Origin of the sequence: Streptomyces gilvus (assembly GCF_022513565.1) — a bacterium.
GTDB classification, from domain to species: Bacteria; Actinomycetota; Actinomycetes; order Streptomycetales; family Streptomycetaceae; genus Streptomyces; species Streptomyces gilvus.
Map to the genome: position 1 here is coordinate 1 of NZ_JAKWBE010000024.1, position 114,345 is coordinate 114,345.

101 protein-coding genes, 2 tRNA genes and 2 pseudogenes (1 of these 105 only partly in view) are annotated in these 114,345 nt (G+C 71.3%); 31 read left to right on the forward strand and 74 right to left on the reverse strand.

Translation table 11 applies throughout. The features are described from left to right. Positions 1-107 precede the first annotated feature (107 nt). Positions 108-1,253: a tRNA dihydrouridine synthase DusB gene (gene dusB / locus MKW14_RS29480; RefSeq protein ID WP_240867502.1), complete on the reverse strand. Its 1,146-nt coding sequence runs from the start codon at positions 1,251-1,253 to the stop codon at positions 108-110. 126 nt (positions 1,254-1,379) lie between these two features. On the opposite strand from dusB, the gene MKW14_RS29485 reads away from it, so the two are divergent. Beyond that, a complete protein-coding gene (locus MKW14_RS29485) occupies positions 1,380-2,825 on the forward strand; it encodes an MFS transporter (RefSeq protein ID WP_240867504.1) in 1,446 nt (481 codons plus the stop codon). A gap of 64 nt (positions 2,826-2,889) precedes the next feature. Here the strand turns inward: MKW14_RS29485 and MKW14_RS29490 are convergent, their stop codons facing one another. Next, positions 2,890-3,774, reverse strand: coding sequence for a helix-turn-helix transcriptional regulator (locus tag MKW14_RS29490; protein WP_240867506.1), 885 nt, complete (start codon positions 3,772-3,774; stop codon positions 2,890-2,892). Between the two features lie 95 nt (positions 3,775-3,869). Here MKW14_RS29490 and MKW14_RS29495 point away from each other — a divergent pair, with 95 nt between their 5' ends. The 3 genes from MKW14_RS29495 (at position 3,870) to MKW14_RS29505 (ending at position 6,871) form a co-directional block, all read left to right on the forward strand. Continuing rightward, entirely contained in the window at positions 3,870-5,303 is a 1,434-nt protein-coding gene (locus tag MKW14_RS29495; RefSeq protein ID WP_240867507.1) for an MFS transporter, read from the forward strand. Between the two features lie 106 nt (positions 5,304-5,409). Then, positions 5,410-5,616: a hypothetical protein gene (locus MKW14_RS29500; protein ID WP_240867510.1), complete on the forward strand. Its 207-nt coding sequence runs from the start codon at positions 5,410-5,412 to the stop codon at positions 5,614-5,616. Between the two features lie 121 nt (positions 5,617-5,737). Continuing rightward, on the forward strand, positions 5,738-6,871 hold the full coding sequence (locus MKW14_RS29505; RefSeq protein WP_240867512.1) for a serine hydrolase domain-containing protein: 1,134 nt from the start codon (positions 5,738-5,740) through the stop codon (positions 6,869-6,871). Positions 6,872-6,875: 4 nt separating this feature from the next. Here the strand turns inward: MKW14_RS29505 and MKW14_RS29510 are convergent, their stop codons facing one another. Both MKW14_RS29510 and MKW14_RS29515 read right to left on the reverse strand, forming a co-directional pair. Continuing rightward, positions 6,876-7,475, reverse strand: coding sequence for a TetR/AcrR family transcriptional regulator (locus MKW14_RS29510; RefSeq protein ID WP_240867515.1), 600 nt, complete (start codon positions 7,473-7,475; stop codon positions 6,876-6,878). Between the two features lie 25 nt (positions 7,476-7,500). Then, positions 7,501-8,523: an aldo/keto reductase gene (locus MKW14_RS29515; RefSeq protein WP_240867518.1), complete on the reverse strand. Its 1,023-nt coding sequence runs from the start codon at positions 8,521-8,523 to the stop codon at positions 7,501-7,503. A 163-nt stretch (positions 8,524-8,686) separates the two neighbouring features. On the opposite strand from MKW14_RS29515, the gene MKW14_RS29520 reads away from it, so the two are divergent. After that, on the forward strand, positions 8,687-9,733 hold the full coding sequence (locus MKW14_RS29520) for a chitinase (RefSeq protein WP_240867520.1): 1,047 nt from the start codon (positions 8,687-8,689) through the stop codon (positions 9,731-9,733). Here MKW14_RS29520 and MKW14_RS29525 read toward each other — a convergent pair. Both MKW14_RS29525 and MKW14_RS29530 read right to left on the reverse strand, forming a co-directional pair. Then, positions 9,730-10,341 carry a LysE family translocator gene (locus tag MKW14_RS29525; RefSeq protein WP_240867522.1) on the reverse strand — a complete coding sequence of 204 codons (612 nt, stop codon included), beginning with the start codon at positions 10,339-10,341 and terminating at the stop codon, positions 9,730-9,732. The genes MKW14_RS29520 and MKW14_RS29525 overlap by 4 nt on opposite strands. Before the next feature lie 89 nt (positions 10,342-10,430). Continuing rightward, positions 10,431-11,813, reverse strand: a complete 1,383-nt coding sequence (locus MKW14_RS29530; RefSeq protein WP_240867523.1) for a glycine--tRNA ligase — start codon at positions 11,811-11,813, stop codon at positions 10,431-10,433. 150 nt (positions 11,814-11,963) lie between these two features. Between MKW14_RS29530 and MKW14_RS29535 the strand changes: the two genes are divergently transcribed. The 4 genes from MKW14_RS29535 (at position 11,964) to MKW14_RS29550 (ending at position 15,082) form a co-directional block, all read left to right on the forward strand. Next, complete coding sequence (locus tag MKW14_RS29535) at positions 11,964-12,923, forward strand: metal ABC transporter substrate-binding protein (protein WP_240867525.1); 960 nt, start codon at positions 11,964-11,966, stop codon at positions 12,921-12,923. A gap of 14 nt (positions 12,924-12,937) precedes the next feature. Further along, a complete protein-coding gene (locus MKW14_RS29540) occupies positions 12,938-13,690 on the forward strand; it encodes a metal ABC transporter ATP-binding protein (RefSeq protein ID WP_240867526.1) in 753 nt (250 codons plus the stop codon). A gap of 10 nt (positions 13,691-13,700) precedes the next feature. Beyond that, on the forward strand, positions 13,701-14,603 hold the full coding sequence (locus tag MKW14_RS29545; protein WP_240867528.1) for a metal ABC transporter permease: 903 nt from the start codon (positions 13,701-13,703) through the stop codon (positions 14,601-14,603). A gap of 68 nt (positions 14,604-14,671) precedes the next feature. Then, positions 14,672-15,082 carry a Fur family transcriptional regulator gene (locus tag MKW14_RS29550; protein WP_240867531.1) on the forward strand — a complete coding sequence of 137 codons (411 nt, stop codon included), beginning with the start codon at positions 14,672-14,674 and terminating at the stop codon, positions 15,080-15,082. A 61-nt stretch (positions 15,083-15,143) separates the two neighbouring features. Here the strand turns inward: MKW14_RS29550 and MKW14_RS29555 are convergent, their stop codons facing one another. From MKW14_RS29555 to MKW14_RS29565, 3 genes are all read right to left on the reverse strand, one after another. Further along, entirely contained in the window at positions 15,144-15,995 is an 852-nt protein-coding gene (locus MKW14_RS29555) for an isoprenyl transferase (protein WP_240867534.1), read from the reverse strand. A 69-nt stretch (positions 15,996-16,064) separates the two neighbouring features. Then, on the reverse strand, positions 16,065-16,811 hold the full coding sequence (recO, locus tag MKW14_RS29560; RefSeq protein WP_240867536.1) for a DNA repair protein RecO: 747 nt from the start codon (positions 16,809-16,811) through the stop codon (positions 16,065-16,067). Further along, positions 16,759-16,992 (reverse strand): hypothetical protein, encoded by a 234-nt coding sequence (locus MKW14_RS29565; RefSeq protein ID WP_240867539.1) that lies wholly within the window; start codon positions 16,990-16,992, stop codon positions 16,759-16,761. Before MKW14_RS29565 ends, recO begins: the two co-directional genes overlap by 53 nt. A 235-nt stretch (positions 16,993-17,227) precedes the next feature. Between MKW14_RS29565 and MKW14_RS41640 the strand changes: the two are divergent. Further along, positions 17,228-17,589 (forward strand): annotated as a pseudogene (locus tag MKW14_RS41640) (alpha/beta hydrolase); the annotation flags it as partial. A gap of 106 nt (positions 17,590-17,695) precedes the next feature. Further along, on the forward strand, positions 17,696-18,580 hold the full coding sequence (gene bla / locus MKW14_RS29575; protein ID WP_240867750.1) for a class A beta-lactamase: 885 nt from the start codon (positions 17,696-17,698) through the stop codon (positions 18,578-18,580). Here bla and MKW14_RS29580 read toward each other — a convergent pair. Then, the gene (locus MKW14_RS29580) at positions 18,570-19,004 is read right to left on the reverse strand and encodes a phosphatase domain-containing protein (RefSeq protein WP_240867541.1); all 435 of its coding nucleotides are present in this window, start codon (positions 19,002-19,004) and stop codon (positions 18,570-18,572) included. The genes bla and MKW14_RS29580 overlap by 11 nt on opposite strands. A gap of 169 nt (positions 19,005-19,173) precedes the next feature. Between MKW14_RS29580 and MKW14_RS29585 the strand changes: the two genes are divergently transcribed. Beyond that, on the forward strand, positions 19,174-20,100 hold the full coding sequence (locus MKW14_RS29585; RefSeq protein WP_240867545.1) for a dihydrodipicolinate synthase family protein: 927 nt from the start codon (positions 19,174-19,176) through the stop codon (positions 20,098-20,100). Between the two features lie 36 nt (positions 20,101-20,136). Here the strand turns inward: MKW14_RS29585 and MKW14_RS29590 are convergent, their stop codons facing one another. Continuing rightward, positions 20,137-20,832 carry a TerB family tellurite resistance protein gene (locus MKW14_RS29590; protein ID WP_240867548.1) on the reverse strand — a complete coding sequence of 232 codons (696 nt, stop codon included), beginning with the start codon at positions 20,830-20,832 and terminating at the stop codon, positions 20,137-20,139. Positions 20,833-21,016: 184 nt separating this feature from the next. After that, positions 21,017-22,738, reverse strand: coding sequence for a 2-isopropylmalate synthase (leuA, locus tag MKW14_RS29595; RefSeq protein WP_240867551.1), 1,722 nt, complete (start codon positions 22,736-22,738; stop codon positions 21,017-21,019). A gap of 373 nt (positions 22,739-23,111) precedes the next feature. On the opposite strand from leuA, the gene MKW14_RS29600 reads away from it, so the two are divergent. The 4 genes and pseudogenes from MKW14_RS29600 to MKW14_RS29615 form a co-directional block, all read left to right on the forward strand. Next, positions 23,112-24,185 carry a M4 family metallopeptidase gene (locus tag MKW14_RS29600; protein WP_240867554.1) on the forward strand — a complete coding sequence of 358 codons (1,074 nt, stop codon included), beginning with the start codon at positions 23,112-23,114 and terminating at the stop codon, positions 24,183-24,185. A 21-nt stretch (positions 24,186-24,206) separates the two neighbouring features. Beyond that, positions 24,207-24,473 (forward strand): protealysin inhibitor emfourin, encoded by a 267-nt coding sequence (locus MKW14_RS29605; RefSeq protein ID WP_240867556.1) that lies wholly within the window; start codon positions 24,207-24,209, stop codon positions 24,471-24,473. Positions 24,474-24,519: 46 nt separating this feature from the next. Continuing rightward, positions 24,520-25,845, forward strand: a complete 1,326-nt coding sequence (locus MKW14_RS29610) for a GH1 family beta-glucosidase (RefSeq protein WP_374116612.1) — start codon at positions 24,520-24,522, stop codon at positions 25,843-25,845. Next, positions 25,842-25,979: pseudogene (locus MKW14_RS29615) on the forward strand (MFS transporter); the annotation flags it as partial. The gene MKW14_RS29610 and the pseudogene MKW14_RS29615, both read left to right, overlap by 4 nt. Positions 25,980-25,981: 2 nt before the next feature. On the opposite strand, the gene era reads toward MKW14_RS29615, so the two are convergent. After that, on the reverse strand, positions 25,982-26,935 hold the full coding sequence (era, locus tag MKW14_RS29620; RefSeq protein ID WP_240867561.1) for a GTPase Era: 954 nt from the start codon (positions 26,933-26,935) through the stop codon (positions 25,982-25,984). Positions 26,936-27,074: 139 nt separating this feature from the next. Between era and MKW14_RS29625 the strand changes: the two genes are divergently transcribed. Together MKW14_RS29625 and MKW14_RS29630 are read left to right on the forward strand one after the other, a co-directional pair. Beyond that, positions 27,075-28,397, forward strand: a complete 1,323-nt coding sequence (locus MKW14_RS29625; RefSeq protein WP_240867566.1) for an ammonium transporter — start codon at positions 27,075-27,077, stop codon at positions 28,395-28,397. Continuing rightward, positions 28,394-28,732 (forward strand): P-II family nitrogen regulator, encoded by a 339-nt coding sequence (locus MKW14_RS29630; protein ID WP_240867570.1) that lies wholly within the window; start codon positions 28,394-28,396, stop codon positions 28,730-28,732. The genes MKW14_RS29625 and MKW14_RS29630 overlap by 4 nt, the downstream gene beginning before the upstream one ends. 186 nt (positions 28,733-28,918) lie before the next feature. Here MKW14_RS29630 and MKW14_RS29635 read toward each other — a convergent pair whose 3' ends face one another. The 11 genes from MKW14_RS29635 to MKW14_RS29685 form a co-directional block, all read right to left on the reverse strand. Continuing rightward, on the reverse strand, positions 28,919-29,929 hold the full coding sequence (locus MKW14_RS29635; RefSeq protein ID WP_240867574.1) for a WxL protein peptidoglycan domain-containing protein: 1,011 nt from the start codon (positions 29,927-29,929) through the stop codon (positions 28,919-28,921). Positions 29,930-30,023: 94 nt separating this feature from the next. Next, a complete protein-coding gene (locus MKW14_RS29640; protein WP_240867577.1) occupies positions 30,024-31,340 on the reverse strand; it encodes a beta-xylosidase in 1,317 nt (438 codons plus the stop codon). Positions 31,341-31,492: 152 nt separating this feature from the next. Next, positions 31,493-31,969, reverse strand: coding sequence for a hypothetical protein (locus MKW14_RS29645; protein WP_240867580.1), 477 nt, complete (start codon positions 31,967-31,969; stop codon positions 31,493-31,495). 220 nt (positions 31,970-32,189) lie between these two features. Further along, entirely contained in the window at positions 32,190-32,543 is a 354-nt protein-coding gene (locus tag MKW14_RS29650; RefSeq protein ID WP_240867583.1) for a cytidine deaminase-like protein, read from the reverse strand. 31 nt (positions 32,544-32,574) lie between these two features. Next, positions 32,575-32,934 carry an MmcQ/YjbR family DNA-binding protein gene (locus MKW14_RS29655; protein ID WP_240867589.1) on the reverse strand — a complete coding sequence of 120 codons (360 nt, stop codon included), beginning with the start codon at positions 32,932-32,934 and terminating at the stop codon, positions 32,575-32,577. Continuing rightward, on the reverse strand, positions 32,931-34,235 hold the full coding sequence (locus tag MKW14_RS29660) for a hemolysin family protein (RefSeq protein ID WP_240867593.1): 1,305 nt from the start codon (positions 34,233-34,235) through the stop codon (positions 32,931-32,933). The genes MKW14_RS29655 and MKW14_RS29660 overlap by 4 nt, the downstream gene beginning before the upstream one ends. Beyond that, positions 34,232-34,729, reverse strand: coding sequence for an rRNA maturation RNase YbeY (ybeY, locus tag MKW14_RS29665; RefSeq protein ID WP_142151884.1), 498 nt, complete (start codon positions 34,727-34,729; stop codon positions 34,232-34,234). Before ybeY ends, MKW14_RS29660 begins: the two co-directional genes overlap by 4 nt. 14 nt (positions 34,730-34,743) lie before the next feature. Next, complete coding sequence (locus MKW14_RS29670; protein ID WP_240867595.1) at positions 34,744-36,894, reverse strand: PhoH family protein; 2,151 nt, start codon at positions 36,892-36,894, stop codon at positions 34,744-34,746. Between the two features lie 118 nt (positions 36,895-37,012). After that, positions 37,013-38,158 carry a carbohydrate kinase family protein gene (locus MKW14_RS29675; RefSeq protein WP_240867597.1) on the reverse strand — a complete coding sequence of 382 codons (1,146 nt, stop codon included), beginning with the start codon at positions 38,156-38,158 and terminating at the stop codon, positions 37,013-37,015. 113 nt (positions 38,159-38,271) lie between these two features. Beyond that, entirely contained in the window at positions 38,272-39,561 is a 1,290-nt protein-coding gene (locus MKW14_RS29680) for a glucarate dehydratase family protein (RefSeq protein ID WP_240867600.1), read from the reverse strand. Continuing rightward, the gene (locus tag MKW14_RS29685; protein ID WP_240867602.1) at positions 39,558-40,523 is read right to left on the reverse strand and encodes a 5-dehydro-4-deoxyglucarate dehydratase; all 966 of its coding nucleotides are present in this window, start codon (positions 40,521-40,523) and stop codon (positions 39,558-39,560) included. The genes MKW14_RS29680 and MKW14_RS29685 overlap by 4 nt, the downstream gene beginning before the upstream one ends. A 92-nt stretch (positions 40,524-40,615) precedes the next feature. Between MKW14_RS29685 and MKW14_RS29690 the strand changes: the two genes are divergently transcribed. Further along, the gene (locus tag MKW14_RS29690) at positions 40,616-41,401 is read left to right on the forward strand and encodes an IclR family transcriptional regulator (RefSeq protein WP_240867605.1); all 786 of its coding nucleotides are present in this window, start codon (positions 40,616-40,618) and stop codon (positions 41,399-41,401) included. Between the two features lie 187 nt (positions 41,402-41,588). After that, positions 41,589-42,806 carry an MFS transporter gene (locus tag MKW14_RS29695; protein ID WP_240867608.1) on the forward strand — a complete coding sequence of 406 codons (1,218 nt, stop codon included), beginning with the start codon at positions 41,589-41,591 and terminating at the stop codon, positions 42,804-42,806. Here the strand turns inward: MKW14_RS29695 and MKW14_RS29700 are convergent. From MKW14_RS29700 to hrcA, 10 genes are all read right to left on the reverse strand, one after another. Continuing rightward, a complete protein-coding gene (locus MKW14_RS29700) occupies positions 42,803-43,792 on the reverse strand; it encodes an adenosine deaminase (protein WP_240867610.1) in 990 nt (329 codons plus the stop codon). The genes MKW14_RS29695 and MKW14_RS29700 overlap by 4 nt on opposite strands. A gap of 20 nt (positions 43,793-43,812) precedes the next feature. Then, positions 43,813-44,718, reverse strand: a complete 906-nt coding sequence (locus MKW14_RS29705) for a ribonuclease Z (protein WP_240867612.1) — start codon at positions 44,716-44,718, stop codon at positions 43,813-43,815. Positions 44,719-44,724: 6 nt separating this feature from the next. Further along, positions 44,725-45,078 (reverse strand): histidine triad nucleotide-binding protein, encoded by a 354-nt coding sequence (locus tag MKW14_RS29710; protein WP_240867617.1) that lies wholly within the window; start codon positions 45,076-45,078, stop codon positions 44,725-44,727. A 52-nt stretch (positions 45,079-45,130) separates the two neighbouring features. Next, positions 45,131-48,331: a S41 family peptidase gene (locus MKW14_RS29715; RefSeq protein ID WP_240867620.1), complete on the reverse strand. Its 3,201-nt coding sequence runs from the start codon at positions 48,329-48,331 to the stop codon at positions 45,131-45,133. A 258-nt stretch (positions 48,332-48,589) separates the two neighbouring features. After that, complete coding sequence (locus tag MKW14_RS29720) at positions 48,590-49,150, reverse strand: hypothetical protein (RefSeq protein WP_240867623.1); 561 nt, start codon at positions 49,148-49,150, stop codon at positions 48,590-48,592. Between the two features lie 85 nt (positions 49,151-49,235). Further along, positions 49,236-49,628, reverse strand: a complete 393-nt coding sequence (locus MKW14_RS29725; RefSeq protein ID WP_240867626.1) for a VOC family protein — start codon at positions 49,626-49,628, stop codon at positions 49,236-49,238. Between the two features lie 19 nt (positions 49,629-49,647). Next, entirely contained in the window at positions 49,648-50,394 is a 747-nt protein-coding gene (locus tag MKW14_RS29730) for a 16S rRNA (uracil(1498)-N(3))-methyltransferase (protein ID WP_240867629.1), read from the reverse strand. Beyond that, positions 50,391-51,467: a nitronate monooxygenase gene (locus MKW14_RS29735; protein WP_240867632.1), complete on the reverse strand. Its 1,077-nt coding sequence runs from the start codon at positions 51,465-51,467 to the stop codon at positions 50,391-50,393. The genes MKW14_RS29730 and MKW14_RS29735 overlap by 4 nt, the downstream gene beginning before the upstream one ends. A 212-nt stretch (positions 51,468-51,679) precedes the next feature. Next, positions 51,680-52,816 (reverse strand): molecular chaperone DnaJ, encoded by a 1,137-nt coding sequence (gene dnaJ, locus MKW14_RS29740; RefSeq protein WP_133041052.1) that lies wholly within the window; start codon positions 52,814-52,816, stop codon positions 51,680-51,682. Further along, entirely contained in the window at positions 52,817-53,833 is a 1,017-nt protein-coding gene (gene hrcA, locus MKW14_RS29745; RefSeq protein WP_208782632.1) for a heat-inducible transcriptional repressor HrcA, read from the reverse strand. A 149-nt stretch (positions 53,834-53,982) separates the two neighbouring features. Here hrcA and MKW14_RS29750 point away from each other — a divergent pair, with 149 nt between their 5' ends. After that, a complete protein-coding gene (locus tag MKW14_RS29750; protein ID WP_240867633.1) occupies positions 53,983-54,714 on the forward strand; it encodes an MBL fold metallo-hydrolase in 732 nt (243 codons plus the stop codon). Positions 54,715-54,745: 31 nt separating this feature from the next. Further along, positions 54,746-55,549 (forward strand): DUF3097 domain-containing protein, encoded by an 804-nt coding sequence (locus MKW14_RS29755; protein WP_240867635.1) that lies wholly within the window; start codon positions 54,746-54,748, stop codon positions 55,547-55,549. A 265-nt stretch (positions 55,550-55,814) separates the two neighbouring features. On the opposite strand, the gene hemW is transcribed toward MKW14_RS29755, so the two are convergent. Together hemW and MKW14_RS29765 are read right to left on the reverse strand one after the other, a co-directional pair. Continuing rightward, positions 55,815-57,047, reverse strand: a complete 1,233-nt coding sequence (gene hemW / locus MKW14_RS29760) for a radical SAM family heme chaperone HemW (RefSeq protein WP_240867637.1) — start codon at positions 57,045-57,047, stop codon at positions 55,815-55,817. Positions 57,048-57,078: 31 nt separating this feature from the next. Next, a complete protein-coding gene (locus MKW14_RS29765; protein WP_240867638.1) occupies positions 57,079-59,001 on the reverse strand; it encodes a SpoIIE family protein phosphatase in 1,923 nt (640 codons plus the stop codon). Between the two features lie 102 nt (positions 59,002-59,103). Here MKW14_RS29765 and MKW14_RS29770 point away from each other — a divergent pair, with 102 nt between their 5' ends. Both MKW14_RS29770 and MKW14_RS29775 read left to right on the forward strand, forming a co-directional pair. Beyond that, positions 59,104-63,240, forward strand: a complete 4,137-nt coding sequence (locus tag MKW14_RS29770) for a HAMP domain-containing hybrid sensor histidine kinase/response regulator (RefSeq protein ID WP_240867641.1) — start codon at positions 59,104-59,106, stop codon at positions 63,238-63,240. A 12-nt stretch (positions 63,241-63,252) separates the two neighbouring features. Next, the gene (locus MKW14_RS29775; RefSeq protein WP_240867644.1) at positions 63,253-63,807 is read left to right on the forward strand and encodes a response regulator; all 555 of its coding nucleotides are present in this window, start codon (positions 63,253-63,255) and stop codon (positions 63,805-63,807) included. 63 nt (positions 63,808-63,870) lie between these two features. Here the strand turns inward: MKW14_RS29775 and MKW14_RS29780 are convergent, their stop codons facing one another. Further along, positions 63,871-65,745 carry an AMP-dependent synthetase/ligase gene (locus tag MKW14_RS29780; protein ID WP_240867647.1) on the reverse strand — a complete coding sequence of 625 codons (1,875 nt, stop codon included), beginning with the start codon at positions 65,743-65,745 and terminating at the stop codon, positions 63,871-63,873. 249 nt (positions 65,746-65,994) lie between these two features. Beyond that, on the reverse strand, positions 65,995-67,863 hold the full coding sequence (lepA, locus tag MKW14_RS29785) for a translation elongation factor 4 (protein WP_240867651.1): 1,869 nt from the start codon (positions 67,861-67,863) through the stop codon (positions 65,995-65,997). Positions 67,864-68,107: 244 nt separating this feature from the next. Here lepA and rpsT point away from each other — a divergent pair, with 244 nt between their 5' ends. Next, complete coding sequence (rpsT, locus tag MKW14_RS29790) at positions 68,108-68,374, forward strand: 30S ribosomal protein S20 (RefSeq protein WP_133041041.1); 267 nt, start codon at positions 68,108-68,110, stop codon at positions 68,372-68,374. 1,030 nt (positions 68,375-69,404) lie between these two features. Here rpsT and holA read toward each other — a convergent pair. The 9 genes from holA to leuS form a co-directional block, all read right to left on the reverse strand. Beyond that, positions 69,405-70,394, reverse strand: coding sequence for a DNA polymerase III subunit delta (holA, locus tag MKW14_RS29795; protein WP_240867653.1), 990 nt, complete (start codon positions 70,392-70,394; stop codon positions 69,405-69,407). A 75-nt stretch (positions 70,395-70,469) separates the two neighbouring features. Beyond that, on the reverse strand, positions 70,470-70,715 hold the full coding sequence (locus tag MKW14_RS29800; protein WP_240867654.1) for a hypothetical protein: 246 nt from the start codon (positions 70,713-70,715) through the stop codon (positions 70,470-70,472). Positions 70,716-70,810: 95 nt separating this feature from the next. Next, positions 70,811-71,692 carry a YceI family protein gene (locus tag MKW14_RS29805; protein ID WP_240867752.1) on the reverse strand — a complete coding sequence of 294 codons (882 nt, stop codon included), beginning with the start codon at positions 71,690-71,692 and terminating at the stop codon, positions 70,811-70,813. Between the two features lie 129 nt (positions 71,693-71,821). Beyond that, on the reverse strand, positions 71,822-72,622 hold the full coding sequence (locus MKW14_RS29810) for an arylamine N-acetyltransferase family protein (protein WP_240867658.1): 801 nt from the start codon (positions 72,620-72,622) through the stop codon (positions 71,822-71,824). Positions 72,623-72,626: 4 nt separating this feature from the next. After that, entirely contained in the window at positions 72,627-75,098 is a 2,472-nt protein-coding gene (locus tag MKW14_RS29815; RefSeq protein ID WP_308314648.1) for a ComEC/Rec2 family competence protein, read from the reverse strand. 619 nt (positions 75,099-75,717) lie between these two features. Further along, complete coding sequence (locus MKW14_RS29820) at positions 75,718-76,929, reverse strand: ComEA family DNA-binding protein (RefSeq protein ID WP_240867659.1); 1,212 nt, start codon at positions 76,927-76,929, stop codon at positions 75,718-75,720. Between the two features lie 114 nt (positions 76,930-77,043). Next, entirely contained in the window at positions 77,044-77,889 is an 846-nt protein-coding gene (locus MKW14_RS29825; RefSeq protein ID WP_240867661.1) for a DegV family protein, read from the reverse strand. A 72-nt stretch (positions 77,890-77,961) separates the two neighbouring features. Then, on the reverse strand, positions 77,962-78,687 hold the full coding sequence (locus tag MKW14_RS29830; protein ID WP_240867663.1) for a hypothetical protein: 726 nt from the start codon (positions 78,685-78,687) through the stop codon (positions 77,962-77,964). Positions 78,688-78,861: 174 nt separating this feature from the next. After that, the gene (gene leuS, locus MKW14_RS29835) at positions 78,862-81,735 is read right to left on the reverse strand and encodes a leucine--tRNA ligase (RefSeq protein WP_240867667.1); all 2,874 of its coding nucleotides are present in this window, start codon (positions 81,733-81,735) and stop codon (positions 78,862-78,864) included. 419 nt (positions 81,736-82,154) lie between these two features. On the opposite strand from leuS, the gene MKW14_RS29840 reads away from it, so the two are divergent. Together MKW14_RS29840 and MKW14_RS29845 are read left to right on the forward strand one after the other, a co-directional pair. Further along, positions 82,155-83,471 (forward strand): cytochrome b/b6 domain-containing protein, encoded by a 1,317-nt coding sequence (locus tag MKW14_RS29840; RefSeq protein WP_240867671.1) that lies wholly within the window; start codon positions 82,155-82,157, stop codon positions 83,469-83,471. After that, positions 83,468-85,084 (forward strand): NADH-quinone oxidoreductase subunit NuoF family protein, encoded by a 1,617-nt coding sequence (locus MKW14_RS29845; protein ID WP_240867675.1) that lies wholly within the window; start codon positions 83,468-83,470, stop codon positions 85,082-85,084. Before MKW14_RS29840 ends, MKW14_RS29845 begins: the two co-directional genes overlap by 4 nt. Before the next feature lie 117 nt (positions 85,085-85,201). Here MKW14_RS29845 and MKW14_RS29850 read toward each other — a convergent pair. The 4 genes from MKW14_RS29850 to MKW14_RS29865 all read right to left on the reverse strand — a co-directional run bounded on the left by MKW14_RS29850 (position 85,202) and on the right by MKW14_RS29865 (position 87,223). Next, positions 85,202-85,274: transfer RNA gene (locus tag MKW14_RS29850), tRNA-Ala, on the reverse strand. A gap of 104 nt (positions 85,275-85,378) precedes the next feature. Next, a complete protein-coding gene (locus tag MKW14_RS29855) occupies positions 85,379-85,612 on the reverse strand; it encodes a hypothetical protein (protein ID WP_003976229.1) in 234 nt (77 codons plus the stop codon). Between the two features lie 3 nt (positions 85,613-85,615). Next, entirely contained in the window at positions 85,616-85,789 is a 174-nt protein-coding gene (locus MKW14_RS29860) for a hypothetical protein (RefSeq protein WP_133041029.1), read from the reverse strand. Between the two features lie 69 nt (positions 85,790-85,858). Then, positions 85,859-87,223, reverse strand: a complete 1,365-nt coding sequence (locus MKW14_RS29865; protein WP_240867758.1) for an MFS transporter — start codon at positions 87,221-87,223, stop codon at positions 85,859-85,861. A gap of 239 nt (positions 87,224-87,462) precedes the next feature. On the opposite strand from MKW14_RS29865, the gene MKW14_RS29870 reads away from it, so the two are divergent. Continuing rightward, positions 87,463-88,329, forward strand: a complete 867-nt coding sequence (locus MKW14_RS29870; protein WP_240867678.1) for a helix-turn-helix transcriptional regulator — start codon at positions 87,463-87,465, stop codon at positions 88,327-88,329. A gap of 19 nt (positions 88,330-88,348) precedes the next feature. Here MKW14_RS29870 and MKW14_RS29875 read toward each other — a convergent pair. The 7 genes from MKW14_RS29875 to MKW14_RS29905 form a co-directional block, all read right to left on the reverse strand. After that, positions 88,349-88,421, reverse strand: a tRNA-Ala gene (locus tag MKW14_RS29875). 78 nt (positions 88,422-88,499) lie between these two features. Continuing rightward, the gene (locus tag MKW14_RS29880) at positions 88,500-89,171 is read right to left on the reverse strand and encodes a histidine phosphatase family protein (protein ID WP_240867680.1); all 672 of its coding nucleotides are present in this window, start codon (positions 89,169-89,171) and stop codon (positions 88,500-88,502) included. After that, positions 89,171-89,614, reverse strand: coding sequence for a ribosome silencing factor (gene rsfS / locus MKW14_RS29885; RefSeq protein WP_208783010.1), 444 nt, complete (start codon positions 89,612-89,614; stop codon positions 89,171-89,173). The genes MKW14_RS29880 and rsfS overlap by 1 nt, the downstream gene beginning before the upstream one ends. Positions 89,615-89,715: 101 nt before the next feature. Further along, positions 89,716-91,422 (reverse strand): LCP family protein, encoded by a 1,707-nt coding sequence (locus tag MKW14_RS29890; protein WP_240867683.1) that lies wholly within the window; start codon positions 91,420-91,422, stop codon positions 89,716-89,718. 16 nt (positions 91,423-91,438) lie between these two features. Beyond that, positions 91,439-92,125 (reverse strand): nicotinate-nucleotide adenylyltransferase, encoded by a 687-nt coding sequence (gene nadD, locus MKW14_RS29895; protein WP_240867686.1) that lies wholly within the window; start codon positions 92,123-92,125, stop codon positions 91,439-91,441. A gap of 80 nt (positions 92,126-92,205) precedes the next feature. After that, on the reverse strand, positions 92,206-92,361 hold the full coding sequence (locus tag MKW14_RS29900) for a hypothetical protein (protein WP_240867688.1): 156 nt from the start codon (positions 92,359-92,361) through the stop codon (positions 92,206-92,208). 118 nt (positions 92,362-92,479) lie between these two features. Further along, positions 92,480-92,641 (reverse strand): hypothetical protein, encoded by a 162-nt coding sequence (locus MKW14_RS29905; RefSeq protein WP_133041023.1) that lies wholly within the window; start codon positions 92,639-92,641, stop codon positions 92,480-92,482. A 127-nt stretch (positions 92,642-92,768) separates the two neighbouring features. Between MKW14_RS29905 and MKW14_RS29910 the strand changes: the two genes are divergently transcribed. Beyond that, positions 92,769-93,878, forward strand: a complete 1,110-nt coding sequence (locus MKW14_RS29910) for a M48 family metallopeptidase (protein WP_240867690.1) — start codon at positions 92,769-92,771, stop codon at positions 93,876-93,878. Between the two features lie 59 nt (positions 93,879-93,937). On the opposite strand, the gene MKW14_RS29915 is transcribed toward MKW14_RS29910, so the two are convergent. From MKW14_RS29915 to rplU, 11 genes are all read right to left on the reverse strand, one after another. Beyond that, positions 93,938-95,008 carry an SCO2583 family membrane protein gene (locus MKW14_RS29915; RefSeq protein ID WP_240867691.1) on the reverse strand — a complete coding sequence of 357 codons (1,071 nt, stop codon included), beginning with the start codon at positions 95,006-95,008 and terminating at the stop codon, positions 93,938-93,940. Between the two features lie 100 nt (positions 95,009-95,108). Next, positions 95,109-95,675 carry an SCO2584 family spore wall biosynthesis protein gene (locus MKW14_RS29920; RefSeq protein WP_441349313.1) on the reverse strand — a complete coding sequence of 189 codons (567 nt, stop codon included), beginning with the start codon at positions 95,673-95,675 and terminating at the stop codon, positions 95,109-95,111. 129 nt (positions 95,676-95,804) lie between these two features. Further along, positions 95,805-97,091, reverse strand: coding sequence for a glutamate-5-semialdehyde dehydrogenase (locus MKW14_RS29925; protein ID WP_240867693.1), 1,287 nt, complete (start codon positions 97,089-97,091; stop codon positions 95,805-95,807). A gap of 61 nt (positions 97,092-97,152) precedes the next feature. Continuing rightward, entirely contained in the window at positions 97,153-97,629 is a 477-nt protein-coding gene (locus MKW14_RS29930; RefSeq protein WP_240867697.1) for a DUF8830 family protein, read from the reverse strand. A gap of 134 nt (positions 97,630-97,763) precedes the next feature. After that, the gene (proB, locus tag MKW14_RS29935; protein WP_240867761.1) at positions 97,764-98,870 is read right to left on the reverse strand and encodes a glutamate 5-kinase; all 1,107 of its coding nucleotides are present in this window, start codon (positions 98,868-98,870) and stop codon (positions 97,764-97,766) included. A gap of 128 nt (positions 98,871-98,998) precedes the next feature. Continuing rightward, positions 98,999-100,243 (reverse strand): glycosyltransferase family 2 protein, encoded by a 1,245-nt coding sequence (locus MKW14_RS29940; protein ID WP_240867699.1) that lies wholly within the window; start codon positions 100,241-100,243, stop codon positions 98,999-99,001. Between the two features lie 150 nt (positions 100,244-100,393). After that, positions 100,394-102,493, reverse strand: coding sequence for a CDP-glycerol glycerophosphotransferase family protein (locus MKW14_RS29945; protein ID WP_240867701.1), 2,100 nt, complete (start codon positions 102,491-102,493; stop codon positions 100,394-100,396). A 135-nt stretch (positions 102,494-102,628) separates the two neighbouring features. Next, positions 102,629-104,125 (reverse strand): bifunctional cytidylyltransferase/SDR family oxidoreductase, encoded by a 1,497-nt coding sequence (locus tag MKW14_RS29950; RefSeq protein ID WP_240867703.1) that lies wholly within the window; start codon positions 104,123-104,125, stop codon positions 102,629-102,631. A gap of 445 nt (positions 104,126-104,570) precedes the next feature. Beyond that, positions 104,571-105,992, reverse strand: coding sequence for a GTPase ObgE (obgE, locus tag MKW14_RS29955; protein ID WP_240867705.1), 1,422 nt, complete (start codon positions 105,990-105,992; stop codon positions 104,571-104,573). 121 nt (positions 105,993-106,113) lie between these two features. Then, positions 106,114-106,368 carry a 50S ribosomal protein L27 gene (rpmA, locus tag MKW14_RS29960; RefSeq protein ID WP_023550764.1) on the reverse strand — a complete coding sequence of 85 codons (255 nt, stop codon included), beginning with the start codon at positions 106,366-106,368 and terminating at the stop codon, positions 106,114-106,116. Positions 106,369-106,382: 14 nt separating this feature from the next. Further along, entirely contained in the window at positions 106,383-106,703 is a 321-nt protein-coding gene (gene rplU, locus MKW14_RS29965) for a 50S ribosomal protein L21 (RefSeq protein ID WP_003990208.1), read from the reverse strand. 345 nt (positions 106,704-107,048) lie between these two features. Here rplU and MKW14_RS29970 point away from each other — a divergent pair, with 345 nt between their 5' ends. Continuing rightward, positions 107,049-109,079 (forward strand): glycosyltransferase family 2 protein, encoded by a 2,031-nt coding sequence (locus MKW14_RS29970; RefSeq protein WP_240867707.1) that lies wholly within the window; start codon positions 107,049-107,051, stop codon positions 109,077-109,079. Between the two features lie 49 nt (positions 109,080-109,128). Next, entirely contained in the window at positions 109,129-109,722 is a 594-nt protein-coding gene (gene rfbC / locus MKW14_RS29975) for a dTDP-4-dehydrorhamnose 3,5-epimerase (RefSeq protein ID WP_240867709.1), read from the forward strand. A 52-nt stretch (positions 109,723-109,774) separates the two neighbouring features. Here the strand turns inward: rfbC and MKW14_RS29980 are convergent, their stop codons facing one another. The 5 genes from MKW14_RS29980 to MKW14_RS30000 form a co-directional block, all read right to left on the reverse strand. Further along, positions 109,775-111,088, reverse strand: a complete 1,314-nt coding sequence (locus MKW14_RS29980) for an FG-GAP repeat domain-containing protein (RefSeq protein WP_240867711.1) — start codon at positions 111,086-111,088, stop codon at positions 109,775-109,777. 52 nt (positions 111,089-111,140) lie between these two features. Next, positions 111,141-112,031: a dTDP-4-dehydrorhamnose reductase gene (gene rfbD, locus MKW14_RS29985; RefSeq protein WP_308314650.1), complete on the reverse strand. Its 891-nt coding sequence runs from the start codon at positions 112,029-112,031 to the stop codon at positions 111,141-111,143. Beyond that, positions 112,028-113,023: a dTDP-glucose 4,6-dehydratase gene (rfbB, locus tag MKW14_RS29990; protein WP_240867714.1), complete on the reverse strand. Its 996-nt coding sequence runs from the start codon at positions 113,021-113,023 to the stop codon at positions 112,028-112,030. The genes rfbD and rfbB overlap by 4 nt, the downstream gene beginning before the upstream one ends. Next, positions 113,020-114,087 (reverse strand): glucose-1-phosphate thymidylyltransferase, encoded by a 1,068-nt coding sequence (locus MKW14_RS29995; protein ID WP_240867716.1) that lies wholly within the window; start codon positions 114,085-114,087, stop codon positions 113,020-113,022. The genes rfbB and MKW14_RS29995 overlap by 4 nt, the downstream gene beginning before the upstream one ends. 204 nt (positions 114,088-114,291) lie before the next feature. Then, positions 114,292-114,345, reverse strand: partial view of an Rne/Rng family ribonuclease gene (locus tag MKW14_RS30000; protein WP_240867718.1) — the 3' end only. 3,984 nt of this gene lie beyond the right edge of the window; the window shows 54 of its 4,038 coding nt (coding positions 3,985-4,038); the start codon falls outside the window, past its right edge — the gene reads right to left on this strand; it ends in the stop codon at positions 114,292-114,294.

Below are 114,345 nucleotides of genomic sequence, written 5' to 3' on the forward strand. Positions count from 1 at the left end.
CCCCCCCCCCCCCCCCCCCCCCCCCCCCCCGGCCCCGACCCACCACCCAACCGAAGGCGCTACGCCCGCCCCCACCAAACCCGCACAGGCGCCGCAGGCATCGCCCCTCAGCCCCCCGACGTCTCCAGCTCGGCATCCTCCCCGACGCCCGCGCAGTCGTACGGATCCTTCAGCCAGCCGTCCGGAAGCACCACCCGGTTGTTGCCGGACGTACGCCCCCGAGGCCCGTCAGCACCATCGGGCCACGGCTGGTCGAGGTCCAACTCGTCCAGACCACCCCGCAGTTCATCGAGCGACGACGTGACCGCGAGCCGCCGCCGCATCTCGCTGCCGACCGCGAACCCCTTCAGGTACCAGGCGACATGCTTGCGGAAGTCGACGACGCCCTTCGACTCGTCGCCGATCCACTCACCGAGCAGCGCCGCATGGCGCACCATGACCTCGGCGACCTCACGCAGCGACGGCCGCGCGATGTCCTCCGTACGCCCCTCGAACGCGGCCACCAGATCCGCGAACAGCCACGGCCGCCCCAGGCACCCCCGCCCCACGACCACCCCGTCGCACCCGGTCTCGCGCACCATCCGCAACGCGTCCCCCGCCGACCAGATGTCCCCGTTCCCCAGCACCGGAATCTCGGGCACATGCTCCTTGAGCCGCGCGATGGCCTCCCAGTCGGCGGTGCCGCCGTAGTGCTGCGCGGCCGTCCGCCCATGCAGGGCGATCGACGTGACGCCCTCCTCCACGGCGATCCGACCGGCGTCCAGGTACGTGATGTGATCGTCGTCGATGCCCTTGCGCATCTTCATCGTGACCGGCAGATCCCCGGCCCCCGCCACGGCCTCCCGCAGGATCGCGCGCAGCAGGTTGCGCTTGTACGGCAGCGCCGACCCACCCCCCTTGCGCGTCACCTTCGGCACCGGGCACCCGAAGTTCAGGTCGATGTGGTCGGCCAGGTCCTCCTCCGCGATCATGCGGACGGCCTTGCCGACGGTCGCCGGATCGACGCCGTACAGCTGGATCGAACGCGGCGTCTCGCTCGCGTCGAAGTGGATCAGCTGCATGGTCTTCTCGTTGCGCTCGACCAACGCCCGCGTCGTGATCATCTCGCTGACGAACAGCCCCTTGCCCCCACTGAACTCCCGGCACAAGGTACGGAAGGGAGCATTCGTGATCCCGGCCATCGGGGCCAGGACGACGGGCGGCTGGACGGTGTGCGGGCCGATCTGCAGCGGCGTGACGGTGGTCTCGGGCATTCCCCCATTGTCACGCACCCCGAGGGGTACCTGGACCCGTCCGGAATCCCGCACGGCCCGCACAGGCCATTAGTTAGCCGCACTATTAGTTAGACACACTATCGAAGCAGTCGTACGATGGGACGCATGCCCGAGCTCAGCCAACGCCGACGCCATCTGGTCCTCGCGATCTGCTGCATGAGCCTGCTGATCGTCGGCCTGGACGTCACCATCCTGAACATCGCGCTCCCCGCGATCCGCGACGACCTGCACGCGAGCACGTCCGGCCTGCAGTGGACGATCGACGCCTACACCCTGGTCCTCGCCTCGCTGCTGATGCTCTCCGGCTCGACGGCGGACCGGATCGGCCGCAAGCGCGTCTTCATGACCGGCCTGATCGTGTTCATCGTCGGCTCGGTCCTGTGCTCACTCGCACCGAGCCTCAACACACTGATCGCCTTCCGGGTGATCCAGGCGGTCGGCGGCTCGATGCTCAACCCGGTCGCGATGTCGATCATCACCAACACCTTCACAGACCCCCGGGAGCGCGCCCGCGCGATCGGCGTGTGGGGCGCGGTCATCGGCATATCGTTCGCCGCCGGACCGCTGATCGGCGGTCTGCTCGTGCAGTCCGTGGGCTGGCGCTCGATCTTCTGGATCAACCTGCCGGTGGGACTGGCCGCCCTGCTGCTCACCCTGAGGTTCGTCCCCGAGTCCCGCGCCCCCAAGGGCCGCCGCCCCGACCCCGTCGGACAGCTGCTGGTCATCGCGCTGTTCGCCGGACTGACGTACGCGATCATCCAGGCACCGGAGTCCGGCTTCGGCGCGGTGCTGCCGTTCGCGGTCGTCGCGCTGGCGGCCCTCCTCGGGCTCCTCTGGTACGAGCCCCGTCGCGACGAACCCCTCATCGACCTGCGGTTCTTCCGTTCGCCGCCGTTCAGCGGGGCGACGGTGATAGCGATCAGCGCGTTCGCGTCGTTGGGCGGGTTCCTCTTCCTCTCGACGCTGTACCTACAGAACGTACGGGGGCTGGACGCGCTGCACGCGGGCCTGTGGATGCTGCCGACCGCCCTGCCGATCATGCTGTGCGCGCCGCTCTCGGGCCGCCTGGTGGGCAACCGCGGGCCGCGGCTGCCACTGCTGCTCGCCGGAGCGGCGATGACGGCGAGCGCGCTGCTGTTCGCGGCGTTCCAGGCGGAGACGTCGGACGTCACGCTGTTCATCGGATACGTGCTGTTCGGCATCGGGTTCGGCTTCATCAACGCGCCGATCACCAACACGGCGGTGTCGGGGATGCCGCGGGCCCAGGCGGGCGTCGCGGCAGCCGTGGCCTCCACGAGCCGCCAGCTGGGCCAGACGCTGGGGGTCGCCGTCATCGGGGCGGTACTGGCGTCCGGGGTCGGCTCGTCGTCGTACAAGGACGCGTTCGTCTCCGCGTCGGTGCCGGCGTGGTGGATCGTCGTCGGATGCGGGGTCGCCGTGTTCGTCCTCGGCGCGCTGACCAGCGGCCGCTGGGCGCGACGGGCCGCGGCCCGGGCGGCCGACCAGCTGGAGTCGGCCGAGGTACGCGAAGCGGCAGGCGTGAACGCGTAGACAAATCGAAGCCCGCGAAGCAGCGGTCGCGACCGCTAGGCAAATCGAAGCCCGCGGGGCCCGCTCAGCGACCCCCCGCCCGCTCCAGAGCGATGGCGTGGAGCTTCTCCAGCCGCTCCCTCGACTCCTCGTCCGCCGGCGCGTACGTCACGATGCGCGGGCCCAGTTCGGGCCCGAGCCACAGATCGGTGTGGTCGACGGCGATCCGGCCGACGTACCGGTTGTCGAACTCCTTGCGCTTGGTGCGGTGGGCCTGCACCTCGTGCCGCTCCCAGTTCTCACGGAACTCCGCCGACTCCGCGCGCAGCCGCTTGAGCAGCATCTTCCAGGCGGGCTCGGCGAGATGGGCGGCCATCGTGGCCCGGAACCGGGCGGCCATCAGCCGCTGGGTGTCCCGCAGGTGCACGATCGAGGAGCGCCACTCCTCGTGCGTGTAGGACAGGACAAGGCAGTTGCGGTCCTCGGCCGGCACCGCGTCCAGCTCGCACAGCAGCAGGCCGTAGGTGCGGTTGTAGGCGAGGATGTCGTACCGGCTGTTCTGCACGCACGCCGGGACCGGCTCCAGCTGCTCCAGGACGGCCCGCACCCCGGCGGTGATGGACGGGCAGGTGGTGGCCGGCGTCGGGTCGGTCTGGCCGGCCAGCTGGAAGAGGTGCGCGCGCTCGCTGGGGTCGAGGAAAAGGGTGCGGGCCAGGGCGTCCAGGACCTGGACGGAGACCTGGATGTCCCTCGCCTGTTCGAGCCACGTGTACCAGGTGACGCCGACCGAGGCGAGCTGCGCGACCTCCTCGCGGCGCAGCCCGGGGGTGCGGCGCCGGGTGCCGCGGGGCAGCCCGACCTGCTCGGGGGTGATGTGCTCGCGGCGGTGGCGCAGGAAGGCGGCCAGCTCGTGCCGCCGTATCGCTGCCGCCGAGGTTTCCGAGGGCGTCTCCTGGGCCATGGTCGTCATGGTCCCAGCCTGCCGCCTCCCGCATCCTGTTGCCAGGTACTGCTGCTACCAGGACAAGAAGACTCTGGTACCCGTCTGAGCGCGGGCGCAGGCTCATGGACGTGACCGAAACCATCACTTCACGCACCGTCCGATCCCCGGTGGCGCCACCCGCGCTCAACGGGCTCGGGCTCTTCACCGTGCTGCTGGCAGCGGCACTCCCCCTCATCGACTTCTTCATCGTCAACGTCGCCCTGCCCACGATCGGCCGGGACCTGCACGCGAGCGAGTCCGTGCTGGAGCTGGTCGTCGCCGGGTACGGGCTCGCGTACGCCGTCCTGCTCGTCCTCGGCGGCCGGCTCGGCGACCTGTTCGGCCGGCGCCGGCTCTTCCTCGGCGGCATGGCGGCCTTCGGGCTGACCTCGCTCGCCTGCGGTCTCGCGCCGAGCGCCTGGACGCTGGTCGCGGCGCGGGTCGCGCAGGGCGCGGCGGCCGCCGCGATGCTGCCGCAGGTCCTCGCCACCATCCAGGCGGCCACCGCGGGACCCCGCCGGGCCAGGGCCATGGGCCTGTACGGCGCCACGGCCGGCCTGTCGATGGTCGCCGGGCAGATCCTCGGCGGCGTCCTGGTGGCGGCCGACCTCTGGGGCACCGGCTGGCGCTCGGTGTTCCTGGTGAACGTCCCGGTGGTCGTGCTGGGCCTGGTCCTGGCGGCCCGGGGCGTGCCCGAGACCCGCTCCCAGCACCCCGAGCCGGTCGACGGCCCGGGCACCGTCCTGCTCGCCGCCTCGCTGCTCGCCCTGCTGGCCCCGCTCACCGAGGGCCGTACGGCGGGCTGGCCGCTGTGGACCTGGCTGTCGCTGGCGGCGTTCCCCTTCGTCGCGGCCGCGTTCTACGCGGTGGAGCGCCGGGCCGACCGCCGGGGCCGTACGCCCCTGGTCCCGCCGAGCCTGTTCCGGCTGACCTCGCTGCGCCGCGGTCTGGTGATGATCGTGCCGTTCTCGGTCGGCTTCAGCGGCTTCATGTTCGTCATCGCGGTGGCCCTGCAGCGCGGTGCGGGGCTGGGCCCGGTCCCGGCGGGGCTGGCGCTCGCGCCGATGGCCGTCGTGTTCTTCTTCGTCTCGCTGGCCGGTCCCCGGCTGGTCGCGCGGTACGGGACCCGAATCGTGACGGCCGGCGGGCTGCTGCAGGGGGTCGGTGTGGGGCTGATGGCGCTGGCGGCCTGGCGGTCCTGGCCGGACCTCGGCTTCGTCGAACTGCTGCCCGGCGCGGCGCTCGCGGGTGCCGGGCAGGCGCTCCAACTCCCCATCATCTTCCGGGTCGTGCTCTCCGAGGTGGAGCCCGCGCGGGCCGGCGTCGGCAGCGGCGTGATGATGACGACCCAGCAGTCGGCCCTGGCCCTCGGGGTGGCCGCGCTCGGCACCCTGTTCCTGTCCCTGATCCCGGCCCTGGGCATGCGCGACGCCCTGGTCACCACGCTCCTGGCCCAGCTGGCCTGCGTGGCGCTCACCTGCCTGCTGAGCCTGCGCCTGCCGCGCACCATCGGCTGACGCGGATGTGAGGAACGGAACAGGCCACGGCTCGGTCAACTCGTCGCGGAAGACCCCCTGTTGATGTTGGTCTTGCTGCACACTCCTGTGGCGGAGGCGAGACATCATGCTGGAGATCAACACGAGCAAGGTGAGCCGCTGGGACCAGCACGGGCGGGAACACGTCGTCCGCGTGCGGCGCAGCGGAGTACAGCGCACCATCAGATGCGACACCTGCGGCTGGCGCCAGGGCGCCCAGTTCCTGCCCTGGCTGAAGGCGCAGGAACACCTGGCCGAGGCCCACCAGGCGACCGTGGACCCGTCGGACGCGTAGGGAAACGCCCAGGGAAGGCGTAGGGAACGCCCAGGGGAAACCAGGGGACGCTCCCCGCGATGAGTTTCCGGCGCGTCGCCAGTCGTATGCCGTACGACCGACCCGCACCGGAAGGCGACCCATGAGCGCTCTGTACGACACCCTGCGACGCCACGTCGACCGAGGTACGGTGCCGGGCGCCGTGGGGCTGGTGGCCCGCGGCGCCGATATGGAGGTGGTGGCCGTCGGTTCGGCGGACGCCGACGGCACCGCCCCGATGGCCCGTGACTCGATCTTCCGCATCGCCTCCATCACCAAGCCGATCACCGCCGCGGCCGTGCTGATGCTGGTCGAGGACGGCCTGCTGGGGCTGGACGCGCCGGTCGAGGAGTGGCTGCCGGAGCTGGCGAAGCCGCTGGTGGTGCGGACGCCGGACGCCCCTGTCGAGGACGTGGTGCCGGCCGTCCGTCCCGTCACCGTCGAGGACCTGCTCAGCTCCCGCACCGGCTGGGGCTTCCCCTCCGACTTCACCTTCCCCGCCGTCCAGGCGCTGTTCGGGGTGCAGAAGGACGGCCGTCACCTCCAGGACTGGCCGGACCACGACACCTGGCTCCGCCGTCTCGCGCAGGTGCCGATGCTGTACCAGCCGGGCGAGTCCTGGCTCTACGGCACCTCCTCCGATGTGCAGGGCATCCTGGTCGCGCGGGCGTCGGGCCGTACCCTCGCGGAGTTCCTGGCCGAGCGGATCTTCGAGCCGCTGGGCATGACGGACACGGCGTTCGAGGTGCCGGCCGCCAAGCGGCACCGCTTCACCACGGCCTACGACCCGGCTCCGGACGGCACGCTGGAGGTGTCGGACACCCCGGACGGCGAGTTCGCCCGCGCCCCGCGCTTCCTGTCCGGCGGCGGAGGACTGGTCTCCACGGCCGACGACTGGCTGGCCTTCGCCCGTATGCTCCTGGACGCGGGCGGCGGACTGCTCAGCCCCACCTCGGTCAGCCGGATGACCACCAACCACCTCACGGCCGAGCAGCGCGAGCGCGCCGCCCTCTTCCTGGAGGGCCAGGGCTGGGGGTACGGCGGCCAGGTCGACGTGACCCCGGCCGACCCGTGGAACGTCCCCGGCCGTTACGGCTGGGTCGGCGGATCCGGCACCGCGGCCCAGATCGTCCCGCAGACCGGCACGGTCTCGGTCCTGCTGACCCAGGTGGCGATGACCGACCCGACGCCGACCCCGCTGATGCGGGACTTCTGGCGGTGCGTGGCGGGCGCGTAGGGCCTTAGGCTCCGGCGCCCTTCAGCCCGCGCACGCACAGGTCGACCAGTGCCTGGAACTCGGCCTGCGCACCCGGCCGTTCCCACTCCTGGGCGTGAACGGGGTCGTGGAAAAGGCTGGTGGCCTGGAAGAGGGCCAGGGCGGCGGTCGCCGGGTCCTCGACGGTGAAGACGCCCGCGTCGACGCCGGCCCGCACCAGCTCGGTCAACTGGCCGGTCAGCTCGGCGAGATGGGTGCCGACGGCACCGCCGCTCCCGCCGGTGAGGACCGTGTAGGTGGCGAACAGCTCCGGGTCGGCGCCCGCCTTCTGGCGCTTGGCGGCGAACAGGGCGGCGAGCCACGCCCGTACCCGGGCCTCCGGGTCCCGGCCGGTGTCCGCCGCGATGCCGGCCAGCAGCTCCGTCGTACGGTCCAGCCACCGCTTCGTCACCGCTTCCCGCAGCGCCGCCTTGGTACGGAAGTGCCGGTAGACGGTGCCATGGCTGACGCCGAGCGCGCGGGCCACGTCCACCACGGTGGCCTTGGCGGGTCCGTAGCGGCGCAGCACCTCCTCGGTCGCTTCGAGGATGCGCTCGGTGGTCAGGGTCTCGGGGGGCGGTGCCATGGCTAGACGGTACCCGGCGCCATGGTCAGCGCTCGCTGTCGAGCATCGCCATCTGCGCGGGGGCGTACCGCTCACCGGCCGCCGCGTCCGCGGGTACGGCTGACTCGATGGCGGCGAGGTCGGCCGCGTCAAGGGTGACGTCGAGTGCGCCCAGCGCCTCGCCGAGCCGCTCCCGGGTCCGCGCGCCGATCAGCGGCACGATGTCCGTATTGTGTCGCGGGCCCTGCGACATCGCCCACGCGATGACGATCTGCGCGACGGACACGCCCTTCTGCTCGGCGACCTTGCGCAGCGACTCGACCAGCGTGAGGTTGTGCCGCAGGTTGTCGCCCTGGAAGCGGGGGGTGTGGGCGCGGAAGTCGTTGGCGGCGAAGCCCCGGTCGGCCGAGACATGGCCGGAGATCAGTCCGCGGGCGAGCACACCGTACGCGGTGACGGCGATGCCCAGCTCGCGCAGCGTGGGCAGGATCTCCCGCTCGGGGCCGCGGGAGATGAGCGAGTACTCGATCTGGAGGTCGGCGATCGGGGCGGTGGCGGCGGCCCGGCGGATGGTCTCCGCGCCGACCTCGCTCAGCCCGATGTGCCGGACGTACCCCTTCTCGACGAGTTCGGCGATCGCGCCGACGGTCTCCTCGATCGGCACGTTCGGGTCGAGCCGGGCGGGGCGGTAGACGTCGATGTGGTCGACGCCGAGGCGCTGCAGGGAGTACGCGGCCCAGGTCTTCACGGCGGCGGGTCGCGCGTCGAAGCCGAGCCAGCTGCCGTCCGGGGCGCGCTGGGCGCCGAACTTCACGCTGATCAGGGCGTTCTCGCGGCGGGCGGCCGGGGCGGTGCGCAGGGCCTCGCTGATCAGCAGTTCGTTGTGGCCCATGCCGTAGAAGTCGCCGGTGTCGAGCAGGGTCACGCCGGCCTCCAGGGCGGCGTGGACGGTGGCGACGGACTCGGCGCGGTCCGAGTCCCCGTACATGCCGGACATGCCCATGCAGCCGAGGCCGAGGGCGGAGACCTGGGGGCCGGTGGTTCCGAGGGTGCGGGTTGGCATCGTCATGCCACCACCCTTGCATGACAGCTGACAGATTTCAATATCTGTCACTCCATACCTGCGATCCAACCCTGACCCATACCTCTGGTCCAGACCTATTGACGAAAGGTCTGGACCGATGCACTGTCATGCCTACGACACCTCACCGCACCCCCACCGGGAGGCCCGTATGCTCCGCCGCACCCTGGCCCTGCTCGCCACCGCTCTCACCACCGCGGCCCTCACCCAGCTCCCCCTCGCGCCCGCCGCCTCCGCCGCCGACACCTGCGCGGTGAAGTCGCGACCCGCCGGCAAGGTCCTGCAGGGGTACTGGGAGAACTGGGACGGCTCCGCCAACGGCGTCCACCCGCCCTTCGGCTGGACGCCGATCACCGATTCCCGGATCGCCGCCCACGGCTACAACGTGATCAACGCGGCCTTCCCCGTGATCCGTTCCGACGGCACGGCCCTGTGGGAGGACGGCATGGACGCGGGCGTGAAGGTGGCGACGCCCGCGGAGATGTGCGCGGCGAAGGCGTCCGGACAGACGATCCTGCTGTCGATCGGCGGCGCCGCGGCCGGAATCGACCTCAGCTCGCCGACGGTGGCCGACCGCTTCGTGGCGACGATCGTGCCGATCCTGAAGAAGTACAACTTCGACGGCATCGACATCGACATCGAGACGGGTCTGGTCGGCAGCGGCAGCATCACCCAGCTCTCCGCCTCCCAGGCCAACCTGATCCGCGTCATCGACGGCGTGCTGGCGAAGATGCCGTCCAACTTCGGCCTGACGATGGCCCCGGAGACGGCCTACGTCACCGGCGGCAGCATCACCTACGGCTCCATCTGGGGCGCCTACCTGCCGATCATCAAGAAGTACGCCGACAACGGCCGCCTGTGGTGGCTGAACATGCAGTACTACAACGGCAGCATGTACGGCTGCTCCGGCGACTCCTACTCGGCCGGCACGGTCGCGGGCTTCACCGCCCAGACGGACTGCCTCAACAAGGGCCTGACCGTGCAGGGCACGACGGTGAAGGTGCCGTACGACAAGCAGGTCCCGGGCCTGCCCGCCCAGTCCGGCGCGGGCGGCGGCTACATGCCCCCGTCCCTGGTCTCCCAGGCCTGGAAGCACTACGGCAGCTCACTCAAAGGCCTGATGACCTGGTCGGTCAACTGGGACGGCTCGAAGAACTGGACCTTCGGCGACAACGTCAGGTCGCTCCAGGGGCGCTAACGCGCCGTCAGCGCCAGCTTCGCGCCCAGCGCCACGAAGGACCCCGCGAAGCTCCGCCGCAGCCAGGTCATCACCCTCGGCCGTGAGGTGACGTGACTGCGGACCGAGGCGGCGAGCACCCCGTAGAGGGCGAAGACGACGAACGTCGCCAGCATGAACACACCGCTCAGGCCCAGCATGCGCGGCAGGGCGTGCGGGGCGGCCGGGTCCACGAACTGCGGCAGGAACGCGAAGAAGAAGATCGTCAGCTTCGGGTTGAGCAGATTGATCAGCACGCCCCGCACGATCACGCGCCCGGCGGAGAGCGGGGCGGCCCTCTCGTCGACGTCGATCGCGCGCCGGTCCCGCAGGGTCGCCCAGGCCATGTACAGCAGGTAGCCGACGCCGGCGTACTTGACGACCTGGAAGGCCGCGGCGCTGGCGTTCAGCAGCGCCGCGAGCCCGGTCACGGTGGCCAGCACATGCGGCACGATGCCGAGCGTGCACGCGAGGGCGGCGACCACGCTCGCCCGCCGGCCGTGGGACAGCCCGGCGGCGAGCGTGTAGACGACACCGGTGCCGGGGGTGGCGACGACGACCAGGGTGGTGAGGAGGAAGGCGAGGCTCATGCCCGCCAGCCTGTCGCCGCGGCGGCCCCCGATACAGGTCCAATCCGGCACCCGCATCAAGGACCACCGCACCGCAGGCGCGGCAGAGGTCAGCTGCCGATCAGGCGACCCGCCAGGTAGCCCTCGATCTGGTCCAGCGACACGCGCTCCTGCTTCATGGAGTCCCGCTCGCGCACCGTCACGGCGTTGTCCTCGAGGGTGTCGAAGTCGACCGTCACGCAGTACGGCGTGCCGATCTCGTCCTGGCGGCGGTAGCGGCGGCCGATGGCGCCGGCGTCGTCGAACTCGATGTTCCAGTTCTGCCGCAGGGCCTGGGCGAGGCCCTTGGCCTTCGGGGACAGCTCGGGGTTGCGGGAGAGCGGGAGCACCGCGACCTTGACCGGGGCCAGCCGGTGGTCGAGGCGCAGCACCGTGCGCTTCTCCAGCTTGCCCTTGGCGTTGGGGGCCTCGTCCTCGACGTAGGCGTCGAGCAGGAACGCCAGCATCGCGCGACCGACACCGGCCGCGGGCTCGATGACGTACGGCGTCCAGCGCTCCTGGGCCTCCTGGTCGTAGTAGACGAGGTCCTGGCCGGAGGCCTTGGAGTGGGCGCTGAGGTCGTAGTCGGTGCGGTTGGCCACACCCTCCAGCTCGCCCCACTCGTTGCCGCCGAACTGGAAGCGGTACTCGATGTCAGCGGTGCGCTTGGAGTAGTGGGAGAGCTTCTCCTTCGGGTGCTCGTACCACCGCATGTTCTCCTCGCGCAGGCCGAGACCGGTGTACCAGTTCCAGCGCTGCTCCATCCAGTACTCCTGCCACGTCTCGTCCTCGCCCGGCTTGACGAAGAACTCCATCTCCATCTGCTCGAACTCGCGGGTGCGGAAGATGAAGTTGCCGGGCGTGATCTCGTTGCGGAAGGACTTGCCCATCTGCGCGATGCCGAACGGCGGCTTCTTGCGCGAAGCGGTCTGCACCAGGGCGAAGTTGGTGAAGATGCCCTGCGCGGTCTCGGGGCGCAGGTAGGCGACGGAGCCGCTGTCCTGCGTCGGGCCGAGGTGCGTGGAGAGCAGACCGGAGAACTGCTTGGGCTCGGTGAACTGGCCCTTGTTGCCGCAGTTGGGGCAGTTGACGTCGGCCAGGCCGTTCTCCGGGAGGCGGCCGTGCTTGGCCTCGTACGCCTCCTCCAGGTGGTCGGCGCGGAACCGCTTGTGACAGGAGGTGCACTCGGTCAGCGGGTCCGTGAAGGTGGCGACGTGGCCGGAGGCGACCCAGACCTCGGGAGCCAGGATCACGGACGAGTCGAGACCGACCACGTCCTCGCGCGACGTCACCATGTAGCGCCACCACTGGCGCTTCAGGTTCTCCTTGAGCTCGACACCCAGCGGTCCGTAGTCCCAGGCGGCGCGCTGGCCGCCGTAGATCTCACTGCAGGGGAATACGAAGCCACGGCGCTTGCTCAGGCTGACGATGGTGTCGATCTTGTCGGCGGCCACGGTGCTCTCTTCATTACGACGACGGGCGACGAAGCGAGACGCTTCAGAGCGAATGCTTCAGGGTACCGGCGGGGGCTCCCCCTCAATCAAATCGGTTCCGGTCGGATCGTTTATTGACAACGGTTTCCATGTCAGATGAAAATGACTGTCATGAACGTACGACGACAGCACATAACCGGCGTGGCCGTGGCAGCCGTCACCGCCCTCGGGCTCACCACCCTCTCCGCCTGCTCCTCCGACAGCGCCGCCGCGGCCGGTGACGGCAAGTTCGACGTCGTCGCGTCGTTCTATCCGATGGCCTTCCTCGCCGATGAGATCGGCGGCGCCCACGTCCACGTCACGAGCCTCACCCAGCCCGGCCAGGAGCCGCACGACCTGGAGATCAGCGCGCAGCAGACCGCGCGGCTGCAGGAGGCCGACGCGGTGCTCTACCTGAAGAACCTCCAGCCCTCCGTCGACGAGGCGGTGGCCCAGTCCGACGTGAAGACGAGGATCGACGCCGCCTCCCTCACCTCGCTGGAGAAGCACGGCAACGAGGTCGGCGGCCACGCGGCCTCCCACGACGACTCCAAGAACAAGGAGCTGGCCGGCCTCGACCCGCACATCTGGCTCGACCCGGTGCGCTACGCCCAGGTCGCCGAGGGGGTGGGCGCCGCCTTCGAGAAGGCCGACCCGAAGAACGCGGCCGACTACAAGAAGAACACCGCGGCCCTGGTCGAGAAGCTCGACGCGTTGAACACGCAGTTCAAGGACGGGCTCGCGCACACGAAGTCCAAGGTCTTCATCACCACCCACGCCGCCTTCGGCTACCTCGCCGAGCGCTACGGCCTGACCGAGGAGGCCATCAACGGCCTCGACCCCGAGTCCGAGCCGAGCGCGGCGCGGGTGCGGGCCCTGGAGCAGATGGCGAAGGCCGACCACGTCACCACGGTCTTCTACGAGACCCTCGTCAGCGACAAGACCGCGAAGACCATCGCCTCCGACGCGGGTCTGAAGACGGACGTCCTGGACCCCATCGAGGGCATCACCGCCAAGTCCCGCGGCAAGGACTACTTCTCCGTGCAGGAGGCCAACCTCAAGGCGCTGCAGACGGCCCTGGGTACGAAGTGACACCGGAGGACGGCATGACCGAGCCCGTCATATCCCTGCGGGGCGTCACCGCCGAGCTGGGCTCGCGCCCCGTGCTGCGCGGCATCGACCTCACCGTGGCCCGGGGGGAGGTCGTCGCGCTGCTCGGCGCCAACGGCTCCGGCAAGTCGACGGCGGTCCGGACGATCATCGGCCAGGTGCCGGTGAGCGCCGGGGAGATCGAGCTGTTCGGGACGCCGAGGAGGCGGTTCCGGGACTGGGCGCGCGTGGGATACGTACCGCAGCGCACCACGGCCGCGGGCGGTGTCCCGGCGACCGTCACCGAGATCGTCTCCTCGGGACGGCTCTCCCGGGCCCGCTTCGGCGTGCTGGGCAAGGCGGACCGCGCGGCCGTGCGCGGGGCGCTGGAGCTGGTCGGGATGGCGGACCGGGCGAAGGACTCCGTGAACGCCCTCTCCGGCGGCCAGCACCAGCGCGTCCTGATCGCCCGCGCGCTCGCCGCCGAACCCCAACTGCTGATCATGGACGAGCCGATGGCGGGCGTGGACCTGGCGAGCCAGGAGGTGCTCGCGCGGACACTGCGGGAGCAGGTGGCGGCCGGTGCGACCGTCCTGCTCGTGCTGCACGAACTCGGGCCGCTGGAGCCGCTGATCGACCGCGCGGTCGTGCTGCGCGACGGCTGTGTGCTGCACGACGGACCGCCGCCGCCCGCGCTCGGGCAGCATGCCCTTCCCGGCCACGACCACGTACATCCCCACGGGCCGACCCGCTCGGGGCTGCTGAGCTGATGGGACTGTGATGGACTTCCTCGACTACGCCTTCATGCAGCGGGCCCTGCTCGCCGCGGTTCTCGTCGGCATCACGGCCCCGGCGATCGGCATCTACCTGGTCCAGCGCCGCCAGGCCCTGATGGGCGACGGCATCGGCCATGTCGCGATGACGGGCGTCGGCCTCGGCTTCCTGCTCTCGGCCTCCCCCGTGTGGATGGCGACCCTCACGTCCGTGGTGGGCGCGATCCTCATGGAGCTCATCCGCTGGTACGGCCGCACCCGCGGGGACATCGCCCTCGCCATGCTCTTCTACGGCGGTATGGCGGGCGGCGTGATGTTCATCAACCTCGCGCCCGGCGGCTCCAACGCGAACCTGACCTCGTACCTCTTCGGCTCGCTCTCCACGGTCTCGCAGTCGGACGTGACGGCGATCTGTCTGCTGGCCGGATTCGTCGTGCTGGTCACCCTCGGTCTGCGGCGGCAGCTGTTCGCGGTGAGCCAGGACGAGGAGTTCGCGCGGGTGACGGGGCTGCCGGTGCGGGCGCTGAACCTGCTCACCGCGGTCACGGCGGCGGTGACGGTGACGGTCGCGATGCGGGTGGTGGGGCTGCTGCTGGTCAGCGCGCTGATGGTGGTGCCGGTCGCCGCGGCCCAGCAGCTCAGCCGGAGCTTCGCGGCGACGTTCGCGGTCGCGGTGGCCATCGGGGTGTCCGTGACCCTCGGCGGCACGATCACCTCGTACTACCAGGACGTGCCGCCCGGGGCGACGATCGTGCTGCTGACCATCGCGGCCTTCCTCCTGCTGACCGCGCTCGCCGCCCCGCTCGCCCGCCGCCGTGCCCGCGCGGCCGCCGCCGCGGGGCCCGCCGGCGACCCCGTGGAGTGTGCGATTCCGGCCAGTCGGGAGGCCGGGGGGAAGGTCGGCGTCTGACCGCGCACAGCCCGGGCTGGCACAATGACCGGGCAGGCGCAGACGTGACCCTCGTGAAGGAGGAACCGGTGACGACCGCTGGACCGCCCGTGAAGGGCCGTGCCACCCGGCAGCGGGCCGCCGTGGCGGCAGCCCTGGACGAGGTCGACGAGTTCCGCAGCGCGCAGGAGCTCCACGACATGCTCAAGCACAAGGGCGACTCGGTCGGCCTCACCACGGTCTACCGCACCCTCCAGTCCCTCGCCGACGCCGGTGAGGTCGACGTCCTGCGCACCTCCGACGGCGAGTCGGTCTACCGCCGCTGCTCGACCGGCGACCACCACCATCACCTGGTCTGCCGCGTCTGCGGCAAGGCGGTGGAGGTGGAGGGCCCGGCGGTCGAGAAATGGGCGGAGGCCATCGCCGCCGAACACGGCTTCGTCAACGTGGCCCACACGGTGGAGATCTTCGGCACCTGCGCGGACTGCGCCGCGGGCTGAGCCGGTCGGGCCGCGGCAGCCCCGCGCCGACCGTCCCCGGGGGCCACGGGGTGAGCCGGACTCACGAGGTGGTGTCGTCGCCCCTCATCGCCGCCTCCATGGCGAGCAGTTCCTCGTTCGGCACGGCGCCGCCGAAGCGGCGGTCGCGCGAGGCGAACTCGACGCAGGCCCGCCACAGGTCACGGCGGTCGAAGTCCGGCCAGAGCACGTCCTGGAAGACCATCTCGGCGTAGGCGCTCTGCCAGAGCAGGTAGTTGGAGGTGCGCTGCTCGCCGCTGGGCCGCAGGAACAGGTCCACGTCCGGCATGTCCGGGTAGTACAGGTACTTGGCGAGGGTCTTCTCGTCGACCTTGCCGGGATCCAGACGGCCCGCCGCCACGTCCTCGGCAAGGGCCTTCGCCGCGTCGGCGATCTCCGCGCGGCCACCGTAGTTCATGCAGAAGTACAGGGTCAGCCGGTCGTTGTCCTTCGTCTGCTCCTGGGCGACCTGGAGTTCCTTGGCTACCGACTTCCACAGCTTGGGCATCCGGCCCACCCAGCGCACCCGGACGCCGAGTTCGTCGAGCGTGTCCCGGCTCTTGCGGATGAAGTCGCGGTTGAAGTTCATCAGGAAGCGGACCTCGTCGGGCGAGCGCTTCCAGTTCTCGGTGGAGAAGGCGTACAGCGAGATGCTGCCCACGCCCATCTCGATCGCGCCCTGCAGCACGTCCACCACGCGCTCGGCGCCGACCTTGTGGCCCTCGGTGCGGGGCAGCCCGCGCTGCTTGGCCCAGCGGCCGTTCCCGTCCATGACGATCGCCACATGGTTCGGGACCAGCTCACCCGGGAGCTTCGGCGCGCGGGCGCCCGACGGGTGCGGCTCCGGCGCCTTGTACTCGCGGCGCCGGCGTCCCAGAATCCCGCGTACGACCATGTGCTTCTCGTCTCCTCTTACCGCTTACTTCTTTGTGTACTGATTATCTGCGTACTAATTCTCTACTTACTATTTCTCCACGTACCGTAGCGAACGCAGTCCGCGTTCCAGATGCCAGTGCAGATACGCGGACACCAGCCCGCTCCCCTCCCGGACGTACCGCGGCTCGCACGCGTCCGCGGTCTCCCAGTCTCCCGTGAGCAGCGCACCGAGGAGGTCCAGGGTCTGCGGAGACGGTACGACACTGCCGGCCACCCGGCAGTCGGCGCAGACCGAGCCGCCGGAGGCGACGGAGAAGAACCGGTTCGGCCCGGGCAGCCCGCACTTGGCGCAGTCGCTGAAGCTGGGCGCGTAGCCGTTGACGGCGAGGGAGCGCAGCAGGAAGGCGTCGAGGACGAGGTGCGGGGCGTGTTCACCCCGGGCCAGCGTCCGCAGGGCGCCGACGAGCAACAGGTACTGCTGGACCGCCGGCTCGCCCTCGTGGTCCGTGAAGCGCTCGGCGGTCTCCAGCATGGCGGTGCCCGCGGTGTAGCGGGCGTAGTCGCTCACGATCCCCCCGCCGTACGGGGCGATGGTCTCGCTCTGGGTGCACAGCGGCAGGCCGCGCCCCACCAGCTCGCTCCCCCGCGCGAAGAACTGCACGTCGACATGGGAGAAGGGTTCGAGCCGCGCCCCGAACTTCGACTTGGTCCGCCGCACACCGCGGGCCACGGCCCGCACCCGCCCGTGCCCGCGCGTGAGCAGCGTGATGATGCGGTCCGCCTCACCGAGCTTCTGGGTGCGCAGCACGATGCCGTCGTCGCGGAACAGGCTCATGGGCCCCATTCTCGCCCACCGCGGGGGCCTCCCGCACGGCCCCCGGATCGGCGTCCCACTCCTTGCCACCGCCGAAGGGTCTCAGCTGGACGTACGGCCCCTCGTGGCCCATCACGATCCCGGCCTTCCCGGTACGCGTGTCCACGACATGACTGCCGACCGGTGGTTTGGGGGGCTTCATTTCCTCTCCTTAACGACCGTAAGAAAAGCGACTCGGAATTCCGGGCGGAGGTGAGACCCGGCACTCCAGCGTGCTTCCCCTTCCTCTTTTGATTTCACGCTTTTGCTGCCGACAGCGGCATACGGCCCCTAAAATCACCGGACCGGCGCAAGAGCGGGGAACCGGCGGTCCGTGGTGGGGTAAACCCCCTTTCATACAAGGCTGTTGACCGGATGGGAGGGACGGCGCGGATCCCGCCCGCCGGGGCGCGCTGCTGCTCGTTCCCGGCAGGCAGGGCGGGGACAGTCCGGGCGACCCTCGGGCAAGGGACAGAAGCTGCCCCGGCCGTCCGGGACTCCTACGACCTGATCGGGTTCGCTCCCCGCGGCAACGCGCCCTCCACGTCCGTCAGTTGCGGCCTCGAACACCGTGACCTCGCCGTCACCGCGCTGCGCCCCTGGCCCGGCCCCGACGGCTCCGTCGACCGGAACACGGCCACCGCCCGCCGCATGGCGGCCGCCTGCGCCCGCGAACGGAGGCGAGCTGCTGCGGCACATCAGCACCGTCGACAACGCCCGTGACATCGACCGGATCCGGGCCGCCCTCGGCGACCGGAAGCCCACCCCGCCGTCCGCCGATGGTCCACGGTCCGGCAACCGAGGAATGACGTACGACGTCGGTCAGAGAAGAGATCGACGTCCCGAACCGAGCGAAGGAGAGCAAGATCTCAGGCGCACGCACCTCCCGGACGACCCGACGCACCCTCCTCACCGCGGGCATCGCCGGCGCGGCCTCGCTCCCGCTGAGCGCCCCCGCCCACGCGGCCACCGAGCCCCTGCGCGACCTGGAACGGCGGCACGGCGCCCGTCTCGGCGTCTTCGCGCACGACGTCCGCACCCGGCGGACCGTCACCCACCGCGCCGACGAGCGCTTCCCCGTCTGCTCCGTGTTCAAGACCCTGGCCGCGGCGGCCGTCCTGCGGGACCTGGACCGGCACGGCGAGGTCCTGTCCCGGCGGATCCACTACACCGAGGCCGATCTCGTCGACGGCTCCGACCACACCCGCGCGCATCTGGCCGAGGGCATGACGGTCGCCGAACTGGCCGACGTGGCGATCCGATACAGCGACAACACCGCCGGCAACCTCCTGCTGCGCGAGTTGGGCGGCCCGACGGCGATCACCCGCTTCGCCCGCTCCATCGGCGACCCGGTGACCCGTCTGGACCGCTGGGAGACGGAGCTCAACTCGGCCGAGCCCTGGCGCGTCACGGACACGACGAGCCCGCGCGCCATCGGACGGTCGTACGCCCGTCTGGTCCTCGGCGACGCCCTGAACCGCCCGGACCGCGCCCTGCTGACGCACTGGCTGCTCAACAACACGACCAGCGCACGGCGTTTCCGCGCCGGGCTGCCGGCGGACTGGACGGTCGCCGACAAGACGGGCTCGGGCTCCCACGGCACCGCGAACGACGTCGGCGTCGCCTGGACCGCGACCGGTGATCCCGTCGTCCTGGCGGTCCTGACGACCAAGCCCGACCCCGGGGCCGCCTACGACGACGCACTGGTGGCGGAGGCTGCGGCACTGGTGGCGGACGTCCTCAGCCGCTGAAGGTGCGTACGTACCGCTTCTGCCAGGGCGTCTCCACCGCCCGCCGGTCGTAGTGCCGCCGCACGTAGTCCACCGCCTCCTCGGCCGGCACCCCGTCCAGCACCGCCAGACACGCCAGCGCCGTCCCGGTACGCCCCCGGCCGCCCCCGCAGGCGACCTCGACCCGCTCACGCGCGGCCCGCTCCCAGGCCGCGGTGAGGGCGGCGCGGGCCGCCGGGCGGTCGCCGGGCAGCCGGAAGTCGGGCCAGCGGATCCAGGTGAACTCCCAGGGGACGGGCGGGGGTTGGCCGCCGAGGAGGTAGAGGGCGTACGAGGGTGCGGGCGCCCCGGGCGGGAGAGGCCGGCGCAGTCCCCGGCCCCGGACCAGCCGACCGGAGGGCAGGCACAGCACCCCGGGGTCCGCGGGGTTCCAGGTGTCCGTCATCCGGTCAGCGTAGGGGCCTGGGGCCTGTTCCAGGTTTCCCGGAACAGGCCCTGGTCGTCCGAATTCTCGGCCGCGTCGGCGCCCGGTCACCGGTTCCGCTGCCACCATCCTGTTCAGAAGCCCGGATCGACGCGCGACCTCGACGGCAGAACCACCCCAGGGAGCCCTCATGACCCTTTCCACCCCGCTGACCGGTGTCGTCCCGCCCGTCTGCACGCCCCTGACACCGGACCGCGAGGTGGACGTCCCCTCGCTGCTCGGGCTGGTCGACCATCTGGTGGACGCCGGGGTGGACGCGCTGTTCGTGCTGGGCTCCTCGTCGGAGGCGGCGTATCTGACCGACGGGCAGCGGCGGCTGGTCGTGGAGTCGGTGGCCGCCCACGTGGCCGGCCGGCTCCCCGTCCTGGCCGGGGCGATCGACATGACGACCCCCCGCGTACTGGACCATGTGCGGGCGGTGACCTCGGCGGGCGCCGACGCGGTGGTGGTGACGGCCCCCTTCTACACCCGCACCCACCCCGCCGAGATCGCCCGCCACTTCCGCCTGGTCGCGCAGGGCTCCCCGGTCCCGGTGATCGCCTACGACATCCCGGTGGCCGTCCACACGAAACTCCCCGCCGACCTGGTCCTGGCCCTGGCCGCCGACGGCACCCTCGCCGGTCTGAAGGACTCCAGCGGCGACCTGGCCGCCTTCCGCGAGGTCGTCACCGGCGCCCGCGCGCTGCCCGGCTTCAGCGTCCTGACCGGCTCGGAACTCCTCGTCGACGCCGCCCTCGCGCTCGGCGCCGACGGAGCGGTCCCGGGCCTCGCCAACGTCGACCCCCACGGCTACGTCCGCCTCGTCCGCCTGTGCCGGGCCGGCGACTGGGAGCGGGCGCGGGCCGAGCAGGAGCGGCTGTGCGCCCTGTTCGGGCTGGTGGGCGTCGGCGACCCGGCCCGGATGGGCGGCAGCTCGTCGGCGCTGGGCGCCTTCAAGGCGGCGCTGCACCTGCGCGGCGTCATCGACTGCCCGGCGACGGCGGAACCCCAGGTGCCGCTGTCACCGGAGGAGGTGGAACGGATCGCCGAGTACCTCGCCGCCGCCGGACTGCGCTGAGGCCCTCGCCCGTCCCGGACGGGAGGCCGACCGGTGTCAGGACGGCGTCCGTGCCGCCGCCAGCAGCCGTTTGACGTCGTCCGCGCAGATGGTCAGGGCCGCGCCGACCGTGGTCAGGACGTCCCGTTCGGCGGGTGTGTAGGGGCCGTCGGCGAGGGCGATGCGGGCGGCCTGGAGGAGGATCGACTCGCGGCCCACGGGGGCGAGGTGCGGGGCGAGGGGGTCGAGCGCCTCGTGCAGCTCTATGGCCAGGCCCGCGCCGCCCGGCTCGCCGTAGACCCGGCCGGTGTCCGCGGCCAGGGCGTCGACCAGGGCGCTGAGCTGGTCCTCCGTGCAGTCCTCGAAGCCGGCGGCGCGGACGGCGGCCGTGGCCGTCTCCAGCGTCGTACGGGCGCAGGTGCCGCCCGCCGCGAGGACCGCGAGGGCGACGGTGTGGACGGCGTCGCGGAGCATCGCGGAGAAGCGGGTGGTGGTGGGGTGGTCCAGGACGTCCGTGCCGAAGTGGCGGCCGCAGGCCGCGCACTCGACGACCGGGCCGGTCTCGCCGCGCGGCAGGACCGGGACGCCGAGCAGGGTGAAGCGGCGGCGGCCGGTCAGCCGCTGGTAGTTGCGGTCGCCTCCGCAGCCCGGGCAGAAGAACTCGCCGTCCCCGACGGGCGTCCACGCGGTGCGGGTTCCCAGGAGGCGCGCAGGCCTGGCGGCTCGGCCGTTTCGTCCCCGTACTGGCAGCACGTCGCACCTCCTTTACACCGCGGCAACATCGCAGCGGTGTCGTGATGTTAGCCACATCAGCGAGGCGCAGTCAGTACCCCGGAAGAGACCTTTCCGTGACCTCCACGCACAGCTGGCCGAAAAGGGACGGGGCCCTGATCGTCGTATACGAAGATCAGGGCCCCGAAACCGCCGGTCAGAGGGGTCAGCGGGTGGCGCGGTTGACCGCCGAGACGACCGCCTTCAGGGAGGCACGCGTCGTGTTCGCGTCGATGCCGATTCCCCACAGAACCTTGTCGTCGATCGCGCATTCGATGTAGGAGGCGGCCTGCGCGGAGGCGCCCTCGCTCATCGTGTGCTCCTGGTAGTCCAGCAGCCGGGCGTCGACGCCGATCTTCTGCAGCGCGTCGAAGAAGGCGGAGATCGGACCGTTGCCGGAACCGGTCAGGACGGTGTCCTCGCCGTCCACGGTCGCCTCGACCCTGAGCGTGTCCACCCCGTCCGTGTCGGTCGTCGACTGCCCGTTCTTGACCTGGATACGGCCCCACGGGTTGTCGGGGTTCGGCAGGTACTCGTCCTGGAAGACCGCCCAGATGTCGGAGCCGGTGACCTCGCCGCCCTCGGCGTCCGTCTTCGCCTGGATGAGCTTCGAGAACTCGATCTGCATCCGGCGCGGCAGGTCCAGCTTGTGGTCGTTCTTCAGGACGTACGCGATACCGCCCTTGCCGGACTGCGAGTTGACGCGGATCACGGCCTCGTAGGAACGGCCGACGTCCTTCGGGTCGATCGGCAGGTAGGGCACGGCCCACTCGATGTCGTCGACCGTCACGCCCTTGGCGGCCGCGTCGGCCTCCATCGCGTCGAAGCCCTTCTTGATGGCGTCCTGGTGGGAGCCGGAGAAGGACGTGTAGACCAGGTCGCCCACGTACGGGTGGCGCGGGTGGACCTCCATCTGGTTGCAGTACTCCCACGTACGACGGATCTCGTCGATGTCGGAGAAGTCGATCTGCGGGTCGACGCCCTGGGAGAACAGGTTCATGCCCAGGGTGACCAGGTCGACGTTGCCGGTGCGCTCGCCCTGCCCGAACAGACAGCCCTCGACGCGGTCGGCGCCGGCCATCAGCGCCAGCTCGGCCGCCGCCACCGCCGTACCGCGGTCGTTGTGCGGGTGGATCGACAGGCAGACGTACTCGCGGCGGGAGAGGTTGCGGCCCATCCACTCGAAGCGGTCGGCGTGGGTCGAGGGTGTGGAGCGCTCGACCGTGGCGGGCAGGTTGAGGATGATCTCGCGGCCGGGACCGGGCTGCCAGACGTCCATGACCGCCTCGCAGACCTCCAGCGCGAAGTCCAGCTCGGTGTCGGTGAAGATCTCGGGGCTGTACTGGTAGCCGAACTCGGTCTCGGGGCCCAGCAGCTTCTCCGCGTACTCCATGACCAGGCGCGTGCCGTCGACGGCGATCTGCTTGATGTCGTCCTTGGAGCCCCGGAAGACGACCCGGCGGAAGACGGGCGCGGTGGCGTTGTACAGGTGGACGTTGGCCCGCCTGGCGCCCTTCAGCGACTCCACGGTCCGCTCGATCAGGTCCTCGCGGGCCTGGGTCAGCACGGAGATGGTGACGTCGTCGGGAATGACCCCGGGCTCCTCGATGATCGACCGTACGAAGTCGAAGTCCGTCTGTCCCGACGCCGGGAAGCCGACCTCGATCTCCTTGTAGCCCATCTTCACCAGCTGGTCGAACATCCGGCGCTTGCGCTCGGGCGACATCGGGTCGATCAGGGACTGGTTGCCGTCACGCAGGTCGGTGGAGAGCCAGCGGGGTGCCTGGGTGATCCGCTGCTCGGGCCAGGTGCGGTCGGGGATGTCGACCTGCTCGTACTTCCCGTACTTGTGGATCGGCATGCTGCTGGGCTGCTGGCGGTTCGCCATGATTGCGGGGCTCCTCTTGGTGTCCTGAAGGACGGCCGACGACGCAACACGAAGCTCCGCGGGGAGGGAGTCGACCTGTCTTACAGGCCCTCGCCGCGGCAGCTAAGAAGAAGCAGCCCGAAACGCATGATGCGAAGCATGCTAGCCGAGCCGACCGCAACAGGCGGTCCCGTATCAGTATGCGGACCCGCAAGCGCCCCAGAGGGGCGCGGGGCTGTGTCGATTCGCGGCTCCGCCGCGTGGGCGCGACCAGTCACAGCGAACCCACAGCGCATAACACAGAGCAACCAATCATGGTGGCAGCATCCCCATATTTCACCAATCATGGTCGCACCTAGTGACACCCAGCTAACGCAGTGCCATCGTGCCGCACATGACGAAGACCAACGGGGGCTCAGAGCCCGTCTTCTGCACCGTCGTACCGCCGCACATCCTCGACAAGCTGGCCCAGCACGAGGACCCGGCGCTCGCCGGCGCCGCTCGCAAGACTCTCGAGCGCGACGCCTTCGAGCGCACCCACCGCCGTCTGACCACGGTCATCGGCGCCCCTGCCGTCGCCCCGCCCACCGGAGCGACCCCCGAGCAGCCCCACCGCACCATCTACGACGCCCGCCACGGCACCGACCTGCCCGGCACCAAGGTCCGCGGCGAGGGGGACGCCCCGGGCAAGGACGCCACCGCCAACCGTGCCTACGCCGGTCTCGGCGCCACCTTCGAGCTGTATCTGAAGGCCTACGCGCGCTACTCGATCGACGGCAACGGGCTCCCGCTGGACGCGAGCGTCCACTACGACAAGGACTACAACAACGCCTTCTGGAACGGCGAGCAGATGGTGTTCGGCGACGGTGACGGCGAGATCTTCCTCGACTTCACCATCCCGATCGACGTCATCGGCCACGAACTCACCCACGGCGTCACGCAGTACACGGCCAACCTGACCTACTTCGGCCAGCCCGGCGCCCTCAACGAGTCCCTGTCCGACGTCTTCGGCTCGCTGATCAAGCAGTACACGCTCGGCCAGACCGCCGCCGAGGCCGACTGGCTGATCGGCGCCGGCCTGCTCGCGCCCCGGGTGACGGGCAAGGCGCTGCGGTCCATGAAGGAGCCGGGCACGGCGTACGACGACGACGTCCTCGGCAAGGACCCGCAGCCCGCGACCATGGACGACTTCGTCCGCACCGGCCGGGACAACGGCGGCGTCCACATCAACTCCGGCATCCCCAACCACGCGTTCTACCTGGCGGCGAACGCCCTCGGCGGCCACGCCTGGGAGAAGGCCGGCCAGGTCTGGTACGACGTCCTGACCGGCGGCGAGCTCAAGAAGGACGCCCTGTTCGCGGACTTCGCCAAGCTGACGGTCGCCGCGGCCAGGGCCCGCTACGGCGACGGCGAGGAACTTCAGGCCGTTCTCAAGGCCTGGGAGCAGGTCGGGGTGCGCACGTCGTAGTTCCGTACTAGACACGGACCCATGCGTATTCGAGTGAGGCGCACGGGCGGGTTCGCGGGCATCGAGCGCCGCGCCGAGGTGGACACCTCGGGGCGGCCCGACGCGCACGAGTGGCAGGCCCTGGCCGGGAAGGCGGTGGCCGCCGGCCGGGCCACGCCGCCCGCGGGCGTGCCCGACGGGTTCAGCTACGAGATCACGGTCGACGGCAGGACGGTGTACGCCGCCGATCCCCGGCTCACCGAGGAGCAGCGGCAGCTGATCTCCCGGGTCCTGAAGGAAGGGGCGTAACCACCGGTTCACGCCAGGGCGTTGACTTCCGTTACCAGCGGTAAGGATGATCCCGCCCATGGCGACTGACGCAGGCAATCCGATACCCCGCTTCCCGGCCGGTTTCCTCTGGGGCGTGTCGACCTCGGCCCACCAGATCGAGGGCGCCGTGGACGAGCGCGAGCCCTCGGTCTGGGACGCCTTCACGGCCGAGCCGGGGCGGGTGAAGGACGGTTCCACGGCGGCGGTCGCCTGCGACCACGTCCACCGCTACCGCGAGGACGTGGCCCTCCTGTCCGGCCTCGGCGTGGACGCGTACCGCTTCTCGATCTCCTGGCCGCGGGTGAACTCCCCCGGCGGCCTGGACTTCTACGACCGTCTCGTGGACGAGCTGCTGGCCGCGGGCGTCCGTCCCGCCCCGACCCTCTTCCACTGGGACCTGCCCGTCACCCTGGACTGGCTCGAGCGGGACACGGCCTCGCGGTTCGCGGAGTACGTGTCGGTGGTCGCCGAGCGGCTGGGCGACCGGGTGCGGAAGTGGATCACCATCAACGAGCCCGCCGAACAGACCCTGCTCGGGCACGCGCTGGGCGCCCACGCGCCCGGAAAGCAGCTGATGTTCGACGCGCTTCCAGTCGCCCACCACCAGCTGCTGGCCCACGGTCTGGCCGTACGGGCCCTGCGCGCGGCCGGTGCCACGGACATCGGGATCGCCAACTCGCACGGCCCGACGTGGCCCGCGTCCTCGGAGCAGGCCGACGTCGACGCCGCCGACTTCTACGACCTGCTGCTCAACCGGCTGTTCTCCGACCCCCTGCTGCTGGGCCAGTACCCGGACGGCATCGGCGAGTTGATGCCGGGCGACGTCGAGGCCGACCTGAAGGTCATCGCCGAGCCGATCGACTGGTACGGGATCAACTACTACGCGCCGACCCGCGTGGGCGCCCCGCAGGGCACGGACATCGAGTTCGGCGGCCTGACGATCCCGGCCGAACTGCCCTTCTCGGTACGGGAGATCGAGGGCGTCCCGGTGACCGACTTCGGCTGGCCCGTCGTCCCCGAGGCCCTGACGGAACTGCTCACCGGCTTCCGCGAGCGCTACGGCGACCGGCTGCCGCCCGTCGTCATCACCGAGAACGGCTGCAGTTACGAGGGCCTCGACGACCAGGACCGCATCGCCTACCTGGACGGTCATCTGCGCGCCCTGCACCGGGCGGTGGAGGCGGGCGTGGACGTGCGCGGCTACTTCGTGTGGTCGCTGATGGACAACTTCGAGTGGGCGGAGGGGTACGCGCGCCGCTTCGGGCTGGTCCACGTGGACTTCGAGACGCAAAAGCGGACGCCGAAGGCCTCCTACGGCTGGTTCCGGGACGTGCTGCGGGCGCAGAGATGACGACCACCCGGCCCCCGCGGGCACTCACCGAGCCGGTCGAGCGGGTCGGCCGGGGCTGGACCGCCTCCCTCTCGCTCGCCAACGGGGCGATCTGGGTGGGCTGGTACGGCCCCCTGCAGATCCTGCTGGTGACCCCTCAGAAGCCCAGCCGACGCAACTGCTTCGGATCCCGCTGCCAGTCCTTCGCGACCTTGACGTGGAGGTCCAGGAACACCGGCGTACCGAGGAGGGCCTCGATCTGCTTGCGGGACTTGATGCCGACCTCCTTCAGGCGCTTGCCCTTGGGGCCGATGATGATGCCCTTCTGGCTGGGGCGCTCGATGAACAGGTTGGCGTGGATGTCGAGGAGGGGCTTGTCGGCCGGACGGTCCTCGCGCGGAAGCATCTCCTCCACGACGACGGCGATGGAGTGCGGCAGCTCGTCGCGCACACCCTCCAGCGCCGCCTCCCGGATCAGCTCGGCGATCATGACCTGCTCGGGCTCGTCGGTGAGGTCGCCTTCCGGGTAGAGCGCAGGCCCCTCGGGCAGCAACGGCACGAGAAGGTCGGCCAGCAGGTTCACCTGCTTGTCCCCGACCGCCGACACCGGCACGATCTCCGCCCACTCGAAGCCCAGCTCCTTGCCCAGCTGGTCGATGGCGATCAGCTGCTCGGCGAGGGTCTTGGAGTCGACGAGGTCGGTCTTGGTGACGATCGCGATCTTGGGCGTCTTGCGGATTCCCGCCAGCTCCTTGGCGATGAACCGGTCACCGGGGCCGATCTTCTCGTTCGCCGGAAGACAGAAACCGATCACGTCCACCTCGGCCCACGTCGTGCGCACGACGTCGTTGAGCCGCTCCCCCAGCAGCGTGCGCGGCTTGTGCAGCCCCGGGGTGTCGACCAGGATGAGCTGGGCGTCCTCCCGGTGCACGATCCCCCGCACGGTGTGCCGCGTGGTCTGCGGCTGGTTCGCGGTGATCGCCACCTTCTGCCCGACCAGAGCGTTCGTGAGGGTGGACTTGCCCGCGTTGGGGCGCCCCACGAAGCAGGCGAAGCCGGCACGGTGGACGGTCTCGCCCGACTCTTCGGATGACTGGGTACGAACGCTCATGCCGCCCATTCTCCCTGATCCCCGGACCCCCGCCGTACCGTGAGGATCCGGTAACCCCGCCGCAACGAAACGTCACGGAAACACAGCCGTACGCAACCGGAAACGCGCGCCGGTGACCCTCTGACGAGCCCCCACCTCGATGGAGACGACCGTGACCCTCGCCGCCGCGCAGATCAACACGGGCGACACCGCCTGGCTGCTCGCCGCCACCGCCCTGGTCCTGCTGATGACCCCGGGCCTGGCCCTCTTCTACGGCGGCATGGTCCGCACGAAGAGCGTCCTCAACATGCTGATGATGAGCTTCGTGTCGATCGCCCTGGTCACCGTGGTCTGGCTGGCCGCCGGCTACTCGCTCGCCTTCGGCGACGACATCGGCGGCGGACTCATCGGCGGACTGAAGCAGGCCGGCCTGGCGGGCCTGGGCCCCGACAGCGTGCACGGCACCGTCCCCACCGTCCTGTTCGCCACCTTCCAGCTCACCTTCGCGATCATCACGGCCGCCCTGATCAGCGGCGCCATCGCGGACCGGGCGAAGTTCTCGGCGTGGCTGGTCTTCGTGCCGGTCTGGACACTGCTCGTATACGTTCCGGTCGCGCACTGGGTCTGGGGCCCGGGCGGCTGGATCCTGGACCGCCTCGGCGCCCTGGACTTCGCGGGCGGTATGCCCGTCGAGATCACCTCCGGCGCCTCGGGTCTCGCCCTCGCGCTGGTCCTCGGCCCGCGGCTCGGGTTCAAGAAGGACGCGATGCGCCCGCACAACCTGCCGATGGTGATGCTGGGCGCGGGTCTGCTCTGGTTCGGCTGGTTCGGCTTCAACGCCGGCTCCGCGCTCGGCGCCAACGGCCTCGCGGCCGCCGCGTTCCTCAACACCCTCGCCGCCGGCTGCACCGGTCTGCTCGGCTGGCTCTTCGTCGAGCAGAAGCGGGACGGCCACCCGACGACCCTGGGCGCCGCGTCCGGCGCGGTCGCGGGCCTGGTCGCGATCACGCCGTCCTGCGGCACGGTCTCCCTGCTGGGCGCCCTGGTCGTCGGCCTCGCCGCCGGTGTCGTCTGCTCGTACGCGGTGAGCTGGAAGTTCCGGCTGAACTACGACGACTCGCTGGACGTCGTCGGCGTCCACCTGGTCGGCGGTGTGATCGGCACCCTGCTGATCGGCGTCTTCGCCGAGAAGGCGATGACCGGCGGAACCGAGGGCCTGCTGTACGGCGGCGGGCTCGCCCAGCTCGGCAAGCAGGCCGTCGGGGTGGTGGTCGTCGCCGCGTACGCCTTCGCGGTGACCTACGGCATCGGCAAGCTGCTCGACAAGGCCATGGGCTTCAGGGCGGCCGAGGAGCACGAGCACACCGGCCTGGACCTTACGGTGCACGCCGAGACCGCATACGATCACGGCGTCCTGGGCCACGGCGCCCCGGTCAGCTCGTCCGTCGTCCCCTCCGCCCGGAAGGCCGAGAGCCAGGCATGAAGCTCATCACCGCGATCGTCAAGCCCTACCGCCTCGACGAGGTGAAGACGGCCCTGCAGGAGATCGGCGTGCACGGCCTGACCGTGACCGAGGCCAGCGGCTACGGCCGCCAGCGCGGCCACACCGAGGTGTACCGCGGCGCCGAGTACCAGGTCGACCTGGTGCCCAAGGTCCGTATCGAGGTCGTCGTCGACGACGCCGACGCGGACGCCGTCATCGACGCGGTCGTCAAGGCCGCGCAGACGGGCAAGATCGGCGACGGCAAGGTGTGGGCGCTGCCGGTCGAGACGGTCGTCCGGGTCCGGACGGGAGAGCGCGGCCCGGACGCGCTCTGAGACACCGCCGGAGACACCGTCGGCCATGAGCGCCGGGCGGTCTACGGGGCACACCCCGCGCCCCTGACGGAAGCCCGCCGAGGAGTCCCGCCCGACCTGAACGGGGCGGCTCCCGGCCAGGCGCCACGGCTCCCGTCGACGGGCCCGGCGCCCGTACGGAATGCGCCAGGCTCTCCGTCGCGGAGCTCATCTCCTCGACGGATGCCGCTCCCGCTCGGCCTCGCGCGTCGCGGCCGGGGATCGCGCGGGGCGTGCCGGACCCTGACCGACCACGCGGGTCCGGCGCGTCCTGACGAACAGCACCCCGCCCACGGCCAGGACCGCCAGCAACACCGCCGTCGCGATCCACGGCACCGCGAAGAAGGACGCGCTCGCCGACTCCCGGGTGTCCTGCGCGCTCGCCGTCAACGTGATGTCGCCCCAGTCGAGTTGGGGCGCTCCGCGCCACGGCTCCGTGAGGTGCACGCGCTGGCCCGGCAGGAGTTCGGAGGGGATGCGGGACAGGTCGCGGGAGAGCAGGGTGCGGCCGAACAGGCCCTTCGCGCGCAGCTCCACCTTGGGGTCGAGCGTGACGTTGCCGGTGTTGTGCAGGGTGTAGGAGATCGTCGACGTGCTGGTCCCGAAGCCGGGGACGAGCGGCTGGCTGTGGCCGATGTGGACGTTCTCCACGGAGATCGCGGGCACGGTGGGTCCGCCGACGCGCAGGTAGACACGGGCGGCGACCGCGCGCTGCACACCGAGCGCGAGCGGCCCGCTGCCCTTGTCGATCCGCTCGTCCAACGCGACCAACGCGCCCGGATGGTCGCCCGGTTCCGCCCCCTCGGGCACCCGCAGCGTGAACGGCACGGTGACTTCGCCGTGCGCGGGGACGGTGATCCGGGACCTTGCGGGCCTGGCCCAGGCCCCGACGCCCCGCTGCTTCTCGTGGACCGTCCGCACCGCGAATCCGCCGTCCCGGGCGGTGTTGTAGGCGTCGGCGGCGTAGAGGCGGAAGGTCAGCGGCGCTGCGGTCTTGTTGGCGACGACGACCTTGTCCGAGAGGGAGGTGCCGGGGTCCGCGGAGAGATAGAAGTACGGGCGCGCGGCGATCTTCGAGGAGACGGGGTAGACGGACCAGCTGCCGTTGTCGGCGGCGTGCGCGGGCGTGGCCAGAGCGGCGAGGAACAGGCCGAGAAGGAGGACGGAGAGCTTTCTCATGGGTGCGGACCCCCACGGACTTCGACGGACTTCGACGGACTTCGACGGACTTCGAGGGTAGGAACGGGACGGGCGGGTGCGGACGCCCGTACGGTCAGCTGAGCGTCAGGGTCAGGACCCCGGCGTACGACCCGGGAGGCGTGAACGCCGGTACGTCCAGGGAGAGCTGGGCGTCCGCGGTGAACTCGCCGCCGGTCAGCGTGCCGTTGGGGGTGGACGCCAGGGTCGCGCCCGAACCGCCCACCGTGCCCGCCGAACCCGCCTGACAGGTGCTGGGGCTGCCCGCCTCGGTGGCGCAGGCGGGGGTCCAGCTCAGCTTCCCGGCGTCGATCTTGGCGCCGGGTCCGGTGAAGTCGGTGACCTTGCCGGTGAGCGACCAGCCGGCCGGACCGCCGCGGAAGTCCTTGACGGTGACGGTCTGCAGCTTGCCCGTGGAGGCCCCGCCCGTGCCGAAGTCCACCGCCGACAGCACGACGGAGTCCCCGGCCTGGGACATCGACAGCGTGCCCGCCTTCACGGTGGTCGTCAGCTTCTGACTTCCCGCCGGGATCGGCGTGTTGTCGACGACCGTGTAAGTGGCGGGACCGGCGCCCAGGGCGTCGCTGTACGCGCTGCCCTCGTACGCCACGATCCCGGTCGTCGTCTTGTCGTTGACGACGAGGGAGCCGCTGATCTTGCCGCTCGCGTCGGCGGTGACGGTGGCCTTGTCCGCGGTCTGGGTGGATCCGGACCGCCCGGCCAGGGTCACGGTGGCGCCGGCGGTGAAGCCGCTGCCGGTGACGCCGACACTGTCACCGGGGTTGCCGGTGGCCTTGTCGAGGGTGATGGCACGGGAGTTGACCGGGGTGGAGTCCGTCGCCGTGACGGTCTCGGAGACCGGGGCGGGCGGGTTGGTCACCGTGCACGGGGTGTCCAGCTCCAGGATGTAGCTGGTGTGGATGTTGTAGTCGCCGGGCGAGAGCTTGATCGCTCCCGGCGCGGTGACCTTGAAGGTGCCGGTCATGGAGAACGACGGGAAGGCGCCGTTGCCGGGCACCGGGTCGTTCTTCTTGGGACCGGCGACCGTGACGTCCCCGGTCTGCGCACCGGTGAGGGTGACCTTGCCGGTGGGCGTCATGATGTCGGCCGGCAGCGCGATCGCGGTGGGGTTGCTGGCGGCGGGCTTGACCACCGTGTAGGTCACGGTGACGGTGTCGCCGACCTTCGGCGCGGTGTTGTCCACCGAGATGCTCGCCGTGGTGGTGCCGTCGATCGGCGGGATGCCGGCGACGGCGGGCGGGATGCAGTGCGTGGGGAAGTCCACGTTGGTGGCGGCGCCGGCCGGACAGGCCAGGGCACCGCCCGCGGTGACCGCGAGCGCGGCCGCCCCGAGCAGCGACGCCACACGGCGTCTTCGGTTCTGCGAACCCATGGGTGTGCCCCCTCTTCTTCTGTGCTCGCTGGGGGCATTGATGTGGGGATCGCGTGAGAAGTCAATGGAGACGCCGAAATGAACTGATGGACCGTCAGTTCCTGTGGGTGTGCCAGGAACTGACGATCCGTCGGCTGTACTGCCGGGCTCGGTCAGTCGAACACGAACGGCCCGGGCGACTGCGGTCCGGTCGCCGTGCAGGTGACGGTGACACCGAAGACGACCAGCTGCAGCGAGCCGCCGTAGGCCTCCAGGCTGTCACCCGAGGCGACGGTACCGTCGAGGGGGCCGACGGTGACGGGGTCACCGGCCGCGAGCGCGGGGTTCTTGGTCCCGCTGAACGTGCTGGTGACGCCGGTGGTGTTGTTCACCAGGGTGAGCGTCGAGGAGATCGAGTCCTGCGACAGGGCGATCGGGGCGGTGACGGCCGAGGTGACGGTGATGGTGGCCGCCGTGCCGTCCTGGGTGGCGGTGAGCGTGGCCTCGCCGCTGCCGAAGGCGCCGCAGTCCGCGCTGATCGTCGCGGTCTGCGGGGTGACGGCGAGGGCGCTGGGCGCGAACGCCAGCGAGGCGGCCGCGAGGGCCCCCGCCGCCATGGCCGCACCTGCTCCTATGCGTTTGCCTCTCATGGGAATCCGGCTCCCTTCCCGTGTCTGGGAAAGCCATGTGGGGATGGATGGGAGAGGTCCGGACGGGCCGTCGGCAGGCGCGGTGCGGGGCGCCAAGTGGGGGGTGGGGTAAGGAATCTGACGGTCCGTCGGAACTACGGATTCCATTGATGCCCGAGAGACACGGAAGCGGCAAGGACGATTTCCGGCCGACTCCGACCCACTGTGAAAACGGCGGTTTTCAGCCTGCCGTGACCCTGCCGCGCACCGTCCCGTCGGGCCCGGCGAGCAGCACCGGCGTCCCCGCCCCGCCCAGATCCCGTACGGCCGCCAGGTCCTGCTCGGGCACGGAGTCGGCCTCGGTCACCACGGCCGCCGCCTCCAGGGACTTCGCACCCGAGGCCACCGCCATCGCCACCGCCGTGCGCAGCGCGCTCAGCTCCAGCGAGGCGAGCGCGACGGTCCCGGCGACATACGTCCGCCCGGTCTCGTCCCGTACGGCCGCCCCCTCGGGCACACCGTTGCGCGCCCGTGCGGAACGGGCCAGGGTGACGATCTTGCGGTCCTCGGGGTCAAGCGCGCTGCTGTCGGTCATGAGCCGAGCATAACCACCGCCGCCGCGCAGCTCAGGGGCGGTCGAGGCGGAGCCGCTCGGCACGCGGCAGACCGGCCACGACCAGGTCGTAGGAGTCCTCGACCAACTCCCGCACCAGGCTGTCGGGCAGGTCGCCGTCGACCGTGACCGTGTTCCAGTGCCGCTTGTTCATGTGGTAGCCGGGGATGATCAGGCCCGGGTGGTCGGTGCGCAGCCGGATCGCGTCCTCCGGGTCGCACTTGAGGTTCACCGTCAGTGGCCGGTTGTCGAGCCAGCTGAGCGCGAACATCTTGCCCAGGACCTTGAAGACGGAGATCTCCGGCGAGAAGGGGAAGTCCTCCACGGCCGCGTTGAAGGACAGACAGAAGCCGCGCAGTTCCTCGGGGGTCATTCGCCCTTCTCCTCCTCGGGCGGACCGGCCGGTTCCACCGGCTCCACCAGCACCGTGACGATCTTGTTCCGGCGGCCGGCGGCGGCCTCGGCGGTCAGGCGCAGTTCCCGCCCGTCCGGCAGCCCGACCGCGCTGGACGCGCCCGCGATGGGCACCCGGCCCAGGGCCTTGGCGAGCAGGCCTCCGACGGTCTCCACGTCCTCGTCGTCGTACTCGTCGAGCCCGTACAGCTCGCCGAGGTCGGTGATGTCGAGGCGGGCGGTGACCCGGTAGCGGTCCTCGCCGAGGTCCTCCACGGGCGGCAGTTCGCGGTCGTACTCGTCGGTGATCTCGCCGACGATCTCCTCGAGGATGTCCTCGATGGTGACGATGCCGGCCGTGCCGCCGTACTCGTCGATGACGACGGCGACGTGGTTGCGCTCCTGCTGCATCTCGCGCAGCAGGTCGCCGGCGTTCTTGGTGTCGGGGACGAAGGCGGCGGGCCGCATCGCCGTCGACACCAGCTCGCTCTCCGCGTCCCGGCTGATGTGCGTCTTGCGGACCAGGTCCTTCAGGTACACGATCCCGACGATGTCGTCCTCGCTCTCGCCGGTGACCGGTATGCGGGAGAAGCCGGAGCGCAGCGCGAGGGTGAGGGCCTGACGGATCGTCTTGTAGCGCTCGATGACCACGAGGTCGGTGCGCGGGACCATGACCTCCCTGACGAGCGTGTCGCCGAGCTCGAAGACCGAGTGCACCATCCGGCGCTCCTCGTCCTCGATCAGCGACTCCTTCTCCGCGAGGTCCACCAGCGCCCGCAGCTCCGCCTCGGAGGCGAACGGCCCCCGGCGGAAGCCCTTGCCGGGGGTGAGCGCGTTACCGATCAGGATGAGGAGGTTGGGGATCGGGCCCATGATCCGCGCGAGGGGCACCAGGACGTACGCGGCCGCCGTCGCCGTGTTGAGCGGGTGCTGGCGGCCGATGGTGCGCGGCGAGACGCCCACGGCGACGTACGACACCAGGACCATCACGCCGATCGCGGCGAGCAGGGCGCGGGTGGTGCCGTCGACGGACCGCAGACAGGCGTACGTGACCAGGGCCGCGGCCGCCATCTCGCAGGCGACGCGGACCAGCAGGGCGACGTTGAGATAGCGGGTCGGGTCGGCGGCGACCTGCGCGAGCTTCGCGCTGCCGCGACGGCCGGAACGGACCGCCTCCTCGGCGCGGAAGCTGGAGACACGGGCGAGGCCCGCCTCCGCGCAGGCGGCGAGCCACGCCACGACGACCAGGGCGATGGCGCCCGCGACGATCTGACCGCTCATGAGACGGTCGGGGCCGGGGAAGGACCGGTCAGGCCCTTCTCCGCGCGCCAGCCGTCCACGATGGCCGCCTGCAGACCGAACATCTCGGCCTTCTCGTCCGGTTCCTCGTGGTCGTAGCCGAGGAGGTGCAGCACGCCGTGGACGGTGAGCAGCTGGAGCTCCTCGTCCATGGAGTGCTGCGTCGGGGCCTCCTCGCCCTGCTTCTTGGCCACCTCGGGACACAGCACGATGTCACCGAGGAGGCCCTGCGGGGGCTCGTCGTCGTCCTTCGACGGCGGACGCAGCTCGTCCATCGGGAAGGACATGACGTCCGTCGGCCCCGGCAGGTCCATCCACTGGATGTGCAACTGCTCCATGGCGTCGGCGTCCACCACGATCACCGAGAGCTCGGAGAGGGGGTGGATGCGCATCCGTGCGAGTGCGTAGCGGGCGATGTCGAGGATCGCCTGCTCGTCGACCTCGGTTCCGGACTCGTTGTTGACGTCGATCGACATGGCGCTGTGTGTGTCTACTTCCCCTTGTGCGCGGACTTCCCCCGGCCGCCCTTGTGGGTGCCGTTCTCCGTGCCGTGCTTGCTGTCGTACTGCTCGTACGCGTCGACGATACGGCCGACCAGCTTGTGCCGTACGACGTCCTGGGACGACAGACGGGAGAAGTGGACGTCGTCCAGGCCCTCCAGGATGTCCTGGACCTGACGCAGACCCGACTTGGTACCGCTGGGCAGGTCGACCTGGGTCACGTCACCCGTGATCACGATCTTCGAGTCGAACCCGAGCCGGGTCAGGAACATCTTCATCTGCTCGGGGGAGGTGTTCTGGGCCTCGTCCAGGATGATGAAGGCGTCATTGAGCGTGTTGTGTGTCAGCAGGTAGTCCGTCGTGACGTACAGCGAGTCCTCGGCGGCCACCTGGATACAGACGGCCTCCTCCCGCCCCGCCGGCTCGATCGAGTCGATGAACCGCATCGGGCGTCCGCCACCACCGGCCGTGTGGTACTTGTCGCGCTTGCGGGCGAGACGGAAGGGCTCGATGCCTTCGGGGAGACGGATGTCGATGATGTGAGCGTCTTGGCGGTAACCGACCTCGCGTCCCTTGGCCAGGCCCGGCTTACGTCCTTCGGCGGCTCGACGCCTCGTGTAAGCGACACCGCCCAGTGACTGCACGAGCGCGATCACGTCGTCACGGAGCATGATCGACGTGGTCGTGTACTGGATACGGCAGGTCCGGTCCTTCTGCGTGACGGGACCGCCGTCGGAATCCAGCAGGCCTTGCAGAACGGCCAGCCGGACCTCGGCCGAGTTACGCAGGTAGGCGTCGGGGACGAACTTGGTGTGCGAGCGGGTCCGCAACAGGTCGAGCTCACGCAGGACCCGGGTGACCGGGTTTTCCAGCGTGACGACATCACCTGGCGACTTGATCCGGTTCAGGACGTAGTCCGGCCCACTCTTGTGACGTACTCGGACGCCAGGCAGCGCCGACTCCAGCGCGTCAACCAGTTCCGCGTCCTCCGTGGCGAAGGACGGTGTGGTGGAACCGGTCAGGCAGCCGTCGCCGAGCAGCAGTCCGAGTGCATACGGGTCCATGGGGACTTCTCGTTCAGGAAGGCACACCGGTGCCGTGAGCATCGGAAGCTCGTAACGGCGCGCGTGCGCGGCACGCAGGTTGCCGATCATCTCCTGGGTCTCCAGGACCCGCCACGGCTTGTCACGACGCTTGTCGTCTCGCGTACGGACGGTCCACAGGTGCTCGCCACAGCACAGGGTCCAAGCGCCGTCCTGAGCGGTGACTCGGTAGATGTCTTTCTCACCCTGTGGATAGACGCCGAGGACCGGAGTCGGCTCACCATTGGAGCCGATGACCAGGTCACCGACCTGGAGATCGCCGATGGGCCTCCAGCCTTCCGGGGTCAGGACGTTCGTGAAGAGCGGCATCGCACGTCCACGCATGTACGCCAGGGGTGCCACCTCGATCGTCCCCGCTGCCATCAGCCGGGGGATCGAGTCCGGGTCCAGCATGTCGTGCAGGGCGTCGTACAGGGGGCGCAGGTACGGGTCGATCTTCTCGTAGAGGGTGCCGGGGAGGAAGCCCAGGCGTTCGCCGGCCTCTACCGCGGGGCGGGTCAGGATGATGCGGTTGACCTGCTTGGACTGCAGGGCCTGCACCGCCTTGGCCATGGCGAGGTAGGTCTTGCCGGTGCCGGCGGGGCCGATGCCGAAGACGATCGTGTGCTTGTCGATCGCGTCGACGTAGCGCTTCTGGTTGAGGGTCTTGGGGCGGATGGTGCGGCCGCGGGAGGACAGGATGTTCTGCGTCAGTACCTCGGCCGGGGTCTCCTGGCCGTCGCTCGTCCCGTTCTCGCTCGCCTTCAGCATGGCGATCGAGCGTTCCACTGCGTCCTCCGTCATCGGCTGCCCCGTGCGGAGCACCAGCATCATCTCTTCGAACACGCGCGAGATGAGGGCGACGTCGACCGGGTCGCCGACCGCGCTGATCTCGTTGCCCCGGACGTGGATGTCGGCCGCCGGGAAGGCCTTCTCGATCACGCGCAGGAGGGAGTCGCCTGATCCCAGCACGGTGACCATCGGGTGCTGGGCGGGAACCGTGAACTGTGCTCTCGCCTGCTCCTGCGCGGGGGTGTGAGCTGTGGGTGTCTGAGTCATGGGCCGGCTCTGTAGGCCTGCGGTTCCTCCTCGTCACGGCCGCGCAGCTGAGGGCGGCCTCGCGATTCCAAGGGTACGACGGTGCACTGACAACGCCGTAGGGCTTTTCGGCGTCCGGCTATGCCGAGCGCCCGAACCCGATGGTCGGCACCGCCCGCCGCAGCGGCCACGGGCGGATCGCTCCCGCCGCCGGGGCCAGCGCCTCCAGGAAGGCGTACCGGCTCAGTGCCTCCGGGTCCTGCTCGTCCACCGACTGCACCTTGCGCCACCAGGCGCCGATCTCCGCCCAGCCCGGGGCGGAGAGGGAGCCTCCGAACTCCTGGACGGACAGGGCGGCCGTCAGTCCGGCGAAGGCGAGCCGGTCGGCGAGCGGCCAGCCCGCCAGGGTGCCGGTGACGAAGCCGGCGACGAAGACGTCACCGGCGCCGGTCGGGTCCAGGGCCTCCACGGCGATGGCGGGCACCTCCGCCGCCTCCCCGGTGCGCCGGTCCACGGCGTACGCGCCCTCCGCGCCGAGGGTGACCACGGCGAGCGGCACGTGTTCGGTGAGGGCGTGGGCGGCGGAGCGCGGGCAGGCGGCGCCGGTGTAGCGCATGGCCTCCTCGGCGTTGGGCAGGAACGCCTCGCAGTGCTCCAGGTCGGCCAGGCCGGCCAGGTCCCAGGCGCCGGTGTCGTCCCAGCCGACGTCGGCGAAGATGCGGGTGCCGCGGCTCGCGGCCTGGGCGATCCAGGGGGCGCGCTTGCCGGGGGTGAGGGAGGCGACGGCCGCGCGGGCGTGGGGCGGGTGGTCGGGGGCGGGTTCCTCCGGGGGCGGTTCGTGGCCGTGGGAGACCATCGTGCGCTCGCCCTCGTAGGCCATGGAGACGGTGACCGGGGAGTGCCAGCCGGGCGCGGTGCGGGAGGTGGAGAGGTCGATGCCCTCGCCCTGCTCCAGCGCGTCCCAGCAGTACTCGCCGTAGTGGTCGTCGCCGAAGGCGGCGGCGAGGGAGGTGCGCAGGCCGAGGCGGGCGAGGGCGGTGGCCATGTTGGCGACCCCGCCGGGGCTCGACCCCATGCCCCGCGCCCAGGACTCGGTGCCGCGCACCGGGGCGGAGTCGAGCCCGGTGAAGATGATGTCCAGGAAGACCGTGCCGGTGAGGTACACGTCCCAGGGCGGGTCGTCGGGGGTGCGCAGGCCGGCCAGCGGATCGACCTGGGCCCGGCACTGCGGTCCCTGGATGACGGGTGACGGTCCCTTTCCGGTGGACGCGTTGGGCGCGATCACGTGCACTCCCTGACATGGTGCGGATCCAGCCAGTGTGCACCACATCACGGACCCTTCGCCGCCGCTCACGCCGCAGCGGCCGCCCCATGCCCCGTGCCGGGCCGTCCCCGGTCCTACCAGCGGGGCACGGCGGGGGTGACCCACTCGGGGTCGGCGATCCGCATCGCCGCCGCGTCGTCGCGCTCGCGCAGCGCACCGTCGTCGTCGAGCCACCTCCGGTGCAGGACGGCGAGCTTGTCGCGGTCGAGTTCGACGCCGAGGCCGGGCGCGTCGGAGACGGTGACCCTGCCGCCGTGGAAGGTCAGCCGCCGGGTGAGGACGTCCTCCGACTGCCAGGGGTAGTGGGAGTCGCAGGCGTGGTGGAGGTTCGGGACGGTGGCGGCGACGTGGGTCATCGCGGCGAGGCTGATCCCGAGGTGCGTGTTGGAGTGCATGGAGATCCCGACGCCGAACGTCCGGCAGATCGCGGCGAGTTGCTGGGTGTTGCGCAGTCCGCCCCAGTAGTGGTGGTCGGAGAGCACCACCTGGACGGCGTCCCGGGTGAACGCCTCCTTGATCTCGGCGAAGGTCGTCACGCACATGTTGGTGGCCAGCGGCACGTCGGTGCCGGCGGAGACCTCGGCCATCGCGGACGTGCCGAGCGCCGGGTCCTCCAGGTACTCCAGGACGTCCCCGAGTTCCCCGGCGACCTTCAGTGAAGTCTCCACGGACCAGGCGCCGTTGGGGTCGAGGCGCAGGGGGTGGCCGGGGAAGGCCTCGGCCAGGGCGCGTACGGCGGCGATCTCCTCCTCGGGCGGGAAGACACCGCCCTTGAGCTTGAACGAGGTGAACCCGTACCGCTCCTTGAACAGCCGCGCCTGCGCGACGACGCCCGCCGGGTCGAGTGCCGCGCCCCAGTCGTCCTGCTCGCAGGCCACGCCCTCGGGGTGGGCGCCCCACTTGTAGAACAGATAGGCGCTGTACTCGACGGCGTCCCGGACCTTGCCTCCGAGCAGCGCGTGCACGGGCAGGCCGAGCGTCTTACCGAGGGCGTCCAGACAGGCCACCTCGAAGCCGGAGACGACGGACAGGCGCAGCTTGTCGGCGGTCTGGACGCCGCGCAGTCCGCCGACGTCGACCTGTCCGGAGACCCGGGCGTCGTCCACGGCGACCTCGTCGGCAATGGTGAACAGGCCGTTGAGGTCGTTCACTTGACGGCCCTTCAGCTTATCGGCGAAGGGGCGTGCCAGTTCCAGGTACTTGGTGTCGCCGTACGTCTCGCCGACGCCGGTGATCCCGTCGGCCGTCAGGACCTCCACGATCAGCCGCGGGGTGTACGGCTGGTGCACGCCCTGGGTGTTGAGCAGCGGCGGGTCGGCGACCAGGATCGGGGTCAGCCGGACGTCGGTGATCGTGAGGTTCACAGGGAGGCTCCTACGAGGTCGAGGCCGGCGGCGAGGAGGGTCCGCAGGTCGGCCAGGTCGGCGGGCGAGGGGTCGGTCAGCGGGGCGCGGACGGGGCCGACGGGGAGTCCGCGCAGCCGGGCCGCGGCCTTGACGAGGGACACGGCGTAGCCGGGTACGCGGTCGCGGAGTTCCACGAGGGGCACGTAGAAGTCGCGCAGGAGCCGGTCCACGGTTTTGTCGTCGTGTCCGCGCAGGGCGGTGAAGAAGGCGTTCGCGATCTCGGGCGCGAAGGCGTGCACGGCGGAGGAGTAGGCGGGGACGCCGACGGTGGCGTAGGCGCGGGCCTGGATCTCGGCGTTGGCGGCGCCGTTGAAGAACAGGAAGCCCTCGGGCGCGGCGAGGGTGAGGCGCTGGAGCCGGTCGAGGTCGCTGTGGCCGTCCTTGAGGCCGATGACGTTGGGGACGTCCGCGATCCGCTTCAGGGAGGCGGGTGTGTAGGCGACCTGGCCGCGCTGGTAGGCGATCAGCGGGAGCCGGGTGCGGGCCGCGATCTGCTCCAGCTGGGCGACGAGGCCCTCCTGCGGGGCGGCGACGAGGTAGTGCGGCAGCACGAGCAGGGCGTCGGCGCCGGCCTCCTCGGCGATGCGCGCGAAGCGGGCGGCCTGCGCCCAGCCGTATCCGGTCCCGGCGACGACGGGCACCCGGCCGGCCGCCTCCTCGACGGCGACGGTGACGACCTGGCGGTACTCGTCCTCGTCCAGCGAGAAGAACTCGCCGGTGCCGCAGGCGGGGAAGAGGGCGCCGGGCGCGGTGGCGAGCCGGTCCGCGACATGGGCGCGGAAGCCGTCCGGGTCGAGCGAGCCGTCGTCGTGGAAGGAGGTCAGCGGGAAGGAAAGCACTCCGCCCTCCATGCCCTCCCGAAGCCTGCGCGCAGTCGTTTCCGTCTCGCCCGTCACGACGTCTCCCCATATAGATGTCATCCACGTATGGAGACGAAGCCTAGATATGCGAACGGCGGGCGTCAACGGTCGAGCGCCAACGGGCGGGCGGCGGCGCGGACTACCATCGCCCCATGTCGGAGACAGGCGGCGGTGTTCGCGAGGTGAAGTCCGCGGCACGGACGGTCGAACTGCTGGAACTGCTCGCCGCGCGCGGCGACCGGCCGGCGCGACTGCAGGAGCTGGCGGACGCGCTCGAGGTGCCGCGCAGCTCGATGTACGCGCTGCTGCAGACGCTGATCGGCCGGGGCTGGGTGCGCACGGACATCACCGGCTCCCTCTACGGCATCGGCATCCACGCCCTGCTGACCGGCACCAGCTATCTCGACTCCGACCCGCGCGTGCGGGTCGTACGGCCGTATCTCGACGAGGCGTCTCAGGCGCTGGGCGAGACGATCCACATGGGGCGCCTGGACGGCCGGGACGTGGCCTATCTGGCCACCCGGGAGTCGCACGAGTACCTGCGGACCATCAGCCGGGTCGGCCGCCGCCTGCCGGCGCACGTGGGCGCGCTCGGCAAGGCGCTGCTGGCCGAACGCCCCGACGACGACCTCCCCGAGGGCCCGTACGAGGCCCTCACCCCCAACAGCCGTACCACCAGGGAGGCGTTGGCCGCGGACCTCGCCGAGGTCCGCGCCCGCGGCTACGCCGTCGACCGCGAGGAGGGCGTCCTCGGCATCGTCGGCTTCGGCTTCGCGCTGCGCTACGAGGTCCCGGCGCAGGACGCCGTCAGCTGCTCGGTGCCGGTGGCCCGGCTGACGCCGGAGCACGAGGAGCGGATCGTGGCGGTGATGCGGGAGATCAGGACGAAGATCGAGGCGACGGCACCGGGCGCGGGAGGCGCGGCGCACTGGCGCTGACCCGATGAGCGGGCCGTTCTCCTACCCGACCTCTCCCACCCCAAACGCAACGTGTGTCACATCACACGACTTCGGCTTCTTCCGCAAACCGCGTGCTTGATACAACTTGCTCGCGCGTTCCTGTCCGTCGACGGCCTGCGCCCACCCCCCACTTGAGCCGCTCCTTTCGCATGCCCTGGGAACGCCCGTGTTCGCCCCTCGCACCGCCGCCTGGCCCCTCGTCGCCCTTTTCACCGCCGGGTACCTCGCCCCCTACCTGCTCCCCACCACGGTCGGCCGCCTGGACTCGGGCCTGCCCCTGAGCGCGACCCAGGCCGGCGCCCTCGGCAGCGCCCTGCTGCTGAGCTCGGCGGCGGCGGGCTTCGTCCTCGCCTCACGGGTCGACCGGATCGGGGCCCGCGCCCTGGCCCGCGTCGGCCTGACCCTCGCCGTCCTCGGCTACGGCATCGCCGCGCTGACCGGCAGCGTCCCGGCCGTCGTCCTCGGCGCCCTGATCGGCGGCTTCGGCTCCGGTACGGCGACGACGGTGGCCGCCACCGGAATCGCCGCCCAGCCCGACCCGCACCGCACGACCACGGTGGGCCTGCTCGGCGTTTCCGCGCTCGCCGGCGCCGTCTATCTGGCGGTCCCCCACCTCGGCCCGGGCCACGGCCAGCCGCTCGCGGCGATCGCCCTGACCGCGCTCGCCGTCTGGCCGCTCACCGGCCGCCTCCCGGTCCGTACGGCCGCCGCGCACAGCCCCCTCGGCGGCACCCGGCTCCCCCACCGACGCTCGGGCGCGGTCCTCGCCGCCACGATGCTCTGCTGGTCCCTCGCCCAGAACGCCCTGTGGGGCGTCAGCGGCCGGATCGGCCTGTCCCAGGCGCATCTGACGGAGGCCACCGTCGGCGCGGTCTTCGCGGTGGCGCTCGGCGCGGGCCTGCTGGGCGTGACGGTCGCGGGCGCGGTGGGGCCGCGCTTCGGACGGGCGGTGCCGGTCGGGGCCGGTACGGCGGTCATCGCGGGCTGCATCGTGCTCAGCGCGTCCGCGACGGGCCTGGGCTCTTTCGCGACCGGTGAGATCGCGTGGAACCTGCTCTACCCCGTCGTGCTGTCGTACGTCATCGGGCTGGCTGCGTGTCTGGATCCGCGGGGGCGTTGGGCTGTGCTGGTGGGGTCGGCGTCTTCGTTGGGGACGGCGGCGGGGCCCCTCACGGGGAGTGTGCTGTCCGCGCAGGCCGGGTTTCCGGTGATGGGGGCTGTGTTGGCGGTGGGGTTGCTCGTGATCGCCGTTCCCATGGCCGTAGTCGCATCACGCGCTGGCCGGTGGGGGCTTGTCACGCCCCGCGGCGGAGCCGCACATCAGCACTGCCCCGCGCCCCTTTCGGGGCGCGAGACAGCGCCGGATGTTGCCACGGCGGCCTAGAACTCGTAGGCCTCCACCTCGGCCAGGTAGCGGGCCCGGCGCTCCTCGTCGTCCTCCAGGAAGGACGCGAGGAAGGAGTTGCGGGCCAGGGTGCGCAGGTGGTCCGCGGACAGGCCCAGGACACGCTGGACGGAGTCGAAGTTGTCGCCCGCGTAGCCGCCGAAGTAGGCCGGGTCGTCGGAGTTGACCGTGCACATCAGGCCCGCGTCGAGCATCGCCGGGAGGGGGTGGTCGGCGAGGGTGTCGACCGTGCGGAGGCGGACGTTGGACAGCGGGCACAGGGTCAGCGGGATCCGCTCCCGCACCAGCCGCTCGACCAGCGCCGGGTCCTCCACGCACCGCAGCCCGTGGTCGACCCGCTCGACGCCGAGCACGTCCAGCGCCTCGGTGATGTACTCCGGCGGCCCCTCCTCACCGGCGTGCGCCACGCGCCGCAGTCCGAGAGCGGCGGCGGCCTCGTACACCTCGCGGAACTTCGCCGGCGGATGCCCGACCTCCGCCGAGTCGAGGCCGACGCCGGTGATCCGGTCCAGGTGCGGCTTCGCGGCGTGCAGGGTCTCCAGGGCCGACTCGGCGGACTCGTCGCGCAGGAAGCAGAGGATGAGCCGGGTGGAGACGCCGTGGTTCGCCTCGCTGCTCCCCAGCGCCCGCCACAGCCCCTCGACGACCGTCCCCATCTCCACGCCCCGCGCGAGATGCGCCTGCGGGTCGAAGAAGATCTCCGCGTGCCGGACGCCCTGCGTGGCGGCGCGGGCGAGGTAGGCGTTGGCCAGGTCCTCGAAGTCCCGCTCGGTTCGCAGGACGGCCATCAGCTCGTAGTACAGGTTCAGGAAGGACTGGAGGTCCGCGAAGTCGTACGCCTCGCGGAGTGTGTCGGTGTCGGCGTACGGCAGCTCGACGCCGTTGCGGGCGGCCAGCTCGAAAGCCAGCTCCGGCTCCAGGGTTCCTTCGATGTGGAGGTGCAGTTCTGCTTTGGGGAGGGGCATCGCAGTATCGTACGGGTGATTTACCGACGTTTCGGAACCGGGATCCGCAGCAGGTCGTGCGCCACCGTCAGCTCGCCCTCGAAGCCGGCCGCGCGCGCCTGCCGTTCGAACTCCTCGGGGTCGGTGTAGCGCTGGCTGAAGTGCGTCAGCACCAGATGCCGTACGCCGGCGTCCCGGGCCACGCGGGCCGCCTGGCCGGCGGTGAGGTGGCCGTGTTCGGTGGCGAGGCCGGTGTCCTGGTCGAGGAAGGTCGACTCGATGACGAGCAGGTCGACGCCGTCCGCGAGCGCGTGCACGCCGTCGCAGAGACGGGTGTCCATGACGAACGCGAACCGCTGGCCGCGGCGGACCTCGCTGACGTCGTCGAGCGAGACGCCGTCCAGTGAGCCCTCGCGCTGGAGGCGGCCGACGTCCGGGCCCTTGACACCGTGCGCGGCGAGACGGTCGGGGAGCATACGGCGGCCGTCGGGTTCGGTGAGGCGGTAGCCGTAGGACTCGACGGGGTGGGAGAGCCGGCGGGCCTCCAGCGTGTAGGCCGGGGTGGCGGCCAGCGGGCCGTCCGTGTCGATGGGGGCCTCGGTGAGCGCGACCGTCTCGCGGTACGCCGTCGCGTACCGCAGGCGGTCGAAGAAGCGTTGCCCGCTGCGCGGGTAGTGGGCGGTGATCTCGTGCGGGACCTGGTCGAGGTTGATCCGCTGGATCACGCCGGCGAGGCCGAGGGAGTGGTCGCCGTGGAAGTGGGTGACGCAGACGCGGTTCAGGTCGTGCGCGGCGACCCCGGCGCGCAGCATCTGGCGCTGGGTGCCCTCGCCGGGGTCGAAGAGGATGCCCTCGCCGTCCCAGCGCAGCAGGTAGCCGTTGTGGTTGCGGTGCCGGGTCGGGACCTGGCTGGCTGTGCCGAGGACGACCACTTCACGTACCGACACGGTCGGTCACCCGGGGGGCCACTGGAGGCCGCGGCCGCCGAGGACGTGGGCGTGGGCGTGGAAGACGGTCTGGCCCGCGCCGGCGCCGGTGTTGAAGACGACGCGGTAGCTCTCGAGCTTCTCGTCGTCCGCCACCGCTTGCGCTTCGCGGAGGAGGTCGGCGGCGACCTCCGGTGCGCCGCTCGCGAGCGCGGCGGCGTTCTCGTAGTGGACCCTGGGGATGATCAGGATGTGGGTGGGGGCCTGGGGGTTGATGTCCCGGAAGGCGACGGTGGTCTCTGTCTCGCGGACGATCGTCGCGGGGACGTGCCCTTCCACGATCTTGCAGAACAGGCAGTCGTCCTGCGGTTCCCCGGCCATGTGCCCTCCTGAACAGCGGTGATCGGATGTGGGGCAACTCTATCGTCGGCGGTCAGCTGGGCAGACCCGGCGGGGTTTTCGCCGGGGTCGTCTCCAGTGCCTCCAGCGCGAGCCTGATGGCCTCGTCCAGTTGTACGTCCCGGCCCGCCGCGTGGTCCTGGGGGCGCTGGACGACCTCCACGTCCGGGTCGACGCCGTGGTTCTCCACGCCCCAGCCGTAACCCTCCAGCCAGAACGCGTACTTCGGCTGGGTGACCAGGGTGCCGTCGACCAGGCGGTAGCGGCTGTCGATGCCGATGACCCCGCCCCAGGTGCGGGTGCCGACGACCGGGCCCAGGCCCAGGGCCTTGATCGCGGCGTTGACGATGTCGCCGTCGGAGCCGGAGAACTCGTTGGCCACGGCGATCACCGGGCCGCGGGGGGCGTCCTCGGGGTAGCTGTAGGGGCGCAGGCCGCGTGGCAGGTCCCAGCCGACGATCCTGCGGGCCAGCTTCTCGACGACCAGCTGGGAGGTGTGGCCGCCGCGGTTCTCGCGGACGTCGACGACCAGGCCCTCGCGGGCCACCTCGATGCGCAGGTCGCGGTGGATCTGGGCCCAGCCGGGGGCCTGCATGTCGGGGACGTGGAGGTAGCCGAGGCGGCCGTCGGAGCGGTCGTGGACGTAGGCGCGGCGGTCGGTGACCCAGGCGTGGTAGCGCAGGGGTTCCTCGTCGGCGACGGGGACGACGACGGCGTGCCGGGCATCGCCGCCGCCGGAGGGGAGGATCGTCAGCTCGACGGGTTTGCCGGCCGTCCCGACCAGGAGGGGGCCGGGTCCGGTGACCGGGTCCACCGAGCGGCCGGCGACCGCGACGATCGCGTCGCCGGCGCGGACCGCGACACCGGGCGCGGCCAGCGGGGAGCGGGCGTCGGGGTCGGAGGTCTCGGCGGGCAGGATGCGGTCGATGCGCCAACGGCCGTCCTCGTGGCGGGAGATGTCGGCGCCGAGCAGACCCTGGCGCTCGCCGTTGCCGTAGCCGCCGCGCGGGGTGACGTAGGCGTGGGAGGTGCCGAGTTCGCCCTGGACCTCCCAGAGGAGGTCGACGAGGTCGTCGTGGGCGGCGACGCGGTCGAGGACGGGCCGGTAGCGGTCCAGGACGGCGTCCCAGTCGACGCCGCCGAGGTCGGGGCGCCAGAAGTTGTCCCGCATGAGGCGGCCGGTCTCGTCGTACATCTGGCGCCACTCGGCGGCGGGGTCGACGGTGTGGCGGACGCGGCCGAGGTCGACGGTGATGTTGCTGTCGCTGTCGTCGTCGTTCGACGCGCGCCGGTCGCTGGGGACGACCTTGAGCTTGTCGTCGGTCCACAGCAGGACGCGCTTGCCGTCGCCGCTGACGGCGAAGTGGTCGGCGTCGGAGGCGAGGTGCTCGATGCGCTGCTGGGCCAGGTCGTAGCGTTCCAGGGCGGTCCTGGGGTCCGGGTCGTCCGGGGTGGCCCGGGAGGCGCCGAGGACGCCGCGCACGGGGTGGCGCAGCCACAGCACGCCGTCCTTGGCGGCGCGCAGGGTGGAGTAGCGGGCGGCCTCGACCGGGAAGGGCACGATCCGGTCGGCGAGTCCCTCGAGGTCGACACGGGTGCTGGGGGTGCCCTCGCTGTCGGGGGTCTCCTCCTTGTCCGGGGCGTCGAAGGGACGGCCGTGGCGCTGCGGTCCGAACGGGGACGGGGTGGTCGCGGCGAGCGGGATCAGGTGCGGGCGGGAGCCGCCGACGAAGGCGAGGTCGAAGACGTGCTCGTCGTAGACCGGGTCGAAGGAGCGCGCGGAGAGGAAGGCGAGGTGCTTGCCGTCGAGGGTGAACGCCGGCGAGTAGTCGCGGAAGCGGAGCGGGGTGGCCTCGGTGACCGACAGGTCGGTGGTGTTGGCCAGGCGCAGCTGCCGCAGCGGGCGCGGGCCGGGGTGGGACCAGGCGAGCCAGCCGGAGTCGGGTGAGAAGACCAGGCCCGAGACGTCCCCGTCGGTGGAGCGGTCGACCTCGCGGACCTCGCCGGTGTCCCGCTCGACGAGCAGGACGCGTCCGTCGTGCGCGGCGACGGCGACGCGGCCGCCGTCGGGGGCCACGGCGAGGTCGAGGACCCGGCCGAGCTGTCCGGCGGCCAGCCGGCGCGGGGTGGCGCCGGGGGCGGTGCCGGTCGCGGGGGCGAACTCCAGGGCGTCGTCGCCCTCGGCGTCGGTGACCCAGACGACGTGTTCCTCGCCGTCCACCCGGAAGGTGCGCGGCAGCCGGGCCCGTACGCCGGGTTCGGCGGCCAGGGCGCGGGCGGGGCCGGAGCGATGGGTGACCCAGTGCACGGAGCCGCGGACGGCGACCGCGCTGCCGCGGGCGGTGTGGTCGGGGTGCGCGGAGCCGAACCAGCGGGCGGCGTTCACCGGGAAGGGCTGCAGGTCGAGCCGGGGGCCGCCGAGCCGGATGTCCAGGCGGCGCGGTTCGGCGGTGTCCAGGTCGTCGAGGATCCACAGCTCACCGGCTGCCGCGTAGACCAGCCGGGTGCCGTCGCCGGCGAGGTGGCGGGCGTAGAAGCCGTCGATGGGGGTGTGCCGGCGCAGGTCGGAGCCGTCGGCGAGGGAGGAGTAGACGGCGCCGACGCCCTCGTGGTCGGAGAGGAAGGCGATCCGGTCGCCGGTCCAGACAGGGCTCTCGAGGTTGCCGTCCACGTCCTCGTGCAGGCGCACGAACTCGCCGTCGCCGTCCCGGTCGATCCACAGCTTGCCCGCCGTGCCGCCCCGGTACCGCTTCCACCAGGCCGCCTCGCGGCCCATGGGCGCGGAAAGCAGGACGGTGGACGGGCCGAAGGCCACGTGGCCGACGGGGCCGTAGGGCAGGGTGGCCGCCGGGCCGCCGTCGAGCGGAATCGCCCGCGCCCAGCTGCGGCGCAGGCTGGCCTGGCCCTGGGTGCTGATGGCGAGGACGTCTCCGTCCGGGGTCCAGCCGCGCACCTGGGTGCGTGAACTGCCCCAGTAGGTCAGGCGTTTCGCGGGGCCGCCGTCGATCGGGGCCACATGGACCTCGGGGGCGCCGTCGCGGGTGGAGGTCCAGGCGACGGTGGTGCCGTCGGGCGAGATACGGGGGTGGTTCACCGGCACGTTGTCCGCGCTGACCCGCCAGGCACGGCCGCCGTCGAGGGGGGCGAGCCACACGTCGTCCTCGGCGGTGAAGGCGAGCAACTCGCCGTGCAGGTGCGGGAACCGGAGATACGCGGGGGCTGCGGGCTGCGTCACACGATCACTCTAGGGCCTGCCTGACAATTCCCGTCGTCCGCCCGGAGGGCGGGCCGCGCGGCGGCATGGGGGTCCCCCCGCGCGAGGTTGTTCGAGCGTGGGGGAGCGTGCGATCGCAAGGCGCCGGAGCGCCCTCGTGGCGGAGCCACGTGGGCGGTTCGGCAACGCCGCGAGCATGCGTGCCAGGCGTCGCGCGGCAGACGGGAATTGTCAGGCAGGCCCTAGCGCAGCCGCCGCGCTGCCGGGCAGCGGTTTGGATCACTTGCCCTGGACCGGCCAGCACTTCGGGTCGCCCTTGCACCAGATGGTCCGCGTGACGGTCACGGTGACGGTGGCGCCGGGCTGGTTGCCGTTGCCGCCGCTGGGGTTGTTCACGATCGGGGAGGGCGTGGAGGTGCAGTCGCCGAGCCCGGAGACGTGGAACAGGGTTTTGCCGCCGACCTTGGCCGTCAGATCGCCGCGCACACAGGCGCCGTCCACGGCGCGGGTGACCTTGCCGGAGACGGTGATGTCCTTGCCGTCCTTGGTCTGCCCCTGGCAGTCGACGTTGGCGACGGTGGTCTCGCTCGCGCTGGGCATGGTGCGGTGACTGGTGTTGTTGTTGCCGTAGTTGGAGGTGCAGCTGAGCCACTGCACGTCGATGTGGTGCCGCTTCAGTTCCTTGGTCGCGGTCTGGTCGGTGGTGTACGCGACGGCCGCGGTGCCGAGCCCACCGGGATCACAGGCCACGGCCCCTCCGACGGCCACGACGGCAAGCCCCGCCACGGCCGCCACCCGTCGTGCCGGTGGCCGTCGCCAACTGCGCCTCAACGCCCCCATGAAGGGCAGCCTGCCACCGAGTCCGCGTCCGCGGAAGGGCGCGTACGGTCATTGGAGCGCCCCCCGAGGAGGAGCCGGCCGGGCCTCAGGTCCGCAGCAGCAGCCACTCCTGCAGCTCCACCAAGTTCCCCTCGGGGTCCTTGAGATGGGCCACGCGCATGCGGTCGGTCATCGGGGCGGGGCCGTGCACCACGGTGGCCCCGCGCTCCGTGATCCGCTCGCAGTAGGCGTCGAGGTCGTCGACGCGCAGCACCACGAGCGAGCGGTGGCCGGTGGCGGTGTCGCCCAGTTCGTCCAGGACCTCGGCCATCATCGAGCGGTCCTGCAGGGCGATCCCCGCCGACCCCGTGGCCGGGCTGAACTTCTCGTACGGTCCCGCGCTCGCCCCGGACTGCGGCTTCAGGCCGAGGACGTCGGCGTAGAAGCGGTAGCAGGCAGGGAAGTCGGTGACGAGGAGGCGGACTTGGGCGAGTTCCACGTGGGTCCCCCGTGGGTGGTCAGGACCAGCGGCCGGTGCGGCCCAGGAGCAGGGCCGCGGCCGCGGTGCCGGCGGTCGACGTACGCAGCACGGTAGGCCCCAGCACGTACGCCTTCGCACCCGCCTCCTCGAACAGCGCCAACTCGTCCTTGGAGACGCCCCCTTCGGGGCCGACGACCAGCACGATCTCGCCCCGGTCGGGGAGTTCGGCGGTGGCCAGGTGCTCGCTGCGGTGCTCGAAGTCGGAGTGCAGGACGGCGGCGAGGTCGGCTTCGGCGAGAAGTGCGGCAACCTGTCGGGTCGTCGCCGCGTCCGCGATCTCGGGGAAGCGGACCCGCCGGGACTGCTTGCCGGCCTCCCGGGCGGTGGCCCGCCACTTGGCGAGCGCCTTCAGTCCGCGCTCGCCCCTCCACTGGGTGATGCAGCGGGCGGCCTGCCAGGGCACGATCGCGTCGACGCCGACCTCGGTCATGGTCTCCACGGCCAGTTCGCCCCGGTCGCCCTTGGGCAGGGCCTGGACGACCGTGATGCGCGGGGCGGGCTCCGGCTCCTCGGACACCGAGACGATGCGGACGATCAGCCGGTCCTTGCCCTCGGTGCCGGTCACCTCGCAGTCCGCGTGCCGGCCGGCGCCGTCGGTGAGGACGACCTCCTCGCCGGGCTGCAGCCGCTTCACGGAGACCGCGTGCCGGCCCTCGGCGCCGTCGAGGACGTACGGACCGGCGCCGGCCGGCAGGTCCTCGGCGACGAACACCGGTGCGGTCATCGCAGGTCCCCCTTGCCCGACAACGCTGTCCTGGCCGCGTCCAGCTCGGCGGCGAGGACCTCGACCAGCTGCCCGGCCGCCAGCTCGCGGGCCATGCGGTGCCCCTGCCCCGCCCACAGCGCCATGCCCTGCGCGTCGCCGGACGCGGCGGCCTTCTTGCGCAGCGGCGCGGTGATGTGGTGGAGCTGGGGGTAGGCGGCGGGGGCGTACGGGCCGTGCTCGCGCATGAAGCGGTTGACCAGGCCGCGGGCCGGGCGGCCGGAGAAGGCGCGGGTGAGTTCCGTTCGCGTGAACAGGGGGTTGGTGAGCGCCTGCTTGTGGACGGCGCCCGCGCCGGACTCCGCCGTGGCGAGGAACGCGGTGCCCAGTTGGGCCGCGCTCGCGCCCGCCGCGAGGACGGCGGCGATCTGCCCGCCGCGCATGATGCCGCCGGCGGCGACGATCGGGATCGTCACGGTCTCGCGTACCTGGGCGACGAGGGAGAGCAGGCCGATGCCGGCGCCGTCGTTCTCGGGGTTGTCGCGGTGGGTGCCCTGGTGGCCGCCGGCCTCCACGCCCTGCGCGATCACCACGTCGGCCCCGGAGCGCTCCACGGCGAGGGCCTCCTCGGCGGTGGTCGCGGTGACCAGGACGAAGGTGCCCAGGCGGTGCAGGGAGTCGACGACGTCCCGGCTGGGAACGCCGAAGTGGAACGACACCACGGGCACCGGGTTGTCCAGCAGGACGGCGAGCTTGGCGTCGTAGCCGTCGTCCCGGCCGCTGTCCGGGTCGCCGAGCTCGGTCTCGTACCAGGCGGCCTCACCGGCCAGCTGGTGGGTGTAGATCTCCACGGCGCCCTGGTCGGCGTACTCGGGCTGCGGCAGGAAGAGGTTCACGCCGAAGGGGCGGGTGGTCAGGCTCCGCAGCTGCTTGATCTCCTGGTACATGCCGTCGGCGGTCTTGTAGCCGCCGGCCAGGAACCCCAGTCCGCCGGCCTCGGACACGGCGGCGGCGAGCGCGGGCACGGAGACTCCGCCCGCCATGGGGGCCTGCACGATCGGATACGGGAAGAGATCGGTCAGCGCGGAGGACATGACCGCATGTTGTCACGTCCTCCGAACAAGTCCGAATCGGGCATCCCCGACGGCATAGGCCACGTGAATGAGTGAGCCTCGGCACCCGCAGAACGGATGCCTCAGCGCCCGTTGAACGCGTCCTTCAGTCGCGAGAACAGCCCCTGCTGACCGGGTTGACTGTGCCGACCCGGGGGCAACCCCCGGACCCCCGGCCGCCACCCCAGTCCGCGTCAGCGCCCGTTGAACGCGTCCTTCAACCGCGAGAACAGCCCCTGCTGACCGGGTTGGAACTGGCCCTGGGGGCGTTCCTCGCCGCGGAGCTTGGCCAGCTCGCGCAGGAGGCGTTCCTGTTCCGGGTCGAGCTTGGTGGGGGTCTGGACCTCGACGTGGACGATCAGGTCGCCCCGGCCGCCGCCGCGCAGATGCGTCACGCCCCGGCCGTGCAGCGGGATCGACTGGCCGGACTGGGTGCCGGGCCGGATGTCGACCTCCTCCATGCCGTCCAGCGTCTCCAGCGGCACCTTGGTGCCCAGCGACGCCGCCGTCATCGGGATCGTCACCGTGCAGTGCAGGTCGTCCCCGCGCCGCTGGAAGGTGGAGTGCGGCAGCTCGTGGATCTCCACGTACAGGTCACCGGCCGGGCCGCCGCCCGGGCCGACCTCGCCCTCGCCGGCGAGCTGGATCCGCGTGCCGTTGTCCACACCGGCCGGGATCTTCACCGTCAGCGTGCGGCGGGAACGGATCCGGCCGTCACCGGCGCACTCCGGGCAGGGGGTCGGCACGACCGTGCCGAAGCCCTGGCACTGGGGGCAGGGACGCGACGTCATGACCTGGCCCAGGAAGGACCGGGTCACCTGGGAGACCTCACCGCGGCCACGGCACATGTCGCACGTCTGTGCGGTCGTGCCGGGGGCCGCTCCCTCGCCGTTGCAGGTGTTGCAGACGATCGCGGTGTCGACCTGAATGTCCTTCGTGGTGCCGAAGGCCGCCTCGTCGAGCTCGATCTCCAGCCGGATCATCGCGTCCTGGCCGCGCCGGGTGCGCGAGCGCGGGCCACGCTGGGACGCCGTACCGAAGAACGCGTCCATGATGTCCGAGAAGTTTCCGAAGCCGCCGGCGCCGAAGCCGCCCGCGCCACCGCCGCCCGCCTGCGAGAGCGGGTCGCCGCCGAGGTCGTAGACCTGCTTCTTCTGCGGGTCCGAGAGCACCTCGTAAGCGGCGTTGATCTCCTTGAACCGCTCCTGGGTCTTCGGATCGGGGTTGACGTCCGGGTGCAGCTCGCGTGCGAGCCGCCGGAAGGCCTTCTTGATCTCTTCCTGCGACGCGTCGCGGCGCACGCCGAGAACGGCGTAGTAGTCCGTGGCCACTTACGACTCCGCCAGGATCTGTCCGACGTACCGTGCCACTGCGCGTACCGCTCCCATCGTTCCCGGGTAATCCATGCGGGTCGGTCCGACCACGCCGAGTTTGGCGACTGCCTCGCCGCCCGAACCGTAGCCGACCGAGACCACGGACGTGGAGTTGAGCCCCTCGTAGGCGTTCTCATGACCGATGCGTACGGTCATGCCCGAATCCCCCGCCTCTCCCAGCAACTTGAGGAGGACGACCTGCTCCTCCAGCGCCTCCAGGACGGGCCGGATGGTGAGGGGGAAGTCATGTCCGAAGCGGGTCAGATTGGCGGTTCCGCCGATCATCAGCCGCTCCTCGTTCTCCTCGACGAGCGTCTCCAGGAGGGTGGAGAGCACCGTCGCAACGGTACCCCGGTCCTCCACGTCGAAGCCCTCGGGCAGGTCCTCCACGAGACGCGGGACGTCCGTGAAGCGCCGTCCCGCGACCCTGCTGTTGAGCCGCGCCCGCAGGTCCGCGAGCGAGGCCTCGCCGAAGGGCGCCGGGCAGTCGACCATGCGCTGCTCGACCCGGCCGGTGTCCGTGATCAGCACGAGCATCACGCGCGCGGGGGCGAGCGAGAGCAGTTCCACGTGCCGCACGGTCGAGCGGGTGAGCGAGGGGTACTGCACGACGGCGACCTGCCGGGTCAGCTGTGCGAGCAGCCGGACGGTCCGCGCGACGACGTCGTCGAGGTCGACGGCGCCGTCGAGGAAGTTCTGGATCGCGCGCCGCTCGGGGGCGCTCATCGGCTTGACGCCGGCGAGCTTGTCGACGAACAGGCGGTAGCCCTTGTCGGTGGGGATGCGCCCGGCGCTGGTGTGCGGCTGGGCGATGTACCCCTCGTCCTCCAGGGCGGCCATGTCGTTGCGGACCGTAGCCGGGGAGACGCCGAGGTTGTGCCGCTCGGTCAGGGCCTTCGACCCGACCGGCTCCTCGGTGCCGACGTAGTCCTGGACGATGGCGCGCAGCACCTGAAGCCGTCGTTCACTCAGCATGCGCACACCTCCAGAAGTCGTCCCCTGGCCACTTCGCCTGGCACTCTGTCCCGCCGAGTGCCAGCGTTCCCCGGCCCAGTGTACGGCTGTGGGGTACACCCAGGGCAAGGTCGGGCCTATGGCAGCGGTCGTACGGTTAGCGTCGCGGTATGACGGTGACTTGGGAAGAGCTCGGGTGGGAGCGGGTGGCGGCCGGGGTGGGGCGGTGCCGGCTTCCCGGCTGGGACTGCACGGCGGGGCTGGTCGTGGGGGCGGGCGCGGCGCTGGTGATCGACGCCGGGTCGAGCCTCGCGGAGGGCGCGGAGCTGCGGACGCGGGCGGAGGCGCTGGCCGGTCGGCGTGTGACCCATCTCGCGCTGACGCATCCGCACTTCGACCACGTCCTCGGGGCGCCGGCCTTCGCGGGCGCGGAGGTGTACGGCGCGGTCGGCATCGACACGGTGTTCGAGGCCCGGCACGCGCGCGAGGAGCTGATGGCGGACGCGGTGCGCAACGGTCTGGACGCGGACGTGGCGGAGGAGGCCGTGACCGCCCTCGTTCCTCCCCGGCATCACGTCTCCGGCGAGCGCACCCTCGACCTGGGCGGCGGCCGGCAGGTGCTGCTGGCGAACGTGGGGCCCGGCCACACGGCGCACGACCTCGTGGTCCTGGTCCCCGGCTCCCCGGAGGTGGTCTTCTGCGGCGACCTCGTCGAGGAGTCCGGCGAACCGCAGGCGGGACCGGACGCCGTACCCTCGCACTGGCCGGCCGCCCTGGACCGGCTGCTGGATCTGGGCGGCGAGGACGCACTGTACGTGCCCGGTCACGGAGCGGTGGTGGACGCGGGGTTCGTACGGGCCCAACGGGACGCGCTGGCGGCGCGTTTCGGCGTGTCGCGGTGATCGCCGCCGCGCTTCTCCTATCGTCATCCGAATGCGCCAGTACTCCGCCGACCTGACCCCTCCCTGGAAGAAGCCGAAGCCCGTCCCGGAGGTCCCGGCGGAGCCCGGTCTGGTGGTGGAGGAGCCCGGCACCGGTTTCTGCGGCGCGGTGATCCGCTGCGAGGCCGGAACGGTGACCCTGGAGGACCGCTTCGGCAAGCACCGGGTGTTCCCGCTGGAGCCGCGGGGGTTCCTGCTGGAGGGCCGGGTGGTCACCCTGGTGCGCCCCTCCTCGGCCCCGGCCCGCCCCACCCGCACGGCCTCCGGCTCGGTCGCCGTCCCGGGCGCACGCGCGCGTGTGGCCCGCGCCGGGCGCATCTACGTGGAGGGCCGGCACGACGCGGAGCTGGTGGAGAAGGTCTGGGGCGACGACCTGCGCATCGAGGGCGTGGTCGTGGAGTACCTGGAGGGCGTGGACGACCTGCCGTCGATCGTGGCGGACTTCGCGCCCGGCCCGGACGCCCGGCTCGGCGTGCTGGTCGACCATCTGGTCCCGGGCACCAAGGAGTGGCGCATCGCTCAGGCGGTGACCAGCGAACACGCCCTGGTCGTCGGTCACCCGTACATCGACATTTGGGAGGCGGTGAAGCCGTCGGCCCTGGGCATCGACTCCTGGCCGCGCATCCCGCACGGCCAGGACTGGAAGACGGGCGTGTGCCGGGCGCTGGGCTGGCCCGACAACACGGGCGCCGCCTGGCAGGGCATCCTCTCCCGGGTCCGCTCCTACAAGGACCTGGAGCCCGAACTCCTGGGCCGAGTGGAAGAACTGATCGACTTCGTCACGGCCCCCGCCTGACGGCCGCGCGTTCACGACCGTTTCCGCTACCGCCTGCGCGGCATCTCGCGCGGCGCCCACTGCCGCGGTGCCCGCGCGCACGCCGAGTGGCAGGCGGTGACGTGGACGCGCCGCCGGGGCAGTCGCCGCCGGCCCGGGCCGAGCACGGTGGCTTCCCCGGGCGGCTTCCCTTGAGTCATCACGGCCGCACGATCCGTCCGACGGCCGGTTCAGCGGCCGGCCTCCCTTGAGCCATCACGGCCGCGCGATCCGTCCGACGGCCGGTTCAGTCCACCAGGTCCCTCACCACCGCGTCCGCCAGCAGGCGGCCGCGCAGGGTGAGAACCGCGCGGCCCTCGTCGTACGGGCCCCGCTGCAGCAGTTCGTCCGTCAGGGCCCGGTGTGCGGCGGCCAGGCCCGCCGGCTTCAGGAGGGTCAGCGGTACGCCCTCCCGCAGCCGCAGCTCCAGCAGGACGCGCTCCACCCGGCGGTCCTCGTCCGTCAGGAGTTCACGCCCGGCGCCCGGTGAGCGCCCCGCCGCCAGCGCCGCCGCGTACGCGCCGGGGTGCTTCACGTTCCACCAGCGCACCCCGCCGACGTGCGAGTGCGCGCCGGGGCCCGCGCCCCACCAGTCGGCGCCGCGCCAGTACAGCTCGTTGTGCAGGCAGCGGGCCTCGGGAGTGGTCGCCCAGTTGGAGACCTCGTACCAGTCGAAGCCCGCCGAGGACAGGACGTCCTCGGCGATCAGGTACCGGTCCGCGTGGACGTCGTCGTCCGTCATCGGGACCTCGCCGCGGCGGATCCTGCGGGCCAGCTGCGTGCCCTCCTCGACGATCAGCGCGTACGCCGAGACATGGTCCGGGCCCGCCCCGATCGCCGCCTCCAGCGAGGCCCGCCAGTCGTCGTCCGACTCCCCCGGGGTGCCGTAGATCAGGTCCAGGTTGACGTGCTCGAAGCCGGCCGCCCGGGCCTCCGCGACACACGCCTCGGGGCGGCCGGGGGTGTGGGTGCGGTCCAGGATCCGCAGCACGTGCTGCCTCGCGCTCTGCATGCCGAAGGAGACGCGGTTGAAGCCGCCCTCGCGGAGGGCGGCCAGATAGGCCGGGTCGACCGACTCCGGGTTCGCCTCCGTGGTGACCTCGGCGTCCGCCGCGAGTCCGAACTCGTCGCGGATCGCGCCCAGCATCCGTACGAGATCGCCGGCGGCCAGCAGCGTCGGTGTGCCGCCGCCGACGAAGACCGTGCGGACCGGGCGCGGGTCGTCGCCGAGGACCTTGCGGGCCAGGCGGATCTCGTCGACGAGGGTGTCCGCGTAGTTGTCCCGGGAGGCGAGGACACCGCCCGTGCCGCGCAGCTCGGTCGCGGTGTAGGTGTTGAAGTCGCAGTACCCGCAGCGGGTGGCGCAGTACGGGACGTGCAGGTAGAAGCCGAGGGGGCGGTCGGCCGCCCCGGTGAGCGCGGAGGCGGGGAGTGCGCCGTCGGCGGGGACCGGTTCGCCGTCGGGGAGTGCGGAAGGCATGCCCTCCATTGTCCCGTACCGGTACGACTGCTCACTCCGCCTGCAGCACCAGCAGCGCCAGATCGTCCTCCGGCGGTCTGCCGCCGAACTCGTGCACCAGCCTCTTGATGCGCTCGGCGATCAGCTCCGCGCTCAGTCCCGCGCAGCCGGCCAGGGCGGTGGCGAGGCCGTCGGCGTCGTCGAACTGGCGGGAGCCGGAGCGGCGCTCGGTGACTCCGTCGGTGACGCACAGCAGGGTGTCGCCGGGGCCGAGCTGGAAGGTCTCGCTGGTGTAGGTCTCGTCCTCGATGACGCCGAGCAGGGTCTGCGGACGGGCCGCCGTACGGACGGTGCCGTCGGCCCCGAGCAGCAGCGGGAGGGGGTGGCCGGCGGAGGCGAGGGTGCAGCGGACGCCGTCGCCGACGGGCACCAGCTCGCCGTACAGCAGGGAGAGGAAGCGGGTCTGGGGGCCGTCGCCGGGGCCCGGTGGGCGGCCGCTCGCGAGGGCCCGGGCCGCGGCGTCGGCGGCCTCCGTGGTGTCGTCGAGGAGCAGCTGGTTGAGGCGGTCGAGGACGTCGGCGACGCGGTAGCCCTCGCGGGCCAGCAGCCGCAGCCAGGGCCGGGCGAGGCCGATGAGGACGGCGGCCTCGGGGCCCTTGCCCTGGACGTCGCCGACGGCGAAGCACCAGCGGCCCGCGCCGGCCGGGAAGACGTCGTAGAAGTCGCCGCTCGGGCCGCCCTTGTCGCAGGGTTCGTAGACGAGCGCGCTGCGCACGCCGGGGATCTCGGCGACGGCGACGGGCAGCAGACCGCGCTGCAGGACCTGGCTGATGGTGGCCTGGCGGGCGTACTGGCGGGCCGTGCCGATGGCGAGGGCGACCCGGCGGCTGAGATCCTCGACCAGGCCGGTGACCTCGTCGGGGAAGCGCGGCAGTCCGGAGCGGCCGATGACGAGGGTGCCGAGCGGGCGGCCGCCCGCGATCAGCCGGTAGGCGAGGGCGGTGCCGTGCGCCTCGCGCGGACCGAGCGCGCCGCCGGGCCAGGGGTACGGCACCGGCCCGGACTGCAAGCCGTCCGTGGGGCGCGGCGGATCCTTCTCCAGGGCCGCGCGCAGTTCCTCGATGCGGTTCTCGCTGCAGTGCCACACCCGGGCCAGCCGTGGCCCCGGACCCGGGCCCGAGGCCCCCTCGGCGTCCCAGCGGCCCATGGCCTCGTCCTCGGTCCACACCGCGCACCAGTCGGCGAGCCGGGGCACGATCAGCTGTCCGGCGAGCGCGGCGACCAGGTTCTCGTCGAGCTGCCCGGCGAGCAGGTCGGAGGCCTCGGCGAGGAAGGACAGGGCGCCCCGGCCCAGCCACTCCCGGTCGCGCTCGGCGCGCCGGGGCTCGGGCGCGAGGATCTCGGCGACGTCGAGCCCGCGCTCCAGGGCCTCCCGGCCGGCGTACGCGGCGATCTCGTCGCCGGCCGTGCCGTCCTCGGCGGACAGCCGCGCCCACACCGTCTTGGCGCCCCGGCGGTAGGTGACGCCCCAGGACTCGGCGAGCGCGGTGACCAGCCGCAGTCCGCGCCCGTACTCCGGTGTCTCGTACGGCGCTTCGGGCTCCGAGCCGCGCGGGGCGCGGGAGGGGTGCTGGTCGCGGACCTCGACGACGAGCGCGCCGGTCGCCTCCTCCAGCCGGCACTCCACCTCGACGTCGGTGCCCGCGTGCACGACGGCGTTGGTGACGAGTTCGCTGGTGACGAGGACGGCGTCGTCGGCGAGACGGCCGGTGAGGTGCTCGGCGCCGGGCCGTTCCTCCTCGGCCCACTCGGCGCAGGCGGCACGCACCAGAGCCCGGGCGGCCCCGGGCGTGACGGCGCTTCCGGGCAGCGTGGCATGCGTCCGCGCGCCGCCCCGCGCGCCGTCCGCGTCCTGGCACGCCGGCGCATCGGAGGCACGGGAAGCCGTCTCCCGTTGCGTCGGTATGGCCGCCATGCCCAACTCCCCGAGCAGTTCGGACGAATACGCCTCAGTCGATGCGGACAGAGTGACAGACTGGCCACGCCCATAAGCGCCGAGTTACCGAAGTGGGCCGCCATGAGTGAGAACAGTGCTACGCCTGTGCTCGAAGACGGACAGAAACCGGAACAACTTCGAGCATCTGAGCTGCGCCCGCTGCTCGCGGCGATGACGGCCGCGCGGGACGGCGACTTCACGAAGGTCCCGGAGACCGGCCACGGCATGGTGGCCGAACTGACGGCGCTCTTCAACCAGATCATGGACCGCAGCACCCACTTCAACGCCGAAGTGCAGCGCGTGAAGCGGGAGTTGGTGCGTCACGGGCGGCTCGACGAGCGGCTCACGGCGAGCCCGGGGCAAGGTGCCTGGACCTCCCGCGTCAACGATGTGAACCAGGTGCTGGACGCCCTGGTGGCCCCGGCGGCGAACGCGACCCGGGTGCTGGACGCGGTGGCGGGCGGCGATCTGACCCAGCGGGTCGATCTGCACGACGGCAACCGGCAGTTGCGCGGGGATCTGCGCAGGCTGGGCCGGGCCGTGAACAAGATGGTCGACCAGTTGTCGCTGTTCACCGGCGAGGTGACCCGGGTCGCGCGCGAGGTGGGCACGGAGGGGCGGCTGGGCGGGCGCGCCAAGGTGCAGGGCCTGTCGGGCAGTTGGCGGGACGTGACCGAGGCGGTCAACACCATGGCCTCCCGGCTGACCGCCCAGGTGCGGGACATCGCCCTGGTGACCACGGCGGTGGCGCGCGGCGACCTGACCCGCACGGTCACCGTCGAGGCGACCGGTGAGCTGCTCGAACTGAAGCTGACCGTGAACACGATGGTCGACCAGCTCTCCGCCTTCGCCGACGAGGTGACCCGGGTCGCCCGCGAGGTGGGCACCGAGGGCCAGTTGGGCGGCCGCGCCCAGGTGCGCGGGGTGAGCGGGGTCTGGAAGGACCTGACCGACAACGTCAACTTCATGGCGTCGAACCTGACGTCCCAGGTCCGCAACATCGCCCAGGTGACCACGGCGGTGGCCAACGGCGACCTCAGCCAGAAGATCACCGTCGACGCCCAGGGCGAGATCCTGGAGCTGAAGTCCACCATCAACACGATGGTGGACCAGCTCTCCGCCTTCGCCGACGAGGTCACCCGGGTGGCCCGCGAGGTCGGCACCGAGGGAAACCTCGGCGGCCGGGCCCAGGTGCGGGGCGTGTCGGGTGTCTGGAAGGACCTCACCGACAACGTCAACTTCATGGCGGACAACCTGACCTCGCAGGTCCGCAACATCGCCCTCGTCTCGACCGCCGTCGCCCAGGGCGATCTCGGCAAGAAGATCACGGTGGAGGCGAAGGGCGAGATCCTGGAGCTGAAGTCGACCATCAACACGATGGTGGACCAGCTCTCCGCCTTCGCCGACGAGGTCACCCGCGTCGCCCGCGAGGTCGGCACCGAGGGAAACCTCGGCGGCCAGGCGCAGGTGCGGGGCGTGTCGGGCGTCTGGAAGGACCTCACCGACAACGTCAACTTCATGGCGCTGAACCTGACCTCCCAGGTCCGCAACATCGCCCAGGTCACCACCGCCGTCGCCAACGGCGACCTCTCCAAGAAGATCACCGTCGACGCGCGCGGCGAGATCCTCGAACTCAAGGACACCGTCAACACGATGGTGGAGCAGCTGCGCGCCTTCGCCGACGAGGTCACCCGCGTGGCCCGCGAGGTCGGCACCGACGGACGGCTCGGCGGCCGCGCCCAGGTGCTGGGCGTCTCCGGTGTGTGGCGGGATCTGACCGACAACGTCAACTACATGGCCGACAACCTGACCTCCCAGGTCCGCAACATCGCCCAGGTCACCACCGCCGTCGCCAACGGCGACCTCTCCAAGAAGATCGACGTGGACGCGCGCGGCGAGATCCTGGAGCTCAAGACCGCCATCAACACCATGGTCGACACGCTGTCCTCCTTCTCCTCCGAGGTCACCCGGGTGGCCCGCGAGGTCGGCTCCGAGGGCCAGCTCGGCGGCCAGGCACGGGTCGAGGGCGTGTACGGCACCTGGAAGCGCCTGACGACGAACGTGAACGAACTCGCCCTGAACCTGACCACCCAGGTCCGGGCGATCGCCGAGGTCGCCTCCGCGGTGGCGCAGGGCGACATGTCCCGCTCGATCACGGTGGAGGCGCGCGGCGAGGTCGCCGAGCTGAAGGACAACATCAACCTGATGGTGGCCAACCTCCGTGAGACGACCCGCGCCAAGGACTGGCTGGAGTCGAACCTCGCCCGGCTCGCGGCCCTGATGCAGGGCCACCGGGACCTGATGGAGGTCGCCGACCTGATCCTGCGGGAGCTGACCCCGCTGGTGAACGCCCAGTACGGCGCGTTCTTCCTGGCCGACCCGGACGAGGACGGCTCGTCCCTGCGCACAACCGTTCCTGCAAAAGGGCTGGCGTTCATCGCGGGCTACGGCTCGGCGCAGGGCGCGACCGTGGAGACCGGCGGTCTGCCGGTGCACGGCCTGGTGCGGCAGGCGGCCCGCGAGAAGAAGCGGATCCTGGTCGAGGAGGCCCCGCCGGACTACATCAAGATCAACAGTGGTCTGGGCGAGGCGGCTCCCACCAGCGTCGTGATCATCCCGATCCTCTTCGAGGACAAGCTGCTCGGCGTGATCGAACTGGCCTCCTTCTCCCGCTTCTCCGACGTCCATCTGGCCTTCTTCGACCAGTTCGTGAACACCATCGGCGTCGCCATCAACACGATCATCGCCAACTCCCGGACCGAGTCCCTGCTGGGCGAGTCGCAGCGGCTGGCCATGCAGCTCCAGGAACGCTCCGACGAACTGCAGAAGCAGCAGGCGGAGTTGCAGCGCTCGAACGCCGAACTGGAGGAGAAGGCCGCCCTGCTGGCCACCAGCTCCCAGTACAAGTCGGAGTTCCTGGCGAACATGTCCCACGAACTGCGCACCCCGCTGAACTCCCTGCTGATCCTCGCGCGGCTGCTCTCCGACAACCCGGACGGCCATCTCTCCGACCAGGAGGTGCAGTTCGCGACGACGATCCACCGTTCGGGCTCCGACCTCCTGCAGCTGATCAACGACATCCTCGACCTGTCCAAGATCGAGGCCGGCCGGATGGACGTACGGCCGAAGAAGCTGCCGCTGATCAAGCTGCTCGACTACGTCCACGCCACCTTCCGCCCGCTCACCCTCGACCGGGGGCTCGCCTTCGAGGTGGCGGTCGGCGAGGACGTGCCGCGTGAGATGTACTCGGACGAACAACGCCTCCAGCAGATCCTGCGCAACCTGCTCTCCAACGCGATCAAGTTCACCGCGACCGGCCAGGTGGAGCTGCGCGTGAGCCGGGTCAAGGACCCCGAGCACCGGTACGTCCAGGGCAGCGACGAGGTGATCGCCTTCGCCGTCAGCGACACCGGCATCGGCATCGCGACGGAGAAACTCCCGGTGATCTTCGAGGCGTTCCAGCAGGCGGACGGCACCACCAACCGCAAGTACGGCGGCACGGGCCTCGGTCTGTCCATCAGCCGCGAGATCGCCGGGCTGCTGGGCGGCCGTATCGTCGCCGAGAGCGAGCCGGGGCAGGGCTCCACCTTCACGCTGTACGTCCCCGTCGTCAGCCCCGGTCACGCGGCGACCGGACCGGCGCCCGAGGACCGTACGCCGCCGGTGCAGGAGCAGCCGGCGGCCGAGCCGTTCACGGCCACGCACGACGTGGACGACTCCTGGCCGGCGCCGACCAAGCTGGAGGCGTGGAAGGCCGGGCGGGCCGGTCAGGTCCTGCCGGGGCGGCGGGTGCTGATCGTCGACGACGACATCCGCAACGTCTTCGCGCTCACCCATGTCCTCGGCCGCGTCGGCATGCCCGTGCTGTACGCGGAGAACGGCCGCGAGGGCATCGAGACCCTGGAGCGCAACCCGGACGTCGAACTGGTCCTGATGGACATCATGATGCCGGAGATGGACGGCTACGAGACCATCGCCGCCATCCGTCGCACCCCGCGCTGGGCGGGTCTGCCGATCGTCGCGCTCACCGCGAAGGCGATGCCCGGCGACCGGGAGAAGTCCATCGCCCGGGGCGCCAACGACTACGTACCCAAGCCGGTGGACGTCGACCAACTGCTGACGGTCGTCTGCGCGCTGCTGGATCCGGAGAGCGCGTCGGACGGAGAACGGGCGGACACCGAGGAGGCGGCGGCGACGCCGACGCCGGAAACCGAATGAGGCACAGTCACCATGAGCGCTGAGGCAACGACCGACGAGCGCGCCGGCATCCTCCTCGTGGACGACATGGAGGACAACCTGATCGCGCTGGAGGCCGTCCTGGGGTCCCTCAACGAGCCGCTGGTCCGCGCGCGTTCGGGCGAGGAGGCGATGAAGGCGCTGCTGCGCCGGCGCTTCGCCCTCGTCCTGCTCGACGTGCGGATGCCGGGCATGGACGGCTTCGAGACGGCCGCCAACATCAAACGGCTCGACCAGACCAAGGACGTCCCGATCATCTTCCTGACCGGAGCGGACGACGACTCCGGCTACGCCTTCCGCGGCTACGCGACGGGCGCGGCGGACTACCTGACCAAGCCGTTCGACCCCTGGGTGCTACGGGCCAAGGTCACCGTCTTCCTCGACCTGCACCGCAAGAACCGCCAACTGGAACGACTGCACGGCGAACTCAGCCACCGACTGGCGGCCCTGGAGCACCAGTTCACCGGCGAAGACCCCCCGGACCTGGACAGCCTGCACACCCAGATCAGGGAACTGCGCCGCCTGGTACCCCACGGACACCCGGCATGACCGTTTCGACCGGGACACGCCCCTGAAGCCAGGTCTCGCGCGTGCCCGCCCGCACCTCGTCGGCTACGCCTCGCGCGTGCCCGCGTACATCTCGTCGATCAGGTGCCTGTACTCGCGTTCCACCACCGGGCGCTTGAGCTTGAGGCTCGGGGTGATCTCGCCGTGTTCGACGTCGAGGTCGCGGGGCAGGAGGCGGAACTTCTTGATGGTCTGCCACTTCTGCAGACCGGCGTTGAGTTCCTTGACGTAGACCTCGACCATCGCGACGGTGGCCGGTGCGGCGACGATCTCGGCGTAGGGCCTGCCCTCCAGGCCGTTCTCCTTGGCCCACTCCAGGATGGACGGCTCGTCCAGCGCGATGAGCGCCGTGCAGAAGTTCCGGTCGGCGCCGTGCACCAGGATGTTGGACACGTACGGGCACACCGCCTTGAACTGTCCCTCGACCTCGGCCGGCGCGATGTACTTGCCGCCGGAGGTTTTGATGAGGTCCTTCTTGCGGTCGGTGATCCGCAGATAGCCGTCGGGCGAGAGCTCGCCGATGTCCCCGGTGTGGAACCAGCCGTCGGCCTCCAGCACCTCGGCCGTCTTCTCCGGCAGCCCGTGGTACCCCTGCATGATCCCGGGGCTGCGCAGCAGGATCTCCCCGTCGTCGGCGATCCGCACCTCCGTGCCGGGCAGCGGCTTGCCGACCGTGCCGGTGCGGTACGCCTCGCCCGGGTTCACGAAGGAGGCGGCCGAGGACTCCGTCAGGCCGTACCCCTCGAGGATGTGGATGCCGGCGCCGGAGAAGAAGTAGCCGATCTCGGGCGCGAGCGCCGCCGAGCCGGAGACGCACGCCCGCAGGTTCCCGCCGAACGCCTCCCGGATCTTGGCGTACACCAGCGCGTCGGCGGCCTTGTGCTTCGCGCCGAGCCCGAACGGCACCGAGGCCGTCCCCGTGCGCCGGAAGTTGTCCTGCGAGACCTTCGCGTACTCGCGGGCGACCTCCGCCGCCCACTGGAAGATCTTGTACTTGGCGCCGCCGCCCGCACGGGCCTTCGCGGCGACCCCGTTGTAGACCTTCTCGAAGATGCGCGGCACGGCCGCCATGTACGTCGGCTGCACGACCGGCAGATTCTCGATGATCTTGTCGACGCGGCCGTCCACGGCGGTGACGTGACCGACCTCGATCTGCCCCGACGTCAGCACCTTGCCGAAGACATGCGCGAGCGGCAGCCACAGGTACTGCACGTCCTCGCTGCTGATCAGCCCGGTCGCGGCGATCGACTTCGCCATGTACGCCCAGCTGTCGTGCGCGAGCCGGACGCCCTTGGGCCGGCCGGTGGTGCCGGAGGTGTAGATGAGGGTGGCGAGCTGGTCCTTGGTGATCGCGCCGACCCGCTCCCTGATCAGGTCGGGGTCCTTCTCCAGCCGCGCGGCGCCCCGGGCCTCCAGCTCGGCGAGGGTCAGCACCCAGTCGCCGGTCTCGACACCGGCCGGGTCGATCACGACGACATGCGTGAGGGCGGGCAGCTCGGCCCGCTTCTCCACGGCCTTGGCGAGCTGCGCCGCGTCCTCGGCGATCAGCACCCGGCTCTCGGAGTCGGAGAGGATGAACGCCGACTCGTCGGCGTTGGTCTGCGGATAGACCGTGGTCGTGGCCGCGCCCGCGCACATGATGCCGAGGTCGGCGAGGATCCAGTCGAGCCGCGTCGAGGAAGCCAGCGCGACCCGCTGCTCGGGCTGCACGCCCAGCTCGATGAGTCCGGCGGCGATCGAGTAGACCCGCTCGGCGGCCTGCGCCCAGCTCAGCGACTTCCACTGGTCCGGGCCCTCGCCCGAGGCCGGCGGCACCGGGTAGCGGTACGCCTCGGCGTCCGGGGTGGCCGCCACGCGCTCCAGGAAGAGGGTCGCCACGCTCGGCGGACGGTTCTCGATCAGGGTCTGTGTGTCGCTCACGACATCCTCCGGGGCCCGCGCAGTGCGGCTGGCTCAAGTGCGGCTGGCTTCACGCAGTAGCGTTTGTTTAACTCGCGAGTAACTATCGAGCAGAGATCAGAGTAGAGCCCGACCGGCCGGTTCGTAAGAGCCCGCGGCCTGTCACTTCCTACAGAGCGCGACGTTACGCACGCGTAGGGGCCCGCCACGCTTTCGCACGGCGAGCCCCCCTTCTGCCCGCTTTGACAGGTAACCGGCTGTAACCCGCGGTTACTTCTTGCCCTTGGCCGACCCCGCGCTGTCATCGCTGGAGAGCACCGCGATGAAGGCCTCCTGCGGAACCTCCACGGAACCCACCATCTTCATCCGCTTCTTGCCCTCCTTCTGCTTCTCCAGCAGCTTCCGCTTGCGGGAGATGTCACCGCCGTAGCACTTGGCGAGGACGTCCTTGCGGATGGCGCGGATGGTCTCGCGGGCGATCACCCGGGAGCCGATGGCGGCCTGGATGGGCACCTCGAAGGCCTGCCGCGGGATGAGCTCGCGCAGCTTGGCGACGAGCCGCACGCCGTAGGCGTACGCCTGGTCGCGGTGGGTGATCGCGGAGAACGCGTCCACCTTGTCGCCGTGCAGCAGGATGTCGACCTTGACGAGGTTCGAGGTCTGCTCGCCGGTGGGCTCGTAGTCGAGCGAGGCGTAACCGCGCGTCTTCGACTTCAGCTGGTCGAAGAAGTCGAAGACGATCTCCGCGAGCGGGAGCGTGTAGCGGATCTCGACCCGGTCCTCGGAGAGGTAGTCCATGCCGAGCAGGGTGCCGCGCCGGGTCTGGCACAGCTCCATGATCGAGCCGATGAACTCCGACGGCGCGAGGATCGTGGCCCGTACGACCGGCTCGTACACCTCGTTGATCTTGCCCTCGGGGAACTCGCTCGGGTTGGTGACGGTGTGCTCGCTGCCGTCCTCCATCACGACCCGGTAGACCACGTTGGGCGCGGTGGCGATCAGGTCGAGGCCGAACTCGCGCTCCAGCCGCTCCCGGATGACGTCGAGGTGGAGCAGGCCGAGGAAGCCGACGCGGAAGCCGAAGCCGAGGGCGGCGGAGGTCTCCGGCTCGTAGACGAGCGCGGCGTCGTTGAGCTGGAGCTTGTCCAGGGCCTCGCGCAGCTCGGGGTAGTCGGAGCCGTCGAGCGGATACAGACCCGAGAAGACCATCGGCTTCGGGTCCTTGTAGCCGCCGAGCGCCTCCGTGGCCCCCTTCTGCTGGCTGGTGACGGTGTCACCGACCTTGGACTGGCGGACGTCCTTCACACCGGTGATCAGATAGCCCACCTCGCCGACGCCGAGGCCGTCGGCCGCCAGCATCTCGGGCGAGTTGGTGCCGATCTCCAGCAGCTCGTGGGTGGCGTCGGTGGACATCATCCGGATCCGCTCGCGCTTGTTGAGCTGACCGTCGATGACACGGACGTAGGTCACGACACCGCGGTAGGAGTCGTAGACCGAGTCGAAGATCATCGCGCGGGCGGGCGCGTCGGCGACACCGACCGGCGCGGGGATCTCCGCCACGACCTTGTCCAGCAGCGCGTCGACGCCGACACCGGTCTTCGCGGAGACGCGCAGCACGTCGTCGGGGTCGCACCCGACGAGGTTGGCGAGCTCCTCGGCGAACTTCTCCGGCTGCGCGGCCGGCAGGTCGATCTTGTTGAGCACCGGGATGATCGTGAGGTCGTTCTCCATCGCCAGGTAGAGGTTGGCGAGGGTCTGCGCCTCGATGCCCTGGGCGGCGTCGACGAGGAGGATGGTCCCCTCGCAGGCGGCGAGCGACCGCGAGACCTCGTAGGTGAAGTCGACGTGCCCCGGGGTGTCGATCATGTTGAGGATGTGCGTGTTGGTCTTGTCGTGGGTCGGGGCCCACGGCAACCGCACCGCCTGGGACTTGATCGTGATGCCACGCTCGCGCTCGATGTCCATCCGGTCGAGGTACTGAGCACGCATCTGCCGCTGCTCGACGACGCCGGTCAGCTGGAGCATCCGGTCGGCGAGCGTGGACTTGCCGTGGTCGATGTGCGCGATGATGCAGAAATTGCGGATCAGAGCCGGGTCGGTACGGCTCGGCTCGGGCACATTGTTAGGGGTCGCGGGCACGCAGGGTCCTGTCTCTTGAGGCGCCTTATGCCTCGGGTCGGATCGATACGTAGGCTCCATGGTCCCACGGGCGGCGACCGGGAACCGTTTTGGGCCGTCGGCCCGCCCCCTGGTAGTCTGAGTGGCTGTGTCTCATGCCCTCTCAGCGCGAGGCACACCATCAAGAAATCACCTGGTACGGGACCCGGATCCCTCCATGCCCGGAGTGCTCCTGGCCCGTGCCTGAACCTGTAGAGGCTCATTCGTGGCGAACATCAAGTCCCAGATCAAGCGGATCAAGACCAACGAGAAGGCTCGGCTGCGCAACAAGGCCGTCAAGTCCTCCCTGAAGACCGCGATCCGCAAGGCCCGTGAGGCCGCTGCCGCGGGTGACGTCGAGAAGGCCACCGAGTACCAGCGCGCTGCCGCGCGTCAGCTCGACAAGGCCGTCTCCAAGGGCGTCATCCACAAGAACCAGGCCGCCAACAAGAAGTCGGCGCTTGCTTCGAAGGTCGCGTCCCTCCAGGGCTGACACCTTTCTGATCTGACCGGGTCCACGAGGACCCACCGCCGGAAGGACCCGAGCGGGCCCTCTCTCATCCGCTCCCAACCGGCCCCAGAGCCCGTACGCGGCCTGCGTTCGCCACGCGGGTACGGGCTCGAACTCACCACTCCGAAGGCCCCACCCCAGCCCTTCCCCGGGCGAACGGTGGGGCCTTCGGCATGCGACGGCCACGCTTGGGCCGAGGACCGCGAGTCTTCTTCCAACGGGGTCGCACGAGGCAGCCCGCCCGGCATCCGGCGTTTGGTTTTTAGCCCGCCCGGCGCCCGGCGTTCAGCCCACCTGGCGTCTGGCGTTCAGCCCACCTAGCGTTTGGCGTTCAGCCCATATGGCGCCTGGCCTCCAGCCCGCCTGGCGTTTGGCGTTCCCCGCCTGGCGCCTGGTCTGCCCCCGGTCCCGGTTCGGCTTCCAGCCCGCGCGGGTTCGGCTTCCAGCCCGCGCGAGTGGGTGCTTTGCGGCCCGGGCAGGTCCAGTACGTGCTGATCCAGCCCGGCCGACCGGGGCCCGTTCCACTTCCAGCCCGCGCGGGTTCGGCTCCAGCCCGTCCGGCGTTTGGTTTTAGCCCGTCCGGCGTTTGAGGACGAGGCCCGGAGGGCCGACCGGGGTCCGGGGCGGAGCCCCGATGGGGTGCAGGGGCGGGGCCCCGGCGGGGTGCAGGGGCGGAGCCCCGGCGGGGTGCAGGGGCGGAGCCCCGGCGGGGTGCAGGGGCGGAGCCCCGGCGGGGTGCAGGGGCGGGGCCCCGGCGGGGTGCAGGGGCGGAGCCCCGGCGGGGTGCAGGGGCGGAGCCCCGGCGGGGTGCAGGGGCGGAGCCCCGGCGGGGTGCAGGGGCGGAGCCCCGGCGGGGTGCAGGGGCGGAGCCCCGGCGGGGTGCAGGGGGCGGAGCCCCCTGGGCGGGGTTGAAGGGGCGGTAGCCCCTGGGGATGGGACGGGTAGGGGCGGCGGGGGCGAGGACCATGGGGCCGCACCCAGGCCCACGGACCGCCACGACACCCCGGTCCCCTTACCCCCGCCCCCGCGACCGCGCAGCCCGAGCGATCACCACAACCGCCTTCTCCAGCGCGTAGTCGGGATCCTCCCCGCCCCCCTTCACCCCCGCATCCGCCTCCGCCACCGCCCGCAACGCCACAGCGACCCCGTCCGGCGTCCACCCCCGCATCTGCTGCCGCACCCGATCGATCTTCCACGGCGGCATCCCCAACTCCCGCGCCAGATCCGCCGGCCGCCCCCCACGAGCGGACGACAGCTTCCCGATCGCCCGCACCCCCTGCGCCAACGCACTGGTGATCAGCACAGGCGCCACCCCGGTGGACAACGCCCACCGCAACGCCTCCAGCGCCTCCGCCGCCCGCCCCTCCACGGCCCGGTCGGCGACTTCAAAACTCGACGCCTCGGCCCGCCCCGTGTAGTACCGCCCGACGACGGCGTCGTCGATGGTCCCCTCCACGTCCGCCACCAGCTGCGAAACAGCCGACGCCAGCTCCCGCAGATCACTCCCGATGGCATCGACGAGCGCCTGACACGCCTCCGGCGTGGCGGACCTCCCCGCAGCCCGGAACTCCCCCCGCACAAACGCCAGCCGATCCGCCGGCTTGGTCATCTTCGGGCAGGCCACCTCCCGCGCCCCCGCCTTGCGGGCGGCGTCGAGCAGCGCCTTGCCCTTGGCGCCCCCCGCGTGCAGCAGCACGAGGGTGATCTCCTCGGCGGGCGCCCCGAGATACGCCTTCACGTCCTTGACCGTGTCGGCCGAAAGATCCTGCGCGTTGCGTACGACCACGACCTTGCGCTCCGCGAAGAGCGAGGGACTGGTCAGCTCGGCGAGCGTGCCGGGCTGCAACTGGTCCGGAGTGAGGTCGCGTACGTCCGTGTCGGCGTCAGCGGCCTTGGCGGCGGCCACCACCTCCCGCACGGCACGGTCGAGCAGGAGGTCCTCCTGGCCCACGGCGAGCGTCACCGGGGCGAGAGGGTCGTCTTCAGAGTTCTTCCTGGCCATCGCGTACAGCATGGCACGCCCCACTGACAACGGGCCCCGGCGTCAGGCCCCCGCGTCACGGCTCCCCGCCAAGCCTCACGGCTCCTCGCGCCAGCCGTCCCACTCCCCCGCGAACGCGTCCAGCGCCCCGGGATCAAGCCGCCCGTCCTCGTCCCGCAGGACGACCAGCCACTGCGCGTCCTCCGCGTCGTCCTCACCCGCCAGGGCGTCCCGGACGAGCTGCGGCTTCTCGACGACCCCGAACCGTTCCCCCAGCGCCTCCGCCGCCTCCTGAGCCGCGTCGCGGTCGGGCAGCACCAGCACATGTCTCACATCGCTCACGGCCCCATTCTCCGCGCCGCGAGCCGCCTCTCCGTACCCAGCCCCCAATCACCCATCCCGAATCCCCGAACCCCAGCCCCGGGCGTAAGCCTCTGTCAGTCCTTCCGGACGATCTGCACATCCAGATCGACCCGGATGCTCGGCCCCACCACCGCGATGCCCCGCGCCAGCATCGTCTGCCAGCTCACCGTGAAGTCGTCGCGATGCAGCTCGGTCCGGGCCCGGCAGGCCGCCCGCACCTCGCCCTCCATGCCGTGGCCCAGCCCCAGGTACTCCGTGTCGAGCGTCACCGTCCGCGTCACCCCGTGCAACGACAACGCCCCCGTCACCGCCCACCGGTTGCCGCCCTTGTGCACGAACCGCTCGCTGTAGAACTCCAGCGTCGGGTAACGCGCCACGTCCAGGAAGTCCGCCGAGCGCAGATGGTCGTCCCGCATCCGCACGTTCGTGTCGATGGACGCCGCGTCGATCACCACATGCATCGCCGACCGCTCCACCGGGTCTCCGATCCGCACGACGCCCGCGAAGGAGTTGAACCGCCCGTGGATCCGCGCCAGCCCGATGTGCCGCGCCGTGAACGCGATCGAGGAGTGCGTCGGCTCGATGTCCCAGTCGCCGGCCGCCGGCAGCTCCGCCGGCTGCGCGATCTGAAGCGTCACGTCCCCCAGGGACGCGAGCGTGTTCTCCCCGACGGTCGCGCTCGCCCGGTACGGCGTGTACCCCTCGGCGGACACCGCGAGCCGGTACTCCCCTGCGGGCACCGTCGTCACGAACGACCCGAACGGGTCCGTCTCGCCCCCGACCACCTTGCGCCCCATGGCGTCGCTGACCGCGAACTCCGCATGCGGCACCGGCTCGTTGACCGGATCCAGCACCCTGCAGCAGAGCACCCCCGCGCTCGGCGGGGTCTGCACCGCCGCCAGGGGACTCGTCCGTTGCACCCGACTCGTTCGGTTTCCCAGCCAGCGGCCGAACATCCGCACCACCCCTGTGCGCCTCGACACCAATATTGTCGAAGAGATATTCGATCACTGATGAGGCTTTCGAGGCAACACGGACTGTCTACGCACGAGTAGCAACGAGTGGTCCGTTGTCGCCCCGATCCATCACCCCTGTTGGGATTTCCGCACAGTCGGCACACAGGATAGCTCGATCCCGAACTCCTCCCGGTAGACCGCCAGCACCTCCTCGTCCGTGCCCAACTCGCTCTGCTCACACGCCCCGTCGGCGCTCGTCACCTTGAAGGTGCGTCCGCTGAGCGTGATCCGCCCGCCGTCCTCGGTCACCCGCGAGCACACCAGCGACCGCACGAAGTGGGACGCCGGCGAGGTGGAGTGCCACCAGGCCCCGGCCACGAAGTCGCCCAGCTCCCGGGGCCGCACCTCCAGGCGGTACTGGGGAGCGCCGTTCATGACGACGTCCAGGTCCGGCCCCGCCTCGACGATCCGGAACACACCCGCGGGGTCCTCCTGCTCACCCCGCTCCCCGAAGGCCAGCGGATGCAGACTGTGCGCCCCGAAGCCGACGTCCGCCAGCCACTCGCTCCCGTCCACCGCCCGCACCCGCAGCGCGAGATGGTCGTACGGGATCCCCAGCCGCCCCTCACCGCCGTGCACCCGCGCGGCGAGCAGCGTGACCCCGAACCCCAGCTCGGCCAGCAACGCCCCGAACGCCCCGTTGAGTTCGTAGCAGAACCCGCCTCGCCGCGCTCCCACCACCTTGTCCAGCAGTCGCTTCTCCTCCAGCACGATCTCCTCTCCCAGATGCACGGACAGGTTCTCGAACGGCACCTGCCGCAGGTGGCGCAGGTGCAGGTCGCGCAGGACGTCGGCAGTGGGCGCGGTGGGCCAGGCCGGGGGCTCGATCCCCAGACGGCGGAGATAGGCATCGAGCTGTGCGATATGCATGCCCTCAGTCTCGCGCCACCGCCGGCCGTCCGCCCAGGTCCGTGACGGCGAGCGCCCCGTCCCGGTCGGTCCGCAGCACCACGGCACCCCCGGCCCGCAGCGCCGCGACCGTGCTGGGAGCCGGATGTCCGTACGGGTTGTCCTCCCCACAGCTGATCAGCGCGATCCGCGGCGCCACCCTGCGTATCAGCTCCGGATCCTGGTACGCGGAGCCGTGATGGGCGACCTTGAGCACGTCCACCCCGCCCAGCAGCGCGCCCTGCGGTAACCTCAGCAGGGCCTGCTGGGCCGGCGGTTCGAGGTCCCCGAGCAGCAGGAGCCGCAGCCCCGCGGAGCGGACCAGCATGGCGACGCTGGCGTCGTTCGGACCGTCCGGGTCCGGCGCGGGGGCCGGCGGGGGCCACAGCACCTGCCAGGACAGCGACCCGGTGCGCCGTACCTCGCCGGCGACGGCACGGGTGAGCGGGATGTGCCGCGCCGCCGCCTCCCTGCTGACGAACTCGACCTGGTCCGCGGGTTCCTGGAACCCGGTCGTCTCGATCGCCCCCACCGAACGCCCGCGCAGCACTCCCGGCAGTCCCGCCACATGATCGGCGTGGAAGTGGGTGAGCACGACGAGCGGGACGCGGGTGATCCCGAGCGTGCGCAGACAGTGGTCGACCAGCTTGGGATCGGGCCCGGCGTCCACGACCACACCGGCGCCGTCCCCCGCCGCGAGCACCGTCGCGTCCCCCTGGCCCACGTCACACATCGCGAACCGCCACCCCGGGGGCGGCCACCCCGTGATCACCCGGGTCAGCGGCGGTGGCTGCACGACGAGGAGCAGCAGCAGAAGCCCGCACGCCGTGCACAGCCACGGGTGCCGCAGCAGCCGCCGCCCGACCAGGACGACGGCCACCGTGACCAGGGCCAGCAGTAGCGCCCCGCCCCAGCTTCCGGGCCAGTCCACTCCCCCGCCGGGCAGGGCCGCCCCGGCGCGAGCGACTCCCGCGATCCACCCGGCGGGCCAACTCGCGCACCACGCCAGCGCCTTGGCCACCGGCATCGCCACCGGCGCCGTCGCCAGCGCGGCGAAGCCCAGCACGGTGGCAGGGGCCACGGCGACCTCGACGAGCAGGTTGCAGGGCACCGCCACCAGACTCACCCGCGCCGACAGCACGGCGACGACCGGCGCGCACAGGGCCTGCGCCGCGGCCGCCGCGGCCAGCCCCTCGGCGAGCCTCGGCGGTACCCGGTGCCGCCGCAGCGCCTCGCTCCAGCGCGGGGCGAGGGTGAGCAGCGCGCCGGTGGCCAGCACGGAGAGCAGGAAGCCGTAACTCCGCGACAGCCAGGGGTCGTAGAGCACCAGCAGCAGGACGGCCGTCGCCAGGGCCGGGATCAGCGATCTGCGGCGTCCGGTCGCCAGGGCCAGCAGGACGACGGCTCCGCAGGCGGCGGCGCGCAGCACGCTCGGGTCCGGGCGGCACACGACGACGAACCCGAGGGTGAGCGCGCCGCCGAGCACCGCGGTCGCACGCAGTGGAATGCCGAGCCTGGGCGCGAGCCCTCGGCGTTCCACCAGCTGGGCCATGCCGGGCGGTCCGATGAGCAGGGCCAGGATGATCGTGAGGTTGCTTCCGGACACCGCGAGGGTGTGCGCGAGGTCCGTCTCCTTGAAGGCCTCGTCCAGCTCCGGGCCGATCCGCGAGGTGTCGCCGACGACCAGCCCCGGCAGCAGTGCCCGGGCGTCCTTCGGCAGTCCGTCGGTCGCCTCCCGCAGCCCGCCCCGCAACCGCCCGGCGAACCGCTGTGCGGCCGACGGTCCGCCCACGACCTCGGGCGCCCCCTTCCCCCGCACCCGCAAGACCCCGGCGACCCGGTCCCCACCGACCAACGCGGGCACGACCCGCGCCACGACCCGCACCCGCGTGGACGGCAACAACTCAAGCCAGGGCGACCGAGGCATGCCCTCGACGGAGGGCGCCATGCCTGCTTCCGCCCCGCCGGCTTCCGCACTGCCGGCTTCCGCACTGCCAGCTTCCGCACTGCCGGCTTCCGCACTGCCGGCTCCCACCTTGCTGGCTTCCGCCCCGCCCGATTCCGCCCTGCCGGCTCCCACCTTGCTGGCTTCCGCCCCGCCCGATTCCGCCCTGCCGGCTGCCGCAGTGCCAGCTGCCGTCCCGTCGGCTGCCTCCTTGCCGCCTCCCGCCTTGCCGCCTCCCGCCTTGCCGGCTGCCGTCCTGTCGGCTTCCGCCCTACCGACGCCCGCCCCTCGCGACGCGACGTTCACGATCACCAGCACGGGTGCCCGGGTCGCCACGACCGTCCCGTCCGCCTCCTCGACCCGGCGCACCTCTCCCTCGACCAGCACGGCGGCCGGAGCGGCGTGATCGCCTCGCACCCGGGGCCGGGTCACCCGTGGGTCGGACGTCACCTCGACCTCGGCGGTCACCGTGGCGTACCGCCGCGCCAACTCCGGTACGGGCCCTCGGCGCACATCGGCACCGTGCAACCCGGCGGAGACGGCGGCCGCGGCGACGCAGAGCAGCAGGGCGGCGAGGGAGGCCCGCCGCCATGCACCCCGCGCCGCACGGACACCCGTCGACGACGGGACGCACGGAGGCTGTGTTTCGCCCGTCGATCGCAGCGGCGCCGGGGTCGGCCGCCCTGGCACGGATCGTGACCGCCTGCGCGTCGATCCGCCGACAGGGTCGCCCGCCACCACCCGTCTCCCCGCCAACAGCAGCGCACCCACCGCGCCAAGACACAGCACGGCGACCCCCGTCACCCACCCCGGCGGCGCGTCCAGTGTCAGTGCCGCCGTCGCCCAGGCCGCGAGCGCGGGTGGGACGAGGCGCAGGTCCGTCGGTCCTTCCTGTCGGGGGTGGGCCGCTCCCAGGCGGGCTCCGGAGGCGGCGTGGACGGCCGAGCGGTGACCGGTGCGGGTGCCGTCTTGGGTGCCGGCTCGGTTGCCCGCGCGGTGATGCGTGCCGCTCCCAGGGCTGCCGACGCGGTGATCCGAGCCGCCCCCAGGGCGAACGGGGTCGCGGCTCATGGCGCCGCTCCAGGCCGGCGTCCCGGCGCTGCGCTGCTGCCGTGGAAGGCAGGGGCGCGGCTCATGGCCGTACCAGATTCCGCAGGTCGGCGAAGCGGCGGTCGCCGATGCCGTTCACCTCGCGCAGCTCGTCCACGGAACGGAAGCCGCCGTGCTGTGTGCGGTAGTCGATGATGTGCTGGGCCAGGACAGGGCCCACGCCCGGCAGGGTGTCGAGCTGGTCCACGGTCGCCGTGTTGAGGGCGACGGGCGCCCCGGGCGCCGCCCCTGCCGGACCACCGCCGGCCACACCGGCAACCCCCGCCGGACCGGGCGCCGGGCCGCCCACGACCACCTGTTCGCCGTCGACGAGGAAACGGGCCCGGTTGAGTCCGTCCGTGTTCGTCCCGGGCCGCACGCCACCGGCCGCGCGCAGGGCGTCGACGACCCGTGAACCCGCCGGCAGCCGTTGGATCCCGGGCCTGCGGACCTTGCCGCTGACGTCGACGACGATCTCGGCGCCGGCGGTGCCCCCGGCAGTCCCTCCCACCTGTGCCACACCGCCGGAGCCACCCGCACCCGACTCCCCGTCAGTCCTCCCGCCGCCAGACCTCCCCTGCCCCAACTCCCCTTCCGCACCCTTGCCTTCACCGAGCGGCACCGCCGCCCGCACCACCTCCGGTGCCCGCACGGACTGCGGTCGCCCGCTCCAGAAGTGCTGCACGGCGAACACGGCGGCGACCACGAGCAGCACCCCGAGCGCGACCACGCTCCGCCGCTCCAGCCCGCACCGCGTCTGCAACCACACCGGCATCCGCTCCCGCAGCGCGGGGCCGACCCGTGCCCGCCAGTTCTCCACCGGCCGCCGGACATCGGGCTGTTCCTCCACTTCTCCCGCCGACGGAAAGGCCCAACCCTCCCGAGGAAGGTCCTGCCCCTCCCGAGGAGAGTCCCGCACATCCCCTTGAGGGCAGTCCCGCCCCTCCTGCGCAAGGTCCGGCCCCTCCTGCTGAGGCCAGTCACCTCCGTCCTCCTCGGACGGACCCGGCGGCCCCAACCCCCGCCATCCCCCCGGCCGTTCGGGGAACAACACCTCCGCCCGCCGACGCAGTTCCTCCGCCGACTCGTGTCGATGCCGGGCCCGCCCCCGACTCCCCGCCGGCTCATTCCGATGCCGGGCCCACCCCCGGCCCCCTACCGATACGCGGCGATGGCGGGTCCGGCCGTCCGTGGCGGGGCCGCGTCCGGGGCCGCTGGAGACGGTCGCTGTGCGTGAACGTGATCGAAGTGCCATGCGGCGAGGATCACCCACCCCGCCACCACCGCGATGATCTTGCTCAATTCCCGGGGATTACCCACCGGTTGTGGACAACTCCGCCACCCACACGGGTGAACCGCGGTGTCGACGTCACCGCGGCGAGACCACGACCCCCAGCAGTCCGGGCCCGGTGTGCGCCCCGATCACCGCCCCGACCTCGCTCACATGCAGGTCCGCCGTCCCGGGCACCCTCGCCCGCAGCCGGTCCGCCAGCGCCGAGGCCCGGTCGGGGGCGGCGAGATGGTGGACGGCGATGTCGACCGGCGCGCTGCCGGCCCGGTCGGCCGCGATCTCCTCCAGGCGGGCGATCGCCCTGGAGGCCGTCCGGACCTTCTCGAGGAGTTCGATCCGCCCGCCGTCCAGTTGGAGCAGCGGTTTCACGGCGAGCGCCGAACCCAGCAACGCCTGCGCCGCGCCGATGCGACCACCCCGGCGCAGATAGTCGAGGGTGTCGACGTAGAAGTAGGCGGAGGTGCCCGAGGCCCGCTTCTCCGCGGCGGTGACGGCCTCGTCCACCGTGCCGCCCGCCTCGGCCGCCTCCGCGGCGGCGAGCGCGCAGAAGCCGAGCGCCATCGCGACCGTCCCGGTGTCCACCACCCGCACCGGCACCGGTGCCTCGCGCGCCGCGAGGACCGCCGCGTCGTAGGTGCCCGACAGTTCGGCGGAGAGGTGGAGGGAGACGATGCCGGTGGCGCCGGACTCGGCGACCTTGCGGTAGGTCTCGGCGAAGAGCTGGGGGCTGGGCCGCGAGGTGGTGACGGGGCGCCGCTTCTGCAGTGCCTGGGCCAGCGAACGGGTCGAGATCTCGGTGCCCTCGTCCAGTGCCTGGCCACCGAGGACCACGGTCAGGGGGACCGCTGTGATGCCGTGACGCTCCATCGTCCGCGGCGGCAGGTAGGCCGTTGAATCGGTGACGATCGCGACATGGCGGGACATGAGCTGGAGGTTACCTGGCGTAGTGCCCGTACGGCAGCCCGGACCCTGTCACCTGGTCTGCCCTTGACCGGATCAAGTAGTGCTCTCGGGACGGGGTTTCTTCTGCCAGGGGTAGCTAGGGCGCTGTCCCGGCGGGGTGATGGCGGCCCGCGTCGGCTCCTCGGTCCGGCGCGGTGTCTCCGGCCAGGTCTGCTGCGCCGTCGTGTTGTCGCCGGCCGGGGCGTCCGGCCACGGCGGGGCGGCGGACGGCTCCTCCTTCGTCCAGTGCCGCAGGGCGCCCGCCTCCACGTCGATCTGGGCGCTCAGCGTGTCCAGGTCGTCCGCGGCGAACCGGTGGGCCCGGTCCCGGGCCGCCCAGCGCAGGGAGTCGGCGGACTGGGTGATGCGCTCGGTGCGGGCGCGCAGGTCGGGCAGCCGCTGGGCCAGTGTCGCGCGGTCGGGTTCGCATTCGAGGCGCTTGAGTTCGCCGTCCAGCTCGTGTCCGTGCACGCTCAGCCGCCGGAAGAGGTCCAGGGACTCCTTCAGGGACTGGTCGTCCCGGGCGCCCGCGTGCAGCGCGTCCTGGGTGGCGCGCATCGAGGTGCGCAGCTTCAGGCGCAGCGCGGCGACCTCGGCCGTCGGCCCCTGCTGCACGAAGGACTTGGCGCGCAGGGTGTGGTCCTCGACCGTGCGCCGGGCCTGGTCGATGGTGCGGTCCACGCCGCGTTTGGCGGCGCCGATCACCTTGACGGTGGCGTAGGCGCCGAGCACCAGGAAGAGGACGAAGAGCAGGGCGAACACTGCGATCACTGCTTCCACTGTGCTCCTCCTCCGGACTGTCGCGACATGTCGCGCGGCTCTTCCACGGTAAACGAGGCGGGCAGGTCCGGAGTTCCAGAAGAACCCCGAACCTGCCCGTGGAAGACCCGGATCCTGCCCGTAGGGGACTACCCGGAGACGGCGGAGGAGTGGCCGCCCCCGCCCGCCCAAGAGCTACGCCGGAACGATGTTCACCAGCTTCGGCTCACGCACGATGACCTTGCGGATCCCGGCGCCCTCCAGTGCGGCGACGACCTTCTCGTCGGCCAGCGCCACCTTCTCCAGCTCCTCGGCGGAGATGGACGGCGGGACCTCCAGGCGTGCCTTGACCTTGCCCCTGATCTGCACGACGCAGGTCACGGCCTCGTCGACGACGTACCGCGGGTCGGCGACCGGGAAGTCCCGGTGGACGACCGAGTCGGTGTGGCCCAGCCTGCGCCACAGCTCCTCGGCGATGTGCGGGGCCAGCGGCGCGATCAGCAGCACCAGCGGCTCGGCGACCGAGCGCGGCAGGGTGCCGCCCGCCTTGGTCAGGTGGTTGTTCAGCTCCGTGATCTTGGCGATGGCGGTGTTGAAGCGCAGGCCCTCCAGGTCCTGGCGCACTCCGTCGATCGCCTTGTGCAGGGCGCGCAGCGTGTCCTCGTCGGGCTCGGCGTCCAAGACGGTGACCTCACCGCTCGCCTCGTCGACGATGTTGCGCCACAGCCGCTGCAGCAGCCGGAACTGGCCGACCACCGCGCGTGTGTCCCACGGCCGGGAGACGTCCAGCGGGCCCATCGCCATCTCGTACAGGCGCAGGGTGTCGGCGCCGTACTCGGCGGCGATCTCGTCCGGGGTCACCGCGTTCTTCAGGGACTTGCCCATCTTGCCCAGCAGGCGGGTGACCTTCTCGCCCTGGTGGTAGTAGGCGCCGTCGCGCTCCTCCACCTCGGCGGCCGGTACGGCGATGCCCCGGCTGTCGCGGTAGACGTAGGCCTGGATCATGCCCTGGTTGAACAGCTTGTGGAACGGCTCCGCGGAGGAGACGTGCCCCAGGTCGTACAGCACCTTGGACCAGAAGCGGGCGTACAGCAGGTGCAGCACCGCGTGCTCGGCGCCGCCGACGTACAGGTCGACGCCGCCGTGCGGCATGCCCGCGCGCGGGCCCATCCAGTACCGCTCGATCTCCGGGTCGACCAGCTGCTCGGTGTTGTGCGGGTCCAGGTAGCGCAGTTCGTACCAGCAGGAGCCGGCCCAGTTGGGCATGGTGTTGGTCTCACGGCGGTACTTCTTCGGCCCGTCGCCCAGGTCCAGGGTGACGTTGACCCAGTCCTGGTTCCGCGACAGCGGGGTCTCGGGCTGGGTGTCGGCGTCGTCCGGGTCGAAGGTGCGCGGGCTGTAGTCCTCGACCTCGGGCAGCTCCAGCGGCAGCATCGACTCGGGCAGGGCGTGCGCGACGCCGTCCTCGTCGTAGACGATCGGGAAGGGCTCGCCCCAGTAGCGCTGGCGGCTGAACAGCCAGTCGCGCAGCCGGAAGTTGACCGTCCCCTCGCCGATGCCCTTGCGCTCCAGCCACTCGGTGATGCGCGCCTTGGCCTCGGCGACCGGCAAGCCGTCCAGGGAGATGTCGTCGTTGGAGGAGTTGATGATCTTCGCGTCGTAGGAGGCGAAGGCGTCCTCCCACGTCGAGGTGTCGGTGCCGCGCCCGTCGGTGGGCTCGACGATGCAGACGATCGGCAGCTCGAAGGCGCGCGCGAACTCGAAGTCGCGCTGGTCGCCCGCCGGGACGGCCATGATCGCGCCGGTGCCGTAGCCCATCAGCACGTAGTCGGCGATGAACACCGGGACCTGCTCGCCGTTGACCGGGTTGGTCGCGTAGGCGCCGATGAAGACACCGGTCTTGTCCTTGGCCTCGGCCTGCCGCTCCACGTCGGACTTGGAGGCGGCCTGCGCGCGGTAGGCGGCGACGGCCTCGGCGGGCGTGGCGTGACCGCCGGTCCACACCTCGTGGGTGCCCTCCGGCCAGGCGGCCGGGGTGAACTTCTCGACCAGCGGGTGCTCCGGCGCCAGCACCATGTAGGACGCGCCGAACAGGGTGTCCGGGCGGGTGGTGAAGACCGTGATGCGCTCGCCGTCGATCGGGAAGTCGACGCGGGCGCCCTCGGAGCGGCCGATCCAGTTGCGCTGCTGCAGCTTGATCGCCTCGGGCCAGTCCAGCGCCTCCAGGTCCCGCAGCAGCCGGTCGGCGTAGGCGGTGATGCGCATGTTCCACTGGCGCAGCTTGGCCTTGAAGACGGGGAAGTTGCCGCGCTCGGAGCGGCCGTCGGCGGTGACCTCCTCGTTGGCCAGGACGGTGCCCAGGCCCGGGCACCAGTTGACCGGCGCGTCGGAGGCGTAGGCCAGCCGGAAGTCGCCCAGGACGTCGGCACGCTCCGTGGCGCTCAGCTCGTGCCACGCGCGCGTGTGGCCCGGTACGACGCGCTCACCGGTCTCGAACTGGGCGATCAGCTCGGAGATCGGACGGGCCCGGTCCGCCTCGTCGTCGTACCAGGAGTTGAAGATCTGCAGGAAGATCCACTGGGTCCACTTGTAGTACTCCGGGTCGATCGTGGCGAACGACCGGCGCTTGTCGTGGCCCAGGCCCAGCCGGCGCAGCTGGACCTTCATGTTCTCGATGTTGGCCTCGGTGGAGACACGCGGGTGCGTGCCCGTCTGCACCGCGTACTGCTCGGCGGGCAGGCCGAAGGCGTCGAAGCCCAGGGTGTGCAGGACGTTGTGGCCCGTCATGCGCTGGAAGCGCGCGAAGACGTCGGTGGCGATGTAGCCCAGGGGGTGGCCGACGTGCAGGCCCGCACCGGAGGGGTACGGGAACATGTCCATGATGAACTTCTTGGGGCGGGCGACGGCCTCCGGGTCGCCGGCCAGGTCACCCTCGGGGTTCGGCGCCGCGTACGTGCCCTCGGCGTCCCAGAAGTCCTGCCAGCGTGCCTCGATCTCGGCCGCCATGGCGGCCGTGTAGCGGTGCGGCGCGACCACCTCGGCGGTGGCAGCGGGGTTCGTCTCGCTCATGATCCTCAAGCTCCATCGGTCGTCTCTGCCAGCGGCTGCTCGTTGCCGGAAACGAAAAATCCCCTCGCACAGGAGGGGACGCCGCGCCGATTCCGACCTTCCGGTCCGCCCGGTGGTCGGGACTGATCAGCGCGGCCCGCCAAGCAGAAGGCGTACGGCACGCATGGCGTTAGGGTACCGCAGCGCTTGAGCACGATGCGACGCGCTTCCGTATGGGTCCTTGGCACCTGGCCCACGCCCGGTGCCACAACTGAATCACGGTCAAAGTTACTTCGCGTAACGCCCGACATCCGGACATCACAACGACTGCGTTGTCCTTAGGTAACAGCGCAATAACTCAAACCTCGTACCGATCGGTATGGCGCCACTTAGAGTTCGGCAGCGGGACCGCTTTCCCGAAACTGCTCGGAGTTGCCCCCATGAACCCTCGTCGTAGTAACAGCTCGCTCCCCAAGCCAGGCCGGTCGGCCTACGGGGTGGCGACGGCTGCCGTCCTGCTGCTCATACCCATAGTCGTGCTGGCCGGCGGCGACTGGCTGCAGCAGTTCTTGAACTTCGGTGCGGGCGTGCTGTCGCTCGTCCTGCTCACCTGCTCGGTGATCTGGGGCCTGGTCGCCCAGGACCGGCTCATCCTCAACATCCGCCAGCGGATCGTGGCGCAGGGCATCCACCGGGTGACCGCCGTCGCGTCCATCGCGTTCCTGATCGTCCACATCGGCGTCAAGATCGCACTGGACCACGCCGGCTGGGTCGCGGCCCTGATCCCCTTCGGCATGGTGTTCACCGGCGGCGGCGCGAACCCCGGCAGCGCCACGCTCATCGGCATGGGCTCCCTGGCCGCCTACCTGATGATCTTCGTCGGCGTCACCGGCGCCCTGCGCAACCAGTTCGCCTCCCCCGCGCCGGTCGCCGCCCGCTGGCGTGCCATGCACATGCTGGCCTACCCGTCCTGGTGCGCGGCCCTGATCCACGGCCTGTACGCGGGGCGCCCCGCGAAGACGTTCTTCATGGTGTCGTACGAGCTGTGCGTGGTCGCCGTGGCCGCGGCCCTCGCCCTGCGCGCGGCCCCGCGCCCGTTCAAGCGCAAGGTCGCCGACCGGCTCGCCATGATGCTCGGCAACGAGCCGATGTCGCTCCGCGACGACCTCGAGTCCAGCCGCGCGCGCGTGGCCGAGACCTCCTCCGCGCTGCCGGGCTACGACCGCGCGCCGCGCCAGGCACCCATGGACCCGGCGCCCTCCCCCGCCACGGCCGGCTTCTACGACACCGGCTCCTCGCGCACCATGACCCCGGACTCCACCGGCGGCTTCGCGGCCGCCTACCGCGCCGTCACGCCCCAGCAGCGGGACCAGCAGCCCTACGGAGCCGACCAGACGGCCCGCATGGACCTGCCCATGGACATGCAGGGCACGGGAGGCATCCCGCGCGTGGACAACGGCGGCAGCACTTCGGGCACCTGGCCGGTCCCCACGCCGCCACCGGTCGGCGAGGCGCCCCCGTCGGCCTACGACCCGATGCAGGACACCGGATACAACATCCCGGCCTATGGCAATTCGGGCACCGCGGCGTACCGAAACAGTGATGTGTACGACACCGGTGAGACAAACAACCTCTACGGGACGTACAACCCGAACGACACGTACAACAGCGGTCCCGCCAATCAACCCCCCGGTGAGTCGTTCGACGCATCGGGTTCGGGCGAACCTTGGAACACGCCTTCCGGAGGCTATAGGTGAACGAGGCCCTGCCCGACGTTCCAGAAGTCCGCGTGGTCGGTCTTCCGCAGCTCACGTCGGGCTTCGACCTTGTCGAAAGACTCGATCTGCCCATGCACCTCAAGGTGCACGGGCCGCTCGACCCCCTCGGCGGCGAGGCACTCGCCAAGCTCGCCGAGAACATCAGCCTGAAGGGCCGCGGCGGCGCGGGCTTCCCCTTCCACAAGAAGCTGCGCTCGGTCGCCGAATCGGCGATCAAGCGCGGTGTGCGGCCCGTCGTGGTCGTCAACGGCAGCGAGGACGAGCCGGCCTGCCGCAAGGACACGGTGCTCATCAACCGTGCCCCGCACCTCATCCTGGACGGCGCCCTGCTGTGCGCCGAGGCCCTGGGCGCCCGCACGCTCGTGATCGGCGTCACCCGGGAGTCCACCCAGCGCTCCATGGAGGCCGCCCTCGCCGAACGCGGCCTGAGCAACAGCCGCCGCTCGGCCCTCAAGGCGTTCGTCCAGCGCAACCCGGTCCGCATGGTCACCGGCGCGGCCGCGTCGCTGATCCGTTCGATCGACGGCGGCCCGGCGATCCCCCCCGGCCGCAAGGTCAGCGCCTCGCAGAACGGCGTCGGCGGCGCGCCCACGCTGCTGTCGAACGCCGAGACCTTCGCCCAGCTGGCCATCGCCGCCCGCATCGGCCCCGAGCGCTACGGCAACACCGGCCTGTACGACGAGCCGGGCACCGTCATGCTCACCGTCTCCGGCGCGGTCGCCCGCCCCATGGTGATCGAGGTCCCCACGGGCGTGCCGCTGCGCTACGTGCTGCAGCTGGCCGGCGCCCCGCCGGTCCCGCAGGGCGTGCTGACCGGCGGTTACCACGGCAAGTGGATCGACGCGGCGACCGTCAACGAGGCGGTCATCTCCCGCAACTCCCTGGACGCGGTGGGCGGTGCGCTGGGCGCCGGCGCGATCCTGCCGATCAGTCAGGAGACCTGCCCGCTCGGCGAGTCGCTGCGGGTGGCGCAGTGGCTGGCCGAGGAGAGCGCGGGCCAGTGCGGTCCCTGCTACCTCGGTCTGCCGGCCGCCGCGCGCGGCATGGAGGACATCATCAACGGCGGCGGTCCGGCCGCCCTGGAGGCCCTCAAGCAGGTCGCCAAGAACGTCAAGCGGCGCGGCGCGTGCTCGCACCCGGACGGCTCCGCGATGTTCCTGGAGTCGACCATCAAGGCGTTCACCGACGACCTGGCCGCCCATGTCCTCGGAAACGGCTGCGGACGGCCCGTGGAGGGCGTTCTGCCGCTCTTCGAGGGCGGCAAGATGCCTATGGGCATCCCGGGCGGCGCGGAGGCCCCTGCGGACAACGGTGCCAGCCGCCAGAAGATCTACGTCGACTGGACGCTGTGCCGGGGCCACGGGCTGTGCGCGGACATCCTCCCGGAGGTCTTCGAACTGGGCGCCGACGGCTTCCCCACCGTCGCCCAGGCGCAGGTGCCGCGCTACGCGGAGGCCAAGGCGGTACGCGCGGTGCGCCGCTGCCCGGCGCTCGCCCTGCGCATCGAGGAGGAGGCGCCCCGCGACCGCGCCCCCGCCCGCAACCTGCCGGTGCTCTCCCAGGGCCGCGGACGGCGCGCCCTGGGCCGCTGAGCCGCACGCACACGTCGAAGGGCCGCCCGAACCGGGCGGCCCTTGCGTTGAACGTCCAACTCCCCCTGAACGCAGAAAAGATCCCGCCGGATCGTGATGATCCGGCGGGATCTGCTGTGGAGCTAAGGAGAATTGAACTCCTGACCTCCTGCATGCCATGCAGGCGCTCTACCAACTGAGCTATAGCCCCGTGCGGTGTTTCCGCCCGGTTTCCCCGGCGGCGACGCCAACATTACACGGTCGACCGGGTGGAACACCAAATCGTTTGCCCGCCTCCCGCGCGCGGGAGGCGCGTCAGGCCGTCACGAACGAGTAGAACCGCTTGAGCGTGCAGTGCTCCTCCAGAAGCCGGCCGTAGATCGGCTCGCCCTCCAGCTCGCGGTAGGTCTCGATCGGGTCGCCCTTTATGATCAGCGCCCGCGCGCATTCCTCGCACCAGTACTGGTAATCGGGGTTGACCGGTTCCATGTCGCGGACGATGGGCGTACCACTGCCGCACCAGTCGCACTTCCGCCTGTGTGCACCCATCGATCAGCTCCAGCTGTGGCCGCAGGCCGTGCACACGTAGGAGATCCCGCCGTTGTCGCCGAGAACCTGCGCGACGTGGGCGGAACCACAGGAAGGGCAGCTCAGGCGGGTGACCGTGTCCCGTGTCGACGCCGCTTCGAGGAGGTGGCCGTCCTCCTCGAGGATGCTCGCAGGCATCACTGCTCCCTCCCGTCGGGCCGCGCCCCCTTCCGGCCGTTTGATTCTGCCACGGCCGGACCGATACGGTCAGCGACGCCTCAGTACCAGTCCGGACACGGCACCCGCCGCGGCCGTACCGGCCAGCGCGAACATGCACGCCAGAAGCGCCTCCGCAGAGGTATACGCCCCCGGGGCCCCAAGTGACTCAAGCCGGTTCAAGAACAGTGTGCCGAACGCGGCGACTCCGGTCAGCTGTCCCAGCTGTGCGACCGTGGCGAGCAGGCCGCTGGCGTCCGCCGCGTCCTCCGGCCGGACCGTGGCCAGCGCACGGGTCAGGGTCGGGCTGAAGCCGAGCGCGATGCCCACGCCGACACCGGCGTACGCCAGGTACAGCGCCGCCCCGCCGTCGCCGCCGCCCTTCAGCAGCAGGCCCACGCCGATCATGGACAGGGCGGTCAGTCCGAACCCGGCCGGGGTCAGCAGCCGCTGCCAGGAGGCGGGCCAGGAGCGCCAGGTCAGTCCCACGACGCCGAAGACGACCGCCGTCGGCGCGAAGCCGAGGCCCGCGCGCAGGGCGCTGTAGCCGAGGCCGCCCTGGACGTGCAGGGTGAGCGCGAACAGGAAGCCGCCGTTGACGGCCATGACCGCCAGGATGCGGAACACCGCCAGGCCCATGCCGGGCTGCCGCAGCACCCGTGGGGCGATGAGCGGGGCGCCGCCGCGCCGGGCCAGGCCGGACTCGTACCGGCTGAACAGCGCGAAGAGGAGCACCGCGCAGGCCAGGGAGAGCCAGGACCACAGCGGCCAGCCCTGCTCCTGGCCGAGCACCAGCGGCACCGCGAACAGCGACACGGCCGCGCCGAGCAGCAGCAGACCCGGCAGGTCGAGGCCGCGCGCCCGCTCCGGTGCGGCCGCCTCCCTGGCCGGCAGGACCCGGCTTCCGACCGCCAGCAGGACCAGGCCCACGGGCACGTTCACCAGGAACACCGGCCGCCAGCTCGTGCCGAACAGGTCGGCGCTGACCAGGAGTCCGCCGACGACCTGGCCGGCGGCGGCGCCGACGGCGATGACGGCCGAGTAGGCGCCGAGCGCCCGGGCCCGGGCCTCGCCGGTGAAGGTGCGCTGGATCAGGCTGAGCACCTGCGGGATCATCACGGCCGATCCGGCGCCCTGCACCAGCCGGAACACGATGAGTTCGGTCGCCCCCCGGGCCAGTCCGCACGCCAGCGAGGCGGCGGTGAACAGGGCGAGCCCGGCGAGATGGACCCGGCCGTGCCCCAGCCGGTCGCCGAGTCGGGCGCCGGTGATCAGCAGCACCGAGTACGTGATGGCGTAGCCGGCGACGACGAGTTGCAAGTCGGAGCCGGAGGCGTGGAGTTCGGTGCCGATGGTGGGGGCCGCGACGTTCACGATGAACACGTCGAGCAGGGCCATGAACTGTGCGGCGAGCACCAGCGCGAGCAGCTGCCGGGACCGGTTGTCAGTGGCGGGGGCTTTACTGGGTGCGGGGCGTGGAACCGATACGGAACCCGGCCCCGTCCCGGGCGTGGTCGTCGTCATGCCGTCGAGCCTGACGAGACTTCGATACGGGTGCCGAGAGCCCGCCGATGCTGGTACTGACAGCACCTGGCAGCGGACAAGCCCGGCATTGAGGATGGATGTACGACGGGGACGTGACGGGGGACGTGACGATGACGACGACACATCGCAGGCGGCCGGAGCTGGCCGCCTTCCTGCGCACGAGGCGGGCCCGGGTGACTCCGGCGGACGTCGGCATGCCCCCGGGGTTCCGGCGCCGCACCCCGGGCCTGCGCCGCGAGGAGGTCGCCCAGCTCTCCGGCGTCGGCGTGACCTGGTACACCTGGCTGGAGCAGGGCCGCCCGATCAACGCCTCCGCGCAGGTCCTGGACGCGGTGGCGCGCACCCTGCGGCTGGACCCGCCCGAGCGGGAGCATCTGTACCGGCTCGCGGAGGTGCCCTTCGAACCGGTCCCGGAGCGGTTGACGCGGTCCGTCGGCCCGGAGGTGCAGAACATCATCGACGCCCTCGACCCGCTCATGGCGGTGGTCTACAGCTCGCGGTACGACGTCCTGGCCACCAACGCCGCCTACCGCGCCCTGTTCCTGGTGCCGGAAACGGTCCGGATCGGCGTACCGAACGTGCTGTGGACGCTGTTCACGCTTCCCGAGGAGGCCTGCCCGGTGGTGTACCGCGACCGCGAGCTGCCGCTGATGGTGGCGACCCTGCGGTCCTGGTACGGCCGCCATGTGGGCGAGCCGGCCTGGGAGGGGTTCATCAGCGGACTGTCGGAGGCCAGCCCGTACTTCGCGCGGCTGTGGGCGAGCGGCGAGGTGATACCTCCGGGGCCGCGCGTGAAGACGTTCCGTCATGAGGCGGTGGGCGAACTGCGGATGGCCTCGCAGTCGCTGCAGATCGACGGGATGCCGGAGTGCCGCATCGTGGTCTACACGCCGGAGGACGAGGAAGCGCGGGCGAAGGTGGGGCTGCTCCGGGAGCGCAGCGGGCGGCTGTGGCCCATGAAAAATCCCGCCTCCTGACGGAGGCGGGATCAAGGTGTGGAGCTAAGGAGAATTGAACTCCTGACCTCCTGCATGCCATGCAGGCGCTCTACCAACTGAGCTATAGCCCCGTGTTCCCTTGTTCTTCCCGCTCGGCGGGGCGAACAAGAAGAACTTTAGCCTGCGACCTGCCGGAAAGTGAAATCCGCTCAGTCGTCGTCGCCGAGCACCGGTTCCGGCAGGGTGCCTGCGTTGTGCTCGAGCAACCGCCAGCCGCGGGCGCCCTCGCCCAGGACCGACCAGCTGCAGTTGGAGAGACCGCCGAGGCTCTCCCAGTGGTGGGACTCCAGACCGAGCAGGCGGCCGATGGTGGTGCGGATCGTCCCGCCGTGGCTGACCACGACCAGCGTGCCGTCGTCGGGGAGCTTCTCGGCGTGCCGGAGCACCACGGGGGCGGCCCGGTCGGCCACCTCCGTCTCCAGCTCGCCGCCGCCCCGGCGGACCGGCTCACCGCGCTTCCACGCGGCGTACTGCTCGCCGTACCGCTCGATGATCTCCTCGTGCGTGAGCCCCTGCCAGACGCCCGCGTAGGTCTCGCGCAGGCCCTCGTCGTGGGTGACGTCCAGGCCGGTGAGCGCGGCGAGCTCGGCCGCCGTGTGCGCCGCGCGCTGGAGGTCGGAGGCGACGATCGCGTCCGGGGCGAGGGCGACGAGCAGCCGGGCGGCCCGGCGGGCCTGGGCCAGCCCGGACTCGGTCAGCGGCACGTCCGTGCTGCCCTGGAAGCGGCGCTCCACGTTCCACGAGGTCTGGCCGTGGCGCCACAGGATGACGCGGCGGCCCCGGCCTGGACGGCCGGCGGACACCTCACCGGTGGCGCTCATCACCACTCACCGCCGAGGTCGGCCGCCTCCTCGGCAGCCTGCAGCTTGGCGTGCTCCTCGCCCTTGCCGCGGGTGGCCTTGGCGTCGGCGGGCAGCTCCAGCTCGGGGCAGTCCTTCCACAGCCGCTCCAGAGCGTAGAAGACACGCTCCTCGCTGTGCTGGACGTGGACGACGATGTCGACGTAGTCGAGCAGCACCCAGCGGGCCTCGCGGTCGCCCTCGCGGCGCACCGGCTTGGCGCCGAGTTCCTTCTGCAGCCGCTCCTCGATCTCGTCGACGATCGACTTGACCTGGCGGTCGTTGGGCGCGGAGGCCAGCAGGAAGGCGTCCGTGATCGACAGGACGTCGCTGACGTCGTAGGCGATGACGTCGTGCGCGAGCTTGTCGGCGGCCGCCTGGGCGGCGGTGTGGATGAGTTCGATGGAGCGGTCAGTGGCGGTCACTACGTGGCTTTCGGTCGGCGGTCACTTGACACCAAGGGTCTCACGGACCGCCGGGCGCACCCCACGTGATTAAAGGATCACGTGGGGCGCCCGCCCGGTCACTAGGAGGCCGACGACGGCTTGTAGTCCTTGCCGAGGACCACCGAGACGTCGGCGTTCGCGCCGGCCTGGCCCTTGGTCACGGAGCTGGGGGGCAGTCCCAGGGTCTTGGCGACCTCGGTGGCGTTGTCCTTGTCGGCGGCGTCGGAGTAGACGACCTTGGACGTGGCGGCGGTGGCGGAGGTGCCGCCGTCGATGAAGGTGAAGCCGCCGTTGACGAGCGTCACACGGGTCTTCTCGGTGTTGTCCTTCACGCCGCTGGCGTTCTGCACGGAGACCCGGACGGCGGAGCCCTGGTCGGGGCTCTTGGCGGTGCCGCCGAGGACGTCCTTGACCACACTGGCGCTCGCCTGGGCGCTGAGCGTGCCGTCGTTCTGCACGGGCAGCAGGGCGGTCTTGTAGTCGCCCTCCTTGGCGAGGTCGGCGAGCTTGGCGAGGAAGGCGCCGAGGTCCTTTTCGGTCAGCGACGGGTCGAGGATCTGCGCGAGGGTCTGGACGGTCGTCGTGGCGCCCGTCGGGTCGGAGGACATCTTGCGCAGCACGCCCTGCATGACCTGGCCGAACCGCTCCAGCTGGGCGTTCTCGGCCTCCCCGGAGGCGCGGTAGGTGGCGTAGGCGACGGCCATCCTGCCGCTGAGGGTCTGGTCCTTGCCCCGGTGGACGAGGGGTGTGCTGCCCTTCTTCTTGGCGCTCGGGTCGGGCACGTCCGCATTGGTGTCGATGTCGATGTTGCCGACGAGGTCGACCAGGTTCTGCAGATAGGGCGTGTCGAGCCGCCAGGTGCCCTCGATGTTGGTGCCCAGGACCGTGTCGAGGGCGTCGCGGGTGCCGGAGGAGCCGTCGTCCTCGACGGACTTGGCGAGCGTGGTCGCGTTGCCCGTGTCGTCCGTCAGGGAGAGGGAGTTGGGCAGCAGCACGGTGGTGCCCTGCTTGGTGGTGGTGTTGTCGACGAGCAGCGCCGTGGAGGTGCCGCCCTTCGCGGTGTCGTGCAGGTGGACGACGATCACGTCACGGTTCTGGGCGCCCGCTGCCGTCGCGGTGCCCTTCTTGGCGCCGGAATCGGACAGCCCGGGCAGCTTCCCGGCGTACCAGAGGTAGCCGACGCCGCCGACCGCGACCAGGGCCAGGACCACCACGAGGGCGACGAGCCGGCTGCGGGCGCGGCGCTTGGCCTCCTCGCGGCGCTCGGTGCGGTTCTCGGTGAAGTTCAGCCAGTCGATGACGTCCTCGGAGTCACCGTCGGGCTGCTCGACGAAGGCGAACTGCTCGGTGCGGTAGTCCCGTTCGGCCCTGGCGGAGTCCTCGGTGTCGTCCCGTTCGGGTTCCGCGGGACCGGCCTGCTGCGGGACGTGGGCGGTCTGCTCGGCGACCCGCGGCTGCTGCCCGCTCCTCGCGCTGTGCCCGTAGGGGTCGTACGGGGCGGCGGGCGCGGCCGGTTGGGCCGTACCGGCGCCGTACGGGTCGTAGGACGGGGCGTACGGCTGCCGGCCGGTGCCGTAGGGGTCGTACGCGGGGGGCTGCTGCTGCGGGCCGGTGGCGTACGGGTCGTAGCCGTAGTCCTGTTGCTGCGCGTACGGGTCGTAGGGCTGCTGGGGCGCCTGCTGCGGGGCGACCTGCTGGTACACGGGCCGGCCGTACTCGTCGTAGCCCACGAGCTCGTACTGGTTGTCCTGGTCGCCGCCGTAGCCCGCGTCGTATCGGTCGTTCACCGGTGCCCCTCTCGGTTCACTCGCCGCGGTACAGCTCGCGCTTGTCGATGTAGCGCACGACGCCGTCCGGCACCATGTACCAGATGGGGTCGCCCTTGGCGACTCTCGCACGGCAGTCCGTGGAGGAGATGGCCAGCGCGGGAACCTCCACCAGCGAGACGCCGCCCTCCGGGAGGCCGTGGTCGGTGAGGTGGTGGCCGGGGCGGGTGCAGCCGATGAAGTGCGCGAGGGAGAACAGTTCCTCCGAGTCGCGCCAGGTGAGGATCTGGCCGAGGGCGTCGGCGCCGGTGATGAAGAACAGGTCGGTGTCGGGGTTGAGGGCCCGCAGGTCGCGCAGGGTGTCCACGGTGTAGGTCGGGCCGCCGCGGTCGATGTCGATGCGGCTCACCGAGAACTGCGGGTTCTCGGCGGTGGCGATGACCGTCATCAGATAGCGGTCCTCGGCCGGGGAGACCGTGCGGTGGCTCTTCTGCCAGGGCTGGCCGGTGGGGACGAACACCACCTCGTCCAGGTGGAACTGCGCGGCGACCTCACTGGCCGCCACGAGGTGCCCGTGGTGGATCGGGTCGAACGTTCCGCCCATGACCCCGAGGCGGCGCTTGCCGGGGTTCGACGGTCCGTTGCCCGGTCCGCTCAGCCGCCGGGTCGCGGTGCCGCTCGACGTGTCCTTCGCCGGACCGGTAGGCATGTCCTGCTCTCCCATGCGTGCAGACCCTACCGGCCCGGCCTGAGCGCCTCGTTCGGCGGATGCCCGGGATGCCCCGCTTCGGGGGGACAGGGGGTTCAGCGGTCGCGGTTGAAGCGGGTGGTGATCCACAGCAGGAGCAGCAGGACGACGAGGGCGCCGCCGCCGGTGACCGCGGGGTTGAGGCTGTCGTGGTTGCCGCCTTCGGCTTCGGCCAGGGTGACCAGGTGCGCGGCGGTGGTGTGGAGGCTCATCTTCGGCGGGACCTATCCGGTAGGCGGGGATAAAGATGTCGGCCCATGGTAAGCGGGGGCAGTGGCGGCGATCACGCCGACTCCTCCGTCTCCCCCGGCGGGGAACTCCGGGCGGTCCTCAGTCGTCTTTCCGCTTGTAGCCCCGCAGCAGGAACCACCCGGTGAACGCGCAGCCCAGGATCATCACCACCAGTACGACCCGGAGCAGATACCCCGATCCCTGGTGCTGGGGGGCGCTGGCGGCCGCGGCGAGCCAGGCGGCTGCTGGGATGTGCTCCATGGTGCGGGACTCTCCTTCGGTGTGGTGCCCGTCCACGGTAACTCCGCCTAGGCTGGGCCTTGCTTCGGGGGCGCAAAGGGCCGCACAAGGGTCCGCAAAGGGCCACTACACGCATGTGGGGGAAGACATGTCCGACGACGGCCACGAGCACAACGGACACGAGCACGTACCGAGCAGGCAGCGCCGGCGCTTCCCGGGAATCTCCTCCCGTGCGTACGAGCACCCGGCGGACCGCAGCGCGCTGGTGGCGCTGCGCAAGCTGAGCGGCTTCGACACGGTCTTCAAGGCGCTCAGCGGGCTGCTGCCCGAGCGCAGTCTGAGGCTGCTGTTCCTGTCCGACTCGGTGCGCGTGTCCGACCAGCAGTTCGCCCACCTCAACGACATGCTGCGGGACGCCTGTTACATCCTGGACCTGGAGAAGGTCCCGCCGATGTACGTCAACCAGGACCCGCAGCCGAACGCGATGTGCATCGGCCTGGACGAGCCGATCATCGTCGTCACCACCGGGCTCGTCGAGCTGCTCGACGAGGAGGAGATGCGGGCGGTCATCGGCCACGAGGTGGGCCACGCGCTGTCCGGGCACGCGGTGTACCGCACGATCCTGCTGTTCCTGACGAACCTGGCCATCCGGGTCGCGTGGATCCCGCTGGGCACGCTGGCGATCATGGCCATCGTGACGGCGCTGCGGGAGTGGTTCCGCAAGTCGGAGCTGTCCGCCGACCGGGCGGGGCTGCTGGTGGGCCAGGACCTGAAGGCCTCGATGCGCGGTCTGATGAAGATCGCGGGCGGCAACCACCTGCACGAGATGAACGTGGACGCGTTCCTGAAGCAGGCCGACGAGTACGAGGCGGGCGGCGATCTGCGCGACTCGGTGCTGAAGATCCTGAACCTGCTGCCGCGCTCCCACCCCTTCACCACCATCCGGGCGGCCGAGCTGAAGAAGTGGTCCGAGACCCGGGACTACCAGCGGATCATGGACGGCCACTACCCGCGGCGCAGCGAGGACAAGGACACCTCGGTCTCCGACTCCTTCCGTGAGTCGGCGGCGAGCTACGCCGGCAATGTGAAGAGCTCCAAGGACCCGCTGATGAAGCTGGTCAGCGACATCGCCGGCGGGGCGGGGGGCCTGGGCGGCCGCGTCCGGCGCGGCTTCGACGGCTTCACGAGCCCGGCACCGGGCGAGGACCGGCCGCAGGACGAGCCGCCGACGGACACTCCGCCGCGCACCGAGGACTGACGGGACCGGACCGGGGGCCGACCGGGGCGGGGACGTCCCCTCGGCCGCTCACGCCTCGCTCAGAGCTTGGGCTGCGCGCTCGTCGCGAGCGTGCCGCACAGCGCCGTCGCGCCGCCCGTCGCGTACGGGTCCGTGCCGGCCGGGCCGCCCGACTTCGCGGTCTGGCCGGCCAGCAGCGGGTGGAAGTGGTTGGTGGAGTCCTCGGCGCAGGACAGGGGCCCGGCCTGGACGTAGGAGACGGTCAGCTGGGCCTGGTGCAGCCGCAGGTCGTCGCGGTCGAAGCGGAAGTGCAGCTCGCGCCGGACGGTGAACAGGGACGCCGGGGCCTTCGCTGCGGAGCCGGTCGGCTTCAGCGCGTAGACGAAGGTGTGGTCGGCGGTCACCTCGAGGGTGGCGGAGTCGGTCTCGGCGGCCTGCAGGCTGCCCTCGACGCGGATGCGGGGGTCGGCGAGCTCGGCGCGGGTCTGGTCGAAGCGGACCAGCCATCCGGTCGGCTGATGGCGCCCGTCGGCGGTCGGGCGGGCGAAGCTCTGGTCGAACTGGTCGAGCTGGTCGCCGTCGAGCATGACGCGCACCGAGCGGACGTCCTGGCCGCCGATCACCTCGGGGTAGAGCGAGGAGCGGACGATGTAGTCCTTCGCGGTGGTCAGCGCGGCGACCACCTGGCTGTCGGAGAAGTGCGCGGTGCGCCGCGTGGCCGGCAGCGGTATGCCCTCGGCGCCGACCCGGAACTGCGCGGCGGGGCTGTGGGCGAACAGGTACTCGGGATCGGCCGCCCCGGGCACCTTGCCCTGCGGGGAGAGCGGGATGACCGTCATCCGCAGGGGCTCTACGAGCTGGCGGTCGGCGGGCGTCGGGTAGGGGTGCCGTACACCCATGTAGATCGCCGTCCCGAAGGCGACGGCGATCAGCAGAACCAGGATCAGGGCCTGCCGGGACAGGCCCCGGTGAAGGGGCGGGCGGCGCCGTACGGCGGGCGCGTGGTCGGCCATGCGCTCCTGCGCGGAGAACTCCTGGAGGCGGGCAGCGCGGACGAACGACTCGTCGAAGACGACGGATCGGTACTCGTCCTCTCCACCTCCGGGGCCGCCCTCGGGTGTCCCCTCAGGTGGGTCTCCAGGCCCGCCCATACCTTCAGGGTAGGTCTCCGGAAGCCCCGGTAAACGCCCTGGTGCACGACAACTTCTGACAGGTTCTCACCAGAACCGGCCGAGCCCGCGAAGCGGCCGCTCAGGGGGTGCGCGGGATCACCGAGACCGCGGGCGGGGAGGTGTCGGCGGAAGCGGAGGGCGGGGCCGCGCTGCCCTGTTCCAGGCCCGTCGAGGCGGGCGGCGGGACCTGGTCCCGGTTGCTGGAGGAGGCGCCCCGGTAGACCGCGGTGAAGGCCAGCGCGACCATGCCGATGCCCATCACGATGGCCAGCATCCAGGCGACCGGGCGGTGCCAGTTGACCTTCTTGCCGTACGTCCCCGGGGCGCCGTAGCGGCCTTCGAGGACGTCGGTGTCGTCCAGGTCGTCGAAGTCGGGATCATGGCCGAAACCGGAGGGGTCGTACCCGTCCTCGTAGCGCTCCCCGCGCGCGTGGGCGCGGCGGGCCTCCGCCTCGGAGGCCTCGGCTCTGGCCTGGGCGGCGGCCAGGAGGCGTTCGACGGCGGTCGGCTCGTGCACCACGGCCGCCCGTACGAAGGCCTCGTCGAAGACCACGGAGGCGAACTCTTCGTCCGACACCCCGCGGTCGTGGTCGTCGTCGGGCTCCCAGCCGTCAGGGAACGGCGTGCCCCCCACGTCCTCCGGCACGGATCCAGAGTAGACCTGAGGGGTCAATTTGGGCAGACGGTAGGGAAATTCATCCGCTGGGTGAGACGCCTCTCACGCGGCGCGGGCGCGTGCCGGGCGCATATGCCCCCACGGTGGCCGCCCGCCCGCTCAGCGGCGGATGTGCCCGTCGCCGGTGACGATGTACTTGGTGCTGGTCAGCTCCGGCAGGCCCATGGGGCCGCGGGCGTGCAGCTTCTGCGTGGAGATGCCGATCTCCGCGCCGAAGCCGAACTGGCCGCCGTCGGTGAAGCGGGTCGAGGCGTTCACGGCGACGGTGGTGGAGTCGACCAGCTGGGTGAAGCGGCGGGCGGCCTGCTGCGAGGTCGTCACGATCGCCTCGGTGTGACCGGACGACCACAGCCGGATGTGCTCGACGGCCTTGTCGAGGGAGTCCACCACGGCGGCGGCGATGTCGTAGGACAGGTACTCGGTGTCCCAGTCGTCCGGGGTGGCCTCGACGACGGTGGCCTTGGTGTCCTTCGCGTACGCCAGCACCCGCGGGTCGGCGTGCACGGTCACCCCGGCCTCCGCGAGGGCGTCGAGGGCGCGCGGCAGGAACTCGGGGGCGATGTCCTGGTGGACCAGCAGGGTCTCGGCGGCGTTGCAGACGCTGGGCCGCTGGGCCTTGGAGTTGATCAGGATGTCGACCGCCATGTCGAGGTCCGCCCGGGCGTCGACGTAGACGTGGCAGTTGCCGGTGCCGGTCTCGATGACGGGGACGGTGGACTCGGCGACCACGGTCTGGATCAGCGAGGCGCCGCCGCGCGGGATGAGGACGTCGACCAGGCCCCGGGCGCGCATCAGTTCGCGGACGCTCTCGCGGCTCTCGCCGGGCACGAGCTGGATGGCGTCGGCGGGCAGCCCCGCCCCGCCCACGGCGTCGCGCAGGACCCGCACCAGGGCGGTGTTCGACTCGTACGCGGAGGCCGAGCCGCGCAGCAGGACCGCGTTGCCGGACTTCAGGCACAGGGCGGCGGCGTCCACGGTGACATTGGGGCGGGCCTCGTAGATGATGCCGACGACGCCGAGGGGCACCCGGACCTGGCGCAGGTCGATGCCGTTGGGCAGGGTCGAGCCGCGGACGACCTCGCCGACCGGGTCGGGCAGCGCGATGACGTCGCGCACGTCGGAGGCGATGGCCCGCACCCGCTCCGGGGTGAGCGTGAGACGGTCGATGATGGCCTCGCTGGTGCCGGCCTCGCGGGCCTTGGCGATGTCCTTGGCGTTGGCCTCGACGATCTCGCTCGTACGGACCTCCAGGGCGTCCGCGATCGCGCCCAGCGCGTCGTCCTTGACCGCGCGCGGCAGCGGGGCGAGGTCGGCGGCGGCGGCCTTGGCGCGGTAGGCGGCCTGGGTGACCGGGGACATGGAGTCGTACGGCGAAAGCGTGGTCATGAGGGAAGGGTAGTGCGCCGGACGGGCCCGTCCACCGCTCATCCCAAACCCCGAGACGGTCTCAAAAGGGGTGAACTCCGACAGGGGTGGCGGGCGGCGGGCCGTAGCCCTCGGCGAGGCGCTGGTGGTAGGTCTCGCGGTCGATGACCTCCAGGCCGACGATCTCCCAGGGCGGCAGCTGGGCGGTGCGGCGGTGCTCGCCCCACAGCCGCAGGGCGACCGCGGCCGCGTCGTGCAGGTCGCGGGCCTCCTCCCAGTACCGGATCTCCGCGTGGTCGTTGGCATATCTGCTGGTCAGGAGGAAGGGGTGGTCGTGGGCGAGCTGCTCCAGGCCGCGCCGGACCTCCGCCAGGGGGGCCTCGACGCCGGAGACGCTGAGCGTGACATGCCACAGGCGCGGCAGATCGGCCGGTTCCTCGTACCGATCGCCGGCCGCCACGCTGGTCAGGGCCCGCTCCTCGCCGGCCGCGCGGGAGGAGGCGCCCCCGGCACCGCCGGTGCCACCGCGGGACGTCGTCCCAGGGCGCACTCGTCTCACGACGGCCTCCTTTTCCCAGGGTCGGGCAGTGCTCGTGCGGAAGGTGTCCCTGGGACAAAGTTGAGCAGGCCGGGAGCCGCCACGTGACGCTTTTGCGGAACGTCCACCACCGGGGAAAGGACGTTTCGGGCTATTTACGGGTGCAGGAGCACCAGATCGTCCCTGTGTACGACCTCGCGCTCGTACGCGGCGCCCAGTTCGCGGGCGAGCTCCCGGGTGGAGCGGCCGAGCAGCTGGGGGATCTCCTTGGCGTCGAAGTTGACGAGCCCGCGGGCCACCGCGCGTCCCCGGGCGTCGCGCAGCTCCACGGGGTCCCCGGCGACGAACTCGCCCTCGACGGCGGCGATCCCGGCCGGCAGCAGCGACTTGCGGCGCTCGACGACCGCCCGTACGGCGCCGTCGTCCAGGGTGAGCGAGCCCTGCGGGGTGGAGGCGTGCTGGAGCCACAGCAGACGGTCCGCGGAGCGCTTGCCGGTGATGTGGAAGTGGGTCCCGGTGTCCCCGCCGGACAGCGCCTCGGCGGCGTGCACGGCACTGGTGAGGACCACGGGGATGCCGGCCGCGGCGGCGATGCCGGCCGCCTCGATCTTGGTGACCATGCCGCCGGTGCCGACGCCCGCCTTGCCCGCGCTGCCGATCTCCACTCCGGCGAGGTCCTCCGGGCCCCGTACCTCCGCTATCCGCGAGGTGCCGGGCCGGCCCGGGTCGCCGTCGTAGACGCCGTCGACGTCGGAGAGCAGGACCAGCAGGTCGGCGTGGACGAGGTGCGCCACCAGGGCCGCGAGGCGGTCGTTGTCGCCGAAGCGGATCTCGTCGGTGGCGACGGTGTCGTTCTCGTTGACGACCGGGAACGCGCCCATCGCGAGGAGCTTGTCGAGGGTGCGGGAGGCGTTGCGGTGGTGGGCGCGGCGGCTCATGTCGTCGCTGGTGAGCAGGACCTGGCCGACGCGGACGCCGTAGCGGGCGAAGGAGGCGGTGTAGCGGGCGACCAGCAGGCCCTGGCCGACGCTGGCGGCGGCCTGCTGGCGGGCCAGGTCGCGGGGGCGGCGGCGCAGGCCGAGGGGGGCGAGGCCGGCGGCGATGGCGCCGGAGGAGACCAGGACGATCTCCTTCTCCCCTCCGCTGCGGCTCTTGGCCAGGACGTCGACGAGCGCGTCCACCCGGTCGGCGTCCAGGCCGCCGGAGGCGGTGGTCAGGGACGAGGAGCCCACCTTGACGACGATCCTGCGGGCCTGAGCCACGTCCTGCCTTACCCCTGCCACCTGCTTGTCCGTCCCCTCACGCGCTCGGGTCTCCCCGCCACGCAATCTACGCGAAGGGGGCCGCACACCGCGCGCCGGTCCAGTCCCCGGACAGCGGTCGACCGGTCTCAGGCCGCCGTCGCCGTGCCGTCCGGCGTCGGGGTTCGGGGGGTGCCGGCCGGGGCGGGCCGGGGGCTCATCGCCCGGCGGGCCCTGCCGACCGCCCGGCGCAGGACGGAGGTCGCGGTGTGTTCGCGGTATCCGGGTACGGCCCGTGCCTCGCGGGGGGCTGCGCGGTAGAGGGAGTCGGGGACGGCGAGCGAGGCGTCACGGAAGTAGGGGTAGGCGAAGTAGACGTGGTGGCCCCTGCGTTCGAGGACCGCCTCCGGCTGCTTCTTCGCCTTCAGGAACTCCAGGAACCCGGCGAGGAGTTCGGGCTGCCGCTCGGCGACGAGGTGCAGCCGTATGCGCTCCTCGACCTTGAGGCGCCCGGCGACCGTGCTGGTCCAGAACTGCTTCATCAGCGGCTCGGCCAGCTCGAACTTGTGCCGGCGGACCTGCTCGCTGTCCTTGAGGAACTTCGGCCCGAACTGCGGCAGCAGCGTGACCAGGAAGGGCCGCACCATGAGCGCGTCACGCCGCTCCCCCGCGGGCACGAACTCGGCGATCAGGTTCATCAGGGCCCGCGCGGAGTCGAAGCGCAGGGTGTAACTCCCGGTCTTCGTCACGTGTTTGCCGTCGGCGCGGCCCACCAGGTAGTAGCAGGTGTGGTCGCCGACCACGGAGACGCCGTCGGCGCGCAGATACGCCTCCATGGTGAACAGCGCGTCCTCGCCGGTCCACAGGGACTCGTCGAAGCTCATCCCGTGCCGTTCGAGAAGCGCGCGGCGGAAGAGCTTCTGCGCGCTCAGGGTGAACTTGATGCTGGAGGAGAAGACGTCGGTGCGCTCCAGCGTCTGCCACGCGATCCGCGGCGCCGCCCGGTCGACGCCCTCGATCCTGCCGAGCACCACGTCCGTGCCGTTGCGGTCGGCCGCCGCGACCATCCGCTCGAGCGCCTCCGGGCCGAGCCGGTCGTCGGCGTCCAGGAAGAACACGTACCGCCCGGCGGCCTTGCCGAGACCGACGTTGCGCGGGCCGCTCGGGCCGCCGGAGTTGTCCTGACGGATCACGGTGACCGGCATGGCCGCGCGCTCGGCGAACCGCTCCAGGTATTCCCCCGTCCCGTCCGTCGAGCCGTCGTCGACCGCGATGACCTCGATCCGCTCGGCCCCGATGGTCTGGGCCTCGACGGACGCCAGGCACTCGACCAGGTAGGGCATCGCCTCGTAGGCCCCGATGACGACGCTCACATCAGGCTGCGCCACGGTCACGTTTCCCCCTTGTCACAGGAAGTTCCCCCTCGGTCGGCCCGTTCGCCACCTTCTGGACGGACGGCCCCTCGGGGCGGTTGCCTGGACATACGTAAGGAGGGCCCGGTTTTCGAGGATCACTCCTCGAAAACCGGGCCCTTCTCACCTGTTTCACACGGTCGGCGGCTGCGGGGCCGGCTGTGGGGCGGACAGCGCGTCGGAGAGTTCGTCGGCGCCGGGGGTTCCGGCCGCGGAGGCGCGGGACTCCTGGCCGAGGTTGCGGCTGTCGGCCTTGAGGGCCAGCTCCTTCACCGCGGTGTTGAACTGCTCGATGGAGGTGGGCTCGTCCGGGCCGAGGAGGTACCGCTTGAGTTCCTTGCGGTCCTCGGCCAGCGGGTCGGCCTTCGGATCGCGTACGGCGGCCAGCAGCTCGCCCATCTGGGCGGCCTTGTTGTTGAGGATCACCGCGGCGCGCACGGCGGTGTTCTGCCGCTTGAACTCCTCCGCGCCCAGCTCGGCGGAGTCGGTGACGGCGTACGGCTTGCCGCTCGCGATGAAGTCGGAGACGACGGAGGAGATGTCGGAGACCATCGCGTCGGAGACGTTGAAGCAGTCGAACAGGCGCGGCTCGGCACCCTCGATGACGCGGTGCTCCCACGCCGGGAAGGAGCGCCAGTAGGCCTCGTTCCACTCGCCGCGCAGCCGGGCGACCTCCTCGTACCTGGCGACGTCCACGACGCCGTCCCGGGTGGCCTCGGCCTCGTCGGCCTTCTCGCCGCCGGCGCCGACCAGTTCGGCGATCCGGGCCTCGATGCGGACGAGGTCGGCCTTCGCCTTCTCCTGCCCGGCGGTGTCGGCGGTGAAGCGGGAGTCGGCGGCGCGCTCGGCGGCGGCCTTCTCCACCAGGGCGACGATGCGCTGGTGGGCGGCGGCGGCCTTCGGCAGGACCGTGCCCGTGAAGGGGTGCGGCTTGTACAGGACACGCACCGGCGGGTCGGCCTTGACCAGCTTCTTCACGATGTTCTCGCCAGCGAGCATGATCGAGGTGTTGCCCGGGTCGCCGTCCCAGCCCTCCCAGGTGGGGGCGTACAGCACGGTCGGGACGCGTCCCTCCGGCACGCCCTCCCAGCCCTGGATCGGCGCGAGCTGCGGGCGGCCGACCTCGACGATGTCCTCGTCGCGGACGCCGACGTCGGCGATGGCGTAGCGGTCGCGGCCCGCGCGGCCTGCGGTCCACACCTCGTCGTAGGCCTTGCTGAACGGGTTGACGCTGGCCAGCTTGTCGCTGTCGCCGTGGCCGATGAAGACGTGCTTCATGGTGGGCACGCGCAGCAGGTGGATGTTCTTGCCCACGTTCGCGGCGTACAGCGCCACCCGCACGGTGGAGAGGTCCATGTTCATCAGGTGCACCCCTCCGGGCACGCAGATGACGGGGACCGTGGTGGGCGCGAGGTTCTGCAGGATGATCCGCTCGCGCAGGATGATCAGCGGCCGGGACTCCAGCTGCTCCATGGTCTCCAGCCACATGTTGACCTGGTAGGCGGAGTCCTTGGAGCCGGAGAAGTACAGCACCGTCTCCGGCTTGTACGCGCGCAGCCAGTCGTCGACGGCCACCAGGACCTTGTCGGCGTTCGGCGGGATCTTGCCGCCGCGGACGTACGGCAGGAGCGCCAGGACGTACAGGCTGCCCAGGCCGAGGGTGAGGCCGATGCCGATGAAGCCGGCCACGGAGGAGCCCGCCTCGGCGGAGACCAGTATGCCGACGACGGCCGCGAGGTCGAGGTGGAGCATCTTCTCGGCCGACCGGTCGAGCAGGCCCAGCGGCGGCGCGTCCGGGATGTTGATCCGCGACTTCAGGTCGACGTTGCGGGTGGCGACCGGCATCCGGCGGCGGTTGCGGATCAGCGTGACCACGGCGCCGTGCGGCGCCTGGAGGCCGTAGAACGCGATGAAGCAGCCGATCGCGCCGTAGTAGATCAGGTTGTTCGCGAGGTCCAGCCGGGCCAGCAGCAGGATCAGCAGCAGCTCCCGGATCAGGAAGCGGATCGAGAGACCGGCTCTCACCTTGCTCAGCCGGTTGATCAGGTAGCTGCCCTTGCGGTGCAGGTAGTGGTCGGCCAGGTACGTCACGGCGGCGGCTGCCGCGAAGGCGTAGACGCTCGGGATGAGCGCGGCCACCATGATCGCCGGGAAGCCCAGCATCATCAGGACCGCCGCGGCCAGCTCCGACGCGCTGCCCACCCGGGCGACGCGAATAGCGGTGGATATCACGTAAAACCTGCTCTGGGAGGGGGAGTGCCGGTTTTGTTCTTTACGGATTCAGGCCCCTGCGAACGCCGGTCAATGCACTGCATTAACGCCGGAAAGCAGAGGCCTGAATAACGGAAGGCTAATTGTGGTCGATTATTACACGCCGTCCTGACGGTCCAACACCGAGGCCAGCGCCTGCTCGAAGCCGGTGGCCTCGGCGGCGCCCGCCGTCGGGTCCTGCTGGCGTACGTCGATGACATGGCCGGTGAGCTCGGACAGCAGCACGTCCAGCGAGGTGCGCGCCACCGCCTCGGAGGACAGCAGCGAGCCCGCGGGCTCCTGGCCGAAGGCCTTGGTGCGCATCGGCGTGGCGGTGCGCTCCGGGTTGATGCAGTTGACGCGGACACCGTCGCCGGCCCACTCGTCGGACAGGGCCTGGGTCAGGTTCACCATCGCGGCCTTGGTCGAGGAGTACAGGCTGTACTCGGCGCGGCCCCGGGTGTAGCTGCTGGAGGTGTACAGCAGCAGCTGGCCCTTGGTCTCGGCGAGGTACTTGTAGCTCGAACGTGCGATCTGCACCGGCGCCAGGTAGTTGACCTTCAGCGCTTCCTCGATGGTCGCGTTGTCGGTCTCGGCGAGCTTGCCGATGCGCAGCACACCGGCGGTGTTGACGACGTAGTCGATCCGGCCGGTCTCCGCGTACGCCTTGGACAGCGCGTCGTCGACCTCCTCCGGGTTCTCGACGTGGGTGCCGGTGGTGGAGCGGCCCAGCGGGTAGACGCTGGCACCGTAGGACGCGGCGAGTTCGGAGATGTCCTTGCCGATGCCGTAGGAGCCGCCGAAGACGACGACGGTCTTGCCGGTGAGCAGCTCGCGGTACGCCTCGTCGCCGTTCTGCTCGGGGGCCGCCGTGGAGGCGAGCTGGAAGAGCTTGTCGGCGATGAAGACGTCGACCGGCTGGGTGACCTTCATGTTGTACTCGTCGCCCGCGACGACGTGGATCGGCACGTCCGGCAGGTACTTGAGCACGACCGTGCAGTCGTCCGTGGCCTGGAAGTTGGGGTCGCCGGCGGCGACCTCGTAGGCGCGGCGGATCGTGGACAGCTTGAAGGCCTGCGGGGTCTGGCCGCGGCGCAGCCGGGAGCGGTCCGGGATCTCCGTGATGAACTCGCCGTCCTGGCCGTGGGTGCGGGTGACGATGATGGTGTCCGCGGACGGGATGGCCACGTCGACGGCCTCGTAGCGCTCCAGCGCCGCCACGCAGTCGTCGATGACGCGCTGCGACAGCAGGGGGCGTACGGCGTCGTGGAAGAGGACGTTGAGGTCCTCGCCCTGCGCCAGACCCTCGCCGAGGGCCTCGATGGCGCGCTCGGTGGTCTCGTTCCGCGTGGAACCGCCCTCGATGATCTTCTTGACCTTGGTGAACCCGGCCTTGGCGACGATCTTCTCGACGTCGGGCACGTAGCCCGGCGCCATCAGCACGATGATGTCGTCGATCGAGTCCGCCTTCTCGAAGGTGGTCAGGGTGTGCTCGATGACTGCCTTGCCGGCGATCTTCAGCAGCTGCTTGGGGATCGACAGACCCACCCGCTGGCCGGTACCGCCGGCCAGGATCACTGCGGTGGTACGGGGCTTGGCTATGTGCTGGGACACAGAGGACCTACCTTGGGGCGACAGGGAACGGGGAAATGGTCCCACTTGCGGTTACCGCTGTGCAAGGTGAGTGTCCTTCACCGCATATGTACGCGCTACCTGGCATTCACCTGGCACTGCTGGTGACCGCCGGAACCCCGCCGAGTGCACTCGTGAAATTGCTGTGAGTGACGGCACAGACGGGTACCCCGGCGCACAACTCCCTCACATCTGCGAGGTCCGGTACGCCCATACAGGTGATCCGGCCCTCCGGCGCGCCGTTTCGTACGAGCCTGGATTACCGCCCGCGCCGAAGGCCATTGCCGCGGAATTCCTTGTCAAGATTCCGCAGCATTTCGGTCTCGGCGAGGCTTACCGGAAAGGGGCCAGGGACGCGGATACGTCCCTGGCCCCGGTCGCGCAGGCTCCGCTCAGAAGGGAGGCTTCGCTCAGAACGGAGGCTCGCTCAGAACGGCTCGAAGTCGTCGAATTCCCGTTCCGCCTCCCGGTCCCGGCGACGCTGCGCCGCGGGCCTCGGGGCCTCGAAGCGGTGGTCCTCGCCACGCCGGCCCAGCATCTCCGCCCCGGCCGTCATCGACGGCTCCCAGTCGAAGACGACCGCGTTGTCCTCGGGGCCGATGGCGACGCCGTCGCCCGCGCGGGCCCCGGCCTTCATCAACTCCTCCTCGACACCGAGCCGGTTGAGCCGGTCCGCGAGGTAGCCCACGGCCTCGTCGTTGTTGAAGTCGGTCTGCCGCACCCAGCGTTCGGGCTTCTCGCCCCGCACCCGGAACAGGCCCTCGTCCTCGCGCGTGACGGTGAAACCGGTGTCGTCGACGGCCTTCGGGCGGATGACGATGCGCGTCGCCTCCTCCTTGGGCTTCGCGGCCCGCGCCTTCGCCACCAGGTCCGCGAGCGCGAACGACAGCTCCCGCAGCCCGAGATGGGCGACCGCGGACACCTCGAAAACCCGGTATCCGCGGGCCTCCAGATCCGGCCGCACCATCTCCGCGAGGTCCTTGCCGTCCGGTACGTCGGTCTTGTTGAGGACGACGATCCGCGGGCGCCGGTCGAGCCCGCCGTACTGCTTCAGCTCCTCCTCGATGACATCGAGGTCGGAGACGGGGTCACGGTCGGACTCCAGCGTCGCGGTGTCCAGGACGTGCACGAGTACGCTGCACCGCTCGACGTGGCGCAGGAACTCGAGGCCGAGACCCTTGCCCTGGCTGGCTCCTGGGATCAGTCCCGGCACGTCCGCGATGGTGTAGACGGTCGAACCGGCCGTCACCACACCGAGGTTGGGGACCAGCGTGGTGAAGGGGTAGTCCGCGATCTTCGGCTTGGCCGCGCTCAGCACCGAGATCAGCGAGGACTTGCCCGCGCTCGGGTAGCCGACCAGCGCCACGTCCGCGACGGTCTTCAGCTCCAGGACGATGTCCTGCAGGTCCCCCGGCTCGCCGAGCAGCGCGAACCCCGGCGCCTTCCGCCTGGCCGACGCCAGCGCCGCGTTGCCGAGCCCGCCGCGCCCGCCCTGGGCGGCGACGTAGGAGGTGCCGTGGCCGACCAGGTCGGCCAGCACGTTGCCCGCCTTGTCGAGGACGACGGTGCCGTCCGGGACCGGCAGCACCAGGTCCTGGCCGTCCTTGCCGGAGCGGTTGCCGCCCTCGCCGGGCTTGCCGTTGGTGGCCTTGCGGTGCGGGGAGTGGTGGTAGTCCAGCAGCGTGGTGACGGACTGGTCGACGGTGAGGATCACATCGCCGCCGCGTCCGCCGTTGCCGCCGTCGGGTCCGCCGAGCGGCTTGAACTTCTCACGGTGGACGGAGGCACAGCCGTGGCCTCCGTTACCCGCGGCGACGTGCAGCTCGACGCGGTCCACGAAGGTGGTCATGGGGGGTGCCTCCAGAAGAACGGGGATGTCTCTTGCGTAACACGCGAAAGGCGGACCCGCCTTCCCGCACGGGAAGTGAGGTCCGCCTCGCGAAGCGTTCGGTCGGTGCTTGAGCCTGAACTCAGGCGACCGGAACGATGTTCACGACCTTGCGGCCACGGTGGGTACCGAACTCCACCGCACCGGCCTGCAGCGCGAACAGCGTGTCGTCGCCGCCACGGCCGACGCCGGCGCCGGGGTGGAAGTGGGTGCCGCGCTGGCGGACCAGGATCTCACCCGCGTTGACGACCTGACCGCCGAAGCGCTTCACGCCGAGCCGCTGGGCGTTCGAGTCGCGACCGTTCCGGGTGGACGATGCGCCCTTCTTGTGTGCCATCTCTCCTCAGTCCCTTACTTCGCAGCCGTGGGGATCTCAGTGACCTTGATCGCCGTGTACTGCTGGCGGTGGCCCTGGCGACGGCGGTAACCCGTCTTGTTCTTGTAGCGCAGAATGTCGATCTTCTGGCCCTTGTGGTGGTCCACGACCTCGGCCTGGACCTTGATGCCGGCCAGCACCCACGGGTCGCTGGTCACGGCGTCGCCGTCGACAACGAGCAGGGTCGAGAGCTCGACCGTGTCGCCAACCTTGGCGGTGGAAATCTTGTCAACCTCAACGATGTCGCCGACAGCAACCTTGTGCTGGCGGCCACCGCTGCGCACGATGGCGTACACGCGGATCTCACTCTCTCGCTCGGGAACGGCACCCCCGCAGTCCAGCCGTCCGGCGCGCGGACAGCCTCTCCGCGGCACTCTGTGCTACAGAGGAAGAGGTTTACGGGGATGTGGCGTGGCCTTGTCCACAGACACGCCGACGGTCAAGAGTACGGGGACCCGCCTGAGCCGGTCAAACCAGGTCCGGACAGGGCGGGAGGACGGCGGTCCGGGGGGCCGGAAGGCGCCGCGTCTACCCGGATCGGCTGCCGTTACGCTGTGACCCCACATACACCCACAGGCCACTGGCCGTACACACCGTGGCCACACGACGCAGGGCTTCCGGACAGGAGACAGGTACAGCAGATGTCGATCAAGGTGAGCGTCATCATCCCGGTGTACAACCCGGGGAAGTACATCCAGCCCTGCATTGACTCGTTGGTGCGGCAGACCCTGCCCGCCGACGAGTTCGAAGTCCTGTTCGTGAACGACGGCTCGACCGACGACACCCCGGAGAAGCTCGAGGCCCTCGCGAAGGAGCACCCGCACTTCCGGGTCATAAGCATCCCGAACTCCGGCTGGCCCGGTAAGCCCCGGAACATCGGCGTGGGCGAGGCGAAGGGCGAGTACGTCCAGTTCCTCGACCAGGACGACTACCTCGCCTCCGACGCCCTGCGCCGGCTCTACGACATGGGCCACCGCAACGGCTCGGACATCGTCATCGGCAAGGTGGCCAGCAACTTCCGCGGCGTCCCGCACGGTGTCTTCCGCGCGGACCGCGAGAAGTGCACCATCCACAACGCCCCGCTGTATGACAGCCTCACCCCGCACAAGATGTTCCGCACGGAGTTCCTGCGCGAGAACAGGATCGCCTACCCCGAGGGCAAGCGGCGCCTCGAGGACCAGCTGTACATGATGGAGGCCTACTTCCCCGCGAAGGTCGTCTCCATCCTCGGCAGCTACACCTGCTACTACTACTCGAAGCGCGACGACGGCAACAACGCCGGCTCGGCCCGCATCGTCCCCTCCGGCTACTACGGCAACCTCCGCGAGGTCCTCGACGTCGTCGTCGCCAACACCGAGCCCGGCGACTTCCGCGACCTGCTGCTGCGGCGCTTCTACCGGGTGGAGATGCTCGGCCGGCTCAGCGAGCCCAGCGTCCTGAAGTACGACGAGGCCTACCTCGACGAGATGGTCGACGCCGTGAAGCCGCTGGCCGAGACCTACATGACCGACGGTGTGCACAACGGGCTCGGGGCGCTCGCCCGCGTCCGTTCCACCCTGCTGCGCCGCGACGACCGGCAGGGCCTGGTGCGCTTCGCCCGGCTGATGAGCTCCATCAAGGGCGCGGCCCGCCTGGAGGGCGTCGACTGGCGGTCCGACGGCAAGCTCGACGTCACCGTCAGCGCCCGCCTGGTCGTCGGCGACGACGCCGAGCCCCTGCGGCTGCTGCGCCGCGACGACCGGCTCCACCTGCACCCCGACCTCACCGAGGACTACCTCGGGAAGGGCGAACTGGTCGACGTCACCGACGAGTTGGACGGCTTCAAGGCCGAGATGTCGCTGCGCAACCGGGAGACCGCGGTCGAGTGGCCGTGCGCCGCGAAGTACACCGCCGCCGTGCGGGACCTCGGCGACGGTGTGTGCGAGGTCGTGCTGCGCGGCACCGGCCAGGTCAGCCCCCAGGGCGTCAAGGGCCGCGGTCCGGTCTCCCGCGGCTTCTGGGACATCTGGGTGCCCGTCCGCGGCCTCGGCGTGGTCCGCAAGGCCCGCCTCGGCGCCGACCGCGCGCCCCACGTCGACCAGGACTGCCGCCCGGCGCTGCTCGGCTCCCCCTCCCGCGCGGTCATCCCGTACTTCACCGACCCGCACGGCAACCTCACCCTCGACGTGGACCGCCGCAGCAAGCGGCTGGCCACGTACCTGGAGAACCGTCCCGTGCGGCGGATGCCCGGCGAGCGGCCGGAGCTCCGCCTCGACCTGTTCGCCCGCGCGGTGACCGCCCCGTACAAGACGGACCTGGTCCTGACCTCCGACAGCGGCCGTTCCTACACGCTGCCCGGCGAGGTCCGCCCGGTCGCGGAACGCGGGCACATCGTGCTGCCCGAGCGGGCGGCGGGCGTCCCCGCCGGGGAGTGGAAGCTCTCGGCGAAGCTGGACGGGGACAAGCACGACGCGCTCGACCTGTGCGAGGTGACCGTCCGCGGCAACGGCAAGGTGCAGATCAGCAGCGATCTGCCGGTCGTGGACCCCGAGCTCGTGCGCGCGGCGCTGGCCAAGCGGCGCAAGGAGAACGTCCGCCGCAGGCTGAGCGCCGTCGGCGGCCCCGTGGTGCGCCGGCTGCCCTCGCCGGCCCGCAAGAAGATCCGGGGACTGGCGAAGAAGCTGGTCGGCTGACCGGCGTCACGGTCTCGACCCGGCGAACAAGCAAGAGGATGTGATCACCATGCGGGAGCTCGGCATCGCCGGCGCCTGGATACTCGAACCGAAGATCTTTCCGGACGCCCGCGGGAGCTTCCACGAGTGGTTCAAGGGGGGCGAGTTCGAGAAGGCCCTGGGCCACCCGCTGAACCTGGCCCAGGCCAACTGCTCGGTCTCCAGCCGCGGCACGCTGCGCGGCATCCACTTCGCGGACGTGCCGCCCAGCCAGGCGAAGTACGTCAAGTGCGTACGCGGCGCCGTGCTCGACGTCATCGTCGACATCCGCGTCGGCTCACCGACGTACAGGCAGTGGGAAGCGGTGCGGCTGGACGACGTGGACCACCACTCGGTGTACCTCTCCGAGGGGCTCGGGCACGCCTTCATGGCGCTGACCGACGACGCGACGGTCGTCTACCTGTGCTCCGAGGGGTACGCCCCGCAGCGCGAGCACGGCATCCACCCGCTCGACGCGGAACTCGGCATCGAGTGGCCGTCCGGTCTGACGCCGGTCCTGTCCGACAAGGACGCCGCGGCGCCGACCCTGGCCGAGGCGGAGGCCCAGGGCCTGCTGCCGTCGTACGAGGACTGCCAGGCCTACTACGCGCAACTGCGCGGCTGAGGCGGCCACCCAGGGGGCCTCGCGGATCCGTCCGCGAGGCCCCCTGCGCGTGTCAGCCGACGGGCCGGAAGCCGCGTCCCCCGCCCGATATCCCAGGCCCGAGACCGAGGCCGGAGGCGGTGAACGCGAGCAGCCGGGATCCGCCGCGCCACACGCGGATCCGTCCCAGGTCGTCGGTCACCAGCTCGGCCGCCTTGTCACCGGTGGTGTCGAGCAGGACGCCGAAGTCGCCGGGCACGGCCCGCGCCCCCTCGGTGGTCAGCCCCTCGGCGCTCCCCCTCAGCAGGACGACCTCCGCCGACCCGGTCCGGGGCCGGACCGAGAAGACCACGTCGGCGTATCCGTCGCCGTCCGCGTCCCCGACCGCCGGTGCGGCGCCGAACGTGCACGGCATGAAGGGGCCGCCGACCGGCAGACCGGCGGTGTTCTCGGTGATGCGCGACGTCTTCAGCGTCCCTCCGTACAGGACGGACAGCCGGCTGCCCCCTTCCGGGACCATCTCGTCGCCGAGCATCTCGCAGGGAAGCCCCGCCACGACGTCGTCGTAGCCGTCGTGGTTCACGTCCGCCGTCCGCAGGGACGAACCGTAGAAGCCGTCCGGCAGTCGGGGCCCCTCGACCAGGTTCCCGTCGGCGCTCCCCCGGTACAGGACGGTGGCGCGGGCCACGGGCGCGTAGTCCGCGAGAATGGACCAGCTGACCAGCAGGTCGTCCTTGCCGTCGCCCGTGACGTCCCCGAGGGCGGCGGGCACCGAGACGGCGTAGCGGGAACCGCTCGGAGGCGTCAGGTCGAGGGAGACGGTACGGCGCGGTGTGCCCTCGCGGCTGAAGGGGCCCAGCAGGATCCGTACGGCGTTGTCGTCGACCTCACCGACGCCGACGACCAGATCGGTGTGTCCGTCGCCGTTCACGTCCCCCGCGAGGGGTGCCGAGCCGGTCAGCCGGGCCGCCGCGGCACCGGACAGCCCCTTGTCGCTCCCCCAGACGACGAAGAGCGTCCTGCGGCCCGCCTGGGTGACGAGGTCGGCCCGCCCGTCACCGTCGAGGTCGGCGGTCACCGTGGTGCCCGCGCTGCCGAAGGCGCCGCCTTCGCCCGCCTTGCCGAAGCCCAGGTCGTCCTGGGTGACGACCTGGGGCTTGCGGATCCGGGGGCCGTGCGCGGACCCGCGCAGGACGGCCGCGTATCCGGCGGCGTACTTTCCGTGCACGGTCGCGGTCGTGTCACCGACGACGAGATCGCCGTACCCGTCCCCGTCGAAGTCGGACCGGACCCCCGGATGACGGGCCGGTGCTTCCTCATGGCCGCCGGAACCGCAGGCGGACAGCAGGAGAAGCAGGACGGCGACCGCGCCAAGCGCTCTCTTCATGCCCACTCGGACCGCCGACGGCGGCCCGAGGTTGCACGGGAACCGGCGGGGATCAGCCCCGCTCGGCCTTGAGCAGCGCGGGGAACGCCTCGGTCAGCGCCTCCCGCCAGTCACGGATCGGCGTGATGCCGGCCGCGGCCCACCGGTCGTGGCCCAGCACGCTGTAGGCCGGCCGGGGGGCCGGGCGTACGAAGGCCTCGCTGGTGGTCGGACGGACCCGCTCGGGGTCGGCGCCGAGCTGCTCGAAGATGGCCCGGGTGAACCCGAACCACGTGGTCTCGCCGGAGCTGGTGCCGTGGTAGACCCCGGCCGGCGCGCCGCCGGCCAGGGCGGCGCGGCCCAGCTCGTACAGCAGCCCGGCGAGGTCCGCGCTCCAGGTGGGCTGCCCGCGCTGGTCGTCGACGACGTCGAGGGTGTCCTTGACGCCCTCCAGCTTGATCATCGTACGGACGAAGTTGGGGCCGCCGGCGCCGTACAGCCACGCGGTGCGGACCACGTAGCCGCGCTCCGGCAGGCTGTCCAGCACGGCCTGCTCGCCGGCCAGCTTGGTGCGGCCGTAGGCGCTGCGCGGGGCGGTGGGGGCGTCCTCGGCGTACGGCTTGTCGGCGTCGCCGGCGAAGACGTAGTCCGTGGAGACGTGCAGCAGCACGGCCCCGGTGCGGGCGCAGGCCTCGGCGAGGTGGCGGGGGCCGTCGCCGTTGATCCGCAGCGCCTCGTCCTCACGGGTCTCGGCGTCGTCGACGGCCGTCCAGGCCGCGCAGTTGACGACGACGGCGGGCCGGTGCTCCTCCAGGGCCCGGCCGACGGCGTCGGCGTCGGTGAGGTCCAGGGCCGCGCGGTCCAGCGCGACGGCCGTCTCCCCGGCCTCGGCCAGCCGGGCCAGGACGTCCTGGCCCAGCATCCCGCCCGCGCCCGTGACCAGCCAGGTGCGGTCGCCGCTCACAGGGCCGCCCGCTCCTTCAGCGGCTCCCACCAGGCGCGGTTGTCGCGGTACCACTGCACGGTCTCCGAGAGGCCCTGCTCGAAGCTCTTGCGGGGCTCGTAGCCGAGCTCCTCACGGATCTTCGTGCAGTCGACCGAGTAGCGGCGGTCGTGGCCCTTGCGGTCCTGGACGTACTCGACGCTGGTGTCCCAGTCCGCGCCGCACGCCTTCAGCAGCAGCTCGGTCAGCTCGCGGTTGGACAGCTCGGTGCCGCCGCCGATGTTGTAGACCTCACCGGCGCGGCCCTTGGTGCGCACCAGCTCGATGCCCTGGACGTGGTCGTCGATGTGCAGCCAGTCGCGGACGTTGCCGCCGTCGCCGTACAGCGGGACCTTCTTGCCGTCGAGGAGGTTGGTCACGAACAGCGGGATGACCTTCTCCGGGAAGTGGTGGTGCCCGTAGTTGTTGGAGCAGCGGGTCACCCGCACGTCCAGGCCGTGGGTGCGGTGGTACGACAGCGCGATCAGGTCGCTGGAGGCCTTCGCCGAGGAGTACGGCGAGTTGGGCTGCAGCGGGTGCGTCTCGGGCCAGGAGCCCTCGTCGATGGAGCCGTAGACCTCGTCGGTGGAGATGTGCACGAAGGTCTTGATCCCGGCCCGGTGCGCGGCGTCGATCAGCGTGTGCGTGCCGACCACGTTCGTCCGGACGAACTCCGCGCCGCCGTCGATGGAGCGGTCCACGTGCGACTCGGCGGCGAAGTGCACCACCTGGTCGTGCTCGGCCATCAGCTTGCCGACGAGCTCGACGTCGCAGATGTCGCCCTGCACGAAGGAGAAGCCGGGGTGCTCGCGCACCTCGTCGAGGTTGGCCGGGTTGCCGGCGTACGTCAGCTTGTCCAGCACGGTGATCGCGACGTCACCGGGGCCCTCGGGGCCGAGCAGCGTACGGACGTAGTGCGAGCCGATGAAACCGGCACCGCCGGTCACCAGGATCCGGGTGGCGGGGGATGTCATGAAGAGATCTGCACCTTGCTGTGATCACCGAGCACGAGCCGGTGGGCCGAAGGGTTACGGGGAGCGGGCGTCACCTCGACGTCCCGCCCGATGAGCGAGGCCTCCACCCGGCGCACGCCGGTCACGGACGAGCCGCGCAGCACGATGGAGTACTCGATTTCGCTGTCCTCGATCCGGCAGTCCTCGGACACGGAGGTGAAGGGGCCGATGTACGCGTTCTCCACCACCGTACCGGCGCCGACGATGACGGGGCCCACGATCCGGCTGCCGCTGACGCGCGCGCCGGCCTCGACGCGCACCCGGCCGATGATCTCGCTGTCCTCGCTCACCGTGCCCTCGGTCACCGGCTCCACGGTCTCCAGGACCGAGCGGTTGACCTCCAGCATGTCGGTGACGTTGCCGGTGTCCTTCCAGTAGCCCGAGATCGTGGTGGAGCGCACGTCACGCTTGTCGTCGATCAGCCACTGGATGGCGTGGGTGATCTCCAGCTCGCCGCGCCAGGAGGGCTCGATGGAGCGGACGGCCTCGTGGATGGCCGGGGTGAAGAGGTAGACGCCGACGAGCGCCAGATCGCTCTTGGGCACCTTCGGCTTCTCCTCCAGGCCCACGACCCGGCCGTCGGCGTCGAGCTCGGCGACACCGAAGGAGGTGGGGTTGGGCACCTGGGTGAGCAGGATCTGGGCGTCCGGCCGCTCGGCGCGGAACTCCTCCACCAGACCGGTGATGCCGCCGACGATGAAGTTGTCGCCGAGGTACATGACGAAGTCGTCGTCGCCCAGGAAGTCCTTGGCGATGAGCACGGCGTGCGCGAGGCCCAGCGGTGCTTCCTGGGGGATGTAGGTGACCTCGATCCCGAACTGGGAACCGTCCCCCACCGCCTCGCGGATCTCGTCCGCGGTGTCGCCGACGACGATGCCGACCTCGCGGATGCCGGCCTCGGCGATGGCCTCCAGGCCGTAGAACAGCACCGGCTTGTTGGCGACGGGCACCAGCTGCTTGGCGGAGGTGTGGGTGATCGGACGGAGACGGGTACCCGCTCCCCCGGATAGCACGAGAGCCTTCACGTATTGGTCCCCATCACTGCATCTTCGCTGGGACGAAAAGCCCAACTTGTCTGAATTTACGGTTAACTTTGAGCAGCATCATAACCTTGCCTGCACGCCTGCGGTTCACCGTGGGTGCCGGCCGGGGTGTCCGACGCCGCACGAACCCGATCCGCCCCCGGTCGTCGGACCGGGGGCGGATCACGTTGTCGGCGGGCCGGGCCGTCAGCCCTCGTCCGCCGCCGTGGAGACGGACGACACCGGCTGCTGTTCGGCGGC

Excerpts from the sequence above, each read along its gene's own strand:
- dusB (WP_240867502.1), bottom strand. The coding sequence starts at position 1,253 with ATGCCCGAGACCACCGTCACGCCGCTGCAGATCGGCCCGCACACCGTC.
- MKW14_RS29485 (WP_240867504.1), top strand. The coding sequence starts at position 1,380 with ATGCCCGAGCTCAGCCAACGCCGACGCCATCTGGTCCTCGCGATCTGC.
- MKW14_RS29490 (WP_240867506.1), bottom strand. The coding sequence starts at position 3,774 with ATGACGACCATGGCCCAGGAGACGCCCTCGGAAACCTCGGCGGCAGCG.
- MKW14_RS29495 (WP_240867507.1), top strand. The coding sequence starts at position 3,870 with ATGGACGTGACCGAAACCATCACTTCACGCACCGTCCGATCCCCGGTG.
- MKW14_RS29500 (WP_240867510.1), top strand. The coding sequence starts at position 5,410 with ATGCTGGAGATCAACACGAGCAAGGTGAGCCGCTGGGACCAGCACGGG.
- MKW14_RS29505 (WP_240867512.1), top strand. The coding sequence starts at position 5,738 with ATGAGCGCTCTGTACGACACCCTGCGACGCCACGTCGACCGAGGTACG.
- MKW14_RS29510 (WP_240867515.1), bottom strand. The coding sequence starts at position 7,475 with ATGGCACCGCCCCCCGAGACCCTGACCACCGAGCGCATCCTCGAAGCG.
- MKW14_RS29515 (WP_240867518.1), bottom strand. The coding sequence starts at position 8,523 with ATGACGATGCCAACCCGCACCCTCGGAACCACCGGCCCCCAGGTCTCC.
- MKW14_RS29520 (WP_240867520.1), top strand. The coding sequence starts at position 8,687 with ATGCTCCGCCGCACCCTGGCCCTGCTCGCCACCGCTCTCACCACCGCG.
- MKW14_RS29525 (WP_240867522.1), bottom strand. The coding sequence starts at position 10,341 with ATGAGCCTCGCCTTCCTCCTCACCACCCTGGTCGTCGTCGCCACCCCC.
- MKW14_RS29535 (WP_240867525.1), top strand. The coding sequence starts at position 11,964 with ATGAACGTACGACGACAGCACATAACCGGCGTGGCCGTGGCAGCCGTC.
- MKW14_RS29540 (WP_240867526.1), top strand. The coding sequence starts at position 12,938 with ATGACCGAGCCCGTCATATCCCTGCGGGGCGTCACCGCCGAGCTGGGC.
- MKW14_RS29545 (WP_240867528.1), top strand. The coding sequence starts at position 13,701 with ATGGACTTCCTCGACTACGCCTTCATGCAGCGGGCCCTGCTCGCCGCG.
- MKW14_RS29555 (WP_240867534.1), bottom strand. The coding sequence starts at position 15,995 with ATGGTCGTACGCGGGATTCTGGGACGCCGGCGCCGCGAGTACAAGGCG.
- recO (WP_240867536.1), bottom strand. The coding sequence starts at position 16,811 with ATGAGCCTGTTCCGCGACGACGGCATCGTGCTGCGCACCCAGAAGCTC.
- MKW14_RS29565 (WP_240867539.1), bottom strand. The coding sequence starts at position 16,992 with ATGAAGCCCCCCAAACCACCGGTCGGCAGTCATGTCGTGGACACGCGT.
- MKW14_RS29580 (WP_240867541.1), bottom strand. The coding sequence starts at position 19,004 with ATGACGGACACCTGGAACCCCGCGGACCCCGGGGTGCTGTGCCTGCCC.
- MKW14_RS29585 (WP_240867545.1), top strand. The coding sequence starts at position 19,174 with ATGACCCTTTCCACCCCGCTGACCGGTGTCGTCCCGCCCGTCTGCACG.
- leuA (WP_240867551.1), bottom strand. The coding sequence starts at position 22,738 with ATGGCGAACCGCCAGCAGCCCAGCAGCATGCCGATCCACAAGTACGGG.
- MKW14_RS29600 (WP_240867554.1), top strand. The coding sequence starts at position 23,112 with ATGACGAAGACCAACGGGGGCTCAGAGCCCGTCTTCTGCACCGTCGTA.
- MKW14_RS29605 (WP_240867556.1), top strand. The coding sequence starts at position 24,207 with ATGCGTATTCGAGTGAGGCGCACGGGCGGGTTCGCGGGCATCGAGCGC.
- MKW14_RS29610 (WP_374116612.1), top strand. The coding sequence starts at position 24,520 with ATGATCCCGCCCATGGCGACTGACGCAGGCAATCCGATACCCCGCTTC.
- era (WP_240867561.1), bottom strand. The coding sequence starts at position 26,935 with ATGAGCGTTCGTACCCAGTCATCCGAAGAGTCGGGCGAGACCGTCCAC.
- MKW14_RS29625 (WP_240867566.1), top strand. The coding sequence starts at position 27,075 with ATGGAGACGACCGTGACCCTCGCCGCCGCGCAGATCAACACGGGCGAC.
- MKW14_RS29630 (WP_240867570.1), top strand. The coding sequence starts at position 28,394 with ATGAAGCTCATCACCGCGATCGTCAAGCCCTACCGCCTCGACGAGGTG.
- MKW14_RS29635 (WP_240867574.1), bottom strand. The coding sequence starts at position 29,929 with ATGAGAAAGCTCTCCGTCCTCCTTCTCGGCCTGTTCCTCGCCGCTCTG.
- MKW14_RS29640 (WP_240867577.1), bottom strand. The coding sequence starts at position 31,340 with ATGGGTTCGCAGAACCGAAGACGCCGTGTGGCGTCGCTGCTCGGGGCG.
- MKW14_RS29645 (WP_240867580.1), bottom strand. The coding sequence starts at position 31,969 with ATGAGAGGCAAACGCATAGGAGCAGGTGCGGCCATGGCGGCGGGGGCC.
- MKW14_RS29650 (WP_240867583.1), bottom strand. The coding sequence starts at position 32,543 with ATGACCGACAGCAGCGCGCTTGACCCCGAGGACCGCAAGATCGTCACC.
- MKW14_RS29655 (WP_240867589.1), bottom strand. The coding sequence starts at position 32,934 with ATGACCCCCGAGGAACTGCGCGGCTTCTGTCTGTCCTTCAACGCGGCC.
- MKW14_RS29660 (WP_240867593.1), bottom strand. The coding sequence starts at position 34,235 with ATGAGCGGTCAGATCGTCGCGGGCGCCATCGCCCTGGTCGTCGTGGCG.
- ybeY (WP_142151884.1), bottom strand. The coding sequence starts at position 34,729 with ATGTCGATCGACGTCAACAACGAGTCCGGAACCGAGGTCGACGAGCAG.
- MKW14_RS29670 (WP_240867595.1), bottom strand. The coding sequence starts at position 36,894 with ATGACTCAGACACCCACAGCTCACACCCCCGCGCAGGAGCAGGCGAGA.
- MKW14_RS29685 (WP_240867602.1), bottom strand. The coding sequence starts at position 40,523 with ATGACATCTATATGGGGAGACGTCGTGACGGGCGAGACGGAAACGACT.
- MKW14_RS29690 (WP_240867605.1), top strand. The coding sequence starts at position 40,616 with ATGTCGGAGACAGGCGGCGGTGTTCGCGAGGTGAAGTCCGCGGCACGG.
- MKW14_RS29700 (WP_240867610.1), bottom strand. The coding sequence starts at position 43,792 with ATGCCCCTCCCCAAAGCAGAACTGCACCTCCACATCGAAGGAACCCTG.
- MKW14_RS29710 (WP_240867617.1), bottom strand. The coding sequence starts at position 45,078 with ATGGCCGGGGAACCGCAGGACGACTGCCTGTTCTGCAAGATCGTGGAA.
- MKW14_RS29720 (WP_240867623.1), bottom strand. The coding sequence starts at position 49,150 with ATGGGGGCGTTGAGGCGCAGTTGGCGACGGCCACCGGCACGACGGGTG.
- MKW14_RS29730 (WP_240867629.1), bottom strand. The coding sequence starts at position 50,394 with ATGACCGCACCGGTGTTCGTCGCCGAGGACCTGCCGGCCGGCGCCGGT.
- MKW14_RS29735 (WP_240867632.1), bottom strand. The coding sequence starts at position 51,467 with ATGTCCTCCGCGCTGACCGATCTCTTCCCGTATCCGATCGTGCAGGCC.
- hrcA (WP_208782632.1), bottom strand. The coding sequence starts at position 53,833 with ATGCTGAGTGAACGACGGCTTCAGGTGCTGCGCGCCATCGTCCAGGAC.
- MKW14_RS29750 (WP_240867633.1), top strand. The coding sequence starts at position 53,983 with ATGACGGTGACTTGGGAAGAGCTCGGGTGGGAGCGGGTGGCGGCCGGG.
- MKW14_RS29755 (WP_240867635.1), top strand. The coding sequence starts at position 54,746 with ATGCGCCAGTACTCCGCCGACCTGACCCCTCCCTGGAAGAAGCCGAAG.
- hemW (WP_240867637.1), bottom strand. The coding sequence starts at position 57,047 with ATGCCTTCCGCACTCCCCGACGGCGAACCGGTCCCCGCCGACGGCGCA.
- MKW14_RS29765 (WP_240867638.1), bottom strand. The coding sequence starts at position 59,001 with ATGGCGGCCATACCGACGCAACGGGAGACGGCTTCCCGTGCCTCCGAT.
- MKW14_RS29770 (WP_240867641.1), top strand. The coding sequence starts at position 59,104 with ATGAGTGAGAACAGTGCTACGCCTGTGCTCGAAGACGGACAGAAACCG.
- MKW14_RS29775 (WP_240867644.1), top strand. The coding sequence starts at position 63,253 with ATGAGCGCTGAGGCAACGACCGACGAGCGCGCCGGCATCCTCCTCGTG.
- holA (WP_240867653.1), bottom strand. The coding sequence starts at position 70,394 with ATGGCCAGGAAGAACTCTGAAGACGACCCTCTCGCCCCGGTGACGCTC.
- MKW14_RS29805 (WP_240867752.1), bottom strand. The coding sequence starts at position 71,692 with ATGTTCGGCCGCTGGCTGGGAAACCGAACGAGTCGGGTGCAACGGACG.
- MKW14_RS29810 (WP_240867658.1), bottom strand. The coding sequence starts at position 72,622 with ATGCATATCGCACAGCTCGATGCCTATCTCCGCCGTCTGGGGATCGAG.
- MKW14_RS29820 (WP_240867659.1), bottom strand. The coding sequence starts at position 76,929 with ATGGCACTTCGATCACGTTCACGCACAGCGACCGTCTCCAGCGGCCCC.
- MKW14_RS29825 (WP_240867661.1), bottom strand. The coding sequence starts at position 77,889 with ATGTCCCGCCATGTCGCGATCGTCACCGATTCAACGGCCTACCTGCCG.
- leuS (WP_240867667.1), bottom strand. The coding sequence starts at position 81,735 with ATGAGCGAGACGAACCCCGCTGCCACCGCCGAGGTGGTCGCGCCGCAC.
- MKW14_RS29840 (WP_240867671.1), top strand. The coding sequence starts at position 82,155 with ATGAACCCTCGTCGTAGTAACAGCTCGCTCCCCAAGCCAGGCCGGTCG.
- MKW14_RS29855 (WP_003976229.1), bottom strand. The coding sequence starts at position 85,612 with ATGGGTGCACACAGGCGGAAGTGCGACTGGTGCGGCAGTGGTACGCCC.
- MKW14_RS29860 (WP_133041029.1), bottom strand. The coding sequence starts at position 85,789 with ATGCCTGCGAGCATCCTCGAGGAGGACGGCCACCTCCTCGAAGCGGCG.
- MKW14_RS29870 (WP_240867678.1), top strand. The coding sequence starts at position 87,463 with ATGACGACGACACATCGCAGGCGGCCGGAGCTGGCCGCCTTCCTGCGC.
- MKW14_RS29880 (WP_240867680.1), bottom strand. The coding sequence starts at position 89,171 with ATGAGCGCCACCGGTGAGGTGTCCGCCGGCCGTCCAGGCCGGGGCCGC.
- nadD (WP_240867686.1), bottom strand. The coding sequence starts at position 92,125 with ATGGGAGAGCAGGACATGCCTACCGGTCCGGCGAAGGACACGTCGAGC.
- MKW14_RS29900 (WP_240867688.1), bottom strand. The coding sequence starts at position 92,361 with ATGAGCCTCCACACCACCGCCGCGCACCTGGTCACCCTGGCCGAAGCC.
- MKW14_RS29905 (WP_133041023.1), bottom strand. The coding sequence starts at position 92,641 with ATGGAGCACATCCCAGCAGCCGCCTGGCTCGCCGCGGCCGCCAGCGCC.
- MKW14_RS29910 (WP_240867690.1), top strand. The coding sequence starts at position 92,769 with ATGTCCGACGACGGCCACGAGCACAACGGACACGAGCACGTACCGAGC.
- MKW14_RS29915 (WP_240867691.1), bottom strand. The coding sequence starts at position 95,008 with ATGGGCGGGCCTGGAGACCCACCTGAGGGGACACCCGAGGGCGGCCCC.
- MKW14_RS29925 (WP_240867693.1), bottom strand. The coding sequence starts at position 97,091 with ATGACCACGCTTTCGCCGTACGACTCCATGTCCCCGGTCACCCAGGCC.
- obgE (WP_240867705.1), bottom strand. The coding sequence starts at position 105,992 with ATGACCACCTTCGTGGACCGCGTCGAGCTGCACGTCGCCGCGGGTAAC.
- rpmA (WP_023550764.1), bottom strand. The coding sequence starts at position 106,368 with ATGGCACACAAGAAGGGCGCATCGTCCACCCGGAACGGTCGCGACTCG.
- MKW14_RS29970 (WP_240867707.1), top strand. The coding sequence starts at position 107,049 with ATGTCGATCAAGGTGAGCGTCATCATCCCGGTGTACAACCCGGGGAAG.
- rfbC (WP_240867709.1), top strand. The coding sequence starts at position 109,129 with ATGCGGGAGCTCGGCATCGCCGGCGCCTGGATACTCGAACCGAAGATC.
- MKW14_RS29980 (WP_240867711.1), bottom strand. The coding sequence starts at position 111,088 with ATGAAGAGAGCGCTTGGCGCGGTCGCCGTCCTGCTTCTCCTGCTGTCC.
- rfbB (WP_240867714.1), bottom strand. The coding sequence starts at position 113,023 with ATGACATCCCCCGCCACCCGGATCCTGGTGACCGGCGGTGCCGGTTTC.